The 111,680-nt window shown below is 70.1% G+C and carries 106 protein-coding genes (1 of these 106 running past the window's edge); 69 read left to right on the forward strand and 37 right to left on the reverse strand.

The window, feature by feature from the left end; translation table 11 throughout:
• Window positions 1-281 precede the first annotated feature (281 nt).
• From ACIBJB_RS33495 to ACIBJB_RS33505, 3 genes are all read right to left on the reverse strand, one after another.
• Complete coding sequence (locus ACIBJB_RS33495; RefSeq protein WP_398936236.1) at window positions 282-1,133, reverse strand: PaaX family transcriptional regulator C-terminal domain-containing protein; 852 nt, start codon at window positions 1,131-1,133, stop codon at window positions 282-284.
• A gap of 62 nt (window positions 1,134-1,195) precedes the next feature.
• Window positions 1,196-2,572 (reverse strand): alpha/beta hydrolase family protein, encoded by a 1,377-nt coding sequence (locus ACIBJB_RS33500; RefSeq protein WP_398936238.1) that lies wholly within the window; start codon window positions 2,570-2,572, stop codon window positions 1,196-1,198.
• Window positions 2,569-3,912 carry an MFS transporter gene (locus ACIBJB_RS33505; protein WP_398936240.1) on the reverse strand — a complete coding sequence of 448 codons (1,344 nt, stop codon included), beginning with the start codon at window positions 3,910-3,912 and terminating at the stop codon, window positions 2,569-2,571. The genes ACIBJB_RS33500 and ACIBJB_RS33505 overlap by 4 nt, the downstream gene beginning before the upstream one ends.
• 149 nt (window positions 3,913-4,061) lie before the next feature.
• Here ACIBJB_RS33505 and ACIBJB_RS33510 point away from each other — a divergent pair, with 149 nt between their 5' ends.
• Window positions 4,062-4,700, forward strand: a complete 639-nt coding sequence (locus ACIBJB_RS33510; RefSeq protein ID WP_398936242.1) for an RNA polymerase sigma factor — start codon at window positions 4,062-4,064, stop codon at window positions 4,698-4,700.
• The gene (locus ACIBJB_RS33515) at window positions 4,697-5,743 is read left to right on the forward strand and encodes a CU044_5270 family protein (protein WP_398936244.1); all 1,047 of its coding nucleotides are present in this window, start codon (window positions 4,697-4,699) and stop codon (window positions 5,741-5,743) included. The genes ACIBJB_RS33510 and ACIBJB_RS33515 overlap by 4 nt, the downstream gene beginning before the upstream one ends.
• Window positions 5,744-5,747: 4 nt before the next feature.
• Here the strand turns inward: ACIBJB_RS33515 and ACIBJB_RS33520 are convergent, their stop codons facing one another.
• From ACIBJB_RS33520 to ACIBJB_RS33535, 4 genes are all read right to left on the reverse strand, one after another.
• The gene (locus ACIBJB_RS33520) at window positions 5,748-6,779 is read right to left on the reverse strand and encodes a LacI family DNA-binding transcriptional regulator (protein WP_398936246.1); all 1,032 of its coding nucleotides are present in this window, start codon (window positions 6,777-6,779) and stop codon (window positions 5,748-5,750) included.
• Between the two features lie 77 nt (window positions 6,780-6,856).
• On the reverse strand, window positions 6,857-7,693 hold the full coding sequence (locus tag ACIBJB_RS33525; RefSeq protein WP_020120685.1) for an ATP-binding cassette domain-containing protein: 837 nt from the start codon (window positions 7,691-7,693) through the stop codon (window positions 6,857-6,859).
• Window positions 7,690-8,703, reverse strand: a complete 1,014-nt coding sequence (locus ACIBJB_RS33530; protein ID WP_398936248.1) for an ABC transporter permease — start codon at window positions 8,701-8,703, stop codon at window positions 7,690-7,692. Before ACIBJB_RS33530 ends, ACIBJB_RS33525 begins: the two co-directional genes overlap by 4 nt.
• A 147-nt stretch (window positions 8,704-8,850) precedes the next feature.
• Entirely contained in the window at window positions 8,851-9,867 is a 1,017-nt protein-coding gene (locus ACIBJB_RS33535) for a sugar ABC transporter substrate-binding protein (RefSeq protein ID WP_398936250.1), read from the reverse strand.
• A gap of 317 nt (window positions 9,868-10,184) precedes the next feature.
• Here ACIBJB_RS33535 and ACIBJB_RS33540 point away from each other — a divergent pair, with 317 nt between their 5' ends.
• A complete protein-coding gene (locus ACIBJB_RS33540) occupies window positions 10,185-12,746 on the forward strand; it encodes a GH32 C-terminal domain-containing protein (RefSeq protein ID WP_398936252.1) in 2,562 nt (853 codons plus the stop codon).
• A 15-nt stretch (window positions 12,747-12,761) separates the two neighbouring features.
• On the forward strand, window positions 12,762-13,055 hold the full coding sequence (locus ACIBJB_RS33545) for a putative quinol monooxygenase (protein WP_306977870.1): 294 nt from the start codon (window positions 12,762-12,764) through the stop codon (window positions 13,053-13,055).
• Window positions 13,056-13,092: 37 nt separating this feature from the next.
• Here the strand turns inward: ACIBJB_RS33545 and ACIBJB_RS33550 are convergent, their stop codons facing one another.
• Complete coding sequence (locus ACIBJB_RS33550; RefSeq protein WP_398936255.1) at window positions 13,093-14,352, reverse strand: ROK family protein; 1,260 nt, start codon at window positions 14,350-14,352, stop codon at window positions 13,093-13,095.
• Window positions 14,353-14,512: 160 nt separating this feature from the next.
• On the opposite strand from ACIBJB_RS33550, the gene ACIBJB_RS33555 reads away from it, so the two are divergent.
• The 4 genes from ACIBJB_RS33555 to ACIBJB_RS33570 are packed head-to-tail and all read left to right on the forward strand — an operon-like array spanning window position 14,513 to window position 19,074.
• Window positions 14,513-15,829 (forward strand): ABC transporter substrate-binding protein, encoded by a 1,317-nt coding sequence (locus ACIBJB_RS33555; RefSeq protein WP_398936257.1) that lies wholly within the window; start codon window positions 14,513-14,515, stop codon window positions 15,827-15,829.
• 5 nt (window positions 15,830-15,834) lie between these two features.
• Window positions 15,835-16,842 (forward strand): carbohydrate ABC transporter permease, encoded by a 1,008-nt coding sequence (locus ACIBJB_RS33560; RefSeq protein ID WP_398936259.1) that lies wholly within the window; start codon window positions 15,835-15,837, stop codon window positions 16,840-16,842.
• A 13-nt stretch (window positions 16,843-16,855) separates the two neighbouring features.
• Window positions 16,856-17,695 (forward strand): carbohydrate ABC transporter permease, encoded by an 840-nt coding sequence (locus tag ACIBJB_RS33565; RefSeq protein ID WP_398936726.1) that lies wholly within the window; start codon window positions 16,856-16,858, stop codon window positions 17,693-17,695.
• A 20-nt stretch (window positions 17,696-17,715) separates the two neighbouring features.
• Window positions 17,716-19,074 carry a GH1 family beta-glucosidase gene (locus ACIBJB_RS33570; RefSeq protein WP_398936261.1) on the forward strand — a complete coding sequence of 453 codons (1,359 nt, stop codon included), beginning with the start codon at window positions 17,716-17,718 and terminating at the stop codon, window positions 19,072-19,074.
• A 19-nt stretch (window positions 19,075-19,093) separates the two neighbouring features.
• Here ACIBJB_RS33570 and ACIBJB_RS33575 read toward each other — a convergent pair whose 3' ends face one another.
• On the reverse strand, window positions 19,094-20,119 hold the full coding sequence (locus ACIBJB_RS33575) for an Lrp/AsnC family transcriptional regulator (RefSeq protein WP_398936263.1): 1,026 nt from the start codon (window positions 20,117-20,119) through the stop codon (window positions 19,094-19,096).
• 159 nt (window positions 20,120-20,278) lie between these two features.
• Here ACIBJB_RS33575 and ACIBJB_RS33580 point away from each other — a divergent pair, with 159 nt between their 5' ends.
• Both ACIBJB_RS33580 and ACIBJB_RS33585 read left to right on the forward strand, forming a co-directional pair.
• Window positions 20,279-21,832: an AbgT family transporter gene (locus ACIBJB_RS33580; RefSeq protein WP_398936265.1), complete on the forward strand. Its 1,554-nt coding sequence runs from the start codon at window positions 20,279-20,281 to the stop codon at window positions 21,830-21,832.
• Window positions 21,833-21,887: 55 nt separating this feature from the next.
• Entirely contained in the window at window positions 21,888-23,072 is a 1,185-nt protein-coding gene (locus tag ACIBJB_RS33585) for a M20 family metallopeptidase (RefSeq protein ID WP_398936267.1), read from the forward strand.
• A 73-nt stretch (window positions 23,073-23,145) separates the two neighbouring features.
• Here ACIBJB_RS33585 and ACIBJB_RS33590 read toward each other — a convergent pair whose 3' ends face one another.
• Complete coding sequence (locus ACIBJB_RS33590) at window positions 23,146-23,715, reverse strand: TetR/AcrR family transcriptional regulator (protein ID WP_398936269.1); 570 nt, start codon at window positions 23,713-23,715, stop codon at window positions 23,146-23,148.
• Between the two features lie 104 nt (window positions 23,716-23,819).
• Between ACIBJB_RS33590 and ACIBJB_RS33595 the strand changes: the two genes are divergently transcribed.
• Window positions 23,820-25,214, forward strand: a complete 1,395-nt coding sequence (locus ACIBJB_RS33595; protein WP_398936271.1) for an MFS transporter — start codon at window positions 23,820-23,822, stop codon at window positions 25,212-25,214.
• On the opposite strand, the gene ACIBJB_RS33600 is transcribed toward ACIBJB_RS33595, so the two are convergent.
• Together ACIBJB_RS33600 and ACIBJB_RS33605 are read right to left on the reverse strand one after the other, a co-directional pair.
• Window positions 25,192-25,578, reverse strand: coding sequence for a transposase (locus ACIBJB_RS33600; protein WP_398936273.1), 387 nt, complete (start codon window positions 25,576-25,578; stop codon window positions 25,192-25,194). The two genes, ACIBJB_RS33595 and ACIBJB_RS33600, sit on opposite strands and share 23 nt — an antisense overlap.
• Window positions 25,508-26,155: a hypothetical protein gene (locus tag ACIBJB_RS33605; RefSeq protein ID WP_174269201.1), complete on the reverse strand. Its 648-nt coding sequence runs from the start codon at window positions 26,153-26,155 to the stop codon at window positions 25,508-25,510. Before ACIBJB_RS33605 ends, ACIBJB_RS33600 begins: the two co-directional genes overlap by 71 nt.
• Before the next feature lie 304 nt (window positions 26,156-26,459).
• Here ACIBJB_RS33605 and hemL point away from each other — a divergent pair, with 304 nt between their 5' ends.
• The 8 genes from hemL (at window position 26,460) to ACIBJB_RS33645 (ending at window position 34,761) form a co-directional block, all read left to right on the forward strand.
• Window positions 26,460-27,779: a glutamate-1-semialdehyde 2,1-aminomutase gene (hemL, locus tag ACIBJB_RS33610; protein WP_398936275.1), complete on the forward strand. Its 1,320-nt coding sequence runs from the start codon at window positions 26,460-26,462 to the stop codon at window positions 27,777-27,779.
• A complete protein-coding gene (locus tag ACIBJB_RS33615; RefSeq protein WP_398936277.1) occupies window positions 27,776-28,465 on the forward strand; it encodes a histidine phosphatase family protein in 690 nt (229 codons plus the stop codon). The genes hemL and ACIBJB_RS33615 overlap by 4 nt, the downstream gene beginning before the upstream one ends.
• Window positions 28,466-28,663: 198 nt before the next feature.
• Window positions 28,664-29,926: a hypothetical protein gene (locus tag ACIBJB_RS33620; protein ID WP_398936279.1), complete on the forward strand. Its 1,263-nt coding sequence runs from the start codon at window positions 28,664-28,666 to the stop codon at window positions 29,924-29,926.
• Window positions 29,927-29,992: 66 nt separating this feature from the next.
• A complete protein-coding gene (locus tag ACIBJB_RS33625; RefSeq protein ID WP_398936281.1) occupies window positions 29,993-30,601 on the forward strand; it encodes a TlpA family protein disulfide reductase in 609 nt (202 codons plus the stop codon).
• Between the two features lies 1 nt (window position 30,602).
• Complete coding sequence (locus ACIBJB_RS33630) at window positions 30,603-31,376, forward strand: cytochrome c biogenesis CcdA family protein (protein WP_062042019.1); 774 nt, start codon at window positions 30,603-30,605, stop codon at window positions 31,374-31,376.
• Between the two features lie 3 nt (window positions 31,377-31,379).
• Window positions 31,380-33,170 (forward strand): cytochrome c biogenesis protein ResB, encoded by a 1,791-nt coding sequence (locus ACIBJB_RS33635; RefSeq protein ID WP_398936283.1) that lies wholly within the window; start codon window positions 31,380-31,382, stop codon window positions 33,168-33,170.
• A complete protein-coding gene (gene ccsB / locus ACIBJB_RS33640) occupies window positions 33,167-34,267 on the forward strand; it encodes a c-type cytochrome biogenesis protein CcsB (protein WP_398936285.1) in 1,101 nt (366 codons plus the stop codon). Before ACIBJB_RS33635 ends, ccsB begins: the two co-directional genes overlap by 4 nt.
• A gap of 95 nt (window positions 34,268-34,362) precedes the next feature.
• Entirely contained in the window at window positions 34,363-34,761 is a 399-nt protein-coding gene (locus ACIBJB_RS33645; RefSeq protein ID WP_398936287.1) for a hypothetical protein, read from the forward strand.
• Between the two features lie 29 nt (window positions 34,762-34,790).
• Here the strand turns inward: ACIBJB_RS33645 and ACIBJB_RS33650 are convergent, their stop codons facing one another.
• Entirely contained in the window at window positions 34,791-35,117 is a 327-nt protein-coding gene (locus ACIBJB_RS33650) for an ArsR/SmtB family transcription factor (protein ID WP_398936289.1), read from the reverse strand.
• 87 nt (window positions 35,118-35,204) lie between these two features.
• Here ACIBJB_RS33650 and ACIBJB_RS33655 point away from each other — a divergent pair, with 87 nt between their 5' ends.
• The gene (locus tag ACIBJB_RS33655; RefSeq protein ID WP_398936292.1) at window positions 35,205-36,179 is read left to right on the forward strand and encodes a zinc-binding alcohol dehydrogenase family protein; all 975 of its coding nucleotides are present in this window, start codon (window positions 35,205-35,207) and stop codon (window positions 36,177-36,179) included.
• A gap of 113 nt (window positions 36,180-36,292) precedes the next feature.
• Window positions 36,293-37,207, forward strand: a complete 915-nt coding sequence (locus tag ACIBJB_RS33660; RefSeq protein ID WP_398936294.1) for a transglutaminase-like domain-containing protein — start codon at window positions 36,293-36,295, stop codon at window positions 37,205-37,207.
• On the opposite strand, the gene ACIBJB_RS33665 is transcribed toward ACIBJB_RS33660, so the two are convergent.
• The gene (locus tag ACIBJB_RS33665; protein WP_398936296.1) at window positions 37,189-38,502 is read right to left on the reverse strand and encodes a PucR family transcriptional regulator; all 1,314 of its coding nucleotides are present in this window, start codon (window positions 38,500-38,502) and stop codon (window positions 37,189-37,191) included. The two genes, ACIBJB_RS33660 and ACIBJB_RS33665, sit on opposite strands and share 19 nt — an antisense overlap.
• 93 nt (window positions 38,503-38,595) lie before the next feature.
• Between ACIBJB_RS33665 and ACIBJB_RS33670 the strand changes: the two genes are divergently transcribed.
• The 3 genes from ACIBJB_RS33670 to ACIBJB_RS33680 all read left to right on the forward strand — a co-directional run bounded on the left by ACIBJB_RS33670 (window position 38,596) and on the right by ACIBJB_RS33680 (window position 40,925).
• Complete coding sequence (locus ACIBJB_RS33670) at window positions 38,596-39,045, forward strand: nucleoside deaminase (protein ID WP_398936298.1); 450 nt, start codon at window positions 38,596-38,598, stop codon at window positions 39,043-39,045.
• Window positions 39,038-40,012 carry an isopenicillin N synthase family dioxygenase gene (locus ACIBJB_RS33675; protein WP_398936300.1) on the forward strand — a complete coding sequence of 325 codons (975 nt, stop codon included), beginning with the start codon at window positions 39,038-39,040 and terminating at the stop codon, window positions 40,010-40,012. The genes ACIBJB_RS33670 and ACIBJB_RS33675 overlap by 8 nt, the downstream gene beginning before the upstream one ends.
• Window positions 40,013-40,103: 91 nt before the next feature.
• Window positions 40,104-40,925, forward strand: coding sequence for a hypothetical protein (locus ACIBJB_RS33680; protein WP_398936302.1), 822 nt, complete (start codon window positions 40,104-40,106; stop codon window positions 40,923-40,925).
• 4 nt (window positions 40,926-40,929) lie between these two features.
• On the opposite strand, the gene ACIBJB_RS33685 is transcribed toward ACIBJB_RS33680, so the two are convergent.
• Entirely contained in the window at window positions 40,930-42,324 is a 1,395-nt protein-coding gene (locus ACIBJB_RS33685; protein WP_398936304.1) for a purine-cytosine permease family protein, read from the reverse strand.
• Between the two features lie 81 nt (window positions 42,325-42,405).
• Window positions 42,406-42,798, reverse strand: coding sequence for a PLD nuclease N-terminal domain-containing protein (locus tag ACIBJB_RS33690; protein ID WP_398936306.1), 393 nt, complete (start codon window positions 42,796-42,798; stop codon window positions 42,406-42,408).
• An 87-nt stretch (window positions 42,799-42,885) separates the two neighbouring features.
• Here ACIBJB_RS33690 and ACIBJB_RS33695 point away from each other — a divergent pair, with 87 nt between their 5' ends.
• The 3 genes from ACIBJB_RS33695 to mqnP are packed head-to-tail and all read left to right on the forward strand — an operon-like array spanning window position 42,886 to window position 45,724.
• On the forward strand, window positions 42,886-44,343 hold the full coding sequence (locus ACIBJB_RS33695; protein WP_398936308.1) for a menaquinone biosynthesis decarboxylase: 1,458 nt from the start codon (window positions 42,886-42,888) through the stop codon (window positions 44,341-44,343).
• The gene (locus ACIBJB_RS33700) at window positions 44,340-44,810 is read left to right on the forward strand and encodes a hypothetical protein (protein ID WP_398936310.1); all 471 of its coding nucleotides are present in this window, start codon (window positions 44,340-44,342) and stop codon (window positions 44,808-44,810) included. The genes ACIBJB_RS33695 and ACIBJB_RS33700 overlap by 4 nt, the downstream gene beginning before the upstream one ends.
• Window positions 44,807-45,724 carry a menaquinone biosynthesis prenyltransferase MqnP gene (mqnP, locus tag ACIBJB_RS33705; RefSeq protein ID WP_398936312.1) on the forward strand — a complete coding sequence of 306 codons (918 nt, stop codon included), beginning with the start codon at window positions 44,807-44,809 and terminating at the stop codon, window positions 45,722-45,724. The genes ACIBJB_RS33700 and mqnP overlap by 4 nt, the downstream gene beginning before the upstream one ends.
• Here mqnP and ACIBJB_RS33710 read toward each other — a convergent pair.
• Window positions 45,714-47,981: a BTAD domain-containing putative transcriptional regulator gene (locus ACIBJB_RS33710; protein ID WP_398936314.1), complete on the reverse strand. Its 2,268-nt coding sequence runs from the start codon at window positions 47,979-47,981 to the stop codon at window positions 45,714-45,716. The genes mqnP and ACIBJB_RS33710 overlap by 11 nt on opposite strands.
• Window positions 47,982-48,288: 307 nt before the next feature.
• On the opposite strand from ACIBJB_RS33710, the gene ACIBJB_RS33715 reads away from it, so the two are divergent.
• The gene (locus ACIBJB_RS33715) at window positions 48,289-48,663 is read left to right on the forward strand and encodes a peptidoglycan-binding protein (protein ID WP_398936316.1); all 375 of its coding nucleotides are present in this window, start codon (window positions 48,289-48,291) and stop codon (window positions 48,661-48,663) included.
• Between the two features lie 120 nt (window positions 48,664-48,783).
• Here ACIBJB_RS33715 and ACIBJB_RS33720 read toward each other — a convergent pair whose 3' ends face one another.
• The gene (locus ACIBJB_RS33720) at window positions 48,784-49,404 is read right to left on the reverse strand and encodes a rhomboid family intramembrane serine protease (RefSeq protein WP_398936318.1); all 621 of its coding nucleotides are present in this window, start codon (window positions 49,402-49,404) and stop codon (window positions 48,784-48,786) included.
• 92 nt (window positions 49,405-49,496) lie between these two features.
• Here ACIBJB_RS33720 and ACIBJB_RS33725 point away from each other — a divergent pair, with 92 nt between their 5' ends.
• From ACIBJB_RS33725 to ACIBJB_RS33750, 6 genes are all read left to right on the forward strand, one after another.
• Window positions 49,497-50,180, forward strand: a complete 684-nt coding sequence (locus tag ACIBJB_RS33725) for a UbiX family flavin prenyltransferase (RefSeq protein WP_398936320.1) — start codon at window positions 49,497-49,499, stop codon at window positions 50,178-50,180.
• Window positions 50,181-50,302: 122 nt separating this feature from the next.
• Entirely contained in the window at window positions 50,303-50,758 is a 456-nt protein-coding gene (locus ACIBJB_RS33730) for an Lrp/AsnC family transcriptional regulator (protein WP_057608043.1), read from the forward strand.
• A gap of 56 nt (window positions 50,759-50,814) precedes the next feature.
• Window positions 50,815-51,978: an aminofutalosine synthase MqnE gene (gene mqnE, locus ACIBJB_RS33735; protein WP_398936322.1), complete on the forward strand. Its 1,164-nt coding sequence runs from the start codon at window positions 50,815-50,817 to the stop codon at window positions 51,976-51,978.
• A gap of 187 nt (window positions 51,979-52,165) precedes the next feature.
• A complete protein-coding gene (locus tag ACIBJB_RS33740) occupies window positions 52,166-52,819 on the forward strand; it encodes a UdgX family uracil-DNA binding protein (protein WP_398936324.1) in 654 nt (217 codons plus the stop codon).
• A 58-nt stretch (window positions 52,820-52,877) separates the two neighbouring features.
• The gene (locus tag ACIBJB_RS33745; RefSeq protein ID WP_398936326.1) at window positions 52,878-53,402 is read left to right on the forward strand and encodes a GNAT family N-acetyltransferase; all 525 of its coding nucleotides are present in this window, start codon (window positions 52,878-52,880) and stop codon (window positions 53,400-53,402) included.
• A 96-nt stretch (window positions 53,403-53,498) separates the two neighbouring features.
• Window positions 53,499-53,810, forward strand: coding sequence for a DUF4229 domain-containing protein (locus tag ACIBJB_RS33750; protein WP_059205022.1), 312 nt, complete (start codon window positions 53,499-53,501; stop codon window positions 53,808-53,810).
• A 45-nt stretch (window positions 53,811-53,855) separates the two neighbouring features.
• Here ACIBJB_RS33750 and ACIBJB_RS33755 read toward each other — a convergent pair whose 3' ends face one another.
• The 3 genes from ACIBJB_RS33755 to ACIBJB_RS33765 all read right to left on the reverse strand — a co-directional run bounded on the left by ACIBJB_RS33755 (window position 53,856) and on the right by ACIBJB_RS33765 (window position 55,426).
• Window positions 53,856-54,296: a hypothetical protein gene (locus tag ACIBJB_RS33755; RefSeq protein WP_398936328.1), complete on the reverse strand. Its 441-nt coding sequence runs from the start codon at window positions 54,294-54,296 to the stop codon at window positions 53,856-53,858.
• An 81-nt stretch (window positions 54,297-54,377) separates the two neighbouring features.
• The gene (locus ACIBJB_RS33760; protein WP_398936330.1) at window positions 54,378-54,884 is read right to left on the reverse strand and encodes a hypothetical protein; all 507 of its coding nucleotides are present in this window, start codon (window positions 54,882-54,884) and stop codon (window positions 54,378-54,380) included.
• Window positions 54,884-55,426 (reverse strand): RNA polymerase sigma factor, encoded by a 543-nt coding sequence (locus ACIBJB_RS33765; RefSeq protein ID WP_398936332.1) that lies wholly within the window; start codon window positions 55,424-55,426, stop codon window positions 54,884-54,886. The genes ACIBJB_RS33760 and ACIBJB_RS33765 overlap by 1 nt, the downstream gene beginning before the upstream one ends.
• Window positions 55,427-55,696: 270 nt before the next feature.
• Between ACIBJB_RS33765 and ACIBJB_RS33770 the strand changes: the two genes are divergently transcribed.
• Entirely contained in the window at window positions 55,697-56,371 is a 675-nt protein-coding gene (locus ACIBJB_RS33770; RefSeq protein ID WP_398936334.1) for a TetR/AcrR family transcriptional regulator, read from the forward strand.
• Between the two features lie 206 nt (window positions 56,372-56,577).
• Here the strand turns inward: ACIBJB_RS33770 and ACIBJB_RS33775 are convergent, their stop codons facing one another.
• The gene (locus ACIBJB_RS33775) at window positions 56,578-57,453 is read right to left on the reverse strand and encodes a MaoC family dehydratase (protein WP_398936728.1); all 876 of its coding nucleotides are present in this window, start codon (window positions 57,451-57,453) and stop codon (window positions 56,578-56,580) included.
• A 5-nt stretch (window positions 57,454-57,458) separates the two neighbouring features.
• Entirely contained in the window at window positions 57,459-58,739 is a 1,281-nt protein-coding gene (locus ACIBJB_RS33780) for a 3-oxoacyl-ACP reductase (RefSeq protein WP_398936336.1), read from the reverse strand.
• Window positions 58,740-58,826: 87 nt separating this feature from the next.
• Here ACIBJB_RS33780 and ACIBJB_RS33785 point away from each other — a divergent pair, with 87 nt between their 5' ends.
• From ACIBJB_RS33785 to ACIBJB_RS33795, 3 genes are all read left to right on the forward strand, one after another.
• The gene (locus tag ACIBJB_RS33785; protein WP_398936338.1) at window positions 58,827-60,158 is read left to right on the forward strand and encodes an acetyl-CoA C-acetyltransferase; all 1,332 of its coding nucleotides are present in this window, start codon (window positions 58,827-58,829) and stop codon (window positions 60,156-60,158) included.
• 221 nt (window positions 60,159-60,379) lie between these two features.
• The gene (locus tag ACIBJB_RS33790; protein ID WP_398936340.1) at window positions 60,380-62,296 is read left to right on the forward strand and encodes an AMP-dependent synthetase/ligase; all 1,917 of its coding nucleotides are present in this window, start codon (window positions 60,380-60,382) and stop codon (window positions 62,294-62,296) included.
• A 134-nt stretch (window positions 62,297-62,430) separates the two neighbouring features.
• Window positions 62,431-64,716 (forward strand): MFS transporter, encoded by a 2,286-nt coding sequence (locus ACIBJB_RS33795; RefSeq protein ID WP_398936342.1) that lies wholly within the window; start codon window positions 62,431-62,433, stop codon window positions 64,714-64,716.
• Window positions 64,717-64,732: 16 nt separating this feature from the next.
• Here ACIBJB_RS33795 and ACIBJB_RS33800 read toward each other — a convergent pair whose 3' ends face one another.
• Entirely contained in the window at window positions 64,733-66,322 is a 1,590-nt protein-coding gene (locus ACIBJB_RS33800; protein WP_398936730.1) for a peptide-N4-asparagine amidase, read from the reverse strand.
• Window positions 66,323-66,488: 166 nt separating this feature from the next.
• Between ACIBJB_RS33800 and ACIBJB_RS33805 the strand changes: the two genes are divergently transcribed.
• Complete coding sequence (locus tag ACIBJB_RS33805) at window positions 66,489-67,862, forward strand: FG-GAP and VCBS repeat-containing protein (protein ID WP_398936344.1); 1,374 nt, start codon at window positions 66,489-66,491, stop codon at window positions 67,860-67,862.
• Here the strand turns inward: ACIBJB_RS33805 and ACIBJB_RS33810 are convergent.
• Together ACIBJB_RS33810 and ACIBJB_RS33815 are read right to left on the reverse strand one after the other, a co-directional pair.
• Window positions 67,834-68,037 carry a DUF397 domain-containing protein gene (locus ACIBJB_RS33810; RefSeq protein ID WP_398936346.1) on the reverse strand — a complete coding sequence of 68 codons (204 nt, stop codon included), beginning with the start codon at window positions 68,035-68,037 and terminating at the stop codon, window positions 67,834-67,836. The genes ACIBJB_RS33805 and ACIBJB_RS33810 overlap by 29 nt on opposite strands.
• Window positions 68,034-68,888 carry a helix-turn-helix domain-containing protein gene (locus ACIBJB_RS33815; RefSeq protein ID WP_398936348.1) on the reverse strand — a complete coding sequence of 285 codons (855 nt, stop codon included), beginning with the start codon at window positions 68,886-68,888 and terminating at the stop codon, window positions 68,034-68,036. The genes ACIBJB_RS33810 and ACIBJB_RS33815 overlap by 4 nt, the downstream gene beginning before the upstream one ends.
• A 116-nt stretch (window positions 68,889-69,004) precedes the next feature.
• Here ACIBJB_RS33815 and ACIBJB_RS33820 point away from each other — a divergent pair, with 116 nt between their 5' ends.
• Together ACIBJB_RS33820 and ACIBJB_RS33825 are read left to right on the forward strand one after the other, a co-directional pair.
• Window positions 69,005-69,421 (forward strand): ATP-binding protein, encoded by a 417-nt coding sequence (locus ACIBJB_RS33820; RefSeq protein ID WP_398936350.1) that lies wholly within the window; start codon window positions 69,005-69,007, stop codon window positions 69,419-69,421.
• 40 nt (window positions 69,422-69,461) lie between these two features.
• Window positions 69,462-70,046, forward strand: coding sequence for an SMI1/KNR4 family protein (locus ACIBJB_RS33825; protein ID WP_398936351.1), 585 nt, complete (start codon window positions 69,462-69,464; stop codon window positions 70,044-70,046).
• Here the strand turns inward: ACIBJB_RS33825 and ACIBJB_RS33830 are convergent.
• Window positions 70,015-70,941, reverse strand: coding sequence for a LysR family transcriptional regulator (locus ACIBJB_RS33830; RefSeq protein ID WP_398936353.1), 927 nt, complete (start codon window positions 70,939-70,941; stop codon window positions 70,015-70,017). The genes ACIBJB_RS33825 and ACIBJB_RS33830 overlap by 32 nt on opposite strands.
• A 163-nt stretch (window positions 70,942-71,104) precedes the next feature.
• Between ACIBJB_RS33830 and ACIBJB_RS33835 the strand changes: the two genes are divergently transcribed.
• Entirely contained in the window at window positions 71,105-71,638 is a 534-nt protein-coding gene (locus tag ACIBJB_RS33835; RefSeq protein WP_398936355.1) for a DUF6817 domain-containing protein, read from the forward strand.
• A gap of 66 nt (window positions 71,639-71,704) precedes the next feature.
• Window positions 71,705-73,435, forward strand: coding sequence for a 3-oxosteroid 1-dehydrogenase (kstD, locus tag ACIBJB_RS33840; protein WP_398936357.1), 1,731 nt, complete (start codon window positions 71,705-71,707; stop codon window positions 73,433-73,435).
• Here the strand turns inward: kstD and ACIBJB_RS33845 are convergent.
• Genes ACIBJB_RS33845 through ACIBJB_RS33855 form a run of 3 tightly spaced genes read right to left on the reverse strand, consistent with a single transcriptional unit; the run spans window position 73,432 to window position 75,080 of the window.
• The gene (locus ACIBJB_RS33845; RefSeq protein WP_398936359.1) at window positions 73,432-74,070 is read right to left on the reverse strand and encodes a class I SAM-dependent DNA methyltransferase; all 639 of its coding nucleotides are present in this window, start codon (window positions 74,068-74,070) and stop codon (window positions 73,432-73,434) included. The genes kstD and ACIBJB_RS33845 overlap by 4 nt on opposite strands.
• 30 nt (window positions 74,071-74,100) lie before the next feature.
• Window positions 74,101-74,415, reverse strand: a complete 315-nt coding sequence (locus ACIBJB_RS33850; RefSeq protein ID WP_398936361.1) for an AzlD domain-containing protein — start codon at window positions 74,413-74,415, stop codon at window positions 74,101-74,103.
• Window positions 74,412-75,080: an AzlC family ABC transporter permease gene (locus tag ACIBJB_RS33855; RefSeq protein WP_398936363.1), complete on the reverse strand. Its 669-nt coding sequence runs from the start codon at window positions 75,078-75,080 to the stop codon at window positions 74,412-74,414. Before ACIBJB_RS33855 ends, ACIBJB_RS33850 begins: the two co-directional genes overlap by 4 nt.
• A 68-nt stretch (window positions 75,081-75,148) precedes the next feature.
• Between ACIBJB_RS33855 and ACIBJB_RS33860 the strand changes: the two genes are divergently transcribed.
• Window positions 75,149-75,715 (forward strand): helix-turn-helix domain-containing protein, encoded by a 567-nt coding sequence (locus ACIBJB_RS33860; protein ID WP_398936365.1) that lies wholly within the window; start codon window positions 75,149-75,151, stop codon window positions 75,713-75,715.
• A gap of 95 nt (window positions 75,716-75,810) precedes the next feature.
• Here the strand turns inward: ACIBJB_RS33860 and ACIBJB_RS33865 are convergent, their stop codons facing one another.
• Window positions 75,811-76,014: a cold-shock protein gene (locus ACIBJB_RS33865; protein ID WP_003992177.1), complete on the reverse strand. Its 204-nt coding sequence runs from the start codon at window positions 76,012-76,014 to the stop codon at window positions 75,811-75,813.
• A 285-nt stretch (window positions 76,015-76,299) separates the two neighbouring features.
• Between ACIBJB_RS33865 and ACIBJB_RS33870 the strand changes: the two genes are divergently transcribed.
• The 5 genes from ACIBJB_RS33870 to ACIBJB_RS33890 all read left to right on the forward strand — a co-directional run bounded on the left by ACIBJB_RS33870 (window position 76,300) and on the right by ACIBJB_RS33890 (window position 81,577).
• Window positions 76,300-77,148, forward strand: coding sequence for a menaquinone biosynthetic enzyme MqnA/MqnD family protein (locus ACIBJB_RS33870; RefSeq protein WP_398936367.1), 849 nt, complete (start codon window positions 76,300-76,302; stop codon window positions 77,146-77,148).
• Window positions 77,149-77,179: 31 nt separating this feature from the next.
• A complete protein-coding gene (locus tag ACIBJB_RS33875) occupies window positions 77,180-78,994 on the forward strand; it encodes a serine/threonine-protein kinase (RefSeq protein WP_398936369.1) in 1,815 nt (604 codons plus the stop codon).
• Window positions 78,991-79,719, forward strand: coding sequence for a prepilin peptidase (locus ACIBJB_RS33880; RefSeq protein ID WP_398936371.1), 729 nt, complete (start codon window positions 78,991-78,993; stop codon window positions 79,717-79,719). Before ACIBJB_RS33875 ends, ACIBJB_RS33880 begins: the two co-directional genes overlap by 4 nt.
• A gap of 93 nt (window positions 79,720-79,812) precedes the next feature.
• On the forward strand, window positions 79,813-81,012 hold the full coding sequence (gene mqnC, locus ACIBJB_RS33885) for a cyclic dehypoxanthinyl futalosine synthase (protein WP_365658873.1): 1,200 nt from the start codon (window positions 79,813-79,815) through the stop codon (window positions 81,010-81,012).
• 7 nt (window positions 81,013-81,019) lie between these two features.
• A complete protein-coding gene (locus ACIBJB_RS33890) occupies window positions 81,020-81,577 on the forward strand; it encodes an imidazolonepropionase-like domain-containing protein (RefSeq protein ID WP_398936373.1) in 558 nt (185 codons plus the stop codon).
• An 83-nt stretch (window positions 81,578-81,660) separates the two neighbouring features.
• On the opposite strand, the gene ACIBJB_RS33895 is transcribed toward ACIBJB_RS33890, so the two are convergent.
• Entirely contained in the window at window positions 81,661-82,680 is a 1,020-nt protein-coding gene (locus tag ACIBJB_RS33895; protein ID WP_398936375.1) for a chitinase, read from the reverse strand.
• A gap of 276 nt (window positions 82,681-82,956) precedes the next feature.
• Between ACIBJB_RS33895 and ACIBJB_RS33900 the strand changes: the two genes are divergently transcribed.
• Genes ACIBJB_RS33900 through ACIBJB_RS33915 form a run of 4 tightly spaced genes read left to right on the forward strand, consistent with a single transcriptional unit; the run spans window position 82,957 to window position 87,593 of the window.
• Window positions 82,957-83,247 (forward strand): hypothetical protein, encoded by a 291-nt coding sequence (locus ACIBJB_RS33900; RefSeq protein ID WP_398936377.1) that lies wholly within the window; start codon window positions 82,957-82,959, stop codon window positions 83,245-83,247.
• Window positions 83,248-83,264: 17 nt separating this feature from the next.
• Entirely contained in the window at window positions 83,265-85,544 is a 2,280-nt protein-coding gene (locus ACIBJB_RS33905) for a bifunctional polysaccharide deacetylase/glycosyltransferase family 2 protein (RefSeq protein WP_398936379.1), read from the forward strand.
• Window positions 85,544-86,875 (forward strand): acyltransferase, encoded by a 1,332-nt coding sequence (locus tag ACIBJB_RS33910; RefSeq protein WP_398936381.1) that lies wholly within the window; start codon window positions 85,544-85,546, stop codon window positions 86,873-86,875. The genes ACIBJB_RS33905 and ACIBJB_RS33910 overlap by 1 nt, the downstream gene beginning before the upstream one ends.
• A 22-nt stretch (window positions 86,876-86,897) precedes the next feature.
• Entirely contained in the window at window positions 86,898-87,593 is a 696-nt protein-coding gene (locus tag ACIBJB_RS33915) for a demethylmenaquinone methyltransferase (RefSeq protein ID WP_398936383.1), read from the forward strand.
• Between the two features lie 18 nt (window positions 87,594-87,611).
• Here ACIBJB_RS33915 and ACIBJB_RS33920 read toward each other — a convergent pair whose 3' ends face one another.
• Together ACIBJB_RS33920 and ACIBJB_RS33925 are read right to left on the reverse strand one after the other, a co-directional pair.
• Complete coding sequence (locus ACIBJB_RS33920) at window positions 87,612-87,929, reverse strand: PASTA domain-containing protein (RefSeq protein WP_398936732.1); 318 nt, start codon at window positions 87,927-87,929, stop codon at window positions 87,612-87,614.
• A gap of 110 nt (window positions 87,930-88,039) precedes the next feature.
• Complete coding sequence (locus ACIBJB_RS33925) at window positions 88,040-88,564, reverse strand: GNAT family N-acetyltransferase (RefSeq protein ID WP_398936385.1); 525 nt, start codon at window positions 88,562-88,564, stop codon at window positions 88,040-88,042.
• A 122-nt stretch (window positions 88,565-88,686) separates the two neighbouring features.
• Between ACIBJB_RS33925 and ACIBJB_RS33930 the strand changes: the two genes are divergently transcribed.
• A complete protein-coding gene (locus tag ACIBJB_RS33930) occupies window positions 88,687-89,973 on the forward strand; it encodes a geranylgeranyl reductase family protein (RefSeq protein WP_057608008.1) in 1,287 nt (428 codons plus the stop codon).
• Between the two features lie 105 nt (window positions 89,974-90,078).
• On the opposite strand, the gene def is transcribed toward ACIBJB_RS33930, so the two are convergent.
• The gene (gene def, locus ACIBJB_RS33935; RefSeq protein WP_398936387.1) at window positions 90,079-90,726 is read right to left on the reverse strand and encodes a peptide deformylase; all 648 of its coding nucleotides are present in this window, start codon (window positions 90,724-90,726) and stop codon (window positions 90,079-90,081) included.
• Window positions 90,727-90,917: 191 nt separating this feature from the next.
• Complete coding sequence (locus ACIBJB_RS33940; RefSeq protein WP_398936389.1) at window positions 90,918-91,724, reverse strand: C40 family peptidase; 807 nt, start codon at window positions 91,722-91,724, stop codon at window positions 90,918-90,920.
• A gap of 735 nt (window positions 91,725-92,459) precedes the next feature.
• On the opposite strand from ACIBJB_RS33940, the gene ACIBJB_RS33945 reads away from it, so the two are divergent.
• From ACIBJB_RS33945 to recQ, 15 genes are all read left to right on the forward strand, one after another.
• Window positions 92,460-92,819 carry an NADH-quinone oxidoreductase subunit A gene (locus tag ACIBJB_RS33945; RefSeq protein ID WP_007383963.1) on the forward strand — a complete coding sequence of 120 codons (360 nt, stop codon included), beginning with the start codon at window positions 92,460-92,462 and terminating at the stop codon, window positions 92,817-92,819.
• A gap of 14 nt (window positions 92,820-92,833) precedes the next feature.
• The gene (locus ACIBJB_RS33950; protein WP_007383964.1) at window positions 92,834-93,388 is read left to right on the forward strand and encodes an NADH-quinone oxidoreductase subunit B family protein; all 555 of its coding nucleotides are present in this window, start codon (window positions 92,834-92,836) and stop codon (window positions 93,386-93,388) included.
• Window positions 93,385-94,149 carry an NADH-quinone oxidoreductase subunit C gene (locus ACIBJB_RS33955; protein WP_398936392.1) on the forward strand — a complete coding sequence of 255 codons (765 nt, stop codon included), beginning with the start codon at window positions 93,385-93,387 and terminating at the stop codon, window positions 94,147-94,149. The genes ACIBJB_RS33950 and ACIBJB_RS33955 overlap by 4 nt, the downstream gene beginning before the upstream one ends.
• Window positions 94,146-95,468 (forward strand): NADH-quinone oxidoreductase subunit D, encoded by a 1,323-nt coding sequence (locus ACIBJB_RS33960; protein WP_398936394.1) that lies wholly within the window; start codon window positions 94,146-94,148, stop codon window positions 95,466-95,468. The genes ACIBJB_RS33955 and ACIBJB_RS33960 overlap by 4 nt, the downstream gene beginning before the upstream one ends.
• Window positions 95,465-96,337, forward strand: a complete 873-nt coding sequence (gene nuoE / locus ACIBJB_RS33965; RefSeq protein WP_398936396.1) for an NADH-quinone oxidoreductase subunit NuoE — start codon at window positions 95,465-95,467, stop codon at window positions 96,335-96,337. The genes ACIBJB_RS33960 and nuoE overlap by 4 nt, the downstream gene beginning before the upstream one ends.
• A complete protein-coding gene (gene nuoF / locus ACIBJB_RS33970) occupies window positions 96,337-97,686 on the forward strand; it encodes an NADH-quinone oxidoreductase subunit NuoF (protein ID WP_398936398.1) in 1,350 nt (449 codons plus the stop codon). The genes nuoE and nuoF overlap by 1 nt, the downstream gene beginning before the upstream one ends.
• Complete coding sequence (locus tag ACIBJB_RS33975) at window positions 97,683-100,187, forward strand: NADH-quinone oxidoreductase subunit G (protein ID WP_398936400.1); 2,505 nt, start codon at window positions 97,683-97,685, stop codon at window positions 100,185-100,187. Before nuoF ends, ACIBJB_RS33975 begins: the two co-directional genes overlap by 4 nt.
• Window positions 100,184-101,548, forward strand: coding sequence for an NADH-quinone oxidoreductase subunit NuoH (gene nuoH, locus ACIBJB_RS33980; protein WP_398936402.1), 1,365 nt, complete (start codon window positions 100,184-100,186; stop codon window positions 101,546-101,548). Before ACIBJB_RS33975 ends, nuoH begins: the two co-directional genes overlap by 4 nt.
• Window positions 101,541-102,182: an NADH-quinone oxidoreductase subunit NuoI gene (nuoI, locus tag ACIBJB_RS33985; RefSeq protein WP_398936404.1), complete on the forward strand. Its 642-nt coding sequence runs from the start codon at window positions 101,541-101,543 to the stop codon at window positions 102,180-102,182. The genes nuoH and nuoI overlap by 8 nt, the downstream gene beginning before the upstream one ends.
• A complete protein-coding gene (locus ACIBJB_RS33990) occupies window positions 102,179-103,036 on the forward strand; it encodes an NADH-quinone oxidoreductase subunit J (RefSeq protein ID WP_398936405.1) in 858 nt (285 codons plus the stop codon). The genes nuoI and ACIBJB_RS33990 overlap by 4 nt, the downstream gene beginning before the upstream one ends.
• Window positions 103,033-103,332 carry an NADH-quinone oxidoreductase subunit NuoK gene (gene nuoK, locus ACIBJB_RS33995; protein WP_003974374.1) on the forward strand — a complete coding sequence of 100 codons (300 nt, stop codon included), beginning with the start codon at window positions 103,033-103,035 and terminating at the stop codon, window positions 103,330-103,332. The genes ACIBJB_RS33990 and nuoK overlap by 4 nt, the downstream gene beginning before the upstream one ends.
• Window positions 103,333-103,346: 14 nt before the next feature.
• Complete coding sequence (gene nuoL, locus ACIBJB_RS34000; RefSeq protein ID WP_398936407.1) at window positions 103,347-105,311, forward strand: NADH-quinone oxidoreductase subunit L; 1,965 nt, start codon at window positions 103,347-103,349, stop codon at window positions 105,309-105,311.
• Window positions 105,312-105,316: 5 nt separating this feature from the next.
• Window positions 105,317-106,888: an NADH-quinone oxidoreductase subunit M gene (locus tag ACIBJB_RS34005; RefSeq protein ID WP_398936409.1), complete on the forward strand. Its 1,572-nt coding sequence runs from the start codon at window positions 105,317-105,319 to the stop codon at window positions 106,886-106,888.
• Window positions 106,885-108,534: an NADH-quinone oxidoreductase subunit NuoN gene (gene nuoN / locus ACIBJB_RS34010; protein WP_311718327.1), complete on the forward strand. Its 1,650-nt coding sequence runs from the start codon at window positions 106,885-106,887 to the stop codon at window positions 108,532-108,534. The genes ACIBJB_RS34005 and nuoN overlap by 4 nt, the downstream gene beginning before the upstream one ends.
• A gap of 233 nt (window positions 108,535-108,767) precedes the next feature.
• On the forward strand, window positions 108,768-110,774 hold the full coding sequence (gene recQ, locus ACIBJB_RS34015; protein ID WP_398936734.1) for a DNA helicase RecQ: 2,007 nt from the start codon (window positions 108,768-108,770) through the stop codon (window positions 110,772-110,774).
• Between the two features lie 92 nt (window positions 110,775-110,866).
• Here recQ and ACIBJB_RS34020 read toward each other — a convergent pair whose 3' ends face one another.
• A protein-coding gene (locus tag ACIBJB_RS34020) for a fumarate reductase/succinate dehydrogenase flavoprotein subunit (protein WP_398936411.1) crosses the window boundary here: on the reverse strand, window positions 110,867-111,680 show its 3' portion. Its footprint extends 1,985 nt past the window's final position; the window shows 814 of its 2,799 coding nt (coding positions 1,986-2,799); the start codon falls outside the window, past its right edge — the gene reads right to left on this strand; the stop codon is at window positions 110,867-110,869.

Genomic DNA, 111,680 nt, shown 5'->3' on the forward strand with positions numbered 1-111,680 from the left:
GACCAGCCTCCACTCGGCTGTCGCCGCCCGACAACCCGAGCCGGCACCTCCCTAGGCGCCCCGCCCAAGCCCAGCGCGGGTGACTGCAACCCCCTGGGGGCGCGGGGAACTGCGCGACCAGCCCCCACTCGGCTGTCGCCGCCCGACAACCCGAGCCGGCACCTCCCTAGGCGCCCCGCCCAAGCCCAGCGCGGGTGACTGCAACCCCCTAGGGGCGCGGGGAACTGCGCGACCAGCCCCCACCTACCCGCACCCGCCCGACTACCGAACCCGGCACCCCCCTAGGCACCCGCCTGGCGCAGAGGTGTTGTCTCCAGAGTTGTTCGGGCCGCCTCCAGTGCCGGGTGGGTCTGGTTCGCGACTCGGTGGAAGGTTTCCTGGGCGGGGCGGGCCGGCCAGGCCGGGGGGAGGTGGCGGGACGGGAGTCTCGGGTCCGTGCGGATGGTGCGGAGCCAGTCGCTGACCAGGCGCAGGCGGGTGCCGATCGGGTCGTCGTCGGCGCCGTGGACCAGGTGGGCGCTCCAGCGCTTGTCGAAGGTGACATAGCGGGCGGCGATGGACTCCAGGTCCCAGGTGTCGCGGATCATCTGCTCGATGTCGGTCACCTCGGCGGCCTGGGCGTGGAAGATCTTGACGTGGGCCGTGAGACCGAGGTCGGTGACCACCGAGGAGACGTCGACGTGGCCGGGGGCGATCCACAGGCCGCTGTAGAGGGCGCCGAATCCGGACCAGGTGAGGCGTGAGCGCAGGTCGTGGCGCTGGCGTTTCCAGGAGTCGGGCAGGGAGAAGGCGAGCAGGGTCCAGGAGCCGTCCCAGTCGTCGTTGACGGCGCCCTGCTTCCAGATGCGGGTGCGGCCGTCGATCAGGACGCGGGTGGCCTGCGGGGTCAGGCCGAAGAACATCTTGCGGCCCTCGCGCTGACGCTGGAGCAGACCCCGGTTGACCATGCGGGTGAGGGTGGAACGTACGGCCTGCTCACCCACGCCCACGCGGCCCAGGACGTCGATGATGCTGCCCGAGTAGACGCCCAGGTTCCCTTCCTCCAGGACGTGGTTGCCGAAGAAGGTGAGCATGAGCGACTGCGGGCGCGGCTGCGGCCCGTCCGCGGTGTCCAGGATGTCGTCGTCCTCCACGGGGGCAAGGGTACGGCCGCCCGCCGACGGTACGGCGGGCGGTCGTGGAAGGTCGTGGGAGGTCAACGGCCGTCGGAGGGGTGCGCGAGGTCGTACGGGCGGAGGTAGGGGGTGGGGCGGTACGAGACGTAGCGGGTGGGGGTGGTGGGGTCGGCCGCGGTGGCGCGGGTGTTGAGGGACGCCGGGTCGGTGCCCTGCCAGGTGCCGGTGGCCACGCGGTCCTCCAGGGTGTGGAGCGCGGCCAGTTGTTCGGCGGGGCTGAAGGTGCAGTGGCCGGCGTTGTCGACGTACGCCTGGCGGAGGAGGGGGGCGGAGCCGGCGGCCGTCACCGCGCGGCGCAGGGCGCTCTCCGTCTGGACGGGGACCAGGGGGTCGCCGATGGTGTGGATGGAGAGCTGGGGCTTGGCCAGCTTGCCGGTGAAGCTGCTGGTGGAGCTCATCCAGGCGACGGCGGCCGGGTCCGCGGTGATGCGCGGGGCGCGGTTGAGGGCGGTGAGGTCCTTGGTCAGGGAGAGGCCCGCCTTCTTGTACAGCGCGGTGACCTCCTTGCGGACTGAGGACTGGGCGAGCAGCCTCGTGTAGTCGACGCCGGTGTTCCAGGACATGTTGCCGCCCGCGCGGGTCTCGGCCTCCTGGCGGCGGTTGAAGGCGGCGATCTTCAGCAGGCCCTTGACGGCGTCGTACTGGTTGGCCTGTTGGGTGTCCCAGTCGTTGGTGGTGGGGCGGGTCTGGGTGGGGGCGTTCCAGACCGGGATGTTGTGGAGGGCGGCGGCGAGGGCGATACGGGCCCGGCCCTCGGGCGTCGACTGGGCGGAGTCGACCTTGGCGGTGAGGGTGTTCGCGGCGTCGGTGGCGGCCTGCTGGGTCGGGAGGTTCACCAGGGGGACGTCGGAGCCCAGGAGTGTCTTGAGGGCGAACACCGGGTCGAGGGTGTTGTTCCAGTTGGCGACGCCGCCGTGGACCAGGCCGCACATGGAGAGCGAGCCGTCGATCGCGTCCGGGTGGCGCTCGGCTATCGCCGTGGTGACCAGGCCGCCGTACGACCGTCCCCAGGCGAGGGTGCGGGAGGCCTGGCCGAAACGGGTGGTGAAGGCCTTCAGGGTGGCCATCTGGTCGGGGACCGCGTCGGTGACCGCCCAGCCGGTGGACGCGTACGAGGAGCCGATGAGGGCGTAGCCCTGCTGGAGGAGAAGGGGCTTGGTGGCCGCGTCCGGAGCGTCCTGGGCGGGGTTGGCGGGGCCCGCGTTGTAGCCGTGGCTGAACAGGAGGACGGTGCCGTTCCAGTTGGTGGGGACGTCCATCATGTACGTGGCGCCGGAGGGGAGTTGGCCGTCCACGTGGGTGGGGTCCGTGTCGGCCGCCGTGGCCGTGGCCGCGGGTGCGGTGGTGAGGGTGAGCAGGAGGGCTGTTGTGCAGGCGATGCGGGTGCCGTGCCTCATGCGGTGATCTCCTCGGTGTGGGGGGTGGTGGGGAGTTGGGGGGTGGGGTCCTGGCCGAGTGAGGTACGGCTCGTCTCGCGGACGAACCACACGGTCAGCGCGGTGATGAGCGAGCCGCCGCACAGCAGGAGGGCGACCGGGGTGCCGTTGCCGCTGCCCGCGACCAGGCTTCCGGCGATCATCGGGGAGAAGCCGGCGCCGACCAGCGTGGCGCCCTGGTAGCCGAGCGAGGCGCCGGTGTAGCGGACCTTCGTGCCGAACATCTCGCTGAACAGGGCGCCGAGGGGGCCGTACATCAGCGACTGGGAGATGCCGTGGCCGATGACCACGGCCAGGATCAGGGCCCCCGAGGACCTGGAGTCGACCAGTGCGAGGACGGGGAAGGCCGTGGCGGCGGACAGGAGCGCGCCGGTGAGGACGACCGGGCGGCGGCCGATCCGGTCGGAGAGCGCGGAGGCGCAGGGCAGCACGACCAGGGCGACCGCGGCGGAGACGGTGAGCGCGGTGAGCACCTGGGGGCGCGGGTAGCCGATGCCGGTGGCGTACGAGATCAGGTAACTGGTCAGCAGGGACTGGGCGGTGAAGGCGCCGATGCCCACGCAGCAGGCCAGCAGCACGGGCTTCGGGTGGCGCAGGACGTCGAGGACGGGGAGCCTCGACTCGGCGCGGTCCTTCTTCACCTCGGCGAACAGCGGGCTCTCGACCACCTGGAGACGGACGAACAGGCCGACGCCGAGCAGCAGCACGCTCAGCAGGAACGGCACGCGCCAACCCCAGGCCGCGAACTGGTCCTTGGGGAGGGTGGAGACCAGGGCGACGACGGCGGCGGAGATCAGGGAGCCGAGCGGGGCTCCCATCTGCGTGAAGCTCGACCACAGGCCGCGGCGGCGCTCGCCCGCGTGCTCCACGACCATCAGGGTCGCGCCGCCCCACTCACCGCCGATGGCGATGCCCTGGACCACGCGCAGGGTGATCAGCAGGACCGGCGCCCAGACGCCGATGGTGTCGTACGTGGGCAGCAGCCCGATGAGGAAACTGGCGCCGCCCATCAGGCCCATGGTGAGCAGCAGCATGTTCTTGCGGCCGAGGCGGTCGCCGAAGTGCCCGAAGACGATGCCGCCGATCGGGCGGGCCACATATCCGGCGGCGAAGGTGCCGAACGCGGCGATCGTGCCCACGGCGGGGTCGGCGCCGGGGAAGAACAGGTCGCCGAAGACCAGGGCGGCGACGGTGCCGTAGACGAGGAAGTCGTAGAACTCGACGGCGGTGCCGAGCAGTCCGGAGAGGGCTACCCGGCGGAGTTGGCGGGTGCGTTCTGACGCGGTGGGGGACGGAGGCATCGCGCTCTCCCTTGAGCGGGGGAAGGACACCGCGAAATTAGGCGGTCTACTTACCGTCGTCAAGAAAGTGCACAACATTGACAGGGAAGTGATGGGGGACTGTGACGTGTGTCACGGGAACTCGGTGATCCCGTCGGGCAGTTGAGTGCGTGACCACAGATATGCGAACCCGGATACGGGCCGGGGATCCGGACGCCTTCGCGGAGCTCTACGACCAGTGCGCCCGCTCGGTGTACAACCACGCCTTCCGGCTGACCGCCGACTGGTCCGTGGCCGAGGACGTCATGGCGGCGACGTTCATGGAGGCCTGGCGGCGCCGGACGTCGATCGAGGCCGACGGGGGCTCGCTACGGCCCTGGCTGCTCGGCATCGCCACGAACGTCGCCCGGTCCCACTACCGCAGCAACCGCCGCTACCGGGCCGCGGCCGGCGCGGCGGCCGCGGCGGGAGCGGACGAGGTCGCCGACCACGCCGAGGAGACCGCCGGGCGGGTGGACGACCGGCGCCGGATCGCCGCCACGCTGACCGCGCTCGGCTCCCTGAGACGCCCCGAACGCGAGGTCCTGGTGCTGTGCCTGTGGGAGGGGCTGGAGTACGCCGACGCCGCCCGCGCCCTCGGTATCCCCGTCGGGACCGTCCGCTCCCGGCTGTCCCGGGCGCGCGCCAGGCTGCGCAAGCTCGCCGAGGTCGAACTGGCGCGAAAAAGACGGGAACTCACCCCACCGAACCGGCAGATAACAGGTGATCGCGACTATGTGATCCGGTCCGCACAGGAAGGAAACCGATGAACGCCAGCCCCTCCCAGCCGCACCCGGCCGAGTGGACGGAGACCCAGGGTCTTCTGCCCTCCGTGGAGCGGGATCTGCCGGCGGGCCGCCACCAGTTCCACAAGGAGCAGATGATGGTCCAGATCCGCGAAGACCTCCGTACCACCGCTGTCGCCCCCGTGCGCCGCAACCCGTTCCTGCGCCGGGCGGTCCTGCTGCCGGCGATGGCCTGCGCCCTGGCCGGCGCGGTCGTGGGCGGCCTCGCCCTGACCGGCGGCGGTGACGCGAACACCTCGCTGGCCACCGGGCCCGCCCTGACGACCCGGATCGGCGCCGCCGACGCCCAGGGCGCCGACCGCCTGCTCGACCACATCTCCCTGGCCGCCGCAGATACCTCCGAACCCGCCGTGCGCGACGACCAGTTCCTCTACATCGCGTCCAAGGTCGCCAGCACCTACCCGAAGACGGTCGACGACAAGACCACGGTGGTCAGCGAGAAGCTGCACTCCCGCCAGGTCTGGCAGTCCCCCGACGGCAGGAACGGCTGGCTGATCGAGCCGGGCAACACGAGCGAGGACGGCATCACCCTGGCCGGACCGAACCCGCTCCGCTCGGCCTACCACCGGCTCGCCCAGCTGCCCACCGAACCGGGGGCCCTGCTGCGCAAGATCTACCAGGAGTCGGACGCCAACCGGGATCCCGAAGTCCCCCGCGACCAGGCCGCCTTCGTCGCCATCGGCGACCTGCTGACCGAGAGCTACCCGCCCGCGAACCTCACCGCCGCGCTCTACAAGGCCGCCGCCGAGATCCCCGGCGTCGTCGCGGTGGACGACGCGGTCGACGCGGTGGGGCGCCACGGGGTCGCGATCGCGCGGCTCGACGAGCAGAGCGGGCAGCGCACGGAGTGGATCTTCGACAAGAAGACGTACGCGTTCCTCGGTGAGCGCAGTGTGCAGGTCGAGCCGAGCGACACCTTCAAGAAGGGGACCGTGACGTTCACCGTCGCGATAACCGAGCGGGCGGTCGTCAACGAGATGAAGGAGGTGCCGGGGCAGGCGGGCTGACGGGTCAGGCCCGCTGCAACCGGGGGGCGGGCCGCTCGCCCGAGCCGCGCACGATCAGCCGTGTCGGCACGGTGATGGTCCGGGCCCGGGTGCGGTCGCCGTCGAGGCGGGACAGCGCCGTGGTCGCCGCCGTGCTGCCGATCTCCTCGGGGGCCTGGGCGACGACGGTCAGGGCCGGTTCGAGCGCCTCGGCGAGCGGAACGTCGTCGAAGGAGACCACGGCGACGTCCTTGCGTCGGCTGCGGGCGAGTTCGGCCACTATCCCGAGAGCGACGATGTTGTTGCCGGCGAACAGGGCCGTGGGGGGATCGGCCAGGCCGAGGAGCCGGGAGGTCGCGGCCGAAGCCCCTTGCTGGTCATGGGCGTTGGTGACCAGGGAACGGTCGTAGGGCAGGCCCGCCCGCTCCAGGGCCTCGCGGTACCCGGTGTGGCGCTCACGGCGGGTGTAGAGCTTGACCGGCAGGTCACCGACGAAGCCGATGCGCCGGTGGCCGTGGGCGATGAGGTGGGCGACACCGTCGTGAGCGCCGGTGCGGTTGGAGCTGACGACGCTGTCGGCGGCCAGGCCCGCTCCGGGACGGTCGATGAACACGACGGGCAGCCCTGTGGCGCGGTGGGTCTTGAGGTGGGAGTGGTCGGCGCCGACGGACGGCACGACCAGCAGGATGCTGACGCGGCGGGCCAGGAACTTGTCCGTCAGGGCGCGTTCCCGGTCCGGGTCGTCGGCCGAGGAGCCCATGAGCAGGGTCAGTCCGCGGTCGCGGACCGTGTCCTCGATACTGCGGGCCACCGCTCCGAAGAACGGGTTGCCGAGATCGGGGACGACCAGACCGATGGTGGTGTCGGGCCCGCCGACGCGGATGTTGCGCGCCATGAGGTTCGGCTGGAAGCCGAGTTTGGCCACGGCGGCCAGCACCTGTTCCCTGGTCTCGGCCGACGCGGGTCCGTCCTCGTTGAGTACGCGGGAGACCGTCTTGGCGCTGACGCCCACTTCGCGGGCGACGTCGGCCAGGGTCGGGCGGCGGTTCGCTGCCATGGAGAAAACCGTCTCCTGTGCTCGTCGGGTTCCGGCCGCGGCCTCGGCCGGATGCCGTCGAGTGTCGAGTGCTGTGGTCAGGTGGCCTGGACGCCCGCGGCCTTCGCGGCCTCGGAATCCGCTACGACAGTACCGCCGGCCTCGTCGACGGTGAGCGCGCCGGTCATGATGGCGACGACCTCCGCCATGGAGTAGTCGGAGGGCTTGATCAGGGCGGCCCGCCGGCCCAGCCGGTGCACGTGGATCCGGTCGGCGATCTCGAAGACGTGCGGCATGTTGTGGCTGATCAGGACGACCGGCATGCCCTTGTCCCGGACCCGCCGGATGAGGTCGAGGACCTGTCCGGACTCCTTGACGCCGAGCGCGGCGGTGGGTTCGTCCATGACGACGACACTGCGGGCCCAGGCGACGGAACGGGCGACCGCCACGGCCTGCCGCTGGCCCCCGGAGAGGGTCTCGACCGACTGGGTCAGCGAGCGCAGTCCGATCTTCAGGTCGGCCATGTGCTCGGCGGCCTCCTGGCGCATGCGCTTCTTGTCGAGCATGCGGAACACGCTCCCGAGGACACCCGGGCGCCGGAGCTCGCGGCCGAGGAACACGTTCGAGGCGATGTCCATCGAGGCGGCCACCGCCAGGTCCTGATAGACCGTCTCGATGCCGTGGGCGCGGGCACTCTGCGGTCCGGAGAACTGGATGGGTTCGCCGTTGAGGCGGATCTCGCCCGCGTCGGGCGTCACCGCACCGGTGAGCGCTTTGATGAGGCTGGTCTTTCCGGCGCCGTTGTCGCCGATCACGGCGAGCACCTCGCCGGGCAGCAGGTCGAAGTCGGCGCCGTCGATGGCGGTGACCTGGCCGTAGCGCTTGACGAGACCGCGGGCCTGAAGGATCGGGGTGGGGGAGTCGAGGGCGGTCATCGGGCCTTCTTCCGGGACATCTGGTCGACGGTCACCGCGAGGATGACCAGGACTCCGGTGATCAGGGTCTGGTAGATCGAGGCGACGCCCATCAGCTGGAGCCCGTTGCGGAAGACACCGACGATGAGGACGCCGATGAAGGTGCCGAGGACCGAACCGCGGCCTCCGAAGAGGCTGGTGCCGCCGAGGACCACGGCGGTGATGCTGTCGAGGTTGTCGGTCTGTCCGGCCTGCGGGTCGCCGACTCCGGTGCGGGAGATGAGGAGCAGGGCGGCGACGCCGTAGAGGAGACCGGCGACGGTGTAGACGCCGATGGTCAGCCGGGAGGTGCGGATGCCGTTCAGCCGCGCGGCTTCCTGGCTGTTGCCCAGGGCGTAGACGTGCCGGCCCCAGCCGGTGCTGCTCAGCGCGTAGGCGAGCAGCAGGAACAGGGCGATGGTGACGAGGGAGCCGTAGGTGATGTCCGTGTGGCCCATCGGGAAGGTCTGCCCCAGAGCCGTCAGCGGGCCGGGCAGGTTGGTGACCGTCTGCTCCTCGGAGTAGATGTGGGTCAGCGCGAACGCCACGTTGAGCATGCCGAGCGTGACGATGAACGGCGGCAGCGGGATCTTCTGCACCAACAGCCCGTTCACCAGGCCGAAGCCGCCGCAGACGACCAGGCCGAGCGCGATGGCGACCAGTGGGGGCAGTGAGCCCTCGGCGGCCATCTTGGCGATCACGATGCTGCCGAACGCCATCACCGCGCCGCACGACAGGTCGATGCCCGCGGTGAGGATGATCAGGGTCTGGCCGATGGCGAGGGTGCCGACGACCATGACCTGCTGCACGATCAGCGAGAAGTTCCCGCCGGTGAGGAACTGGTCGGAGGAGACGGCGAAGAAGACACAGGCGAGAAGGAGGGCGACGAGCGGGCCGGTGGTCGGTGCCGTGAGCAGCCTGCGGGCCGTGGTCGGCGCTTTGAGCTCGGCGTACGGCGAGGAGGTGCTCGGAGGCGTGGACGTGGCGGTCATGCGAAGTCCTTGTCGGAAGACAGAAGTCCTGGTGGGACAAGGGGGCGGCCGTCCCCGGGTCGGGGAGGTGCGGGGCCGGCCGCCCCGCTCGGGGGAGGCGAAGTCGTACGTCGGAGAGGCGATGTCGTACGTCCGCCGGGGCCGGACTCAGCCCCAGCAGTTCTCCAGGCCGAAGGCGGTGTCCTTGGACGTGACGCCCGGCTGGGCCTTGTCGGTGATCAGGGTGACGCCGGTGTCGGTGTAACCGGACGCCTTCTTGCCGTCCTTGGCGTACGTCACGACGGCGTTGACGCCCTCGGCGGCCATCTTCAGCGGGTACTGCTGCGACGTGGCCGCGATCTTGCCGTCCTTGACGGCCTGGGTGCCGGTGCAGCCGCCGTCGACGGAGACGATCAGGACGTCCTTCTCCCGGCCCTTGGCCTTCAGCGCGGTGTACGCGCCCAGGGCGGCCGGCTCGTTGATGGTGTAGACGACGTTGATGCCGGGTTCCTTCTGGAGGCAGTTCTCCATCGCCGTCTGGCCCTTGGCCTGGTCGCCGCCCGTGTCCTGGGCGCACGCCACGTCCTTCTCGGTGGCGCCGAAGCCCTTGAGGAACCCGTTGTGCCGCTGGACTCCGACGGAGACGCCGGGCGCGAGGTCGAGGGCGGCGATCTTCGCCGTCTTGCCCTTCATCGCGGCCTTGGCGTACTCGCCGATCAGCTCGCCGGCCTTGAGGTTGTCGGTGGCGAAGAGGGCGTCGACCGCGCTCTCCGGCTCGGTCGGCGTGTCCAGGGCGATGACCAGCACGCCCTTGGCCTTGGCCTTGGCTATCGCGGGCACGATCGCCTTGGAGTCGCTCGGGGTGATCAGGATGCCCTTCACACCGGCGGCGACCATGTTCTCGATGGCGGTGACCTGACCGGCGTTGTCTCCGTCGAACTTGCCCGCCGCGGTCATGAGCTGGACGCCGTCCTTCTTGGCGGCCTTCTCCGCGCCCTCCTTCATCTTCACGAAGAACGGATTGGTGTCGGTCTTGGTGATCAGCCCGACCTTCACCGTGCCCGATCCCGAGCTCGTGGAGCCCGATCCGGAGCCGGAACCGCAGGCCGTCAGGGCAAGGGCCGCGACCGACGTGCACGCGGCGACTCTGAGCAGGGAGGAAGGCAGTCGGGGGATGCGAGACATGAACGACTCCAGCGGGATTGCGGGCGAGCGGCGGCATCGGGGCATGCCGTCCCGAGGTGTCATCGTTGACTTATGTCATCGTTGACACTGCCGAGGATGATGACCCCGTCTCCCGGCAACGTCAATGCCCCGCGCGCGTCACAAGTCCGCAACGATGAGTCAGCCGCCCGCTTCGTGCCCGAACCGTTGACGAGCCGTGCGGATTGCATTCATCATCAGGCCTCGGTGTCAACGATGACATAGGTCAACGCTGACATTCCTTGCCGGCGCCGCGGAGGACAGCGCCGGTCCCAGGGCGTCACCACCACAGGAGACCCATGACTTCTGGACGTGTATCCCGGCATGCCCGCACACGGATGATCGCGGCGGCGGCGACCGTCTGCGCCCTGTCCGCGACCCCGCTCGCCCCGCAGGCCGCCGCGGCCGGCACCCGGTCGTACACCGAGACCTACCGGCCCCAGTTCCACTACACACCGCAGCAGAACTGGATGAACGACCCCAACGGCCTCGTGTACTACCAGGGCGAATACCACCTCTTCTACCAGTACAACCCGAGCGGCAGCTCCTGGGGAGACATGTCCTGGGGGCACGCGGTCAGCAAGGACCTCGTGCACTGGAAGGAGCTGCCGCTCGCCCTGTCGCACGACGACAAGGAGATGGTGTTCTCCGGCAGCGCGGTCGTCGACCGGAACAACACGACCGGGTTCGGCACCAGGAAGAACCCGCCCATGGTGGCGATCTACACCAGCCACGACAAGAGCACGGGCACCCAGGCCCAGTCGCTCGCCTACAGCACCGACCGCGGCCGTACCTGGACCAAGTACCGGGGCAATCCGGTCATCGACATCGGCTCGAAGGACTTCCGCGACCCGAAGGTGCAGTGGTACGCGCCGACCAGGAGCTGGCTGATGACGGTGTCGCTGTCCGCCGAGCACAAGGTGCGGTTCTACTCGTCCAGGAACCTCAAGGACTGGGACCAGCTCAGCGAGTTCGGTCCTGCGGGTGCGACCGGCGGGGTGTGGGAGTGCCCCGACCTGTTCCCGCTCGCGGCCGACGGGGACCCGAAGAAGATCAAGTGGGTCCTCGTCGTCAACATCAACCCCGGTGGTGTCACCGGCGGTTCGGGCGCCCAGTACTTCGTGGGCGACTTCGACGGCAAGAAGTTCACCGCCGACGACAAGGGTGGCTACACCCCGCCCGCCGGCACGGTCGTCCAGGACTTCGAGGGCACCGGATTCGACCCGTGGACGACCACCGGGACGGCGTTCGGCGAGACACCGGCGACCGGCGCGCTGGACGGACAGGGAGCGGTCACCGGATACGACGGCAAGGGCTTCGCCGACAGCTTCCACGGCGGGGACTCCGCGACCGGCACCCTCACCTCGCAGCCCTTCACGGTCGCGAGCCGCTATCTGAACTTCAAGGTCGGCGGCGGCAACCACCCGCACCAGGACGGGACCGTGCCGGAACGGGAAGCCACACCGCAGGGAACGGTCCTCGCCGACTTCGAGAACGGCACATACGGCGACTGGACGACGACCGGCGACGCCTTCGGCACCGCACCGGCCACCGGCACCCTCCCCGGCCAGCAGGAGGTCACCGGCTGGCTGGGCGACGGCCTGGTCAACAGCTACCTGAACGGCGACGCCACGACCGGCACCCTCACCTCACCCGAGTTCACCCTCGACAGGGACTACGTCGACTTCCTCATCGGCGGCGGCAACCACCCGGCCGGCTCGGACCAGCCGACCGCGATGGAGCTCCTCGTCGACGGGCAGGTCGTGCGCAGCGCCACCGGAAGCGACAGCGAGACGCTGAACTGGGCCTCCTGGGACGTGCGCGACCTCGCCGGGAAGAAGGCGCGGATCCGGGTCGTCGACGACAACACCGGCGGCTGGGGACACCTCAACGTCGACCACGTCGTGCTGTCCGACACCCGGGCCCGGCCCGTCTCCCGGGAGACCTCCGTCAACCTGCTCATCGACGGTGAAGTCGTCCGCAGCGCCACCGGTTCCGACAGCGAGACCCTGGACTGGGCCTCCTTCGACCTGCGCCCCTACGCGGGCAGGCAGGCCCGGATCCAGATCGTCGACAACAACACCGGCGGCTGGGGCCACATCATGGCCGACCGGTTCACCACCGCGGCCGCTCCCGCGAAGTCCGTCGTGCAGCGCGCCGACTGGGCCGACTACGGCAAGGACTACTACGCGGCCGTGTCCTGGGAGGACGCCCCGGGGGACGAGCGGTACATGATCGGCTGGATGAACGACTGGGAGTACGGCGGCTCCCTTCCGACCTCGCCCTGGCGCGGCGCACAGAGTGTCCCGCGCCGGATGGCACTGCGCACCGTGGACGGCCGTGTGCGACTGACCAGCGAACCGGTGGCCGGCCTGGCCTCCCTGCGCGAGGGGCCCACGGCGACGGCGACCGGTGTCACCGTCACCAGCGCCTCACAGCCGCTGACCGGCCCGGACGCGCGGGGCAAGGCACTCGACATCGAGGCCACTTTCTCCCTCCGGAACGCCGAACGCTTCGGCCTCAAGGTGCGCACCGGCGCCAGGGGAGAGGAGACCGTCATCGGCTACGACACCACGACCGAGGAGTTGTACGTCGACCGGACCCGCTCCGGTGCCTCGGACTTCAGCAGCGCCTTCCCCGGCGTCCAGCGGGCACCGCTCAAGGCCGAGAACGGCAAGGTCACGCTGCGGATCCTCGTCGACTGGTCCTCCGTCGAGGTCTTCGGCGGCAGCGGCGAGGCCGTGATCACCGACCAGATCTTCCCCGACCCCGACAGCCAGGGAGTGCAGGTCTTCGCCGAGAACGGCTCGGTGCAGCTGGACCGCGCACGCGTCCGGCACCTCGGCTCCTACCGCGACTGACAAGGACACGAAAACGTGAAGAAGACCCTGCTCGCCGAGTTCACCGCCCGTGAGGGAGCGCAGGACGAGGTCGCCCGCATGATCGTGGAGTACGCCGGCAAGGTGCGTGCGGAGGAGGGCAACCTCGCCTTCGACGTCTACACCAAGGCGGCGCACCCACGCGCCTTCTGGATCTTCGAGGTGTACCGGGACGAGGACGCCTTCCAGGCGCACCTGAACGCCCCGTACGGCGGCCCGTTCAACGCCGCGCTCACTCCGTTGATCGAGGAGACGGCGTCCGTACTGACGTTCCTCGACCCGGTGGCCTGAGAGGGCCGGGCCGCGAGGGACCCGCGTTCCGGCCGGGTCAGCCGGTCGCGCTCTCGCGGTCACGCTCGCGTTCGGTGGCCCGCCCGCCCCGGGCGAAGAGGTCGGCGAGGGGCAGGCTCGCCGCGCCGACCGTGACCGCGTCGGGGCCGAGCTTGCCGAGGTCGATGGAGACGCGTTCGGCCGGGTGGCGCAGGGCGTACGCGTCGGCGTACCGGCGTACGGCGGGCAGGAAGCGGGTGCCGAGCTGGAGTCCTGCCCAGCCGCCGATGAGGATGCGTTCGGGCTGGAAGAGGTTGACCAGGTCGGACAGGCCCGCTCCGACGTACTCGGCCGTCTCCTCCAGGACGGCGAGGGCCATCGGGTCGGCCTCGGTGTCCCCCGCCGGGTGGGCGGCGGCGAGCAGCGCGGCCAGCGCGGTCTCCTCGTCGGCGTCCTCCGGTGGGTGGCCGCCCGCCTCACGCCAGCGGTCGACGAGTGCCCCCGCGCCCGCGTAGGCCTCCAGACAGCCCAGCGCGCCGCAGCGACAGCGGCGTCCTCTGACCTGCACGGTGACATGTCCCCACTCCAGGGGGCGGCCGTATTGCACCTCCTCGGTGACCAGACAGGCGCCGATGCCCGAGCCGAAGAGGACGACCACCGCGTTGTGGCAGCCCCGGCCGGCGCCGAACCACAGCTCGGCCTGGCCGAGCGTGCGGGCGCCGTTGTCGATGAAGTACGGGACGGAGTCGGGGAGTTCACAGGTCGAACGCAGCAGGGACTCGAGCGGTACGGCGTCCCAGCCCATCGTCTGGCCGTGCACCACCGCGCCCTGCCCGGGGGTGCGGGCCACGATGCCGGGGACTCCGATGCCGACGCCCAGGAGCTGTTCGTGGGCCATGTCGGTGTCGGCGAGCACCTCGGCGATGCCGTCACGGATGTGGCCGACGACGACCTCGACGTCGTAGCCGTGGTGCTCCAGCGGCCGTTCGGTGCGGGCGAGTTCGGTGAGGGTGAGGTCGAAGAGCTCGACGCGGACGCGGGTCTCGCCGACGTCGACGCCGATCATGTGGCCGCCGGTGGGGGCGACGCGCAGCAGGGTGCGGGGGCGGCCGCCGTCGGACTCGACGGTGCCGGCCTCCTCGACCAGGCCGTCCTCGATCAGTTCCGCGACGACGTTGCTGATGGAGCCGCCACTCAGACCGGTGGCCGGGGCCAGCTCGAAGCGGCTCATCGGCCCGTCGAAATACAGCCGTCGCAGTACGGCGGCCCGGTTGCCCCGTCGCAGGTCACGCACCGTCCGCCCGTTGTGCCCCGCCATGTGGATCCCTTCCGCCGCCGCCTCGACCTGCAAGATACCGCTGCGCCGACCCTTGACGCGACTTTCCTTCGCGTCTTAAATCACGCCATAAATTAACTCCGGGACGGTGTTCGAGAAGCGAACGCACTCGGAGGCCTCCCCTGGAAGGGACACCAGAGCCATGCGCAGAACCCGAGCCGCGGCCGCCGGTGCGGTCACCGTTTCCTTCATGACTCTCGTGACCGCCTGCGGCGGCGGCTCGTCGACGAGCGGCGGGTCCAACGACTCACCGAAGACCCTGACCTACTGGGCCTCCAACCAGGGTGCCAGCATCGAGGTCGACAAGAAGGTCCTCCAGCCCGAACTCGACAAGTTCGAGAAGCAGACCGGGATCAAGGTCAAGGTCGAGGTCGTCCCCTGGTCCGACCTGCTCAACCGGATCCTCACCGCGACCACCTCGGGCCAGGGCCCCGACGTCCTCAACATCGGCAACACCTGGAGCGCCTCCCTCCAGGCCACCGGCGCGCTGCTGCCCTGGAACGCGAAGAACTTCGCCGCGATCGGCGGCAAGGACCGCTTCGTCGACTCCGCGCTCGGCTCCACCGGCGCCCAGGGCCAGGACCCGGCCGCGGTCCCGCTCTACTCGATGGCCTACGCCCTCTACTACAACAAGCAGATCTTTGCCGACGCCGGCATCACCGCGCCCCCGGCCACCTGGGCCGAACTGGTCGCCGACGGCAAGAAGATCCAGGCCAAGGGCAAGTCCGCGCTCGGCGCGGAGGGCGCGAACCTGTCGGAGAACATCCACCACGTCTTCGTCTTCGCCCAGCAGCACGGCGGTGACTTCTTCACCTCCGACGGCAAGCCCGACTTCACGAACGACAACGTGGTGGCCGCGGTCAAGCAGTACGTCGACCTGATGGCCAAGGACAAGGTCATACCGACCGGCGACGCCGAGTACGCCCAGAACCAGTCGGTGAGCGACTTCGCCAAGGGCAAGCAGGCCATGCTGCTGTGGCAGTCTGCGTCCTCCAACCTCGAGTCCCAGGGCATGAGCGCGGACAAGTACGGCATCGCACCCGTGCCCGTGCAGTCCGGCACCCCGGGTCCCGGCACCCAGGTCAACTCGGCCGTCATGGGCATCAACCTGGCCGTCTTCAAGAACACCGACAACATCGACGGTGCCAAGAAGTTCGTGAAGTTCATGACCGGCGACGCCGAGCAGAAGATCCTCAACACCGCCTACAGCTCGATCCCGCCGGTGAAGACCGTCCAGGCGGACTCCGCCTTCAGCTCGGGCCCCAACGCGGTCCTCAAGAACACCCTCGCCACCAGCGCCGCCGCGCTCCCGCAGGTCGCCGACGAGTCGCAGTTCGAGACGGCCGTAGGGACCGCCGTCAAGGACCTGTTCGCCGACGCGGCCGCCGGACGCGCGGTCACCACCGAGTCGGTGAAGGCGGCGCTGGAGAAGGCCCAGCAGCAGATGCCGGCGAAGTGAGCACGATGACCACCACCGCGTCCGCGGAGGCAGCCGTGCGCGAGAACCCTTCCGGGGCTTCCGGGGCTTCCGGGGCGGCGAAGCCCGGTCCCCGCCGCCCCGGAAGGATCCGCCGCATCGGCCTGCCGTACCTGCTCCTGCTGCCGGCCCTGCTCCTCGAACTCCTGGTCCACCTGGTGCCGATGGTGATCGGCATCGTGATGAGCTTCAAGGAGCTCACGCAGTTCTACATCCGTGACTGGGGCGCCGCGCCCTGGTCCGGCCTCGACAACTACAAGGTGTCGGTGGACTTCGACGCCCCGGTCGGCGAGGCGCTGCTGCACTCCTTCCTCGTCACCGTGGCCTTCACGCTGCTGTCGGTCGGCCTGTGCTGGCTGCTCGGCACCGCGGCGGCGGTCTACCTCCAGGACCCCTTCCGCGGCCGGGGCCTGCTGCGCGCCCTGTTCCTGGTGCCGTACGCCCTGCCGGTCTACGCGGCCGTCATCACCTGGGTGTTCATGTTCCAGCACGACAACGGCCTGGTGAACCACGTCCTGCACGACCAGCTCCACCTCACCGACAAGCCGTCCTTCTGGCTCATCGGCGACAACAGCTTCTGGGCGCTGCTGACCGTCTCGGTGTGGAAGGGCTGGCCGTTCGCCTTCCTTATCGTCATGGCCGGACTCCAGAACATCCCCGGCGAGCTGTACGAGGCGGCGGCCCTGGACGGCGCCGGGATATGGCAGCAGATCCGCCGGATCACGCTCCCGTCCCTGCGGCCCGTCAACCAGGTGCTGGTCCTGGTGCTGTTCCTGTGGACGTTCAACGACTTCAACACGCCGTTCGTCCTGTTCGGCAAGTCGGCCCCGGAGGCCGCGGACCTGATCTCGGTCCACATCTACCAGGCGTCCTTCGTCACCTGGAACTTCGGCACCGGCTCCGCCATGTCCGTACTCCTGCTGCTGTTCCTGCTCGTGGTGACGGGCGTCTACCTCCTGCTGACCTCCCGGGGAAGGAAGCCGGCCGATGTCTAGCCCCCGCTCGCCCATGGCACCGCCGCGCTCGTTCTTCTGGTCCCGGCGGATCTTCCTCACCCTGCTCACCGGCTTCGTCCTGGTGCCGGTCTACGTCATGGTCTCCAGCTCGCTGAAGCCGCTCGCGGACGTGACGGGTGAGTTCCACTGGCTGCCGAGCCGGCTGACCATCCGGCCGTACATCGACATCTGGTCGACGATCCCGCTCGCGCGGTACTTCGTGAACTCCTTGATTGTGGCGGGCGCGGCGACCGTCTGCTCGGTGGTGATCGCGGTGTTCGCCGCGTACGCCGTCAGCCGCTACGAGTTCCGCGGCAAGCGCGTCTTCACGGTCACCGTGCTGTCCACGCAGATGTTTCCCGGGATCCTCTTCCTCCTCCCGCTCTTCCTGATCTACGTCAACATCGGCAACGCCACCGGAATCGCCCTGTTCGGCTCGCGGGGCGGGCTGATCCTGACGTATCTGACCTTCTCCCTGCCGTTCTCGATCTGGATGCTGATCGGGTACTTCGACTCGGTGCCGCGCGATCTGGACGAGGCCGCGCTGGTGGACGGCTGCGGGCCGTTCGGCGCGCTCTTCCGGGTCGTCGTGCCGGCCGCGATCCCGGGGATCGTCGCGGTCGCCGTCTACGCCTTCATGACCGCCTGGGGCGAGGTGCTCTTCGCGTCGGTGATGACCAACGACACCACCCGCACGCTCGCCGTCGGCCTCCAGGGCTACTCCACGCTCAACAACGTGTACTGGAACCAGATCATGGCCGCCTCGCTGGTGGTGAGCGTCCCCGTGGTCGCCGGGTTCCTGCTGCTCCAGCGCTATCTCGTCGCCGGGCTGACGGCGGGCGCCGTCAAGTGACCGACCGTGAAAGGACTTTCGTGAGCATCGACCTCGCCGCACTCCCGCACGACTTCCTGTGGGGCACGGCCACGGCGGCCTACCAGATCGAGGGAGCCGTGGCGGAGGACGGCCGCTCGCCGTCGATCTGGGACACCTTCTCGCACACCCCGGGCAAGGTCGCGGGCGGCGACACCGGCGACGTCGCCTGCGACCACTACCACCGCTGGCGCGAGGACATCGACCTGATGCGCCGACTCGGCACCAACGCCTACCGCCTGTCCGTCGCCTGGCCGCGCGTGATCCCGGGCGGGGACGGCCCGGTCAATCCCAAGGGCCTCGACTTCTACGACCAGTTGATCGACGCCCTGCTGGAAGCCGGCATCACCCCGTCCGTCACCCTCTACCACTGGGACCTGCCCCAGGTGCTCCAGGACCGCGGCGGCTGGCCCGCACGCGAGACCGCGGAGCACTTCGCGGCGTACGCCTCGGCCGTGGCCGGACGACTGGGGGACCGGGTGAACCACTGGGCCACGCTCAACGAACCGCTGTGCTCGGCATGGATCGGCCACCTGGAGGGGAAGATGGCCCCCGGCCTGACCGACCTCACGGCCGCCGTCCGAGCCTCCTACCACCTCCTCCTCGGCCACGGTCTCGCCACACAGGCGATCCGCGCCGCGTCCCCGTCCGCCCAGGTCGGCATCGTCACCAACCTCTCGACGATCCACGCGGCCACCGACGCCCCGGAAGACCTCGCCGCCGCCCGCCGCATGGACGGCCACACCAACCGCTGGTGGCTCGACCCGATCCACGACCGCGGCTTCCCGGCGGACATGCGCGAGGTCTACGGCGTCGAACTCCCGGAGCGGGACGGCGACTTGCAGGTGATCGCCGCGCCTTTGGACTGGCTCGGCCTCAACTACTACATGCCGGTCACCGTCGCCGACGACCCCACCGGACCGGCCCCACGGGCCCGCCAGGTCGCCCGCCCCGGCGTCCCCCGCACCGGCATGGACTGGGAGATCGACGCGAACGGCATCGAGACCCTTCTGCTCCGCCTCACGCACGAGTACGGCGCCCGCAAGCTCTACGTCACCGAGAACGGCTCCGCCTACCCCGACGTCGTACGCCCCGACGGGACGATCGACGACCCGGAACGCCAGCGGTACCTGATCGACCACCTCGCCGCCTGCGCGTCCGCCGCCCGCAAGGGCGCCCCCCTGGCCGGCTACTTCGCCTGGTCCCTGCTGGACAACTTCGAGTGGGCCTACGGCTACGACAAGCGCTTCGGCCTGGTCCACGTCGACTACGCGACGCAGCGGCGCACGATCAAGGGGACGGGGTATCGGTACGGGGACATCATCCGGGCGCACGGGGAGAGGGGGCGTAGGGCTGCCTGATCGGGCCCCTTTCTTCGACTCAGAGCAATGTCGGCGCGTGGAACTCCCCGAGACCCGACACCCGGTCCCGGTCCAGCCAGTAGCGGCGCGGCTCCGCGAGCATGACGTCGACGCTGACGGTGATGATGCCGGGGATCTTCGCCAACTCGTCGTCGATGAAGCGGGCCAGGGCGGAGCGGTCGGTGACCAGACCGGTGGCGAGGACGGACATGTCGCTGGCCACGTGGGCGGCGAGGCGGGTCTGGGGGAGCCGGTCGATGCGGCGCATGGCCTCGGGAGTCTCGCCGGGAGCCACGCGTAGACGGAGCATGAACGGGGTCTCGAAGCCGAGCCATTCCGACACGATCTCCAGGCGTGGCTTGACCCACTGCTCGTCCAGGACCCGGCGGACCACGCGATGCGCGGTGGAGGTGGCCAGCCCGGCCGCGCGGCCGATGCTCGCGGCGGAGGCCCGGCCGTCCTGCAGCAGCAGGGCCACCACGGTGCGTTCGGACTCGCTCAGGGGCTTCGCGGGGGGTGTCGCGGTCGCGGTGCCCTCCGGCTGCGCGCCGGTGAGTTTCAGCAGTTCGGCGCGTTCGGTGTCGGTCAGGAACTGCGGGTCCCAGGTGATGCCCCGGCGCAGGGTGCTGAGCGCCGGCAGGGCGTTGACGCGGCGGACCCCGGACACGGAGAACATCCGGTCGATCGCCTCGCTGGTGGCCGCCTCGGAGGGGGCGTGCACGACGGCGTACAGCGGGTAGTCGCCGGAGATCTGCGCCAGGAGCTGGAGATGGGGCAGGTCACGCAGCCGGTCGAGGACGGCGAGCGGAGTTTCGCCGGTGATGTCCAAGAACACGTGGATCGGCATCGTCGTGGAGTGCATGCCCCAGTCGGCCTGTCCGATGACGCGGACCATCCGGGCCTCGTGCAGACGGTCGTAGCGGCGCTTCAGGGTGCTGGCGTCGGCGGACAGGATCGCACCGATGTCGTCCCAGGTGGCCCGGGGTGCCAGATGCAGCGCCCCGATCAGGCGCCGGTCGAGCTCGTCGAGCAGGGGGCGAGTCATAGCGCACAGGTTAGACCGCGGAAGCTCGCCGGTTAATCCCACTGTTACACACTGACTCTAGAGAATCTCTCACTGTGCTGTCATGGTTTGCAGGAACATCCCCCAGCGGTTTCCCCACGCGTCATCTCGAACCCTCCCCGAACGCACGAAGAGGTACCCATGAGTGCCACCGCCACCGAGCCCCGGCCCACCGAGCCACCGTCGAGAGCCCTGCGCACCGCGTTCCGCGCCTTCGCCGCCATCGAGAGGGTCGGCAACAAGCTGCCCAACCCGTTCTGGCTGTTCTGGATCCTCGCGGGGGTCGTCATCGTCCTCAGCGCGATCCTGGCGGCGGCCGGGGTCAGCACCGTGCATCCCGGAACGCACGAGACCATCAAGGTGCAGAGCCTGCTCAGCAAGGCCGGCGTCACGACGATGGTCGAGGGGGCCGTCGAGAACTTCGCGACCTTCCCGCCGCTGGCCACGATCCTCATCGTGGGCTTCGGTATCGCGGTCGCCGAGGCGAGCGGCCTGTTCACGACCCTGCTGCGGCGCATGGTCGCCCGGGTGCCGGGCAGGTACCTCACCTTCGCGCTGTCGATGACGGCGATGGTCGCCCACGTCGCGGGCGACGCCGCGTACGTCACCCTCATACCGCTCGGGGCACTCGTCTTCCGCGCCGCCGGACGCAGCCCCGTCCTCGGCTGCATCGTCGCCTACGTCTCCATCTCCGCCGGCTACGACGCCTCCCCGTCCCTCACCACCACCGACGTACTGCTGTCGTCGATCTCCACGGCTGCCGCGCACACCATCGACCCGCACTACACCGTCACCCCGGTCGCGAACTACTTCTTCGGCCTCGCCTCGTCCGTCCTCGTCGCCCTGGTCATCACGCTCGTCGTCGACAAGGTCATCTCCAAGCGTTCGGACCTGGCCCCCGACGAGCCGGTGAAGGCGCTCAGTGCCGAGGAACTGAGGGCGGTCGAGGTCACCCCCGAGCAGCGCCGCGCCCTGCGGATGACCGGCCTGGCCGCCGTCGGCTTCGTCGCGGTCCTGACCGCGGCCATGATCCCGGCGGACTCCCCGCTGCGCGGCGAACACGGCTCCCTGGTCGAGTCCCCGGTGATCTCGGGCATGTCGATCGTCCTGTTCCTGTTCTTCTCCCTGCTCGGCTGGGTCTACGGCCGCAGCGCCGGGACCTTCCGTACGGCCGCTGACATCGTCGACGCGCTGGTCGAGGGCACGCGCACCTACGCCCCGATCCTGGTCCTGTTCTTCGCGATCTCGCAGTTCCTCGCCTACTTCAAGTGGACGAACATCGGCAACGTCATCGCCGTCGAGGGCGCGGAGACCCTGAAGGAGATGCACCTGAGCGGCTGGACCGTGCTGGTCGGCATCGCCGTACTGATCACCTTCATGAATCTCGTGATCACCAGCGGCTCCGCCCTGTGGGCGCTGGCCGCCCCGGTGCTCGTCCCCATGCTGATGCTCATCGGCATCGAGCCCCAGACCACCCAGGCCGTCTACCGCGTGGCCGACTCGGTCACCAACTGCGTCACCCCGATGAGCCCGTACTTCGCGATGGCGCTGGGCTTCATCCAGCAGCACAAGAAGTCCGCCGGCATCGGCACGCTGGCCTCCTTCACCATCCCGATCGCCGCCGTCGTCTGGGTCGTCTGGGTCGCGTTCTTCGTGGCCTGGTACCTGCTCGGCCTCCCCTTCGGCATCAGCTGACCCGGCCCTCCGGCCCCAACGCCACCCGCCGCACCGTCGTACGAGAAAGCAGCTCATGACCGCATCGCCCGCACCCGCCACCCTCACCGCCCGTGCCCAGGAGGCCGCGCCGGAGATCGTCACCGACATCCTCACGCTCGTCCGCCAGGAGACCAGCAGCTACGACCTGGCCGGCCTCGCGGAGGGCCTGGACCTCCTGCGTGAGCTGGCCGTGCACCGGCTCGGCCACCCCGACCACGAGCAGCGGCACCCGGGCGGCGAGTGCGGGGACACCCTCACGCTGACCTACACCGGCACGGGCTCCGGCCACGTCCTGCTGGTGGGGCACTACGACACCGTGTGGCCGACCGGCACGCTCGCCGACTGGGACCAGTCGAAGCCGGACGGCGACGGGCGGGAGCGGCTCAGCGCGCCCGGCATCTTCGACATGAAGACCGGTCTGGCGCAAGGGATCTGGTCCCTGAAGCTCGCCCGGGAGAGCGGCGTCCCCGTGCCCACCGTCACCTTCCTCTTCAACGGCGACGAGGAGATCGGTTCCCTGTCCTCGCGCCCGGTGATCGAGGACACCGCGAAGAAGGCCGACGTCACCTTGGTGCTGGAGCCGACCGCACACGGTGCCGTCAAGACGGGCCGCAAGGGCTCCGGGATCTTCGAGGTCACGGTCACCGGCGTCGAGGCGCACGCCGGGCTCGCGCCGCAGGACGGGGCGAGCGCGATCACCGCGCTGTCCGAGTTCGTCGTCGCGGCGGCGGGCGTCGCCGCGCCCGACAAGGGCACCACGATCAACACGGGCCTCATCAAGGGCGGCACCGCCACCAACGTCGTCGCCGGGCGCGCCACCGCAAGCGTCGACATCCGGGTCAGCAGCCAGGCCGAACAGGACCGGGTGGACGCCGAGTTCGCCGCCATCGACGTCAGCGACCCTCGCGTACGCATCCAGGTCGACCACGCCTGGAACCGGCCGCCGATGACCCTGAACGCCGCCTCCGCCCCGCTCCTCGATCTCGCCCGCGAGGTCGCCCGCGAGCAGGGCCGTGAGGAGCTGCCCACCGCCGCCGTCGGCGGCGCCAGCGACGCCAACTTCGTCGCCGCCCTCGGTCTGCCGGTGCTGTGCGGCATGGGCGCGGTCGGCGACGGCGCCCACGCCCAGGGCGAGTTCATCTACCCGGACACCGTGCCCGCCCAGACCGCCCTGGTCTCGGGGCTGCTGACACGACTGGCGGATCCGCTGCGCGGCTGAACACGGCAGCGGCACACGCCCGACGCCTCACCAGGGCCGTGCGGACAACACCGACTACGTGGCCGCCTGACCGTCACCGGAGCAGATGGTCGACCAGGCCCTCCACGTACTCCGGGGTGAGCGGGCCCGCGCCGAACAGGACGCGGATGTACATCGGGGCCATGACGTGGTCGACGACGGCCAGCGCGTCGGGGGGCCGTTCCCCGCGCTCGCGCGCCCGGTCGAGCATGGACTGCAACTGCCGGGCGCGTTCGGCGAGGAAGTCGTCGCGCAGGCGCAGGCCCTCGGGTCCGGAGCCGGACAGGAGGACGGCCAGGCGGAGCACGGCCAGACCGTCGGGTCCGGTGATCTCGCGGGCCACTTGGGCCGCGTAGGTGCGCAGGTCACCGACCAGGTCCCCGGTGTCGGGCATCGGTGACCGCGCGTTGAGGCGGGTCAGGGTCACGTCGGTGAGCAGCGCTTCGAGGCTGCCCCAGCGTCGGTAGACGGTGGTGTCGGCGACGCCCGCGCGGGCCGCGACCTCGCTGACGGTGAATCCGCCGTACCCGCGTTCGCCCACCAGGTCGGTGACGGCCTGATGCACCGCCGCGCCGACCCGGGCGCTGCGTCCGCCGGGCCGCCGGGTGCGCTGTTGCTCGTCCATGCCTCCCACCTTAAAGCAGCTAACACTTGCGTTTGCGCGCCCAGTCGCTCTACGGTCTGCTTAATGCAGCTTCTGGCTGCTTTAGGTGAGGGGGAGGGGACGTCATGCTCGTGGTGGCCTGCCTGGGGCAGTTCATGGTGCTGCTCGACAACACGATCGTCGGCGCGGCACTGCCCGACATGCAGCGCCGCCTGGACACCGGACTGACCGGACTGCAATGGATCGTCGACGCCTACGTCCTGCTGGTCGCCATGCTGCTGCTGTCCGGCGGAGTCTTCGCCGACCGCTTCGGCCGCAAGCGCGTGTACCTGAGCGGTGTCGCGGTGTTCACCGCCGCGTCCGTCCTGTGCAGCGTCGCCCCCTCGGTCGGCTGGCTGGTGGCCGGGCGGGTGCTGCAGGGAGTCGGGGCCGCGGCCCTGAGCCCCGCCTCACTCGCACTCCTGGTGGCCGCGCATCCCGCCCCGCAGGCACGGGTCAGGGCGATCGGGCTGTGGGCAGGGCTCAGCGGCATCGGTCTGGCCGCCGGGCCCGTGGCCGGAGGCGTCCTGTCACAGGCGTTCGGCTGGCCCGCGATCTTCCTGGTCAACGTGCCCATCGGCGTGGTCCTGCTGGTGGCCGGCCGGCGCGTCCTTACGGAGTCCCGCAACCCGGACGCCCGCGCCCTCGACATCCCGGGCACGATCCTGTCCGTCCTCGGGGTCGGCACCCTGGCCTACGCCCTGATCGAAGGCGGCTCGCGCGGCTGGACCTCACCGGTGATCCTCGGTGGCTTCGCCGCGGCGGCCGTCCTCCTCGCCGCGTTCGTCACCATAGAGCGGCGGCACCCCGCACCGATGCTGCCGCCGGGCCTGTTCCGTCAGCGGCTGTTCACCGTCTCCAACTCCGCCATGACCGTGGTGGGGTTCGCGCTCATGGGCTCGTCGTTCTTCTTCTCGCAGTTCTTCGTGTACGTCCAGGGCAGCTCGATCCTGCGGGCCGGACTGCAGACCCTGCCCGCCACCCTCGCCATGGTCGTCGTCAGCCCCTTCGCGGGCCGTCTCGCCGCCAGGTACGGCTACCGGTCCGTCGTCACCGGCGGCCTGGCGCTGGCCGGGCTCGGGCTCCTCACGCTGGGCGGGGTGCACGCCGACACCGGTTACGCGAACGTGTGGTGGCGGCTCGCCACGGTCGGCGTCGGCTTCGCCCTGACCATGTCCCCGCTGACCGGCGCCGCCATCCAGGCGGTCGACCCGCAGGAGGGCGGCCTGGCCTCGGGCATCAGCAGCACCACGCGGCAGATCGGCGCGGTGCTCGGTGTGGCGGTGCTCGGGGCCGTGGTCCGCGCCCGGCAGTCCGACGGAGCATCCTTCGAGGCCGGTCTCGACAGCGTCTTCCTCGTGGCCGGAGCCGTCACCCTGGCCACCGCGGTGTGCACCGGCCTGTGGCTGGCCGGGCCCCGGCCGACGCCCGCGCCCGCGCCGCAGCAGCGCCCAGACCTCAGCGCGCGGCGAACTCCGTGAACCGCCGCCGGGCGTCCGCCGACAGCGCCAACCGCGCGCTCGCCGGGCGCATCGAGTCGCGTGGCGAGCCGGTGCGGAACGTCCAGGCAACCGCCTCGATCACCTGGCGATGATCCCGCCACCGGCCGCCACGCTTCGTCCGGCCGCCACGCTTCGGCGTCCGGTCTGGCAGCAACGGCTCAATCCGCGCCCACTGCACATCAGTCAACGAGGCCCTGGCCGCCTGATGGCCCGCTCCGCCACCAAAAAGGGCGAGGCCCGAAGACCCCGCCCGATCCGCCAGAAACTCCAGGTCACGGCCACACAAGGCAATAAGGCTGATGCCCCGCCTCGTGCAACCGATGGCTGAAGTCCTGCCACTCATGCAGCAATTGGTACACGTTGAACGCGTCCCGCGGGCCGCCCCGGTCCGGGACCGTCGACCAGATGAACGCCGCCGCGCCGACCGCTTCCTCACCTATGCCGCGCAGCGGGTCCACGACCGTCATGGGGAGCTTGACCACCGCGTAGTCGGGGTGCAGGACGACCAGTTCGAGCGGGGGGACCTTGTGCAGGGGGACGCCTTCGATGCCGGTGAGGACCATCGCTGCCATGGTCTCCGGCTTGATCTTGGTGAACATGCCGTTCATGCCGAGCTCGTCGCCGCCGAGTTCCTCGGGGCGCATCGAGATCGGGACGCGGGCCGCGGTCGCGCCGTCGGGCGCGCCGAAGTACTTGTACGTCACCCCCACCCGACCACCATTCCTGCTTCCCGCCCTCAACGGATCGATCCGACGTTCGATACGTCGCTCGTCGCGTTCCGACTCATCCGGGGTGCCCGAGGCGCCCCGCCCCTGACGTGTCTCGGCCGCTTCCTCCGCCTCGCGTCGGTGCCTTCCCCGCCGGGCACGTCGAGGACCCAGGTCATCGGTCCCCTCGCCCAGTCCGCCACCGCGATGCATATCTCCACCCGACTGCTTTTCTAGGACGCGCGACCCCCGCCGCGCAACCCGATCATCGTGTCAGTGACCTCCCCCACGGCCGCCCGCCGAAACGTGCGCTGAAACACCTGTCCGCAGGATCTTCGCAGCCCCTGAACAAACGGCTCCGTGCCATCGTCTCCGTGAGCTGTGTGTATCTGCATCCAGTTTCGCAGATCGCCGGGGACCGGGGGCTTTCGAGGCCTGGCCTACCCTGAGGTAGTCACCGGCAATGGAGTCCGAGAAAAGCCGAACACACCGGAGAAGGTCGGAGTAGTCGCAGGATATGAGTGAATTGCCCTATTCGTACGATGCGCCTGTCTCGCAGGCCCTGTTCGACCGCGCGTCCGCCGTCACGCCCGGCGGCGTGAACTCCCCGGTCCGCGCCTTCCGTGCCGTGGGCGGCACCCCCCGCTTCATGGTGTCCGGCACCGGGCCCTACCTGACCGACGCCGACGGGCGCGAGTACGTCGACCTCGTCTGCTCCTGGGGCCCCATGATCCTCGGCCACTCCCACCCCGAGGTGATCGCCGCCGTCCAGGAGGCGGTGTCGAAAGGCACCTCCTTCGGCACCCCCGGTGAGGGCGAGGTCGCACTCGCCGAGGAGATGGTCGCCCGCGTCGAACCGCTCGAGCAGGTGCGGCTCGTCTCCAGCGGGACCGAGGCCACCATGTCCGCCATCCGGCTCGCCCGCGGCTTCACCCGGCGCACGAAGGTCATCAAGTTCGCCGGGTGTTACCACGGTCACGTCGACTCGCTGCTGGCCGCGGCGGGCAGCGGTGTGGCCACCTTCGCGCTCCCCGACACCCCGGGCGTCACCGGTGCCCAGGCCGGCGACACGATCGTGCTGCCGTACAACGATCTCGAAGCCGTCCACGAGGCCTTCCACCGGCACCCCGGTGAGATCGCCTGTGTGATCACCGAGGCCTCGCCCGGCAACATGGGCGTCGTGCCGCCGTTGCCCGGGTTCAACCAGGGGCTGAAGGACGCCTGCGCGCAGAACGGCGCCCTCTACATCTCCGACGAGGTCATGACCGGGTTCCGGACCAGCGGGAGTGGTTGGTACGGCATCGACGGGGTCAAGCCCGATCTGATGACCTTCGGGAAGGTCATGGGGGGCGGGTTCCCCGCCGCCGCCTTCGGTGGCAGGGAAGACGTCATGGGCCATCTCGCCCCCGCCGGGCCCGTCTACCAGGCCGGCACCCTCTCCGGGAACCCCGTCGCCACCGCCGCCGGCCTCGCCCAGCTGCGCCTGCTCGACGACGCCGCCTACGTCAGGATCGACGCCGTCTCCGAGCAGATCCGGTCGCTGGTCTCCGAGGCGCTCGGCAAGGAAGGCGTCGCGCACACCGTGCAGAACGCCTCCAACATGTTCTCGGTGTTCTTCACCGACCGGCCGGTGCGCACCTACGAGGACGCCAGGGCGCAGGAGTCCTTCCGGTTCACCGCCTTCTTCCACTCCCTTCTGGAGAACGGCGTCTACCTGCCGCCGTCCTCCTTCGAGTCGTGGTTCGTGTCCACGGCCCATGACGAGCAGGCGGTTCAGCGGATCGCCGACGCCCTTCCGGCGGCGGCCCGAGCGGCGGCGGAGGCCACGGCAGCATGAGCACCTCGAACAACAGCGACATCACCGTCGTCCACCTCATGCGGCACGGTGAGGTCGCCAACCCCGACGGGGTTCTCTACGGCCGTCTCGGCGGGTACCACCTGTCCGAGCTCGGGCGGCAGATGGCCGACCGGGTCGCCGAGCACCTCGCCTCCCGGGACGTCACCTACGTCTGCGCCTCCCCGCTGGAGCGCGCACAGGAGACCGCCACGCCGATCGCCAAGGCGCACGGCCTCGACATCGCGACCGACGAGCGGCTCATCGAGGCCGAGAACGTCTTCCAGGGCAAGACGTTCGGCGTGGGCGACGGGGCGCTGAAGAACCCGGAGAACTGGAAGCACCTCGTCAACCCGTTCAAGCCGTCCTGGGGCGAGCCCTACGTCGACCAGGTCGTCCGGATGAAGGGTGCGCTGGACGCTGCGCGGGACCGGGCGCGGGGGCATGAAGCCGTGCTCGTCAGTCATCAGCTGCCGATCTGGATCGTGCGGTCGTACGTCGAGAAGCGGCGGCTGTGGCACGACCCGCGCAAGCGGCAGTGCACGCTCGCTTCTTTGACGTCCTTCACGTACCAGGGCGACAGGATCGTGTCCGTGGGCTACAGCGAGCCCGCGATCGATCTTGTGCCGGTTCATCTGCGGGCGGGTGCCAAGCCGGTGAAGGGCAAGAGCAAGGCCTTCGGGGCGTAGCGCTCCGCGGGAAACCGGGCAAGAAGGCCGTGGGGAGCTGCGGGTTCGTTGTGGCTGGTCGCGCAGTTCCCCGCGCCCCTGAAGGGGCACCTCAGCGCGGCCCCGCTGTTACGGAATCCGGAAGTATCACCGGAACCTCCCCCTTCGTCGTCTCCTCTGACTGGGTGACCACCAGAGAACGTGACGAATCGGGGAAGCATGCACTCTCTCACCCGAAGGGGAGCAATAGGCCTCGGTGCGGGCGCCGCGGCCGCCGTGGGGCTCTCGGGATGCGGAACCCTCACCGGGTCGGGCGGGGTGACCCACACCTCGGGTGCCAAGCCGACGCACGCGCCCACGCCGACGGCCCGGCCCATCGGTGACGGCTCCACCTCCTTCACCGGGAAGCAGCCCCGTCAGCCCGGCAAGCCGGTGCCGCTGGAGCCCGGTCAGACCCCGCCGCAGTTCGTGATCTTCTCCTGGGACGGCGCCGGCGAGGTCGGCAACGGCCTCTTCCCGCGCTTCCTCGACCTCGCCAGGAAGCACGACGCGCACATGACCTTCTTTCTCTCCGGGCTGTATCTGCTGCCCGAGTCGAAGAAGCGGCTCTACGACCCCCCGAACAACCCGCGTGGTGCCTCGGACATCGGTTACCTCACCGACGAGCACGTCAGGGCGACCCTCACCAACGTCCGCCGGGCCTGGCTCGAAGGGCACGAGATAGGCACCCACTTCAACGGTCACTTCTGCTCCGGCTACGGCACCGTGGGCAACTGGACGCCGGCGCAGTGGCGCTGGGAGATCGCGCAGGCGAAAGGTTTCGTCAAGGAGTGGCGCACCAACACCGGCTGGACCGACCTGCCCGCGCTGCCCTTCGACTACGACAAGGAACTCGTCGGCGGCCGCACCCCCTGTCTGCTCGGCCAGGACAACCTGCTGCCCACCGCCCGCGAACTCGGCTGGCGCTACGACGCCTCCTCACCCGGCGGCCGTCAGGTCTGGCCCGAGAAGCGCAACGGGATATGGGATCTGCCCCTGCAGGCCATACCGTTCCCCGGCCGCAGCTTCGAGGTCCTGTCCATGGACTACAACATGCTCGCCAACCAGTCGATCAACTCGACCAACGCGCCCGCCTACAACTACCCGGCCTGGCGCGAGCAGTCCGCCGGCGCGTACATCTCCGGCTTCCAGCGGGCCTACGAGACCAACCGCGCCCCCTTCTTCGTCGGCAACCACTTCGAGCACTGGAACGGCGGCATCTACATGGACGCCGTCGAGCGGGCTCTGACCCACATCGCGCAGGAGAAGGAGAAGGGCGCGGACATCCGTCTGGTCTCCTTCCGGCAGTTCGTCGACTGGATGGACGTCCAGAAGCCGGAGGTCCTCGCCAAGCTCCGTACGCTCGACGTCGGCCAGGAGCCGGTGGGTGGCTGGAACGGGTTCCTCAAGGACACCTCCGCGACGTCGTCGAACGCCGCCTGAAATGCGGGTTTCCGCCCACAAGGGGGGTGCGCAAGATCCCCAGAACGGGCATGCGAAACTTTTCACATGAGTGCCGCCAGTCGTAGCCGCTCCCGAGTCCGTACCACCCTGCTCAGCGCGGGTGCCGCAGCCGCAGCGCTGACCCTGTCCGCCTGCAGTTCGGGCGGCACCTCGGGCGGAGGCGGCGACACCAACTTCATCATGGGAGCGGACGGCATCTCCACCGCCGAGCAGGGCGACCGGGGCACCGCCCCCGACCTGTCCGGCAAGACCGTCGACGGGGGACAGCTCGACGTCGCCGACTACAAGGGCAAGGTCGTCGTCCTGAACATGTGGGGCTCCTGGTGCGCCCCCTGCCGGGCCGAGGCGCCCAACCTCGAGGCGGTCTCCAAGGAGCTCAAGGGCCAGGACGTGCAGTTCGTCGGGGTCAACACCCGCGACACCAGCGTCCAGAACGCCCGCGCCTTCGAGAAGGACATGGGCATCACCTTCCCCAGCCTGTACGACCCGACGGGCAAGCTGATGCTCCGCTTCTCCAAGGGCACCCTCAACCCGCAGGCCGTGCCCTCCACGCTCGTCATCGACCGGGACGGGAAGATCGCCGCCCGCTCGCTGGCCGCGCTCAGCGAGAGCAAGCTGCGCAAGATGATCAACCCGGTCCTCGCGGAGAAGTGACGTGAGCGCAGTCGTCACGCTCGCCGCCGAGACCGGCTACAACGGCACCGTCCTCAACGGCGCCTTGCTCGTCGCCCTGCCCATCGCGGTCCTCGGCGGCCTGGTCTCCTTCTTCTCGCCCTGCGTCCTCCCGCTGGTCCCCGGCTATCTGTCGTACGTCACCGGCGTCACCGGCACCGATCTGGCCGAGGCCCGGCGCGGCCGGATGGTCGCGGGCGCCTCCCTGTTCGTGCTCGGCTTCACCGCGGTGTTCGTCTCCAGCGGGGCGCTGTTCGGCTACTTCGGCCAGACGCTCCAGGAGAACCAGAGCGTGCTGTCCAAGGTGCTGGGCGTGCTCATGATCCTCATGGGCGTCTTCTTCATGGGCCTGATGCCCTGGATGACCCAGCGCGAGTTCCGCTTCCACAACAAACCCACCATGGGCCTGGTCGGCGCCCCGCTGCTCGGCGCGCTGTTCGGCATCGGCTGGACCCCCTGCATCGGCCCCACCCTCGCCTCGGTGATCGCCCTGTCCTCCCAGCAGGGCAGCGCCGGCCGCGGTGCCATACTGACCGTCGCCTACTGCCTCGGCCTCGGCCTGCCCTTCGTGCTCGCCGCGGTCGCCTTCCGCAAGGCGCTCGGCGCCTTCGGCTGGGTCAAGCGCCACTACGTCTGGGTCATGCGCATCGGCGGCACCATGATGATCGTGACCGGACTGCTGCTGCTGACCGGCGCGTGGGACCGCCTCGTGCAGGACGTCCAGTCCTGGTCCGCCGGCTTCACTGTGGGGATCTGATCCATGAGCAAGACCACACCCGCCACCACACCCGCCACTTCGGACGCTCCCGCCGCTCCCGTCGGCGACCAGGACCTCGGCGCCGCGGGCTCCCAGCTGTCCACCGCGCCCGCGGAGAGCCTGAGCATGCCCGCCCTGGGGGTCGTCGGCTGGGCCCGCTGGTTCTGGCGCCAGCTGACCTCCATGCGGGTGGCGCTGCTGCTGCTCCTGCTGGTGGCGCTCGGTGCCATCCCCGGCTCGCTGATCCCGCAGAGCGGGACCGACGCCACGAAGGTCGCCGACTTCGTCAAGAACAACCCCACCCTCGGGGACGTCTACGACAAGCTCGGCCTCTTCCACGTCTACAGCTCGGTGTGGTTCTCCGCGATCTACATCCTGCTGTTCGTCTCCCTCATCGGCTGCATCGTGCCCCGCACCTGGCAGTTCGTCGGGCAGCTGCGCGGCCGTCCGCCGGGCGCCCCGAAGCGGCTGACCCGACTGCCCGCATACACCACCTGGCGCACCACGGCCGAGCCCGAGCAGGTCCGCGAGGCGGCGCTCGCCCTGCTGAAGAAGAAGCGCTTCCGTGCCCACCTCGCCGGTGACAACGTCGCCGGTGAGAAGGGCTATCTGCGCGAGGTCGGCAACCTCGCCTTCCACATCGCGCTCATCGTTCTGCTGACCGCCTTCGCCTGGGGCCAGCTCTTCAAGTCCGAGGGCAACAAACTGGTCGTCGAGGGCGACGGCTTCTCCAACACCCTCACCCAGTACGACGACTTCAAGTCCGGGAACCTCTTCGACACCGGCGATCTGGTGCCGCTCAGCTTCACCCTGAACAAGTTCACCGGCACCTACGAGACCTCCGGACCCAACAAGGGCACCCCGCGCCTCTACCAGGCCGCCATCACCTACAGCGAGGGCGCCTACGGCAAGGACCACAAGACCCTCGTCAAGGTCAACGAGCCGCTGGAGATCGGCGACGCGAAGGTCTACCTCACGGCCCACGGCTACGCGCCCCTCATCACCGTGCGGGACGGCAAGGGCAACGTCGTCTTCCACGACGCGGTCGCGATGCTGCCGCTCGACTCCAACGTCACCTCCACCGGTGTGGTCAAGGTCCTCGACGGCTACAAGAACCCCAAGGGCGTCAGCGAGCAGCTGGGCATCTCGGCCTTCTTCCTGCCCACCTACACCCAGGGCAGCGAGACGGCCTCCACCTTCCCCGCGCTGAACAACCCGGTGCTCAACCTCACGCCGTACCACGGTGACCTCGGCGTCGACTCGGGCATCCCGCAGAGCGTGTACCAGCTCGACAAGTCGCATATGAAGGGGTTCAAGGACTCCAAGGGCGCGCAGCTCAGGGAGAACCTGAAGCCCGGCCAGACCATGCAGCTCCCGGGCGGCGCCGGTTCGGTCACCTTTGAGGGCACCAAGCAGTGGGCGAACTTCCAGGTCGTCCAGCAGCCCGCCAGCGGCTGGGCCCTCGCCGGCGCCCTCACCGCGATCTTCGGCCTCGCCGCGTCCCTGTTCCTCCAGCGCCGCCGGGTGTGGGTACGGGCGGTGCGCGGCGCCGACGGGGTGACGGTCGTGGAGATGGCCGGCCTGGGCCGCAGCGAGTCGGCGAAGGTGCCGGAGGAGCTGGGCGAGCTCGCGGGGGTTCTGTACGACCAGGCTCCCGGAGCACCCGACCACGACGCCGCCTCCGACGCCCAGCACTCCGCCAAGTCCCCGATCGCCGACCCCGCCTCGGAGCCGAGCACCGAGCCAACCACCCCCGACCCCCAAGTCGTACCTGCCGAAAGGCCTGAGAAATGACTCTCGCCGCCGCAACCGAGTTGGCCACCGCCACCAACGAGCACCTCGCCAACATCAGCAACACGCTGATCTACTCGTCGATGGCCGTCTACACGCTGGCCTTCTTCGCCTACATCGCCGAATGGCTCCTCGGCAGCCGCAGCAAGGTCGGCCGGACCGCCGCCGCGCTCACCGCCGACGCGAAGGCGAAGGCCAAAGTGCCGGCCGTCACCGTGAACAAGGGCGGCAGCACCGCCGTACTGGAGCGGCCGCAGGTTGTGGTGCGGTCCGCGGCCGGATCGCGGGACGTGCCCGACGGGCCCGGTGCGCACGGCGGGGACGAGCAGGGCGACCTCTACGGGCGTATCGCCATCTCCCTCACGGTGCTCGCCTTTCTCGTCGAGCTCGCCGGGGTGGTCGCCCGCGCGGCCTCGGTGGAGCGGGCGCCCTGGGGCAACATGTACGAGTTCAACATCACCTTCTCCACGGTGGCCGTCGCCGTGTACCTGGGGCTGCTGGCCCTGAAGAAGAACGTGCGCTGGCTCGGGCTGTTCCTGGTCACCACGGTCCTCCTCGATCTCGGCCTGGCCGTCACTGTCTTGTACACCGCCAGCGACCAGTTGGTTCCCGCCCTTCACTCGTACTGGCTGTACATCCACGTCTCCACCGCGATCTTCTGCGGTGCGGTCTTCTACGTCGGCGCGGTCGCCACGATCCTGTACCTCTTCAAGGACAGCTACGAGAACAAGATCGCGTCCGGCGGCACCCCCGGCAGGTTCGCCAACTCCGTCCTCGACCGGCTGCCCGCCTCCGCGAGCCTCGACAAGTTCGCCTACCGCGTCAACGCGGCCGTCTTCCCGCTGTGGACGTTCACGATCATCGCGGGCGCGATCTGGGCGGGCGACGCGTGGGGCCGCTACTGGGGCTGGGACCCCAAGGAGACCTGGTCGTTCATCACCTGGGTCGCTTACGCCTGCTACCTGCACGCCCGCGCCACCGCCGGCTGGAAGGGCCGCAAGGCCGCCTACCTGGCGATGCTCGCCTTCGGCTGCTGGCTGTTCAACTACTACGGCGTCAACATCTTCGTCAGCGGCAAGCACTCCTACGCCGGCGTCTGAACCCACGTGCGGCGAAGGCCGGTTCCCTGTGATCTGAGTCACGGGGAACCGGCCTTCGCCGTGCGGACGACCGGGCTCCGCGCCACCCTGGTGTCATGAGCGGTTCCGTCGAGCAGGGCAGCAGCCGGACCCACGGCAGCACCCGCGTCCTGCACTTCCTGGTGCGGCTGCCGGTCCCCATGGAGACGGTCTGGCCGGCGGTGGCCACCGTGGAGGGGCTGGGGGCCTGGTGGACCGGGGTGGAGGTGCTCGAACCCCGGCTCGGCGGCGCGGTCGTGCTGCCGGACCTGGGGGAGGGGCAGGTCACCGCGTGGGACGTGGACCGGGTCGCGGAGTACACGCTGGAACGGGGCGACCGGGTCCGGTTCCATCTGGAGCGGGACGGCGAGGCCGGGTCCGTACTGCGCTTCACCCACGAGTACGAGGGGGAGGGCGAGACCGAGTCCGGGTGGCGGGCTCGGTTCGAACGGCTGCTGGAAACCCTGGGCGCCTAGAAGTGTCCGGTCGGCACGGGGAGGGGCGGTCAGGACTCCGGTCGGAGCACGAGCTCCAGCAGTCCCGGGAAGCGGGCGTCGAACTCCGCCCGCCGGAGCCGGTTGACGCGCCGGGGCCCCTCGTCCCGCTGTTCCACGAGCCCGGCCGCGCGCAGCACCGCGAAGTGGTGGCTGAGCCCCGCCTTGCCGACGGGTACGTCGAAGGTGCCGCAGGCCCGGCTCCACTCGGGCGAGCCCGCCAGCTCCCGCACCAGGGTCAGACGGACGGGATCGGCGAGCGCGGCGAGCGCGGTGAGCACCGGGACGTCGTCCGGGTGGGTGTGCTCGGGGGCGGTCCGGTGCCGGGGAGTGCTCATGGATTCCCTCCGCTCCGCTTGCCGAGTGTTCGATGGAAACCATACAGTGGCGAGTGTTCGATTTTCGTTGAACAGTAGAGGTGAGGCATGCGCGCGGTCGAGATCCAGGAGTACGGCGGTCCCGAGGTCCTCAAGGTCGTCGAGGCGGACGCCCCCGAGCCGGGCCCCGGTCAGGTGAGCGTCGACGTGGCGTACGCCGGGGTGAACTTCGCCGACCTCAAGGCGCGTTCGGAGGGCTACCGGGTGCCGGCGCTGCCGTTCGTCCCCGGTCTGGAGGTCTCCGGGCGGGTCCGGGCGCTCGGAGAAGGCGTGACCGGTCTGCGCGTCGGCCAGGAGGTGACCGCCGCCCTCACGGTGGGCGGCGGCTACGCGGACGTGGCCGTGGCCGACACGGTCAACGTCTTCCCGCTCCCGCCCGGCGTCGGACTGCGCACGGCGGCCACCCTGCCGGCGGTCCTCCCGACGGCGTACGCCCTCGTGCACACCGTCGGTCGGCTCCGGGCGGGCGAGACGGTCCTGGTCCAGGGCGCGGCGGGCGGAATCGGCACGGTGACAGGCCAGTTGGCCAAGGCGGCCGGCGCCACGGTGTACGGCGTGGTGTCCGGCGAGGCCAAGGCGGCGTACGCCCGCGAGCACGGGTACGACGAGGTGTTCGTCGGCGACTTCGAGCAGGCGGTGCGGGAGGCGACCGGCGGGCGCGGCGTGGACCTGGCCCTGGACCCGGTCGGCGGCGACACCTTCCGCGCCTCCCTGGCCTCCCTCGCGGTCTACGGGCGCCTGATCTCCTTCGGCAACGCGAGCGGGGCGCCGGCGTGGACCGTGGGCCAGCCCGAGCTGTACCCCCTCGGCCTCTCCGTCGGCGGCTTCTCCATCCTCACGCTCGCGCAGACGGCCCCGGCCGAACTGCGGGCGCTGTCCGAGCGGGCGTTCGCGACGGTGGCCGACGGCACGGTGTCCCTGCCGGTGACCGCCGAGTTCGGCCTCGAGGAGGCGGCGGAGGCGCACCGGCTGATGGGGGCGCGGACGAGCACGGGCAAGCTCCTGCTGAGGGTCGGTGACTGAGCCGCGACCCCGGGCTGCCCGCCGTCTGGACATTCGGCGGGGAATTTTGACACGGTGGGGTGCGCCGGCCCGTAATCGAACGCGTGGTCGATGGCGCCTTTCGGGAGGCCTTCGTGTCCCTTTCCTTCTACGCCGCCCAGAGCACGTTCTCCGACCCGGGCGATCTCGCTTCCCTCTACCGCGACCTACCGCGAGACGTCCGCCAACTGGCCCGTGTCGTACGGGATGTGATGATCCACCGCGTCGAGGGCGAGCTCTTCGGGCACACCCATCCGGCCGACCGCCTGCACAACGACGCGGAGTCCCGCTACATCGACGACGTCCTGCGGATCCTCGTCGAGCGGAACGACGCCCCGCTGACCGTGCGCCGCGAGCCCGACGACCGGTTCGTTGGGATCTGCCGCGACTTCACGTTGCTGCACGTCTCGTTGCTGCGCCATGTCGGCATTCCGGCCCGGCTGCGGTCCGGGTTCGCCGACTACTTCTGGCCGACCCGCTTCCACGGTGACCACGTGGTCACCGAGTACTGGGACGAGAAGCGCGGCTGGTTGCTCGCGGACGCACAGCTGACCGACCCCGGGATCACCGCCAACTGGCCGGTGGACTTCGACCCGATGGATGTCCCCCGCTCACGTTTCCTCGTCGCCGGGGAGGCCTGGCGGGCGATCCGGGAGGACGGGGCGGACGAGACGGAGTTCGGGCTGCACCGGCCGACCGAGGGGCCCTTCTACGGTGAGCGGTTCGTGGCCGGGAACATCCGGCTCGACCTCGCCGCGCTGAACAAGGTGGAGACGCTGTTGTGGGACGTCTGGGGTGAGGACGACGGGGAGCCGGGGACGCCGTTGCCCGAGGCGTCTCGGGAGTTCTACGACCGGGTGGCGCCCGTGGTGAGCGGGGACGTGTCGTTCGAGGCCGCGCGGAGGCTGTTCGCCGAGGAGGAGGTGCTGCGGACGCCGTCAACGGTCACGTGTTACGCACCCTTCAACGGGACGAGTCTGGTGACTTTGCGTCAGGCGGTTCGCGGGTAGTTCGTCTGCGGGAGCGTCGTGGCTGGTCGCGCCCGCGCGGCGGAGCCGCAAATGTTACGGCCCCGCGCCCCTGAGGGGCGCTCCACCATGCGGTGTGCGCATGTGGCCGTCAACAACTCGCCCAGCAGGTCTGGGTCGTTGATGTCCAATCCCAGCAACGACTCGATGCGGTCCAGGCGTTGGTACAGGGACTGGCGGCCGATGTGGAGCAGGGCTGCGGTGCGGGTCGGGGAGCAGCCGTTGCGGAGGTGGGTCTCCAGGGTGCGGACCAGGTCGCTCGGGTGAGCCGCCTCCCAGGCCAGCAACGGCCCCAGGGTGTGCTGCACCAGCGCCGCGAGGCGTTCCCGGTTGGCGTCCACCCCGCCCCGCGTCAGTTCGCGTTCCAGCGCCAGGGCCCGGGACGAGGTCACCAACGGGCCGTCGGGGGAGGCCGCTTCGGCCGCGGGGACGGTCAGCGCCAGTTCCAGCGTCGTACGCGCCGCCCGCAGCGTGTCGCTCCAGCGCAGCCAGCCGCTGCCCTCGGCGACAGCGTGACCTACGGCCACCGTGAGGCCAGGGGCGGACGCCGTGCGGAAGGCCTCCTGGACCGCCTTCACCGGGTCACCGGTGCGCGCACCCGGCAGGGACAGCAGCGCCAGCACGTCCCCCGGGAACGCGGCCCGCAGCACGCCCGCGCCGCCGAGCAGCCGTACCGCGCGGTCGACCGTCGCTACCTCCCGCGTGCCGTGCAGGGACACCCCGATCAGGCGGGCACCGGGGCCGGGGTGGAAGCCCGCGAGCGCCGCCCGCGCCTCCACCTCCGGCTGGTTCAGCGCCGCCCGGTCGGCCAGGTCGGCGAGCAGGGCCGCCGTATGGTCGTCGCCCCATGGCCGTACGACCGAACGGCCCGACAGCCCGCGGGCCACGATCGCCCGGTTGGCGGCCTCCGTGAGCCGTACGAAGGGCACGACCCGGTGCAGGGCCAGCAGGGGCAGGCCCAGGCGGCGGGCCTCGTCGGCCACCTCGGCGGGCATGACCGGCAAAGACCGGCCGACCTCCACCGCGAGCCCGGCGGCGCCCCGGGCGGCCAGCTCGCGGACGTACCGCCGCCGGACCTCCTCGTCGGCGTCCGTCAGCCCGAAACCGTTGGTGAGCAGCAGCTCGCCGCCGTCCAGGAAGTTCGCGCCCTCGTAGACCTCGCTGGAATGGACCCAGCGCACCGGGCGGTCCAGAGCGGTGTGTCCGGCCAGCAGCTCGGGCTCGGCGGCGCGCACGGGATCGAGGGCGAGGATCTCGCGAAGGGTGAGTGCGGGCATGCGTGCCTCCCGACAGTTCGTCCGGCTGTGGGCTGCCGGGAGAGTACTTTCCGCACGTTGCCCTCGTGTTTCCGCCACAGGAGAGTGAGGGACATGGATCAGGCACAGGCTCACGCGTGGCTCGCCACCGCCGTCGAGGAGGCCCGCGCCGGGCTCGCCGAGGGCGGCATCCCCATCGGGGCCGCGCTCTACGGCGCCGACGGCACGCTCCTCGGGCGCGGCCACAACCGGCGCGTCCAGGACGACGACCCCTCCATGCACGCGGAGACGGCCGCCTTCCGGGCGGCGGGACGGCAGCGGTCGTATCGCGGTACGACGATGGTGACGACCCTTTCGCCCTGCTGGTACTGCTCCGGTCTGGTCCGGCAGTTCGGGATCGGGCGGGTCGTCGTCGGGGAGGCCACCACCTTCCACGGCGGGCACGACTGGCTCGCCGAACACGGTGTGGAGATCGTGCTCGTCGACGATCCCGAGTGCGTCCGGCTGATGCGCGACTTCATCGAGAACAACCCGGCACTGTGGAACGAGGACATCGGTGAATGACACCCCCCAGCCCCGTATTCCGACCATCGACCTGCGGCCCTGGCTCTCCGCGGACCCCGGCGCCCGCGCCGCCATCGCCCGCACCCTGGACGAGGCCCTCCAGACCGCGGGGTTCTTCCTGGTCACCGGACACGGCGTCGACCCGGCGCTGCGCTCCCGGATCCGGGAGGCCGCGCGGACGTTCTTCCGGATGCCCGTCGACGTCAAGGAGCCGTACTCCGCGAAGGTCGGCGGCCGCGGCTGGCTCGGTCCCGGTGCCGAGGCCAACGGCTACTCGGAGGGCACCGAGACCCCGCCGGACCTGAAGGAGTCGCTGACCTTCGCCACCCACGAGCCCTTCGAGGACCCGGTCGTCAACGCGGAGTGGTACGCGCCGAACGTCTGGCCCGCCGAGGTGCCCGAGCTCCGGACGCTGTGCGAGGAGTACCTGGAGAAGATGGGCGAGCTGGAGAAGCAGTTGCTCTCCCTCCTCGGTGTGGCCCTCGGGCTCGAACCCGACTTCTTCTCCCGGCACATGGACCATCCGACGTACGGCTTCAACATCAACTGGTACCCGGGCACGGAGGTGATCGGGGAGCCGCAGCCGGGCCAGTTCCGCATCGGCCCGCACACCGACTTCGGCACGGTGACGATCCTCGACCGGCAGGCCGGCAAGGGCGGGCTGCAGGTCTTCACGGACGAGGGCGGCTGGGAGGACGCGCCCTTCGACCCGGACGCCTTCACCATCAACATCGGTGACTTGATGGCCCGTTGGACGGGAGACCGGTGGCGGTCCGGACGCCACCGGGTACTGCCGCCCCCGGCCGACGCGCCCGCCGAGGAGCTGATGTCCCTCGTCTACTTCGGTGAGTGCACCCCGGGCACGACCGTCGAGTCGGTACCGGCACCGGTCGGGCGGGTGGCGCATGAACCCGTCGACTCCCACGTGTACTTGAGGGCGAAGCTGGACTCGATCACGGTCGACTGAGGCGACACCAGGGTCGCCCGTAGGCCCTCCGGTTACGGGGGATACAGTGCGACGGCCGTTTTCCGGGGCGGCCGTCGCAGCTGGGGGAGACATGAGGAAAGCCGTAGGGGGGTTGCTGGTCACGGCGACCGCCCTCGTCGCCGCGGCCGCCGGAGTCGGTGGCACCCTGCTCTACCAGCGGATCACCGCCCCGGACACCTCGGCCGTCGACGCGCAGGCCGCCGCCCTCGCCCAGGACCTGCGCCAGGACCTGACCGCCGGCTTCTACTCGGCGGGCGGCGGCACCTACGGCGGGCAGTTCACCGAGGGCACGATCGTCGCGCAGGTCGAGGAACACGGCGGCGCGCTGCTGAGCGTCGACGCGGACGGCGCCCTCGGCCACACCGCCGAGGTGATGCTGGGCTTGGTGCCGCCCACCGGGACGACCGTCTCCGCGCGCGCCTACCCCGTCCGCTGCTACCGCTTCACCTTCGCCCGCGGCGCCTTCAGCGTGAAGCACACCGACATGACCTGCCCGAACGCCCAGGCCGACGGCCGACCCGGCAGCCTCGCCGCCCAGCTGGGCGGACTGCTCGCCCGGCAGCCCGCCACCGCGAACGCCTACCGCAAGATGTCGGCCGCCGGCTACGACCACACCGCCGACGGCGCCACCCGGTTCCTCACCGACAAGCGCCTGGTCTCCGCCAAGGACACGGTGACCGACCTCTCCGGCAGGGAGGCCGGCACCGGCGTCTACGCCGTGGCCCTGCGCGTCAACGGCGTCTGCCACTACCTGCGCATGGACTCCGGGTCCTCCGCCGCCGGGCTGATCCCCCTGTGGGCGGCACCGGCCGAGGAACAGCACACCTGCCGAACCCCACAGGCGGTCACCGCCTCCGCGTTGTACGGCAGCGACCCGGCGAAGGAGGGCTGAGCGGTCACCGCACCGGTGACCGCCTGCGCAGCGCCGCGTACAGCAGCGCGCTCAGTGCGAAGCCGACCACGGGGGTGATGTCCCCGAACGACGGCCAGTGCTCCGGTACGTAGCCGACGTAGTCCGTTTGGTTGGAGAAGAGCGGCACGGACACCGCCACGCCGATCAACAGGGCTGCGAGACCGGGCCAGTTGGTGAAGGCGCGGTCGGTCAGGCGGGCCGCCAGCTGCTCCTGGGGCACCCGCGTCCGCAGCCACCGCTCCACCAGGACCACGCCCAGCCACGGCGCCACCCAGTACGCGATCACCAGCAGGAACGCCTCGTACGCCGCCCCCGCGTCCGAGAGCGACGCCCACGCCGCCGCCGTACCGGCGACCCCGGACACCACGACCAGCACGCTCCGGCTCAGCCAGGCGGGCAGGTTCAGGCCGAAGGAGGCGATCGAGATCGCGCCGGAGTACACGTTGAGGGCGTTCGCCGAGATCCCGCCCAGGATGATCGCGAGCAGTACCAGGTCGCCGAGCCAGCCCGGGAGATGGCCGGTGAAGGCCGCCGTCGGGGTCGCGTCCTTGGGGGCCACGATGGTCGCCGAGGCCGCGCCGATCACCGCGACCACGGTGACCGACAGGAACAGGCCGAGCGCCGGGTACAGCACCGTCCTGGCCTTGTTCGCCGTACGGGGGAGATAGCGCGAGTAGTCCGAGGCGTACGGGTTCCAGCCCGCCGCGTAGCCCCAGGCCGCGCTGAACGCGAGCAGGAAGCCGCCGATTCCGCCGCCCGTGCCGCCCCCGCCCAGGTCGGCGTCCTTGAAGGTCCACACCCCGGCCAGCAGGAAGATCACCGCAAGGGCGGGGAAGGCGTACTTCTCGAAGACGTGGACGAAGTTGTGGCCGATGAAACCGATCAGGATCTCGGCGGCCACCACGAGCAGGAGGGACGGCAGCGGCCGTAGCCCGGTCAGGGTGTTGAGCGCGAAGGCCGCGCTCACGCTGTTCACCGCGAACCAGCCGACGCCCGCCACCAGGCCGTTGGCCGCGGCGGGCAGGATGTTGCCGCGGTGGCCGAAGGAGAGGCGGCCGATCACCATCTGCGGCACCCCGAACCGCGGCCCGTCCAGGGACAGCACGCCCTGGGTGAGCGCGCCGAGCGCGGTGCCGAGCACGATGGCGGCCGTGGCCTGCCAGAAACTCAGACCGAAGAAGAGGACCGCGATCACACCGATGAAGACGGTCGCGAACTCGATGTTCGGAGAGGCCCAGGTCCACAGCAGCTGCAGCGGACCGCCGTGGCGTTCGGACTCGGGGATGGGTTCCGAGCCCGCCGACTCGACGGCGATGACCTTGTCACCATAGGCGGGGGCGAGGGTGGTGCCGGCGGAGTCGGCGGGAGCTGTCGTCATGCGAGGTAAGTGTCCGGTCCGTACCGGCCTGCGCCCAGGGGCGCATTGTCCGTTTCGGGGGGCCCGCCGACGTACACCTTGTCAGGAGGCGTCCCTGGGGTCCTCGCCGGACTCGCGGCGCTTCAGCTCCTCCTCGCGGCGGCGCAGGTCGGCCTCCCAGTCCTTCAGGAGCGCCTCGTCCTTCTTGTTCTCGGCCTTGAGGGAGTTCAGGAACTCGGGGTTGTCGTCCGGAGCGACGTACTCCATGCGGTGGTTGCGGTGCCACTCCGAGGGCGTACGGCCGTTCGCCGGCGGGGTGCGCAGCTTGCCGGCCGCGAGCCACGCGACGGGCCCGACGATCCAGAACAGCAGGATGATGAAGACCCAGGCGATCTTGGGGAGGTGCTTGGCCTCGTCCTCGGGGGTGTTGAGGCAGTCGATGAACGCGTAGATCGTCAGCGCCAGCGGGATCAGGTACATCAGCAGCCGGAACATGTGCTTTTGGCCCCCAGGGAACGTTGTGTGGAGCCTGTGACAGGCCCCTGACGGGGTCAGGGTAGCGGCTCGGGGATACTGGACCCCATGGCTTACGACGATCTTCGCTCCCTGCTCAGGGCATTGGAACGCGAGGGAGACCTCAAGCGGATCAAGGCCGAGGTCGACCCGTATCTCGAGGTCGGGGAGATCGTCGACCGGGTGCAGAAGGCGGGCGGACCCGCGCTGCTCTTCGAGAACGTCCGTGGGTCCGCGATGCCGCTCGCCATGAACGTCTTCGGGACCGACCGGCGGCTCCTGAAGGCCCTCGGCCTGAAGTCGTACGGCGACATCTCCGAGAAGATCGGCGGACTGCTGCGGCCCGAGCTGCCGCACGGCTTCGTGGGTGTGCGCGAGGCCTTCGGCAAGCTCGGCGCGATGGCACACGTCCCGCCGAAGAAGGTGAAGTCCGACAACGCCCCGGTCCAGGAGGTCGTCCTCACCGGGGACGACGTCGACCTCGACCAGCTGCCCGCCCTCTTCACCTGGCCGCAGGACGGCGGGTCCTTCTTCAACCTGGGCCTGACCCACACCAAGGACCCGGAGTCCGGGATCCGCAACCTCGGTCTGTACCGCCTGCAGCGCCACGACAAGCGCACGATCGGCATGCACTGGCAGATCCACAAGGACAGCCGCAACCACTACCAGGTCGCGGCCCGGCGGGGCGAACGCCTCCCGGTGGCCATCGCCTTCGGCTGCCCGCCCGCGGTCACCTACGCCTCCACGGCCCCCCTCCCCGGCGACATCGACGAGTACCTCTTCGCCGGGTTCATCGCCGGCAAGCGGATCGAGATGGTGGACTGCAAGACGGTCCCGCTCCAGGTCCCGGCGCAGGCCGAGGTGGTCATCGAGGGCTGGCTGGAGCCGGGCGAGATGCTGCCGGAGGGACCCTTCGGCGACCACACCGGGTTCTACACACCGCAGGAGCCGTTCCCGGCGCTGAGGATCGACTGCGTGACGATGCGGAAGCGGCCACTGCTTCAGTCGATCGTCGTAGGCCGACCCCCGACGGAGGACGGACCGCTGGGCCGTGCGACGGAACGCTTCTTCCTCCCCCTGCTGAAGATCATCGTGCCGGACATCGTGGACTACCACCTGCCCGAGGCGGGCGGCTTCCACAACTGCGCGATCGTCTCGATCGACAAGAAGTACCCGAAGCACGCGCAGAAGGTGATGCACGCGGTGTGGGGGGCACACATGATGTCCCTGACCAAGCTGATCGTGGTCGTCGACGCGGACTGCGACGTGCACGATCTGCACGAGGTCGCCTGGCGGGCGCTGGGCAACACGGACTACGCCCGTGACCTCTCGGTCGTCGAGGGACCCGTCGATCACCTCGACCATGCCTCCTACCAGCAGTTCTGGGGCGGCAAGGCGGGCATCGACGCGACGCGGAAATGGCCCGAGGAGGGCTACACACGGGACGGCGGCTGGCCCGAGATGGTCCTGTCCGACCCCGAGACGGCGGCGAAGGTCGACCGCCGGTGGAAGGAGTACGGCCTTTGAGTCCCATCGCCGTGGGCGGTCCGGCCCTGTTCATCGGTACCGACACCGACTATGTGGCGCTCGTGCGGCCCGAGCTGGACCCGGCCGACCCGGGCGTCCGGCTGGCAGCCGAACAGGCGGGCGTCACGCCGGAGGAACTCGCCGGTCCCGGTGACACCTGGGCGGTCCTCTTCGAGCACGGCGGCGAGGGCGACGGCTTCGAGCTGCCCGGTGTGCGCGACGCCGAACCCGCCGACTTCGCGGAGCGGCTGCGCGCGGGGCTCGCCGCGGCGGACGGTCCGTTCACGGTCGACGGCGGAGCGGCGCTGCGACTGGACGCCCGTCCGGCCGGCGCGGACGACTACGACTTCACGGCGCACGTCACCCCGCCCGACGACGCCGGGACACCGCTGACCGTGGAGACGGGCCCGCTGCCCGCCGCCGCACTTCTGACCGACCTCGACGCCTTCCTCGGGAGCCTCGCATGATGACCACCGCCGACGGGGTCGTGGGCCCGGCGCCGCAGCCGACCGGGAAGGTGAAGGGCTTCCTGCGGTTGGTGATGATCGAGCACTCGGTCTTCGCGTTGCCGTTCGCGTACATCGCCGCGCTCACCGCGATGTTCGAGTGGGACAAGAACATCCACTGGGGGCGGCTGCTCCTGGTGACGATCTGCATGGTGGGCCTGCGGACCTTCGCGATGGCGGTCAACCGGATCATCGACCGGGAGATCGACGCGCGGAACCCCCGCACGGCACAGCGGGAGCTGGTCACCGGTGCGATGTCGGTGAAGCACGCCTGGACCGGTGCGCTGGTCGCGGTCGTGGTCTTCCTCGGCTCGGCGGCGCTGCTGAACCCGCTGTGCCTGGCACTGGCCCCGGTCGCCGTCATCCCGATGGTGGTCTACCCGTACGGCAAGCGGTTCACGAACTTCCCGCAGGCCATCCTGGGTCTCGCCCAGGCGATGGGGCCGGTGGGCGGCTGGCTCGCGATCACCGGGGAGTGGTCCTGGGACGCGGTCATCCTGGGCCTCGCGGTCGGCATCTGGATCGGCGGGTTCGATCTGATCTACGCCTGCCAGGACGTGGAGACGGACCGCGAGATCGGCGTCATGTCGGTGCCGGCGCGCTTCGGCATCCCGGCGGCGATCTGGGGTGCCCGGGTCTGTCACATCCTGACGATGTCCCTCCTCATCTGGTACGCCGTCGCGACGGAGGCAGGTGGGTTCTTCTGGGTGGGGCTGATGATCGTCGCGGGTGCGTTCGTGTACGAGCACTCGATCGTGCGGCCGCATGATCTGTCCCGGCTGAACCGGGCGTTCTTCAGCGTCAACGGCTTCATCGGGATTGCCCTGTTCGGATGTGCGTTGCTGGATCTGCTGGTGCGGGGCCTCACGCCGTAGTGGGTCGTGGCGGCGGTGCGAACCAGCCGTGGACCCGCAGGCGCACCTGAACGAGCGCCGCCGCCAGGTCGCCCACCTGCTCGTCGAGGCCGAGCCCGGCAGCCCGGTCGACGGCGGTCACCAGCGACGTGTGTTCGGACGCGAGCCAGGCCCCCGGCCGGTCGAGCAGCATCGCCGCGAGCGTGGGATCGGCCGCGTCGTGCGCGGCCCGGGGCTTGAGGTGCACGGTGCCGCCGGCCTCGATGGCCCCGGCCCGGCAGACCAGCGTCAGCCAGGAGCGCAGCAGGCGTGACACCGCCGCGAGGCGCTGCTCGGGGGGTATCTCCTGCTCGGCCCGCTCCCGCGCGTACAGCCGTACCAGGTCGTGGAACCGGTATCTGGTCTGCCCGGCCCCGTCCACGCCGAGCGGTTCCAGCAGTCGCGCCCCCGCCAGTCGTTCGACCAGGTGCTGCGCGGACGGCAGGTCCACGCCCAGCAGCGACCCGGCGACCCAGGCCGCGAAGTCGGGCAGACCCAGCAGGCCCAGGAGGTGCAGCGCACGGCGTTCCGGCTCCCGCAGGGCCCGGCAACCGGCCTTGATTCCGGCGCGGACGTCCAGGTCCCCGCAGGCCAGCTCGTCCAGCCGGCGGCTCTCGTCGCCGAGCCGGTCGGCGAGTGTCCGCAGCCGCCACCGGTCGTTGGTGCGCAGCCGGGACCCGACGGCCTGTACGGCGAGCGGCAGGCCACCGGACCACCGGGCGATCTCGCCGGCGGCGGTGGCCTCGGCGGTGAGCCGGTCATGACCTACCAGCCGGCCGAGCAGCCGCAGCGTCTGCTCCCGGTCGAGCACCTCCAGGCCGACCCGGGCTGTCGCATCGAGGCCGGGCAGCGTCCGGCGGCTGTTGACCAGCACCGCGCCGGCACCGGCACCCGGGAGGAGCGGCCGGACCTGGTGCTCCGCGGCGGCGTCGTCCAGGACGACGAGGACGCGCCGGCCGGCCAGGAGACTGCGATACGCGGCCGCGCGTTCGGCGGTGGACGCGGGAAGGCGGGTGGGCCGTATCCCCAGAGCGTGGAGGAATCCGCCGAGGATCCTGTCCGGCGGCGCCGCCTGTGCGGGGTCCGCGCCGCACAACTCGGCGTACAGCTGTCCGTCCGGGAAGGCCGCCGCCAGCCGGTTGGCCACGTCCAGGGTGAGCGCGGACTTGCCGACGCCGGCCATGCCGTGGATGACGCAGAGCCGTGGGCCGGTGTCGGTGCCGGTGCCGGTGTCGAGCAGGGCGGAGACGAGCCGGTCCGCCTCGGCGTCGCGGCCGGTCAGCCGGCGGGGCGGGGCGGGGAGCTGCGCGGGCGGTGGCAGGCCGGGTCTTTTGCCCTGTCGTCCGCGGCGTACCGGGGGAACGGCACGGACGGGAGTCGGTACCGGAGAGGGGTGAGCGGTGGGCCTCCTGGTCTCCTCCTGGTGCTCGGCGGCGGGGGTGACGGCCGGGGCCCGGTTCGCGGTGTCGGGAACACCGTCCGCAGGGCGGGCGGTGTCCCTGACGTCGCCGGTCAGCAGCCGCGCGTGCAGGTCCCGTAACGCGTGGCTCGGCTCGATGCCCAGTTCCGTACGGAGCACCCGGTGGCCGTCCCGGTACACCCGCAGGGCCTCCGCCCGGCGCCCGCAGCGGTGCAGGGCCGCCATGAGCAGGCCGCGCGGCCGCTCCCGCAGCGGCTGTCCGTCCACGAGCCGGGTCAGCTCGCCGACCAGCTCGGCCCCGCCGCCCGCCGCCAGCCGCGCGTCGAGCATCTCCTCGACGGCGGTCATCCGCATCTCCTCCAGCCGGGCCGCCTCCAGCTGGAGCGACGAGGTCGCCGGGCCGCCGAGAGCCGGCCCGCGCCACAGGCCGAGCGCCGCCTCCAGAGTGTTCGCGGCAGTCGCGTGCTCGCCCTTGCCCGCCTGCGTACGGCCGCGTTCCAGCAGTTCCTGGAAGCGGCGCACATCGAGTCCGTCCGGCCGGGCCAGGAAGAGATAGCCGCCGGGCCGGGTCACGATCACCTCGGGGCGGTCCGGCCGGTGCAGCACCTGTCTGAGCCGCGACACATAGCTCTGCACCAGCTTGGCGGCCGTGTCCGGGGGGCTCTCGCCCCACACGGCGTCGATCAGCCGGTCCACCGACACCACCCGTCCGGCGTCGAGCAGTCCGGCCGTCAGCAGCGCGGTCGGCTTGCGCGCGAACGGCGCCAGGAGTCGGCCAGAAGCCCGTACCTCCACAGGACCGAGCAGACAGAACTCCACATTTCCCCCCGAAATGTCCCCGAAATGCCCCCGAGAATCCCCTGACGACGGCCCCCGCGGTCCACCCGGCGGTCCACCGGGCGTCCAGAGGGGTACCAGACCGCCGCTGTCCAGGATCGGCGCTCATGAGCCGATCGAACAACCCCAGAACCAGCCGCTACAGGACCGCCACTGCACCAGGGCTGCACCGGGACTGCGCCCCGGTTACGGCGCCCGGTCCGACAGTGGTTGCGGCCGAGCACCTGCCCGCGGCACAAGCGGCGGTGCTCCGGTCCCACCGCAGGTACCTCTACAAGGGGATGAACAAGTGATCCGTAAGCGAATCGTCTCGCTGATGGTGGCCGGTCTCGCGACTGTGGGTGTCGCCGGCGCGCTGCCGCTCGTCACCGCGGCACCCGCCCAGGCCGCGATCATCTCGGGCCGCTGTACGTACACCGGCAGCGAGCCCCAGCTCTCCTACGCACCCAGCGCGTTCAAGGTCGCGGTCCAGCAGGCGCAGTGCGAGCTGAACTGGGCCATGACCGGCGACAACCTCACGGTGGACGGTTACTTCGGCTCGAACACCCGGGCCGCGGTAGTGAGGTTCCAGCGCTGTGTGGGCATCGACGACGACGGGATCATCGGTCCCATCACGTGGAGCCGGCTCAACTACTGGGCCGCGTCGAGCTCCTATGCGTGCTGACGCACTGTCATAGCACTCCCGGCCGCTGATTCCCCAGGGCCCCTGGGGACTGCCGGCCACCGAGGCGGCGCCGCATCCCCGGCGCCGCCTCCGTGTGTGACGGCGGCCCGGTCCGCGCCCCTACGGCGTGAGCACCGCCGGGGTCGCCCGGCGCCGGAAGGCGAACGCCGCCGCCACCCCCGCGAGCAGGCCCACCAGGTGCGCCTGCCAGCTGACCCCCGTCTGCGTCGGCGCCAGGCCCACCACGATCGAGCTGCCCCAGACCGCACCGACCAGCAGCCCCGCCAGCACCCCCAGCGGGCGGCGCTCCACGAAACCGCTCACCAGCAGGTAGCCGAACAGGCCGAAGATCAGGCCCGACGCGCCCGCCGTGTTGGTGTGGGCCGGGGCTATGAGCCAGACGCCGAGGCCGTCGGCCACGATGATCAGGGCGCAGACGGCGGCGAACCGGCGCAGCCCGCCGAGGGCCGCGAGGAAGCCCATGACCAGCAGCGGGACGCTGTTCGCGGCCACGTGGGCGAAGCCGAAGTGGATGAAGGCGGCCGGCACGACGTCGACCAGCTCGGACGGGGTGCGGGGCGTGATGCCGAGGCCGTCGAGCGCGTGGCCGCTCGCCACGTCCACCACTTCCAGCAGCCACAGCAGCGCGACCCAGCCCACCATCAGCTTGGCCGCCGCCTTCGCACGGTCACCGCGCGACCAACGCTCACCGCGCGACCGCTCGAGTTCCCTGCCCGTCATGGCAACCCCCCACCACTCACTCGTCCCCATCCAAGGAACGACCGGGCCCCTTGACCGGTTCCCACCCTGTGACGCCGGATAGGCTCGGGGGTGTGAACCCAGTCAAGCCAGGAGAGACACGGCGTACACCTTGGATCGTAGGGGTGTCCGGCGCCTCCGGCACCCCGTATGCCGCGTCGGTGCTGCGTGCGCTCCTCGCCGCCGGTGAGAGTGTCGACCTGGTGATCTCCCGTGCCTCGCGGCTCACCCTCCTCGACGAGACGGGGATCTCCTTCCGGGACGCGCACTGGCGCGAGGACCTGCGGGAATGGCTGGACCGGGGGGCCGACGGCAAGCCCGGCACCTTCGAGGCGGACACCACCGACGTGCGGTACTGGAACGCCGGGGACCTGGCCGCGGGGCCGTCCTCCGGGTCGTATCCGAGCAAGGGGATGCTGATCGTCCCCGCCTCCACCGCCTGCGTCGCGGGAGTCGCCCTCGGCCTCTCCAAGGACCTGCTGCAGCGGGCCGCGAGCGTCACCCTCAAGGAGCGCCGCAAGCTGGTCGTGGCCGTACGGGAGACCCCCTTGAACGGCCAGACCCTCCGGCACCTCGTCACGCTCGACGATGCCGGCGCGAGCGTGGTCCCGGCCTCACCGGGTTTCTACGCGGGTGCCACCCACATCCAGGACCTGGTGGACTTCGTCGCCGGGCGGGTGCTGGACGCGGCGGGCGTTCGGCACGACCTGTACCGACGCTGGCAGGGGGAACTGGGCGGCGGCACGTCGGGTCACTAAGGCAAGCGGCCAGTAAGGCAAGCGGCCAGTGAGGCAAGCGGCCAGTAAGGCAAGCAGTCAGCAAGGCACGTGGCAGTACCTCTCATCACTTCAGGCACTTTTCAGCGGAAGGCTTCGATCGCATGGACGCGGTGGACAGGCAGCTCATCCAGGCCCTGAGGGAGAACGGCCGGGCCTCCTACGCGGAGCTGGGACGCCTCGTCGGTCTGTCGGGACCCAGCGTCACCGACCGCATCAACCGGCTGGAGGCGGCCGGGGTCATCACCGGTTACCGCGCCACCGTCGACGCCGCCTCGCTCGGCCTCGGCGTCACCGCGCTGATCGGTATCTCGCTGGGGGACGCGGTCGACCACGAGGACGTGGCGCGCCGGCTGCGGGACCTCGGCGAGATCGAGGACTGCTGGTTCATCGCGGGCGACGACTCGTACATGCTCAAGGTCCGGGCATCGGACGTCGACGGCCTGGAGAAGATCATCCGGCGGCTGTCCGGGACCAAGGGCGTCTCCCGGACCCGTACCACCATCGTGCTCTCCACGAAGTGGGAGAACCGGGTCGGAGAGCTGCCCGAAGAGGCGTAGACGTACGGTGGTCGGAGTCGTTCGGGGTCGGTCGGGTTGTCGGAAGAGGTGTGGGCATGGATGTCGGGCTCAAGCGCGAGCTGGAGGAGAAGGTCGGGGCCGGTGAACGGCTGACCCGTGAGGACGGCATCGCACTGTACGAGTCGGACGACCTGGCCTGGCTCGGCGGCCTCGCGCACGAGGTGCGGACGCGGAAGAACGGCGACGTCGTCCACTTCAACGTCAACCGCCACCTCAACATGACCAACGTGTGCACGGCGTCCTGCGCCTACTGCTCCTTCCAGCGCAAGCCGGGCGAGAAGGACGCGTACACGATGCGCATCGAGGAGGCGGTGAAGCTCGCCAAGGCGATGGAGGGCGAGAACCTCACCGAACTGCACATCGTCAACGGCCTGCACCCGAACCTGCCGTGGCGCTACTACCCGCGGTCGCTGCGCGAGCTGAAGGCGGCGCTTCCGGATGTCTCCCTGAAGGCGTTCACGGCGACGGAGATCCACCACTTCGAGACGATCAGCGGTCTCTCGGCCTCCGAGATCCTCGACGAACTGATCGACGCGGGCCTGGAGTCCCTGACCGGCGGTGGTGCGGAGATCTTCGACTGGGAGGTCCGGCAGCACATCGTGGACCACAGGACCCACTGGGAGGACTGGTCCCGGATCCACCGCCTGGCGCACGAGAAGGGTCTCAAGACCCCGAGCACCATGCTGTACGGCCACATCGAGGAGCACCGGCACCGCGTCGACCACGTCCTGCGCCTGCGCGAGCTCCAGGACGAGACCGGCGGCTTCCAGGTCTTCATCCCGCTGCGCTACCAGCACGACTTCGTGGACGTGAAGGACGGCAAGGTCAGGAACCGGCTCCAGGCGCGCACGCGGATGGCGACGGGCGCGGAGGCCCTGAAGACCTTCGCGGTCTCCCGGCTGCTGTTCGACAACGTCCCGCACGTCAAGGTGTTCTGGGTCATGCACGGCGTCCAGACCGCCCAGCTGGCCCTCCAGCACGGCGCGGACGACATGGACGGCTCGGTGGTCGAGTACAAGATCACCCACGACGCCGACAACTACGGCACGCCGAACAAGCTGACCCGCGAGGACCTGCTGGACCTGATCCGCGACGCGGGCTTCCGCCCGGTGGAGCGGAACACGCGCTACGAGATCATCCGCGAGTACGACGCCGCGGACCCGGCCCGCCGGGAGGCACCGCAGTCGATGCGCTTCTGACGGTTCCGGTGGTTCTTCGTCTGCGCCGCCGCGGGGGCTGGTCGCGCAGTTCCCCGCGCCCCCAGGTGGGAACGGTCGAAGCACGCCTGGCCGTACGCACGGAAGGGGCGCGGGGAACTGCGCGACCAGCCACAGCGCAGCCGCAGGCGACATGGGTCCGAGCCCCCACGGCGGGTACTCGAATCCCATGGTGACCACCCGAGCGCCTGAGGACGCCTACACCGCAGAACCGTTCGTGCCGCACGGGGCCCGGGGCCTGCCCGCCCTGCGCAAGGCCGCCGCCGGCTGTCGTGGCTGTCCCCTGCACCGGGACGCCACGCAGACCGTGTTCGGCGAGGGCAGCGCACACGCGCGCGTGATGCTCGTCGGGGAGCAACCCGGCGATCAGGAGGACCGGCAGGGGAAGCCGTTCGTCGGGCCCGCCGGGAAGCTGCTCGACCGGGCCCTCGCGGAGGCCGGTATCGAACCCGAGCACACCTACGTCACCAACGCGGTGAAGCACTTCAAGTTCACGCAGGCCGAGCCCCGCAAACGCCGTATCCACAAGGCGCCCAGTCTCCGGGAGATGACGGCCTGCGGCCCCTGGCTCGCCAAGGAGCTGGAGATCGTCGAACCGGAGTTGATCGTCGTCCTCGGCGCCACCGCGGGCAAGGCGCTGCTCGGCTCGTCGTTCCGGGTGACGCAGGTGCGCGGGACCGTGCTGGAGGAGGAGATCCACGGCAGACGGGAGCGGCTCGTGCCGACCGTGCATCCGTCGGCCGTGCTGCGGGCCGAGGACAGGGAGGGCGCGTACCGGGGACTGGTGGCGGACCTGGAGGTGGCGGCCCGGGCGCTGGGGTGACGCAGGTGACGCCGGAATCAGCTTGAGGCGCCAGATGCGTAATGCCTAACCTTTCCCCATGCCCCTTACCTTCACCCTCGACCCGGCCATCACCCCCGCTCTCCGCGACGGGATCCTCGACCTGTGGACGGACGTCTCCAACGCGGGCGGCGCCGTCGGTTTCGTGGCGCCGGTGGAGCGCGAGACGATCCGCCCCGAGCTGGTGAAGCACTTCGTGGGGATGGCGGAGGGACGGACGCGGCTGCTCGTCGGGCACGACGAGGACGGACAGGTCGCCGCCACCGCCTTCTTCGGCTTCAACACGCACCGGCTCATGACCCACTGGGTGTGGCTGTACACGGTGATGGTCCATCCCCGCCACCAGGGCAGGGGCTACGGCCGCGACCTCCTCTCGGCGGCGGCCGACGCGGCCGGCACCTTCGACGACATCGGGGCGATACGGCTCACCTGCCGCGGCGGCCTCGGTCTGGAGCGTTTCTACGGCTCCTGCGGCTACAAGGAGGTCGGCCGCATACCCGGCGCGATCCGCGTCGCACCGGGTGACGAGCGGGACGACGTGATCATGCTGCTGCCGCTCTCCTGACCCGCCTCGAGGACCGGGTGCCCGGCGTGCTTCACTGGACGGTGCCCCTTTGGGGTGTTCGGGCCGTTCGATACGGATACGGAAGAGTGGATTGACATGCTCCGCTACACGCTGATGCGCCTCGGGATCCTGGTGGGCTGCCTCGTGGTCGTCTGGGGCCTCGTCTACTCCGGCCTCGCCCCGCGCGGCCTCGGCGACTCCAACGGCATGTGGATCGTCCTGCTCTCCCTGCTGCTCTCGGCTCCGATCAGCTTCGTGGTCCTGCGCAAGGAGCGTGACCGCGCCTCCATCAAGGTCGTGCAGCGGGTCGACCGGATGAAGGCCAACCTCGAGGCGAACCGCAGCCAGGAGGACGAGGCCGCGGACGAGGCGAGCCGTCCTCAGGGTCAGGCCCCGCAGACCTCCTGAGCGACGGAGCCGGCGTCGGCGTCGGCTTCGGCACACGCCTGGCGGTCACCGCCCGCGCAGCCGCCCGACCACGTCCTGTGCCGTACGTACGGCGGACAACACCTCCTGAGCCGAACGCCCCTGCTGCCGCGCTTGCGTGAGGGTGCCCGCGCCGGCCGGGTTCGCCGGCAGGGCCGTACTGAGAAAGACATCCAGGCGGCGGAGGACATCCGCGAGCACCGCGTCCACCTCCGGCAACGCCGACGGGTGCACGCTGCCCAGCTCGTACTTCAACGACCGAAGGGCCTGACAGTCGTCGGACGCGGCGGTGAGCACGTCGTCCTGGTCGTCGAGGAGCCGCATCCGCACTCCGAGCCGCCGTAACAGCCGGTCCACCTCGGTGAGGTCGGCGCGCTCCTGGTCGCGTCGGCGGACACGGCGGGCCAGTTCCCAGCCGACGACGGTGAGGACGACGGCGACGTTGGCGCTCAACAGGCCCACCAGCACGGGGTTCACTCCTTTCGAAGATGAGAGGGAGAACTGACGGGCGCGGTCCGATAACCCCTCCGGTCGGACCGCGCCCTCAGCTCACAGGTCGTGCGTGTACCTCTGTGGTTCTCCTCCTCTTGGTTGTGGTGCTCCGGCCGGCGGGGAGTCTGCCTGCTCTCCGCCCTGCCCCCCCGTCCACTCCGCGGTGGTCAGAACCGCCAGTTCGTCCCCCGAATTCGCGGCTTGGATCCACCAGTCCCGAGCTGCGCCACCCCCGTGGAGCAGCTCGGTGAGTTCGGCGATCCTGCGCAGCACTCGCGGTTCCGTGTGCGAAGTGGTGTTGCTCCGGAGTTCTTCCAGCTCCAGTTCGAAGAACTCCGTGTGACGCGCTACCGGCGCGTCACTCTTCCTGCGCCTTCCGCCCCTCTCCGGACCGGCCACTGGTGTGTGACCGGTCCGGAGCGCGGAATCCCCAGCGCAGCCCTCGTCGGAGGGTTTGATGCCGAGCCTTCGCAGCACGTCGTCCGTGAAAGCGTCGGCGTCGAACCCCAGGGCTTCCCTGTGTAGGGATTCGGCGGCCAGGCGCAGACGCTTCTCCGCGTCCATCAGACCTGGTCCTCCTCCTGGTTGTAGCCGATCATCTCGCGGAGGCGAGACAACGCGGCGTCGTGGTACCTGCGGGCGGTCGTCTCCGCGAGGCCGAGTGCCCGGCCCGCGGCGGCGGTCGACAACTGTCCGACGTAGATGAGATCGATCAGGCCCTGCTGGATGTCCTCCAGCGTCGCCACGGCGGCCCACAACTCGTGTCCCATGGCGCGGAAGACGGCTTCCTCCGCGACATCGCACGCAGCCGGTAACCGGCCGTCCCTCTCGTCCTCCCACGGTGACTCCGGGCGGCGTTCGGCCGCACGGTGGTGATCCACCACGAGGTTGCGGATCGCGGTGTGCACGTATCCGAGAGGAACCGCGTCCTGATCCATTCCGTGCATCAGGTTCGGCCACGCCTTCCACACCCTGACGAAGGCGGTCTGAAGTATGTCGTCCGCGAGTTGCCTGTTGCCGCAGCGGCGGTAGGCGATCGCGTACAGCTTGGTGCTGTGTGACCTGACGAACTCGGTGAAAGTCCGCTCGGTGTCGTCCGGGCTCACCGGACCTCTCCGATCTTCAGAGCGCGCGCGGGCCGTACCGGGGCCGGCGCGCAGGCCGAACTGCTCGTTGGCGTACATGACTTGCTGAGAAGAGAGCAGACCTGGAGCATGCCCACCCCTTCGATCGGGGTCCTGGCAGTAGGACCGGCTGACCCGGCCCTCCGGACGGAGTCCGGGCGAACAGTGTGCTCATGGGGATATACGACGCCGAGGCGGGAGTCCGCCGCCCGAGGAGGAAAATATTGTGGAGTCGGACCTTAGGCTTTGCGCATGGGTGTCGTGAAGAGCAAGCGGATGCCGCGTGCCGTGCGGGAGCAGCAGATGCTGGACGCCGCTGTGGAGATCTTCGGGCAGCGTGGGTACATGGCCGCCTCGATGGACGAGATCGCCGAACTCGCCGGTGTGTCGAAGCCGTTGGTGTATCTGTACCTGAACTCCAAGGAAGACCTCTTCACCGCGTGCATCCGCCGGGAGGCGGCCGCGCTCACGGAGGCGGTGCGGACGGGTGTGCGGACCGATCTGGCCGCCGACCGGCAGCTCTGGGACGGGCTGCTGGCGTTCTTCACCCACACCTCGCGCAACCCGCACGGCTGGTCCGTGCTGCATCTCCAGGCCCGCATCCACGGTGAGGCGTTCGCCGCCGAGGTCACCGCGATGCGCGAGGAGATCGTGGCGTTCGTGACCCACCTGATCGTGGTCGCGGCCCGCGCGGCGCACCGCGATCCCGACCTGCCCGAGCGCGAGGTCGCCGGCCTCGCCGAGGCGCTCGTCGGCGCCGCCGAGTCCCTCGCGGCCTGGGCCAACGCGACCGAGGGCGTGACCGCGAGGCAGTCGGCGGCCACGCTGATGAACTTCGCGTGGGCAGGCCTCGGAAACCTGATGGAGGGCCACCCGTGGACCCTCCGGGACACACCCACCGAAGACGCTCCGCTGCAGGTCGGCTGACAGCGTTCTCCGAGGCCTGCCCTCACTTCAGGCCGCCCCTGGCCGCGCCGCCCCTCCGAACCGGCACACCACGCCCCAAAGGCGCCCCGTGTCAGGTCGGCCGACACCGTCCTCCGAGAAGCGGCGCGTCGGGTCGCCCGGCAGTCGTCCACCGAGGCACCCGGGTGCCCGTCGGCCGGCACCGTCCCCCGATGCCCGCGCCCGCTTCACGTCAGCGGGTAGACGCCCCCGCTCACGTGCACGCGGTGCACGCGGTCCCCGCCGCACAACTCGAACCGCTCGCCGTTCGCCGCGTATGTCACCGTCCCCGGCAGCAGTACCGGTGCCCTGAACTCCGCCCGTACCAGCACCGCTTGAGGCGTGCCGTGGGCTGCCAGGCAGCGGGCCGCCGTCCACATGCCGTGCGCGATCGCCCTCGGGAAGCCGAAGAGGCGGGCCGTGAGCGGGTACAGGTGGATCGGGTTGCGGTCGCCGGACGCGGCGGCGTAACGCCGGCCGATGTCCCCGGCCAGCCGCCACTCGTCGACTCCGGGCAGCGGCTCATGCCTCTCGCGGTCCCGCTCGCGGTCGGTTCCGTTCGTGCGGTGCCGCGCCAGATACGTGCTCACCGACTCCCACACGACCTCCTCGCCCACCCGCAGCTCGGTGACGACCGCGGCCTCCGTACCGCGCCGGTGCGGTGCCAACCCGTCGACGTACACGCTGAGTTCGTACTCGCCCGTCGCCGCCAGCTCCCGGTACCGGGTGATCTCGATCGACGTGTGCACCAGCCCGAGCAGCGGGAGCGGGAAGTCCCGCCCGCTCATCAGGCTCATGGCCAGCGGAAAGCCCAGCACATGCGGATACGTCACCGGCAGCGCGTCCTCCCCGGTCGGGAACCCGCACACCCGCTCGTAGGCGGCGAGCCGCGCGAGGTCCACCCGCAGAGCGGGCAGCACCAGCCGGGTGCGGGGGAAGTCCGCGGTGGCGGCGGGCCGCTTGAAGGGGGAGCGCAGGGCGCCCCGCACGAGGAGGGGGGTGAGGGAGGGGGACCGCTCGAGGACGCAGTACGACCCCTCGGCCCGGGTGCCGTCCGAGTGCATCCCCACTACGCCCCCAGCAGACTCTGGCCGCACACCCGCACGACCTGCCCGTTCACCGCGCCGGACGCCGGATGCGCCAGCCACGCCGTCGTCTCGGCCACGTCGGCCGGCAGCCCGCCCTGTCCGAGGGAGTTCATCCGCCGCCCCGCCTCCCGGATGAACAGCGGGATCGCCGCCGTCATCTTCGTCTCGATGAAGCCCGGAGCGACCGCGTTCACCGTGACCCCGTGCTCGGCCCGCGCCCGGGGCGCCAGGGAGCGCACCAGACCGACGACACCGGCCTTGCTCGCGCCGTAGTTCGTCTGCCCGGCGTTCCCCGCGAGCCCCGCGATGGACGCGGTGGCGACGATCCGTCCGCCCCGCCGCAGCGTGCCCGTCTCCAGCAGCGCGTCCGTCGTGCGCAGCACGCTCGCCAGGTTCACCTCGAGCACCGAACTCCAGCGCTCCGCGGGCATGTTGACCAGCCGCCGGTCCCGGGTGATCCCCGCGTTGTGGACCAGCACGTCCAGCCCCTCGGGCAGCGCCTCCGCGATCCGCGCGCCCGCGTCCGCGGCCGTGATGTCCAGCGCGAGGGCACTGCCCCCGAGCCGCGCGGCAAGCTGCTCGGCATCCGCCGACGCCCCCGGCACATCGAGTACGACCACCCGGGCCCCGTCCCTCGCCAGCGTCCCGGCGACCGCCGCACCGATGCCCCGCGCCCCGCCGGTCACCAGGGCCGTCCGCCCGGCGAGCGGGAGGGACCAGTCGACGTCGGCCTCCTGCGCCTCCCCGACCTCGATCACCTGACCGCTGACGTACGCCGACTTGGGGGAGAGAAGGAAGCGCAGTGTCGACTCGGCCGCGGACGCGTCGGTGAGCCGTACGAGGTTGACCGTTCTGCCCCGCCCGATCTCCTTGCCCAGTGAGCGCGTGAACCCCTCCAACGCCTGCTGGGCGGCGGCCTGGTGATGGTCGGCGGGATCGAGCGGTGCCCCCAGGACGACGACCCGCCCGCTCTCGGCGACCGACCGCACGACCGGGTGCAGTGCCGCGTGCACCTCCGCGAGCCCCTCGACGTCCCGCACCCCGGTGGCGTCGAGGAGGACCGCGGCCGGTGTGTCCGACGGGGACGAGAACGCCGGCCCGGAAAGCTGTGACTTCCCCGCGGTGAGATGCAGCACCCCGCCCTCGAACCCCGGGGACCCCTCCGACCACCGCCGCAGAACAGCAGGCTGCGGAAGCCCCAGGCGGCGGGTGAGGAACCGACCCGGCGCGGTACCGGTGAAGCTCAGATAGCGGTCGGCCATGTCCATCTCCCGGTCGGTCGCAGATTCCTTACTCTGGAGTAAGGTTACCGCAGGTAAGCCTATGTCCGAGGTGAGGAGCTGGTGGAAATGAGCCCCCTGAAGCCGCCGGTCGCCCGGCGCGTGGCGATCGTCGCCGGTGCCCGCGTCCCCTTCGCGCGCTCGGACGGCCCGTACGCCACCGCCTCGAACCAGGACATGCTCACCGCTGTCCTCGACGCCCTCGTGGAGCGCCATGGGCTCCAGGAGCCGGGCGCCGTGGGGGAGTTCGTCGCGGGTGCCGTCCTCAAGCACAGCCGCGACTTCAACCTCGCCCGCGAGACGGTCCTCGGCTCGAAACTGGACCCGCGCACCCCGGCGTACGACATCCAGCAGGCCTGTGGGACCGGTCTCCAGGCCGTCATCGCCGCCGTCAACAAGATCGCCCTCGGGCAGACGGAATCCGCGATCGCGGGCGGCGCGGACACCGCGAGCGACGCGCCCCTCGGCGTCAACGACGACCTGCGCCGCATCCTGCTGGAGGCCCGGCGCGCGAAGTCGGCCGGCGCCCGCCTGAAGGCGCTCGCGCGCATCCGTCCGACCCACCTCGTCCCCGACATCCCCCGCAACGCCGAACCCCGCACCGGCCTGTCCATGGGCGAGCACGCGGCCGTCACCGCCCGCGCGTGGGGCGTGAGCCGCGAGGCCCAGGACGAGCTGGCGGCGACGAGTCACCAGCGGCTGGCGGCGGCGTACGAACGCGGCTTCTTCCAGGAGTTGGTGGTCTCCTTCCGCGGGCTGGCCCGCGACCAGAACCTCCGCCCCGACTCGACGGCCGGCAAACTCGCCTCGCTCAAGCCGGTGTTCGGGCTCAAGGACCCCGACCCGACCATGACGGCGGGGAACTCGACCCCGCTGACGGACGGCGCGGCGGTCGTGCTGCTGGCCTCGGAGGAGTGGGCGGAGGCGCGCGGACTGGAGGTGCTGGCCTACCTCACGGCGTACGAGACGGCGGCCGTGGACTTCGTGCACGGGGATGTCGTACAAGGGGACGTCGTACAGGGGGATGTCGCACAAGGGGATGTCGCCCAGGGGAAGGACGGCCTGCTCATGGCCCCCGCGTACGCCGTCCCGCGCATGCTGGAGCGAGCCGGTCTCGGCATGGACGACTTCGACCTGGTCGAGATCCACGAGGCCTTCGCCTCCCAGGTCCTGGCGACCCTCGCGGCCTGGGAGAAACAGGGCCTGGCCCCGGTGGACCGGGCCCGCCTCAACGTCACCGGATCCTCCCTCGCCACCGGGCATCCCTTCGCCGCGACCGGTGCGCGGATCGTCGCCACGCTCGCGACGCTGCTGGCCGAGCGGGACGGCCCCGGCCGCGGTCTGATCTCGGTGTGCGCGGCGGGCGGGCAGGGGGTGACGGCGATTCTGGAGCGGCCGTAAGCGCCGATAGCTGACAAAGTCTCACTTTGCGGTCGAGGTTGCACAGTCCCGGCTCCGGACCATCAACGAACCCGCACAGACCCCCCACTTGGGCCACTTAGGATCACCGTCCTAACCCCAGGTAACCCTTCCAGGCGCACTCGCGGGTGAACGCCCCGGTACGTCCCCTGCGTACCTCATGCAGCGGAACGCTACCGAGCTGCACGTCCCAGGAGCTGACCATGTCCCTCTCGTACGTGTCCGGTCACGACTACGACGGCGCACCCGTGCTCGTGGAACCCGAGATCGTGCGGCTGGACGGTGAGGTCCGCGAGGTCTCGGTGCCGCCGCTGGTCCCGCCGCTGACGCACGGCTCGCTCGCCGACCTGCCCTTCGACAACGCCGAGGCGGCGCCGGAGCAGCGGGTGATGAGCCGCCGTACGCAGGACGGCCGCTGGGTCGATCTGACCGCGGCGGAGTTCGCGGGGCAGGTGCTGGCCGTGGCGAAGGGCCTGATCTCGGAGGGCCTGATGCCGGGCGACCGGGTCGCGATCATGGCGCGCACGACGTACGAGTGGACGCTCCTCGACTTCGCCGCCTGGGCCGCGGGCCTGGTCACGGTCCCCATCTATCCCACGTCCTCCGTCTTCCAGACCCGTTTCATCCTCCAGGACTCCGGCGCGGTCGCCCTGCTGACGGAGACGGCCGGCCAGGCCGCCGCCCTCGGTCCCGAGCTCAGCCGCCTTCCCGATCTGCGGCACATGTGGATCATGGAGAAGGGCCATGTGGAGCGTCTGGGAGAGCTCGGCCAGGCCGTCCCCGACCAGGAGATCGGCGTACGGCGCGGCATGCTGGGACCGGGCACGGTCGCCACCGTCGTCTACACCTCCGGCACCACCGGCCGCCCCAAGGGCTGTGTGCTCAGCCACGGCAACTTCCTCGCCGAGGTCGACAACGCGATCGAACTCCTCTACCCCGTCTTCAAGTCGAAGTCGGACGAGGCGGACCTGGCGACCCTCCTCTTCCTGCCCATCTCGCACGTCTTCGGCCGCATGGTGGCCATCGCCTGCGTCCGCGCCCGCGTCCGCCTCGGCCACGCGCCCAGTCTCCAGGCCGAGGACCTGCTGGCCGACCTGAGCAGCTTCAAGCCGACCTTCCTCCTCGTGATCCCCTACATGCTGGAGAAGGTCTTCAACAACGCCCGCGCCAAGGCGGAGAGCGGCGGCCGGGTGACGGTCTTCGACCGCGCGACCAACGTCGCCGTCCGCTACGGCGAGGCGATGGAGACCCGCCACGCGGGCACCGGCTCAGGACCGGGCGCGGCCCTCAGAGCCGCCCGCACCTTCTACGACCCGCTCGTGTACCGCCGTATCCGCAACGCCATGGGCGGCAGGATCCGGCACATCATCTCCGGCGGCTCCCCGCTCGGCCGCCGGCTCGCCGCGTTCTACGCGGGCGCGGGCATGGAGATCTACGAGGGCTACGGCCTGACGGAGTCGACGGGGGCCGCGACCTGCACGCCTCCCCTCAAGCCCCGCCTGGGCACGGTCGGCTGGCCCATCCCGGGCACCCGGGTCCGTATCGCGGCCGACGGCGAGATCCTGCTGAACGGCGGTCAGGTGTTCCGGGGTTACTGGGACCCGTACGGCGACGGGGTGGCCCCGGCCTCGGCCGACGGCTGGTTCCCGACCGGCGACATCGGACAGCTGGACGACGAGGGCTATCTGACGATCACGGGCCGCAAGAAGGAGATCCTGATCACGGCCGGCGGCAAGAACGTCGCCCCGGCCCCGCTGGAGAACTGGCTCCGCTCGCACCCCCTGATCTCGCAGTGCATGGTCCTCGGTGACCGCCGCCCCTACATCGCGGCCCTGATCAGCCTGGACATGGACGGCGTCAACCACTGGCGCCAGATGAACGGCAAACACCCCGTGCCCGCGGAACTCCTCATCAACGACGAGGAGTTGAGGCAGGTCCTGCAGCGCGCGGTGGACGAGGCCAACAAGATGGTCTCCCGCCCCGAGTCCATCCGCCGCTTCACCGTCCTGCCGACCGACCTCACCGAGGCGGCGGGCCATCTGACCCCGTCGATGAAACTGCGCCGGGAGGCGGTCATGCGGGACTTCGCGGGGGCGATCGAGGGGCTGTACGAGCGCTGAGCGCCGGGGTCGGTGGAGACCCCATGAAGACGTTTGCGTTTCGCTGCAAGTGTGACCTAGGTTTGGTGTACGAAACGGTTTCGGACCGATGTGGGTGGTCCGAGCAACCCGAGCCCCATGAGGGGAGCACCATCGTGGAAGCCATTCCGGCAGCCACCGCCCAGGTCGTGCCGTCCGGCCAGTCCCAGGCCCCGTCGAAACACCGGTGGTGGGCCCTGGCCGTGATCGGCCTCGCCCAGCTCATGGTCGTGCTCGACGCCACGATCGTGAACATCGCGCTGCCGTCCGCACAGCAGGACCTGGGCTTCGACAACAACGGCCGGCAGTGGATCGTCACCGCCTACTCCCTCGCCTTCGGAAGCCTGCTGCTGCTCGGCGGCCGCCTCGCCGACCTCTTCGGCCGCAAGACGACCTTCATCATCGGCATCGTCGGCTTCGCCGCCGCCTCCGCGCTCGGCGGCGCGGCGAACGGCTTCACCATGCTGGTCGTCGCGCGCGCGGTACAGGGCCTGTTCGGCGCCCTGCTCGCCCCTGCGGCCCTCTCCCTGCTGACGACGACGTTCACCGAACCCAAGGAACGCGCCAGGGCGTTCGGCATCTTCGGTGCCATCGCCGGTTCCGGCGCCGCCGTCGGCCTGGTCCTCGGCGGTCTGCTCACCGAGTACCTGGACTGGCGCTGGACGCTCTACGTCAACGACGTCATCGCGGTGCTCGCGCTGATCGGCGCGGTCGTCTTCATCGGCCGCTCCGTCCCGGCCGAACGGCCCCGGCTGGACATCCCCGGCGTCGTCCTGGTCTCCGGCGGCCTGTTCGGCATCGTCTACGGCTTCGCCAACGCGGAGACGCACGACTGGGACAACTGGATGACCTGGGGCTTCCTCGCCGCGGGCGGCGTCCTGCTGGTGGCGTTCTTCCTCTGGCAGGCGCGCGCGAAGCACCCCGTGCTGCCGCTGCGGGTCCTCGCCGACCGCGACCGCGCCGCCGCCCTGTCGACCATCCTCATCTCGTCCGCCGGAATGTTCGGCGTCTTCCTCTTCCTCACCTACTACCTCCAGTCGACGCTGGGCTATTCACCGGTCAAGAACGGCGTGGCCTTCCTGCCGATGGTGGCCGCGCTGATGGTGATGGCACAGCTCTCCACCAACTGGCTCGTCCCGAGGATCGGCCCCAAGATCGTCGTACCCCTCGGCATGCTGGTGGCCGCGGGCGGCATGGTCTGGCTGACCCGCCTCGGCCTCGACAGCAGCTACGCCTCCCACGTGCTGCCGCCGCTCCTGCTGCTCGGCGCGGGGCTCGGCATGTCGATGCCCGCGGCGATGAGCTACGCCACCCTCGGGGTGCAGGCGAACGACCAGGGCGTGGCCTCGGCGGCCCTCAACACCACCCAGCAGGTGGGCGGTTCGATCAGCACCGCACTGCTGAACACGCTGGCCGCCACCGCCGCCACGAACTACGCCGCGGACCACCTGTCCGACCCGCTGGTCAAGGCGAACGCGGCGCTGCACAGCTACGAGGTCGCCTACTGGTGGTCGGCGGGCTTCTTCGCCGTCGGCGTGATCATCACGGCGCTGCTGTTCCGCGCGAAGAGGAGGGAGACCGCGCCGGCGGAGCAGGCCGAGACCGAGACCACCCCCGCGGTCACGGCTCCCGCCATGGACACGGCGGCTGCGCCCGTCATCCGCGGACAGGTGCGCAACGGCACGGGCGCCCCCGTACCCCGCACCGCGATCACCCTGCTCGACGGCTCCGGCCGCCAACTGGCCCGCGCCACCTCCGGCGAGGACGGCACGTACGCCCTCGACACCGCCGAGCGCGGCAGCCTCGTCCTCATCGGCTCGGCTCCCGGCCACCAGCCCCACGTCGTCACCCTGAGCGTGAACGGCGCGCCCGTCTCCCACGACCTGGTGATCCTGCCCAGCCCAGGCGGCCTGGCCGGTACCGTGCGCGGCGGAAACGGCGAGCCCCTGCCCGGCGCGCTGGTGGTGGCCACCGACCAGCGCGGTGACGTGACGGCCTCCGTCACCGCCGGGACGGACGGCGGGTACCGGCTCGGTGACCTGCTGCCCGGCGACTACACGCTGAGCGTCAGCGCCCCCGGCCACCGCCCGGTCGCCGTACCCGCCACCGTCTCCGCCGAGACCGCCCGCCTCGACCTCGAGCTGACCGCCGCGGCGACCCTGCGGGGCACGGTCCACACCCCGGACGGACGCGCCCTGGACGACGCCCGGGTCACCCTGATCGACGCCGCCGGCAACGTCGTCGGGACGCGCACCACGAGCGTCGACGGCGGCTACGCCTTCACCGACCTCGCGAGCGAGCAGTACACGGTGATCGCGAGCGGGTACCCGCCGGTGGCCACGCAGGTCACCGTGAACGGCAGCGAGGAGGTCGACGTCCTGCTGGGCCACAAGGAGGTGTAGGGACGGCCGGTCCGCGTCAGCGCAGGACGTCCTTCGTCAGCACCCCCTGCTCGGTCGCGAGCGTGTGGTCGTAGTGCTCGCCGGGCCCGCTCAGCCGGTACCGCTCGCTCGTCGTGGCCACCGCGTGCCGGTCCTCGCGGGCTACGCCGAGCGTGAAGGTGGCGTCGCCGTGGTAGCTGTCGTCGATGCGGGTGGCGCCGAGCTGGGCCCGGTCGGCGAGGGACATGACGACCCGGAGGCGGTTCGCGCTGTCGATGGTGGCGCGACCGTCAAGGGTGTAGGTGCGGTCGGTGCGGGACAAGTGGCCGTTGGACGTGACGAGTTGGTGGTCGGTCCAGGTGCCGGTCTGGTCGTCCGTGTTCTCGTCGGGCGTCCACTGGTGGTCGATCGCCGTGGTCAGGGTCCGCTCGACGGTCGTGGTGACCCGGCCGTGCGAGGTGTTCAGATACCCGGTGACCTTGAGCCGGTCCTTGCCGTCGGTGACCAGGTGTCGCATCGAGCCGTCGGTGAAGCTGTTGCCGACGGCCGGACCGGTCTTCTCGTACGACGTGACGGCCCCCGTCACCACCGACTTGTGCGCGTCCTGCCACACCAGGACGTTGGTCGGCGCGCTCCACCCGGTCTGCCCGGCCGGCACTCCGACCACCTCGACGTCCACGGTGTGCGCCTTGCCGTCGTTGAGCAGCCCCGCGAACGGGGTCAGGTCGAAGGTGAGCGGACGTACGTCGAAGGCGGTCGGGGACGGAATCACCGACCACAGATACGGCGACCAGCCGCCGGTCCACACGTTCGGGTACGGCGACGCGATCCCCGCGACCTTCCCGTCGACGCTCACCTGCACCTCGCGGTACGGCCCGTCGTCCCCGCCCTGGCAGGAGTACGACGCCTTCGGGGTCGTGGCCGAGTACCAGAACTCCTCGCAGCCGCCGCCCGATCCGGTGGCGTACACCTCGGCGAGGACGCGCTCGGAGTTGCGGGGGACGGTGAGGGAGGCGCCGGTGGTGACGCTGTCCTGGTCACTGAGCGGGATGACCTGGTCGGGAGCGTCCGTGCCGCGGTCGTGCCCGGGGGCGTAGAAGGTGAGCGTCACCTTGACGTCGAGGATGCCCGTGTAGGTGTCGTTGACCACGTTACCGATGAGCATGTCGACGGACTGCGCGCTGCTCAGCGTCTTCTCGTACTCGGTGACGTCCTTCTGGACGGACCAGTTGATCCCGTCCTGCGAGGGCTCGGGCGTCGACGTCCGGAAGACCTGCACCCCGCCGATGTCCAGATACCCGAGCCGGTCGTACTGCCGCCCCTTCACGTTCCCGTCCATCCGCAGCACGACCTTCGACCACTGGCCGGGCGTGCCGCAGCCGGTCGGGGGCGTGTACGTCCCCGTGTACGGCGTGAAGTCCTTGAACTGCGCCTCCGCGACGGTGACTTCGCAGGCCTTGGTGTGCGGGGTGCTGATCGGCGGGGCGGCGGTGACGGGGTCGTGGTAGTCGGTGCCGAACTCGACGGGGACCGTGGTGGCGGACGCCGTGCCCAGCGACAGGGCGAGAGCGGCGAGTGCGCCGGTCAGCGTGGCCGCCGCCCTGGCCGGACGTATCGGGGATCTCATGGGTCTCATAGGGCGCAGTGAACACACGGATTCCGACCGCGGCCAAGGGGGCTTGGAGAGGTCTTGACCAATCCCGGCCCTTTCGCTGACCGGCGTCCGTCCTACAACCATGCCCCGGTGCCGCGAGTCTTCTCCTCGCCAGACTCATGATCACCGCAGGAGACTCATGTTCACCCGAAGCACCTTCCGCCTGGCGCTGGCCACGGCCACGGCCGTGTCCCTGACGAGCGGACTGCTCACCCTCTCCGTGAGCACCGCGAGCGCGGTCACACCGGCGAAGTACGCCGACGACTTCAACGGCGACGGCTACCGCGACTATGCCGTCCCCGGCCTCGGCGGTGACCTCGCGGTGACGTACGGGACGGCCACCGGCACCGGGACCACCACGAAGACGTTCACGCAGTCCAGCGCGGGTATCCCGGGAACCCCCGGTGACGCGGGCGGCTACGGGGACGCCTTCGGCGAGGACATCGCCACCGCCGACCTCAACCGCGACGGCTACGCCGACCTCGCCGTCGCCGACTTCACCGAGAAGGTGAGCGGCAAGGCGGGCTCCGGCGCGGTCACCATCCTGTGGGGCAGGAAGACCGGCCTCACCGGTACCGACGCCACCCGCCTCAAGGTCACCGCCCGCTCCGACCAGGGCTTCGGGAAGGAGATAGAGACCGGTGACTTCAACGGCGACGGCAAGGCCGACCTGGCCATCGCCAACGCCATCGACTCCGTCTACGTCTACCGCGGCGGCTTCACCAAGTCCGGCACGACGGGCAAGGTCACCAAGCACACCCGCGACGACATCCTCGAGCCCACCGGCATGGTCGCCGGCAAGGTCACCAAGGACAAGGCGACCGACCTCTACCTCCTGGGCCAGGGCTACCACAGCGACAAGATGACCCAGGACGCGTGGTTCCTGCGGGGTGGCTCCACCATCAAGCCCGGCAAGGTCACCGTCGTCAACGGCTCGACCCCCGACTACAGCCCCACCGGTGTCGTCGCCGACTTCGACAAGGACGGCTACGGCGACCTCGCGGTCAGCGACACCCGGTACAACAACAAGGCGGGCTCGGTGGTCGTCTGGCGCGGCGGCAGCACCGGTCCGACGACGAAGTACCGGCTCACGCAGTCCACTTCGGGCGTGGCCACGGCCGCCACGGCGCGCGAGTACTTCGGCGCCGACCTCTCCGCCGGGGACACCAACGGCGACGGCTACCAGGACCTGGCGGTCGGCGTGCCCTACGAGAAGGTCGGCACCGTGAAGGACGCGGGCGGCGTCCACGTCCTGCGCGGCGGAAAGTCCGGCCTGACCGGCAAGAACTCCCAGTGGTTCACGCGCGCGAGCGCGGGCGTCCCCGGGAGCCCGGCCGAGTACGAGAACTTCGGCTCCCTCGTCCGCCTGCGCGACATCGACCGCGACGGCGACAAGGACCTGCTGGTGTCGAGCAACTACTACGGCCCGAGTGTGCTGCTTCCCGGCACGGGTTCCGGCATCACAGGGACGGGCGCCCGGGAACTCAACGTGGTGGCCGCGTTCCCGCAGTAGGGGAGAGGAAGGCCGACCAGGCCGCGGGGGAGAGGGTGAGGTGAGGACCGGTTCCCTGCGGGTGCTTGGAGTCGCGGAGGTGGATGGTGTGGGGGGTGACGGCGACTTCGAGGCACTGGCCGCCCTCGCCGTCGCTGTAGGTCGACTTGAACCAGTTCAGCTTCTCTATGGTCATCGCTCTTCCAGCATCTTCTCGATCAAGTCCAGGGACTCGTGCGGGTTGAGGGCCTGAGCTCGGATGATCCCATAGCGGGCGGCGAGGACGCGGACTTCTTCCCGGCCGGTGATCAAGCGTGGGTATCCATGGTTCTCCATGTACGCTACCTGCTCTTTCCCCTTGGGGATGAGCAGCGTGAACGAGCCACCGAGGCTGGGGTGTTCATGCCGTCCCGTCGGCATCACCTGAAGCTGCACATTCCGCATCCGCCCGATGTGCAGCAGCCGCCGTAGCTGACCCGCCTGCACCGCGTGGCCGCCGATCGGACGCTCCAGTACGGCCTGTTCGAGGACGAAACTGCATTCCGGAGGCGGCCACTTGTCGAAGAGCTGCTGACGGGAGAGCCGGTCGGCGACACGCTTCTCGATGGTCTCCTCGTCCAGCGGCGGGTGCCGTTGCGTGAACACGGCCCGGGCGTAGTCCTCCGTCTGGAGCAGGCCCAGCACCCCCATGGTGCTGTAGTCGTAGAGGGAGACCGCCTCGGCCTCCAGCCCCGCGTAGTTGCGGTACCACTCGGGATGCCGCGTTCGAGTCTTCGCCATCGCCTCCTCAACCTCGGGGAGGACTTCCTTCAACAGGCCCCCGGCGTCGAGCAGTTCGTCCGCCTTGATCAGGACCTCCGGCCGAAGGGTCCGTACCCCCCTCTCCATGGAGGACACTGCGTCGGGGCCGTAGCCCACCAGCTCCCCGAACTCCTTCTGCGTCAGCCCCTTCCGCTCCCGCAGAAGCCTGACCATCTTGCCCAGCGCGACGAACAACCCCGCCGTGCCGTCCGCCTCCGCAGGCGTCTCCGGCCTCCGCTCACCCACGCACCTCACCTCTCCCACGCGACAACCCGTACACGAACCGACCGCACCCGTACAACTACTCAGCGTCGCCGAGTCACACCTGGTCAGCGTAGAGACAACCCACCACGCTCAGTCACGTGAACGCCGAAATCTCCACCCGCACCGACGAACTGACCCAGCGTCTGAGCGCCACGCCCCGAGGGGCCCGCCTGGCCCGCAGGCTCACGGCCACCCAGCTCGCGGAATGGGGCCACCCCCACGACACCGACGTGAACGACACCGCGCAGCACCTCGTCGCCGAGCTCGCCGCCAACGCGGTGACCCACGGCCGCGTACCCGGAAGGGACTTCGAACTGCGCCTGCTCCGGCTCCCGGACAACACGCTCCGTATCGAGGTGAGCGACGCGCGAGGCGACCGTCGACTCCGGTACGTCAACGACGAGGACGGTGAACACGGCCGTGGCCTGATCCTCGTCACGCTCCTCGCCGACACCTGGGGCGTCACGGAGCGGGACGTCGGCAAGACGGTGTGGGCCGAGATGGGGCTCGGGTGATGATGTGGACGAGACACGGAAACGGAAAGGGTGTGCCGACATGTCGAAAGCCGACGAGGTTGCCGCTGCGTGGGAGCGCATCGTCGGTTGGCTCCACGGACACGCACCGGCCAGTGCGGAGGCGCTTCGTCCGGGGGCTTCGGATGAGGAGATCGCGCGCCTGAACGAGCGCCTGGGCTTTGAGATCCCGGACGTCCTCGAGGTCTGGCTCCGCCTGAACAACGGCAGTACGGCGAAGGATTCCGAGAAGCCGATACCGGGCGGGGGGATCGCCCGCCTCCCGCACCGTGACTCGATCATCTTGCCGGACGGTATGCGGTTCCTCGGCTGCCAGGAGATGGCCCGCCAGCACGCGGAGTACCTGCACATCGCCCGGGACATCGGGGACGGCGACTACTGGAAGACGCCATGGATTCCGATCATGGAGACGAGTGACGGGCCGTACGGCATCCTTCTGGACACGCAAAACCCTCCTGGCTTGTCGCCCCTCCTGAGTTTCAGCGAGGGCGACTACCCGAGTTCCTACCTGCCGTCTCTCGGGGCTTACCTCCAGCCCTTGGCCGACCTGCTGGAGTCCGACGGGGCGCCCTTCGTCACTGACGGAAGGATCTGCTGGCCGGACTGACCGGTAGTTCGTTGCGGCATGTGTCCGACACGGTGTCCGCGAACGCCCGTGCCGGCGGCGACAGCGCGTCCCAGCGGCGTACCGCCCAGCCGACCGACAGGGGCCGCAGGGCGGGGACGGGAACAAGCCGCAGGTCACCCCGGCCCGGTACGTCGAGGCCCGGCAGAGACGGCACCACCGCCCGGCCCAGCCCGAGTTCGGCCAGCAACAGCGCCGTGTCCCAGTCCGCCACGCTCGTGTCGAAGGCGAACCGGAGACCCAACTCCGCGCAGGCCGCGTCCAGATGGGCGGCGGAGGTGGAGTTCGGGGGGAGGCGGATCAGGCGTAGGTCGGACAGGTCGGCCGCGTCGACGTGCGCGCGCCCCGCGAGCGGATCCCCGGCCCGTACCGCCAGCACCCACGGCAGCTCCATCACCGGCCGCTGCTCGATGCCCCGCACCGGCGCGCCCAGGGTGATCCACGCCAGGTCGAGACTGCTGTCGGCCAGCGCGTCGAAGCAGGCCCGGCTGGAGCTCTCGGTCCTGAACTCAAGGCTGACGTCCGGGTGTTGCTGCCGAAAGGCCACCACCGCGTCCGACATGAAGTGCCGTACGGTCGTCGCGCCGGTCGCCACCCGGACCGACCCGCTCTCCCCGTCGACCAGTTCCCGCAGCCGGCGCAGTGCGGCATCCAGCCCGGCGATCCCTTCCGCCGCGGCCGCCTCCAACACCCGCCCCGCCTGCGTCGGTACGACTCCCCGAGGCTGCCGCTCCAGCAGGCTGACCCCCGTCTCCCGCTCCAGCCGCTTCACATGCTGACTCACCGCGGACTGCGTGCAGTCCAGCTCGCGGGCCACCGCACTGAGGCTTCCGGCGCGGCACACGGCAACGAAGACACGCAGGTCGTCGAGGGTCATGGCCCCAAGCTAACACTTGGGTCCAGTGACAAATACTTAGGATTGACTGGGGTGGCAGCCCGTACGACGATCTCCTCAGGGCCCCGGGCGGCAACCCGCTCCCAACCCGGGAGGAGCGGGTGCCGACCCAACCCCCGCCTACCGCCTACCGCCTAGGAGTCCGGTGTCCGTCACAGACGAAGCCAGAGCCCTCTTACGGCGGCTCGGCGCCGACCGGACACCCCACCCCGGTGGCACCCTCCTCACCCACCTCGAACGCGTCCGCATCCAACTCGCCCTCTGGGACGCCCGCCCCGCCCTCCGTCTCGCCGGCCTCTGCCACGCCTTCTACGGCACCGACGGCTTCCCCACCGCCCTACTCCCGCTGGACCGGCGCACGGAACTCGCGTCCGTGATCGGCGCGGAGGCCGAGGCGATCGTGCACTTCTACGCGAGCTGCGACCGTGAGGCGACCTACCCGCATCTCCTGGAGCCGCTTTTCCGGGACAGGTTCACCGGGCGGACGTACGCCCCCGACCTCGTCCTGCGCAGGGACTTCGCCGAGCTCACCGCCGCCAACGAACTCGACCTCGCCCGCCGGGACCCGCTCTTCCGCGAACGCTGGGGCCCCGAACTCCTCGCCCTGCTGACCCGGTTCAGGCCGCTCCTGAGCCAACTCGCCTGGCGGGACACCGTCGCCGTCCTCCACGCCCCTTGACATCTCAAGACCCCCGCGCGACGTTCCGGACCCTTCGTCCATACCAACCGCAGGGGGGACCCGACCATGAGTGTGACCCGAAGACACCTGCTGGCCGCCGGTGCCGGGGCGGCCGTCGCCGCCGGGGTGCAACAGGGCGCGAGCGCCGCCGACGTGCCGACGGTCGGGACGTACGACGTCGTCGTCATCGGTTCCGGTGCCGCCGGCATGACCGCCGCGCTCACCGCCGCCAAGCAGGGCCTGAGCGTCGTGGTTCTGGAGAAGGCGCCCACCTTCGGTGGATCCGCCGCCCGTTCGGGGGCCGGGATCTGGATCCCCAACAACCCGGTCATCCTGGCCGCCGGTGTCCCGGACACCCCGGCCAAGGCGGCCGCCTACCTCGCCGCCGTCGTAGGGCCGGATGTCCCGGCCGCCCGGCAGCAGGCCTTCCTCCGACACGGCCCCGCGATGATCTCCTTCGTCATGGCCAACAGCCCTCTCCGCTTCCGCTGGATGGAGGGCTACAGCGACTACTACCCGGAGCTCCCGGGCGGCCTGCCCAACGGCCGTTCCATCGAGCCCGACCAGCTCGACGGCAAGCTCCTCGGCGCCGAACTCGCCCATCTGAACCCGCCGTACCTCGAAGTCCCCGCCGGACTCGTCGTGTTCAGTGCCGACTACAAGTGGCTCGCCCTGTCCGCCGTGAGCGTCAAGGGCGCCGCCGTCGCCGCCGAGTGCCTGGCGCGCGGCACGAAGGCGGCCGTACTCGGGCAGACACCGCTCACCATGGGACAGTCGCTGGCGGCCGGGCTGAGGAAGGGACTCCAGGAGGCCGGAGTCGCCGTCCGTCTCAACACCCCCCTCACCGAGCTCTACGTCGAGAAGGGCGCCGTCGCCGGAGCGGTGACCCCCGCCGGACTGTTCCGTGCCCGCCGGGGCGTGATCGTCGGCTCGGGCGGCTTCGAGCACAACGCGGCGATGCGGGCCCAGTACCAGCGGCAGCCCATCGGCACGGAGTGGACCGTCGGCGCGAAGGAGAACACCGGGGACGGCATCCGGGCGGGCCAACGGGTCGGCGGCGACCTCGCGTTGATGGACGACGCCTGGTGGGGGCCGGCCATCCCGCTCCCCGGCGATCCGTACTTCTGCCTCGCAGAACGCACGCTCCCCGGCGGGCTCATCGTGAACGCGGCCGGTCGGCGGTTCGTCAACGAGGCCGCCCCCTACAGCGACGTCGTCCACACCATGTACGACCGGAACCCGACCGACCCCGACATCCCGTCCTGGCTGATCGTCGACCAGAACTACCGCAACCGGTACCTCTTCAAGGACATCGCCCCGACCTTCCTCCTCCCCGACGACTGGTACGGCTCGGGCGCCGCCCACAAGGCCTGGACGGTCGACGCCCTGGCCGGCTCCATCGGCGTCCCGGCCGGGGCTCTCCGCGCCACCGTCGACCGCTTCAACTCCCTTGCCATGAAGGGCGACGACCCGGACTTCGGGCGTGGCGACAGCGCCTACGACCACTACTACACGGACCCGTCCGTCCTCCCGAACTCCTGCCTCGCCCCGCTCTGGCTGCCCCCGTACTACGCCTTCCGGCTCGTCCCGGGAGACCTGGGCACCAAGGGCGGCCTGGTGACCGACGCCCGCGCCCGCGTCCTGCGGCCCGACGGCTCCGTCGTCCCCGGCCTGTACGCCGCCGGGAACGCCAGCGCGGCCGTCATGGGCCACAGTTACGCGGGCGCGGGCTCGACGATCGGTCCCGCGATGACCTTCGGGTACATCGCGGCCCGGGATCTCGCCGGGGTGCTCTAGGCGCGCCTGAAGATCAGGGCGGCCTGGCGGGACGACTCGTTGGCGTGGGGTTCGCGCACCGTCCGGGAGACGGGCGCGAACCCGGCGGCCGTCAGCAGCTCACCCATGTGCTCCGGCTGCCGCCGCAGGAAGTCCAGCGTCACCGCGTGCCCCCAGGGATTTTCGTGGCGGCGGGGCTCGTCGCCGATCTGGAACGCGAGGAGCAGATGGCCGCCGGGGGCCAGAACCCGCCTGAACTCGGCGAAGAGCGAGGGGAGTTTCTCCACAGGCGTGTGGATGGAGGAGTACCAGGACACCACGCCCGCGAGTGCGCCGTCGGGCAGGTCGAGCTCCAGCATCGAGCCCTGCTCGAACCGGAGCCCCGGGTTCTCCCGCCGCGCGATCGCCAGCATCGACTCCGACAGGTCGAGCCCGAAGACGGACAGCCCGAGGGAGGCGAGGTGCGCGGTGACCCGTCCGGGGCCGCAGCCCAGGTCGGCCACGGGCCCGCCCCTGCCGACGAGTTCGGCGAACGCTGCGAAGACGGCCCGGTCCAGTGGCTTGCCGGCGATCTCGTCGGAGAAACGCTCGGCGTAGTCCTCGGCGATGGCGTCGTAGAACGTGCGGGTGCTGGTGAGGAAGTCGGCTTCGGTCATGGCCGGGACCCTAACGCCCCCCACTGACACTCAGGCGACTCCAACCGCCCGCAGTACGGCAGTTGCCGCCGCCGCCCCCAGCACCACCACCACGAACGGCGCCCTCCGCCACGCCAGCACGGCCCCCACCAGGACCCCGGCCGGCCGCGCCCACCCCGCGAAACCGCCGCCCTCCGTCAGCGCCCCCGTCGCCAGCAGCGCCACCAGCAGGACGACGGCCCCCGCGCCCAACAACTCCTGGACCCGCTCCGGAAGTTCCACCCGCCCGTGCAGCACCGGCCCGACCAGCCGGAAGGCGTACGTTCCGACCGCCAGCGCCAGAATCAGTGCGACCGTCGCGCTCACGCAGGCCTCCCGCCGCCGTGGAGGACCAGGCCCGCCAGCGCCACCAGCACCGGCACCCCCGTCGGGACCGCCGGCGTCACCGCCAGGGCCAGCCCGGCGCCGAGCAGCGCGGACCGTCGTATGGCCGAAGAGTCGCGCAGGGCGGGCAGTACCAGGGCGACGAGGACGGCGGGGAAGGCCGCGTCCAGGCCGTAGGTGCCGGTGTCGCCCAGGGCGTCCCCGGCGAGGGCGCCGGCCAGGACGCCGGTGTTCCACACGGCGAACAGGCCGAGCCCGGAGACCCAGAAGGCCGCTCTGCGCCGCGCCGGATCCGGCTGGGCGAGGGCGAAGGCCACCGTCTCGTCGGTGACCAGGTGCGCGCCGAGGAGACGGGCCACTCGCCCCGGGCCGAGGAGGTCCGCGACCGCGAGACTGAAGGCGGCCGTACGGGTGTTGAGCAGCAGGCCGGTGACTGCCGCGGCGACCGGGCCGCCCCCGGCCAGCAGCACCCCGACCGCGCTGAACTGGGCCGAACCCGCGTACACCACCAGGGACATCACCACCGGTACCCACACCGGCAGGCCGCCGGTGACGGCGATCGCGCCGAAGGAGACGCCCACGACCCCGCTCGCCAGCCAGACGAGCGCACTGTCACGGACCAAGGCTGTTCGCTCTGCCGTACGCATGTTCACTACACTGGACGGTAGCCGCCATGTTCGTCAAGGCGAACGATCGTACCGATGGAGCGAACAGCATGTCCGACAGCCCCCCGCCCCGGCTCCCCCTGGACTGGATCGCCGCCTCCCTGCGCCGCGAACGCACCCGCGCCGGGCTCTCCCTCTCCGAGCTGGCCAAGCGCGCCGGGATCGCGAAGTCCACGCTGTCCCAGCTGGAGGCGGCGGGCGGGAACCCGAGCGTGGAGACGCTGTGGGCGCTGGGGGTGGCGCTCGGGGTGCCGTTCAGTGCCCTGGTGGAGCCGCCGGCGCCGTCCGTGCGGGTGATCAGGGCGGGACAGGGGCCGAGTGTGGCCTCGGAGAAAGCCGAGTTCGCGGCCACCCTGCTCTCCGCGAGCCCGCCCGGGGCGCGACGGGACATCTACCACCTGCGGGCCGAACCAGGCGCCGTACGGGAGTCGGAGCCGCACATTCCGGGGACCGTGGAGCATCTGATCGTGGGCGCGGGGCGGGTGAAGGCCGGACCGGTGGGGGAGGAGGCCGAGCTGGAGCCCGGCGACTACATGACGTACCGGGGAGACGTGGCCCATTCGTACGAGGCGCTCACCCACGGCACGACGTTCGTGCTGGTCATGCAGCACCTGTGAGGGCAAAGGCAGGAGCCCCGCTACCGTGCGGCGCGGGGCTCCTTGGGTACTGCTTTCAGGTCCGGATCAGAGGCTGGATCGCCAATGAGACGGGATCAGACGGGGGTGACGTTCTCCGCCTGCGGGCCCTTCGGGCCCTGGGTCACGTCGAAGGAGACCTGCTGGTTCTCCTCCAGCGAACGGAAACCGCTCGCGTTGATCGCGGAGTAGTGGACGAAGACGTCGGGGCCGCCGCCCTCCTGGGCGATGAAGCCAAAGCCCTTTTCGGCGTTGAACCACTTCACGGTTCCGGTAGCCATAAGCCCTCCTTGGGCCCAAAAGGGTTGCCCTGCTCCAGAACCTGCAAGTGTGAAAACAGTGCCGCACAACTGCATATGTCTGAAAACGACTAGAGCCTGCGGTTACATGCTCCGCAGGCTCTGTACTGCAAGGGAAACCAAACTGCAACTTGCGGCGAGCCTAGCATGCAGGCAGCCGAAAGCAATAGAGGCCAAGATCACGTCACCCGGAGGTTTGAAGATCGCACGCCGGTTGACTGTGGGGCCGAAGTCCGAAGCGTACCCCAAGGGGTCTACTGTCGCGATGTGGACAATTCTCGCACCCGGCCGCGCGTCGGCCACATCCAGTTCCTGAACTGCCTGCCCCTGTACTGGGGGCTCGCGAGGACGGGCACGCTCCTCGACTTCGAGCTCACGAAGGACACCCCGGAGAAGCTCAGCGAGAAGCTGGTGCAGGGAGACCTCGACATCGGGCCCATCACCCTCGTCGAGTTCCTCAAGAACGCGGACGACCTGGTCGCCTTCCCCGACATCGCCGTCGGCTGCGACGGACCGGTCATGTCCTGCGTCATCGTCTCGCAGGTCCCGCTGGACGAGCTGGACGGCGCCAGGGTGGCCCTCGGGTCGACCTCGCGCACCTCCGTACGCCTCGCCCAACTCCTCCTCGCCGAGCGCTACGGCGTCCGGCCCGACTACTACACCTGCCCGCCCGACCTCAGCCTGATGATGCAGGAGGCGGAGGCGGCCGTACTCATCGGAGACGCGGCCCTGCGGGCAAACCTCCTCGACGGCCCGCGCTTCGGCCTCGAGGTGCACGACCTCGGCTCGCTCTGGAAGGAGTGGACGGGGCTGCCGTTCGTCTTCGCGGTATGGGCCGCCCGCCGGGACTACCTCGAACGCGAGCCGGTCATCACCCGCAAGGTCCACGAGGCCTTCCTCGCCTCCCGCAACCTCTCCCTGGAGGAGGTCGGCAAGGTCGCGGAGCAGGCGGCCCGCTGGGAGGACTTCGACGAGAAGGTCCTGGAGAAGTACTTCACGACGCTGGACTTCCGGTTCGGAGGCCCGCAGTTGGCGGCGGTCACGGAGTTCGCGCGGAGGGTCGGGCCGACGACGGGTTTCCCCGGGGACGTGAAGGTGGAACTGCTTCAGCCCTAATCTGCATCTGCACCTTATGGGGGAGGCCGGTATGCAGCCGCTGGGAGTCGACGAACCCACCGCCGTGGGGCCCTACCGGCTGCTCGGCCGCCTGGGCTCCGGCGGCATGGGCCGGGTCTACCTCGGCCGCAGTGCCGGGGGCCGCACGGTCGCCGTCAAGATCGTGCACCCGCACTTCGCGCTCGACGAGGAGTTCCGCGCCCGCTTCCGCCGCGAGGTCGACGCGGCGCGGCGAGTGGGCGGGGCCTGGACCGCGCCGGTCCTCGACGCGGACCCGGATGCGGCGGTGCCGTGGGTCGCCACGGGGTACGCGGCGGGCCCTTCCCTGGCCTCGGCGGTCACGGACGGGGGCCCGCTGCCGGAACATTCCGTACGAGTCCTGGGGGCGGGCCTCGCCGAGGCGCTCGCGGCCGTGCACGGACTGGGGCTCGTCCACCGGGACGTGAAGCCCTCCAACGTCCTGCTCACCGTCGACGGCCCCCTCCTCATCGACTTCGGCATCGCCCGCGCCACCGACGGCACCGCGTCCCTGACCTCCACCGGCGTCTCCATCGGTTCGCCCGGCTACATGTCCCCCGAACAGATCCTGAGCAAGGGGGTGTCGGGCGCGGCGGACGTCTTCTCCCTGGGCGCGGTGCTGGCGTACGCGGCCACGGGGGTACCGCCCTTCCCTGGCGACTCCTCGGCCTCGCTCCTCTACAAGGTGGTCCACGAGGAGCCCGAACTCGGATCACTGACCGGCGAGTTGCGGGACCTCGTGGGAGCCTGCCTGTCCAAGTCGGCACAGGACCGGCCGACTCCGGGGGAACTGGCCCGACGGCTCGCCCCCGAGGGGGCGGCCCGGCTGGTGGCGGCGGGGTGGCTGCCGGGGGCGCTGGTCGAGCAGGTGGGGCGCAGTGCCGTACAGCTGCTGAACCTTGAGGCGGCGGGGGAGCGGACGGGGGAGCAGGCGTCCGGGCCGGTGGGGTTCAGCAGTCCTTCGGTGGGTGGGGGTTCGGCGGGGACGGCCGGTGCGTTCGGGCCGCCGCCGGTGATGCCCGTGGTGTCCGCGGGTGCGCCTCCGGCCGCCGCGGCCGGGCCCTCGGCGTTTCCGGTCACGCCGGCGGCTCCCACGGGCGGACCCTTTGTCGCCGAACCCCGGGACGCGGTGCCCCACGAGACGGTGGTGCCCTCCGACAACCGGCCCGGTCCCGGGCGGCTCTCCGTCTCCGTCGCCGCCACCGCCACGCCCGGAGAGAGCGGCCGCGGGCGTCGGCTGAGTTGCACCGTGGCGCTCGCGGTCGCCGGGGCGCTGGCCGCGGTGACCGTGGGGTCGGTGTTCCTGTTCGACCTGCTGCCGGGGCGGGGTGACGACGACTCGGCGAGCTCCAGTCCCGGCAACGACGCCTACTCCTCGGCCCCGTCCTCCGTACCGTCGGCCTCCGTGCCCTCGGCGTCCTCGGTGCCGTCCGCGTCCTCCCAGCCGTCCAGCGCGGCGCCGAGCGGGCCTTCCGAGGTCCCCGCCCGCTATCTCGGCACCTGGGAGGGGCAGGGCAGCGGTCTCGGCGGGAGTCTGCCGATGGGGACCTTCCGGATCACCGTCAAGAAGGTGAGCGTCGGCGAGGAGTTGGGCCGGCTGGTGCAGACCGACGCGATCGGGGCCGAGTGCACCGACGTCCTCACGCTGAAGCAGGTCACGGAGACGGAGCTCGTCACCACGGCCGTCGGCGCGAAGGACAACCACGCCGGCTGCAACCCCACCGCCCACACCGTCCGCCTCACCGCGGTCGGCGACGACCTCAAGTACACGTCGGAGAGCGAGGCCGAGGGATACCCCGAGGCGCGGATGTCGAAGGTCGAGCGGTGACGGAGCTGCTCGTCGCCGTCGCCGCACTGTGGGGAGCGGCAGCGGGTTCGCTGCTGCCGCGCGCGGCCTACCGCTACTCCGTACCGGCCGAGGAGCCGTGGCGGGAGACCTGCCCCGCCGGGCATCCGCTGGGCGGCCGGCTCGGGCGGGCGAGGTGCGGGACCTGCGGCACACGGCAGTCGTACGGTCCCAGCACCCCTGTCCTCGCCACCGTCACCGCCCTTCTCTGCGCCGGCCTCGCCGCCGCCACCGGCACCCACCCGGAGATCGCCGTCTGGCTGCTGCTCGCCCCCGTGGGCGTCCTGCTCGCCGTCATCGACCTGCGCGTACGACGACTGCCCGACCCGCTCACCCTCCCCCTCGCGGCCGCCGCACTCGCGCTGCTCGGGGCGGTCTCCCTGGTGCCCGAGCATGCCGGGAACTGGCCGAACTCCCTGTTCGGCGCCCTCGCGCTCGGCGCCGGCTACTGGGTGCTGTGGCGGATCAACCCCGGCGGCATGGGCTTCGGCGACGTGAAGCTGGCGCTCGGAGCGGGGGCGGTCCTGGGCTGGTACGGCTGGGACACCGTGCTCCTCGGCACCTTCGCGGGCTTCCTGCTCGGCGCGCTCTACGGCGGTGTCCTGGTCCTGGTGGGCAGGGCGGGGCGCAAGACGGCGATCCCGTTCGGGCCGTTCCTGATCACGGGGGCGTACGCGGGGCTGCTGATCGGCGCGTACACGGCGTGACATCGGCGTGAGATCGGCCTGACATCCGGCATGTCGGAGGGCTGGCGTAGGCTGGCCCGGACCGCCCGAATCCTTGACGAAAGGCACGCCCCGGTGACCGAGAAGGCCGACCTTCAGTCCGTCCTCGACCGTGCCGCCGAGGGTGGGCGCATCACTCCGGAGGAGGCGCTCGACCTCTACCGGGACGCCCCGCTGCACGCGCTGGGCTCCGCCGCGGACGCCGTGCGCCGCCGTCGGTACGCGGGCACGGAGCACATCGCGACGTACATCATCGAGCGGAACATCAACTACACCAACGTGTGCGTCACGGCGTGCAAGTTCTGCGCCTTCTACGCCCCGCCCACCGCCAAGGACAAGGGCTGGACCCGCGACCTGGACGACATCCTGCGCCGGTGCGCGGAGACCGTCGAACTCGGCGGCACACAGATCATGTTCCAGGGCGGCCACCACCCGGACTACGGCGTCGAGTACTACGAGAAGCACTTCGCCGCCATCAAGAAGGAGTTCCCCCAGCTGGTGATCCACTCGCTGGGCGCGTCCGAGGTCGAGCACATGGCCCGGATCTCCAAGGTGAGCGTCGAGGAGGCGATCCGGCGCATCCACGCGGCCGGTCTCGACTCGTTCGCGGGAGCCGGCGCGGAACTGCTCCCCGAGCGCCCCCGCAAGGCCATCGCGCCCCTCAAGGAGTCCGGCGAGCGCTGGCTGGAGATCATGGAGACGGCGCACAACCTGGGCGTGGAGTCCACCTCCACGATGCTCATGGGCACCGGCGAGACCAACGCCGAGCGCATCGAGCACCTGCGGATGATCCGTGACGTACAGGACCGGACGGGCGGCTTCCGCGCGTTCATCCCGTATCTCTACCAGCCGATGAACAACCACCTGAAGGGCCGCACCCAGGCCACGATCTTCGAGTACCTGCGGATGATCGCGATCTCCCGGCTCTTCATGGACAACATCGCCCACATCCAGGGCTCCTGGCTGACCACCGGCCAGGACGCGGGCCAGCTGACGCTGCACTACGGCGCGGACGACCTGGGCTCGATCATGCTGGAGGAGAACGTCGTCTCAGCGGCCGGCGCCAAGCACCGCTCCAACCTCCAGGAAATGATCGACATGATCCGCACGGCGGGCCGGGTCCCGGCCCAGCGCTCCACGACGTACGAACACCTCGTCGTCCACGACGACCCGGCGAACGACCCGGTCGACGCGCGCGTGGTGTCCCACATCTCCTCCACGGCGATCGCGGGCGGCACGGCGCATCCCGAGCTGAAGATCCTCGCGTCCAACTAGGCCCGCCTTGCTGACGATCCACACCGCCGACCTGCTCATCCCGGGCGGCGGACGGCCACCGCTGCCCGGTGGGGCGGTACTGGTCGAGGGGCGGCAGATCGCTGCCGTAGAGGTCTACGAGGAGCTGGCCGCCGCCCATCCGACGGCAAGGGTGCGCCGCTGGCCGGGAGTCCTCACCCCGGGCCTGGTGAACCCGTACGGCCCCGAGCTTCTGGAGCAGGCCTACCACCCGGACCCACGCGAGGACTTGGGCAGCGAGCCCCTGACGGGGGAGGCGCTGTCGGCCGTCGTCATGACCGACGCGAGGTGGGGCGCGAGCGCGAGGCGGGGCGTACAGCGAATGCTGGCCCAGGGGACGGTGGCGGTGGTGGGTCCGCTCCGACGCCCCGCAGTGATCGACGCCGTCCACAGGTCGGGCCTGAGGATTGAGGACAGCTTCACAGAGGGGCCCCTGACCCCGTTGCTCCCCGGCATGGAGGCGACCTTCGCCGCCTTCGAAACCCAGGAGCTGACAACCTGCGTGGCAACGGTGATCAAGGGCCGCTTGCTACACAGGCGCAGGTGAGGCCTTTAAGGGGCGCGGGGCTGTATCGATTTGCGGCTCCGCCGCGCGGGCGCGACCAGCCACAACGCACCTGCACCCAAAACTCAACCTGAGAACGCCTCCCCAAACGCCCCCGCCGACTGAGAAACCCCACTGCAATTGGTCAACGGGTCATCCTCATCCGAGTTCCCCGACTCACACTCCTGATCCCGAAACGTCGACCACATCGACACCCACGCCACCTCCTTCGCCGCGGCGAACTCCCGCACCTGCACCGCGTCGGACAACGTGAACGTCTCCCCGTCCACATCATTCGTCCCGATCATCGACGTGAGCGCCATGGCCCGCCACGCAGTGGAGTCAGCCGTACCGAAAACCTCCTTCAACTGCGCCTGCGCCGCCTTCGCCGAAGTGATCGCGTAATCCCCCATGTCCCCGTCGTAGGACTCCCCGTAGTTCATCGTCATGATGTTGACCGTCGACACCTGAACCGACTTGTCGTTCGCGGACTCCAGCAACGCCACACTGTCGTCGTCGAGCCCCGACGGCATCACGGGAAGCGTGAACGAGACGGCGAGATCGCTCCGTTCCTCCTGGAGCAACGCGATCGCCTCCGACCGCAGGTCCACCGAGTCCGAGTCGGTCAGCGCATCCCCCTCGATGTCGAAGTCGGCGAGCGAGGAACCGGCGGCGTCCAGCGCGGTGCCGTACGCCGCCGCCAGTTTCGCCGCACTGGAGCAGGTCTCGGCCAACTCCTTGCCGGACGCGCCGCCGAAGGAGACCCGCACCTTCGCCCCGTCCTCCTTCAGCGCGCTGATGCGGGACTTGACGGCGGAGTCGCCGACGGCGGACGTGCCGTTCCAGGACGGCGTGCAGTCGCTGCCGTCGGCGATCACGAACGCGAGGTTGTACACCGAGGGCGAGCCCGCGGAGTCGTTGCCGGAGGCCTCGTCCGCGCTGACGTACGGCGCGTACGAGGTGACCGACGACGAAGCCGACGGCGACGTACTGCTCAGTTTCGGAGGCTCGGCGTCCGAGGTGCCGTCCGATCCGGCGGAGCACCCCGCCGTGGCCAGGGCGAACAGGCAACTGACCCCGGCCATCGGTTTCAGGAAACTCCGCATTCACATGCACCCGCTCTCGTGACGTGGCTTTCTGGAGAGCGAATGTCTCACACCCGCCTGAGCGCTATAAGGACGAATCGGGCACGCACGGCGGACACTCTCAGGAAACAGACAGTATAAGAGGTTTCTCATATGCGCCTCACAAGAACATCAAATGTGGACACATAAAGACTGTCTAATGTCCGGGGAATGCATTCCGAGCCTGCCACCGAAAACCGTGCCGACACGCGCGGTCACCGCCGCAAAAGCGGTAGTAACGGGTCCGCCGAGGGGCCCGTGTTCGTTGACAACTCCGGACGCCGCTCCAAGTTGCTGCGCCGGTTCGGCCTTCTCCTCGGCGTCCTGTCCCTCGGGTACGCCGTCGTGCTGGGCATGGCCTTCATGGGCATCGGCGTCTCCAGCACGACGCTGCTGCCCTTCGCCGGCGGCGGTCCCGGCGGTTCCTCGAACTCCGGCCCCGGCGGCGTCCGGCCGCAGGGCGGGATCGGCACCCCGCCGGCACAGCCCACCGGTGCTCCGCCCGCCGGTACCGCCCCGACCGCGACCGCCTCCGCTGCCTCCCACTGACCGGAACGGCCCACCACATGACCACGACGACGCCCTCCCGCGGCCGCCGGCGTGCCCCCACCCGCATCGAGCGGGCGGCGGGCAGGGCCGCGGCGTTGCAGAAACCGCGGGTCATCCTCGCCCTGCTGCTCCTGCTCGGCCTGACCAGCGTGATGCTGCTCGACGGCTATCTGCGCGCCGAGGTCGGCGGCGACGAGCGGGTGCGCGACGGCGCCAGCTCCAGCAAGGTCCCCGACAAGATCCTCAACGGCGGGCCGATCATCAGCTTCCGGGGCGGCCAGGCCACCACGACCTCCGTGCCGGCCAAGACGATCGCGCTCACCTTCGACGACGGCCCGAACCCGACGTACACGCCCCAGGTCCTGAAGATCCTGGCGAAGTACGACGTCCCGGCCACCTTCTTCCTGGTCGGCTCGATGGTCTCGCGCTACCCGGGGATCGTGAAGGACATGGTCGACCAGGGCGATGAGGTGGGCATCCACACCTTCACCCACGTCGACCTCTCCTACCAGAGCGACGCCCGCATCCGGCGTGAGATGACCCAGACGCAGCTCGCCCTCGCGGGCGCGGCCGGCATCACCACCACGCTGTTCCGGGCGCCGTACTCCTCGGAGACGGACGCGATCGACAACTACAGCTGGCCCGTGTACAAGAAGCTCGGCGAGGAGGGCTACACCAGCGTCTTCGTCGACACCGACAGCGACGACTGGAAGAAGCCGGGCACCTCGAAGATCGTCAAGTGGGCCACGCCGTCCGGGACCTCGGGCGCCGCGGTGCTGATGCACGACGCTGGCGGCGACCGTGAGCAGACGGTCAAGGCGTTGCCGACGTACATCGAGAAGATGCGGGCGAAGGGTTACACCTTCACCACCATCAGCGGGGTCATCGAGGCGCAGAACACCGCCGCCCGCGCGGGACAGCAGGCGAACGCCCAGGCCGGAACCGTGGGCGGGCAGCTCCAGGGTGGGAACCAGAAGGGCACCGACCGTCTCCAGGCCGCGCACCGGGAGGCCACTGGCGCGACCCTCTACGAGGGCAAGGCGCTCGTCGTGGCCGTCGCCGTCGCCGAGTACACCGTTCCCACGCTGTCGGTCGGACTCGTCATCGTGGGCGTGGCCGTCATGGGCCGGTTCGGGATGATGCTGATCCTCGCTCGCCGCCACTACCGACTGCGCAACAAACGCCGCTTCAGCTGGGGGCCCACGGTCACCCGGCCGGTGACCGTGATCGTGCCGGCGTACAACGAGAAGGAGTGCATCGCCAACACCCTGGAGTCGCTGGCGAAGAGCACCCATCCGATCGAGGTCATCGTCGTCGACGACGGCTCCTCGGACGGCACCTCCGAGATCGCCCGCGAGGCGGCCCGCTCGCTCGGCATGACGAACGTCCGGGTCATCCGCCAGGAGAACGCGGGCAAGCCGGCCGCCCTCAACAACGGTGTCCGCAGCGCCAGTCACGACATCGTCGTGATGATGGACGGCGACACCGTCTTCGAACCGGACACCGTACGGCAGTTGGTGCAGCCCTTCGCGGACCCGGAGGTCGGCGCGGTCGCCGGCAACGCCAAGGTCGGCAACCGCGACACGGTCATCGGCGCCTGGCAGCACATCGAGTACGTGATGGGCTTCAATCTCGACCGCCGGATGTACGACCTTCTGCGCTGCATGCCCACCATCCCGGGTGCGATCGGCGCGTTCCGCCGCGAGGCGGTCCTCCAGGTCGGCGGGATGAGCGAGGACACCCTCGCCGAGGACACCGACATCACCATCGCGATGCACCGCGCGGGCTGGCGGGTCGTCTACCAGGAGCACGCGCGCGCGTGGACCGAGGCGCCGGGCTCCCTGAAGCAGCTGTGGTCGCAGCGCTACCGGTGGTCGTACGGCACCATGCAGGCGCTGTGGAAGCACCGCAAGTCCCTCACGGACAAGGGTCCCTCGGGCCGCTTCGGGCGGATCGGCATGCCGCTGGTGGTGATCTTCCAGATCGTCACGCCCGTGTTCGCCCCGCTGATCGACGTGTTCACCGCCTACTCGATGATCTTCATCGACTTCCGGGCGGCGCTGTACGCGTGGCTCGCGGTCCTCGGCGTCCAGCTCGTGTGCGCGGCGTACGCCTTCAAGCTGGACAAGGAGAAGTACCGGTATCTGCTGATGATGCCGCTCCAGCAGCTGGCCTACCGCCAGATGATGTACCTCGTCCTGATCCACTCCTGCATCACCGCGCTCACCGGCGGCCGGCTGCGCTGGCAGAAACTGAAGCGGACCGGAGAGGTCGGGACCCCGGCGGGGGTGGGCTGATGAGCTGGGAGCAGCAGGGATATCAGGAGCAGGGGTACCCGCCGCAGGGGTATCAGCAGCAGGGGTACGGCTATGAGTACGGGTACTCGGGGTACGTAGAGCAGCCGCAGCAGCCGTATCCGCAGGAGTTCGTCGACCCCGGGTACTACGGACAGGGCGTGCCGGACGCAACGTCCCCCTTGCCGGTGGTGGAGTCGGAGCCGGAGCCGCCGGAGTCCCCGGTTCCCGGAGCCCCCGCTGACGCCGAGGCGGAGGAGGAGAAGCCTCCGTCTCGGCTCCCGGGCCGCGACCGCTACTTCGACACCCTCCGGGCCGTCGCCCTGATCCGGGTCGTCACCTATCACACGTTCGGCTGGGCCTGTGCCGGCATGGTCTTCCCGTCCATGGGGATCATGTTCGGCCTGGCCGGCACGCTGATGGCGAAGTCCCTGGAGCGGCCCGCCCTCACGGTGGTCAGGAGCCGGATGCGCCGCCTGCTGCCGCCGTTCTGGTTCTGGGGCGTCTTCGTGGTCCTCGCGATGCTGGTCCACGACTGGATGCCGGGCTGGCAGATCGTCTACTGGATCGTGCCGCTCGGTGATCCACCGGGCAACGCGTGGGGCGAGCAGGCCTGGGAGATCCTCTGGTACCTGCGGACGTACCTGTGGTTCGTGCTGCTGTCCCCGGTACTGCTGAAGGTGTTCCGGCTCGCTCCGGTGCCGGTCCTGCTGCTGTCCCTGGCCCCGATCGTGGTCGTCCAGTTCCTGTGGGCGCCGCCGGACAACCGCCTCGGCAGCGCGCTGACGGACCTGGCCACCTTCCTGTTCTGCTGGATCCTGGGCTTCGCCCACCGGGACGGGGTGCTCGAGCGGCTGAAGGCGCCGGCCGTCGTCGTTCTCTCGCTCGCCGCGATCGCGTTCGGCGGCTGGTACGCCTTCACCCACCAGGCCGACACGGGCTCGTACGACCTCGACGACATCCCCCTCGCGCAGGCCTTCTGGTCCGCCGGGTACGTGACGCTCCTGATGTGGGCCAAGTCGTGCTTCGGGATCGACTTCGCCTGGCTCACCCGCTTCCGGCGGACCGACCGGGTCGTCACGGTCTTCAACTCCCGCGCGGTGACGATCTACCTGTGGCACGAGATCGCGCTGATCCTCGCCGTGCCGCTGATCGACCAGTTCTGGAACGTGCCCGCGTTCGAGAAGTGGCTGCCGCTGGAGAGCCAGTGGTTCATGTTCGGCATCGGCTGGATCCTGATCGCGGGATTCGTGCTGGTGTGCGGATGGGTGGAGGACGTGGCCGGGAAGAAGAAGCCGCAGCTGCTGCCGGGAGGGCGTCGGGCCTCTTCGTGACGGCGGCTGCAAGAATGGGACCGTGACCCGCGCCTCCCTGAACAAGCAGCCGCACGAAGTCGCCTCGATGTTCGACGACGTGGCGGAACGGTACGACCTGACCAACGACGTGCTGTCGCTCGGTCAGGACCGGGTGTGGCGCAAGGAGGTCGCCAGGGCCGTCGACGCCCGCCCCGCCCAGAAGATCCTCGACCTGGCGGCGGGCACGGCCACCTCGTCGCTGCCCTTCGCCCGCACCGGCGCCTATGTCGTGCCCTGCGACTTCTCCATCGGCATGCTCCAGGTCGGCAAGCGGAAGCACACCTGGCTGCCGTTCACCGCGGGCGACGCGACGAAGCTGCCCTTCAAGGACGACACCTTCGACGCCGTCACCATCTCCTTCGGGCTGCGCAACGTCCAGGACACCGACACCGCGCTGCGCGAGATGTACCGGGTGACCAGGCCCGGCGGCCGGGTCGTGATCTGCGAGTTCTCGCACCCCACCTGGGCGCCCTTCCGCACGGTCTACACCGAGTACCTGATGCGCGCCCTGCCGCCGGTCGCCCGCGCGGTCTCCTCCAACCCCGACGCCTACGTCTACCTCGCCGAGTCCATCCGTGCCTGGCCGAACCAGCCGGCCCTCGCGGAGCGACTCCGGAAGGCCGGCTGGTCGAAGGTGGCGTGGCGGAACCTGACGGGCGGCATCGTGGCCCTGCACCGGGGCGTCAAGGAGAGCTGAGCAGCCCGGCGCGCTTGGTCAGAGTCCGGTCACGCACCGGACCACGTACGGGTCTCCCGGCTCGTCCAGTTCGCGTTGGAGGCCGCCGCGGGGAGGCCTCGGGACGCGGGGTTCATGGACGCCCCCGCCGCCCTCACCCGGACCGAGGTCGAACCACACGTACACCACCGAGTCCCGCGGCACCTCCGCACCGGCCTGCGGGTACTGGCGTACGACATAGTCGACGACGGCCTGGTGGAAGTCCTTGCGCTCCGGCGCGTTGACGAACAGGCCCTGTGCCTGGGCCGTCTCGCGTGCGTCGACGGCCATGAGTCCGACCAGACGCGGTACGCGCACTTCGGGCGTCTTGGGTGTTATGCGCACAGATGTCACCCCCAGCGGTACAGGAAGGGTAACTCCGGCCCCGCGGCGGCAGGAAGTGCCGAGTGTCTTTCTGTAACAGACCGCTACTCAGAGTGACAGCTTTGCAGGGTGAGCCGGAAGCAGAGCGCCTCTTCGTTGAGCCGGGGGTGCGGGAAGGTCTCCGCGAGTTCCATTCCGAGGCGCTTGGCGACCGAGATCGACCGTTCGTTGCCGGGTCTGACCATCGCCACCACGTCCGTGACGCCCGCCGCCCTGAGCCGCTCCAAAGTCATCTGTGCGGCCGCCGTGGCGTACCCCTGGCCCCAATGGGCCCGCCCGAGCCGCCACCCGATCTCGATCTCGCCCGTCGGCCCCCAGTCCTGCGGCCACGGCTGGGCGCCCGTGAAGCCGATGACCTGCCCGCTCTCGTCAACCATGGTCCACAGACAGAAACCCCGCTCGGCGTCGTGCCGGCGCTGGCGCGCGGTGAGCTCCTCATAGACGTACAGCTCCGCGGACCTGCCGCCGTGGAACTCCATGACGTCCGGGTCGTCGAAGACCCGGTGCCAGGCGACGGCGTCCTCGTCGGTGGGGACACGCAGCCGTACAACAGGCAGAGCTCGGTTCACTGGGGCAGCCCTTCAGCCGGGTGATCAATTCTGCTGAATAGACTGCCCATGTCCAGTGCCGGTCGGCACGCGGATTCAGAACTTGATTCCGAACTTGATTCCGAGCCTGGGGAGATCCCGCCGTGACCGAGCCCCTGTCCGAGAACACCGCCGATGTCATCGTCGTCGGCGCGGGGCCGGCCGGCTCCACGACCGCGTACCACCTCGCCAAGTCCGGACTCGACGTGCTCCTGCTGGAGAAGACCGAGTTCCCGCGCGAGAAGGTCTGCGGCGACGGCCTCACCCCGCGTGCCACCAAACAGCTCGTGGCGATGGGCATCGACATCTCCGAAGAGGCCGGCTGGCTGCGGAACAAGGGTCTGCGGATCATCGGCGGCGGCGTACGCCTCCAGCTCGACTGGCCGGATCTCGCCTCCTTCCCCGACTACGGCCTCGTCCGCAAGCGAGACGACTTCGACGAGCAGCTCGCCCGCCAGGCCCAGAAGGCCGGGGCGCGGCTGTTCGAGCGCTGCAACGTCGGTGCCCCGATCATCGACGACCGCACGGGCCGCATCACCGGCGTCCACGCGAAACTGGGTGAGGACAAGCGCGAAGTCACCTTCCACGCGCCCCTCGTGGTCGCCGCCGACGGCAACTCCACCCGGCTCTCCCTCGCGATGGGCCTGCACCGCCGCGAGGACCGCCCGATGGGCGTGGCCGTACGGACGTACTTCGAGAGCCCCCGCCACGAGGACGACTACCTGGAGTCCTGGCTGGAGCTGTGGGACCGACGCGGCCCCGGCGAGGACCGGCTGCTGCCCGGCTACGGCTGGATCTTCGGCATGGGCGACGGCACCTCCAACGTCGGCCTCGGCGTCCTGAACACCTCCGACTCCTTCAAGGAACTCGACTGGCGCGAGGTGCTGAAGGCCTGGTGCGCCTCGATGCCGGAGGAGTGGGGATACACCCCGGACAACATGACCGGCCCGATCCGCGGCGCCGCCCTGCCGATGGCCTTCAACCGCCAGCCGCACTACACCAAGGGCCTGCTCCTGGTCGGCGACGCCGGCGGCATGGTGAACCCCTTCAACGGCGAAGGCATCGCCTACGCCATGGAGTCCGGCCAGATCGCCGCCGACGTCATCGTCCAGGCCCACGCCCGCTCCACCCCCGCGGGGCGCGAAATGGCCCTGCAGCGCTACCCGCGCGTCCTCAAGGACACCTACGGCGGCTACTACACGCTGGGCCGCGCCTTCGTGAAGCTCATCGGGAACCCGAAGGTCATGAAGATCGCGGCCCAGCGCGGCCTGACCCACCCGCTGCTCATGAAGTTCACCCTCAAGATGCTCGCCAACCTCACCGACCCCACGGGCGGCGACGCGATGGACCGGATCATCAACGGGCTGAGCAAGGTGGCGCCGAAGGCGTGACGGGAGCCCCTCGGACGGAGCACCGTGGAGGGATGGACGTAGGGGTCGCGCTACCCGTGTTCGTCATCCTCATCGCGGTGTCGGTGTGGGCGCTGGTCCGCTCCCTCAGGCGCTGACCGTGCCCTGACCGCCGTTCAGCGCCTCGACGTTGGCGGCCCGGCGGGCGAACACCTCGTCCCGCCGGTCCGCCACCTGCCGCAGCGCCTCCTTGCGCTCCCGCCTGGACAGCCGGTCCAGATACACGTGCCCGTTCACATGGTCCGTCTCGTGGGCCAGGCAGCGCGCGAAATACCCGGTCCCCTCGATCGCGAGCGGTTCGCCGTCCTTGTCGAACCCGTGGACCACGGCCCGGTCCGGACGCGGTACGTCCATGACGGCGCCCGGCACCGACAGGCACCCCTCGCTGTCCTCGAGCAGCCTGCGCTCGGCCGGGTCGGACTGCTCGAGCACCGGGTTGACGATGTGCCCGACATGCCGGACCCCGTCGTCGTCCGGGCAGTCGTAGACGAAGAGCCGCAGACCGACGCCTACTTGGTTCGCCGCGAGCCCCGCGCCCTCGGCGATGTACATCGTCAGGAACATGTCGTCGATCAGCGCGGCGAGATCGGGCCCGAACTCGGTCACGTCCCGGCACGGCTTGTGCAGCACCTCCTCGCCGACCTCGGTGATGCGCCGAACCTGCCCGCGCCGGGCCTCGGGGGCGAGCGGCGGATACGAGTCGGTGGGCCTGCCCTGGACGAACACACTGGGCATGGTGATCTCTCCTGTCCTGTGGGTGTTGAGAATGCGGTTCAACAGAACACATCCAACAGCCCCAGGAGCGGACGGGGGAGCCGACGGGGGGAGCGGACGGGCCACAGCCGTGAACCCGCGGACGTCGGGGAGGAAGCACCAGCAGGGCCGCAGCCCCCGAGCGGCTGCGGCCCTGCCAAGCTGTTACCGGGTCAGAGAACCCGCACCGCTCCGGTCGGCGGGTCGTAGGACAGCGGCTTCTCGGCGACACCCGTCGAGGGGTTCTGCGCGCCGACGAACATGCCGTCACCGACGTACACCGCGACGTGGTACGCGCTGCCCGCGCCACCCCAGTACAGGATGTCGCCCGGCTGCAGGTTGCTCAGCGAGACCTGGGTACCCGCGGTCGACTGGTCCTGCGAGACGCGCGGCAGGTCGACGCCGACCTGGCTGAACGCGGCCTGGACCAGGCCGGAGCAGTCCCAGGAGTTGGGGCCGGTACCGCCGGAGACGTAGGCGTCACCGACCTGAGCCTTCACGAAGGCGATGACGGCCGCGGCCGAACCGGTGGCCGTGGACGAGCTCGTGGAGACGCTGGCGCTCGCCGAGGCGGACAGGGTGGCCCGCTCGGTGCTGCGCGAGGCGGCTTCCTCGGCGGCGGCCCTGCGGGCCTCCTCGGCCTTCTTCTTGGCCTCAGCCTTCTTCTTGGCCTCCGCGAGGTCCGCCTTGGCCTGCTTCGCGGCCTTTGCGGCGGCCGCGTCACGCTCGGCCTGCAGCTGGTAGTTGGCGGCCGCCTGCTGCATCGCGTCGGCGGACTCGGCGACCTGGCTGCCCAGGTCGGCCGACAGGGTGGGCAGTTCGAGGGTCTGCGTCGTCGACTCGGCGGCGAACGCCGAAGCCGACGCGCCCGCCGCTGCCATGCTGAGCACGCCACCGGCGACTCCGGCACGCACGGCGATCGAAGTCGTCGCGCTGCGGCGGGGTTTCCGGTGACTGCGTATGTGAGCGGTGTGGGACATGAGACCAACTGGTATCAGGGGCTCCTCCATACCTTCAAGAAACGTGGGCTGCGCCACAGTTGTTCAATCGGTGGCCCGAATCCCTGGCGCCCCACTCTTTATTGACGCCGTAACGGACATTGCGGACTCTCGTGATCAAGCCTGTGATCACGCCCTTTCGCTGTTACGCCCCAATTGCCCCGCATCTACCATCGGTTGGGGCCGATGGCCAAGCCCCCTTCTTGTGGAGCTCTCGCGCATGTGGCGGAGGTCACGCAACGGTTACGGCGACGGCTGCGTCCGAAGGTGATCCGCGCTCGTGAATGTGTGCACGCGTCCACATCGGTCCTCGCGGGTCCCTCCGAGGTGTGAATGCGGTCCACTACCAAGCAGTCGCGTCCAGCACCAATTTGCATGCAGGGGAAGTCTCTTGATATGGAGACGCCTCTCCCGACCTGCGCCGACTAGCGGAAATGTCACCTCTGGTGATCACTTGGACGCTTCTCGTGTGAAGATCGCCGCCGATCCGACTTCATGATCCTTCGTCTGGTGGTGGAGATCACAAAGCTTGTGCAATACCCCGTGTCGCAGATCACAGACCGGCAGGCATAAGATGCGGGTCAGTTGGGCTTGTGACCTGCTTCACATGTTCGCGATCTTCGTCGGGGCAGACGGAGGTCGGAGGGACGTATGAGTCAGGTGTGAAGTCCGATGCCATCGCCAGCAGTCAGTGCCGACTGAGAGGAGCGAGGAGCGGTGAACGCTTATGCGCCCATCCTCGTACTGGGAGCCCTCGGGGCAGGCTTTGCGATCTTCTCCGTGGTCATGGCCACGCTGATCGGTCCGAAGCGGTACAACCGGGCCAAGCTCGAGGCCTACGAGTGCGGGATCGAGCCGACCCCCACGCCGGCCGGCGGCGGGCGCTTCCCCATCAAGTACTACCTGACGGCGATGCTCTTCATCGTCTTCGACATCGAGATCGTCTTCCTCTACCCCTGGGCCGTCACCTTCGACGCCCTGGGTGTTTTCGGGCTCGTGGAGATGCTGCTCTTCGTGCTCACCGTCTTCGTCGCGTACGCGTACGTATGGCGGCGCGGCGGCCTGGAATGGGACTGAGGGGCCTTTAACTCATGGGACTCGAAGAAAAGCTGCCGAGCGGCTTCCTGCTGACCACCGTCGAGCAGGCCGCGGGCTGGGTGCGCAAGGCGTCCGTCTTCCCGGCCACCTTCGGCCTGGCCTGCTGTGCCATCGAGATGATGACCACGGGCGCCGGACGCTACGACCTGGCCCGCTTCGGCATGGAGGTCTTCCGCGGCTCACCCCGCCAGGCGGACCTCATGATCGTCGCCGGCCGGGTCAGCCAGAAGATGGCGCCGGTGCTCAGGCAGGTCTACGACCAGATGCCGAACCCCAAGTGGGTCATCTCCATGGGGGTCTGCGCCTCCTCGGGCGGCATGTTCAACAACTACGCGATCGTGCAGGGCGTCGACCACATCGTGCCGGTCGACATCTATCTGCCCGGCTGCCCGCCACGGCCCGAGATGCTGATGGACGCGATCCTCAAGCTCCACCAGAAGATCCAGTCCTCCAAGCTCGGCGTGAACGCCGAGGAGGCGGCCCGCGAGGCGGAGGAGGCGGCGCTCAAGGCCCTGCCCACGATCGAGATGAAGGGGCTGCTGCGGTGAGCGACGCGAACGGCACCAACGGCGTCAACAGGTCCGGGGAAGGGGTGAACCCGGAGAAGGACCTCGCCGCCTCCAACCTCCCCGGCCGGCGCGGCGAGGGCGGTGAGGAGATCCGCGTCCAGCGCGGCATGTTCGGCGCCGACAACGGCGGCGACACCTCCGGCTACGGCGGCCTGGTCCGCTCGGTCCGCCTCCCGGGACCGGCGGCCCGCCCCTACGGCGGATGGTTCGACGAGGTCGCCGACGAACTCGAAGGCGCCCTGGAGGAGCAGGGACTGCTCCCCGACAACGCGATCGAGAAGACGGTCGTCGACCGCGGCGAGATCACCTTCCACATCGAGCGCGAGCACCTGCTCCGTGTCGCCCGCACCCTGCGCGACGACCCGGCCCTGCGCTTCGAGCTCTGCACCGGCGTCAGCGGGGTCCACTACCTCCACGACAAGGGCCGCGAGCTGCACGCCGTCTACCACCTGCGCTCGATCACCCACAACCGGCTGATCCGCCTGGAGGTCAGCGCGCCGGACGCCGACCCGCACATCCCGTCCCTGGTCTCCGTGTATCCGACCAACGACTGGCACGAGCGCGAGACCTACGACTTCTTCGGGATCGTCTTCGACGGTCACCCGGCCCTGACGCGGATCATGATGCCGGACGACTGGCAGGGCCACCCGCAGCGCAAGGACTACCCCCTCGGCGGCATCCCCGTCGAGTACAAGGGCGCCCAGATCCCGGCTCCGGACCAGCGGAGGTCGTACTCATGAGCACGCAGCACGCAACTCCGCGGGAGACCACCGAAGGCACCGTGTACACGGTCACCGGTGGCGACTGGGACGAGGTCGTCCAGTCCGCGGCCCGCGCCGACGACGAACGCATCGTCGTCAACATGGGTCCCCAGCACCCCTCCACCCACGGAGTGCTCCGCCTGATCCTGGAGATCGACGGCGAGACGGTCACCGAGGCCCGCTGCGGCATCGGCTACCTCCACACCGGCATCGAGAAGAACCTCGAGTTCCGCACGTGGACGCAGGGCACCACGTTCGTGACGCGCATGGACTACCTGACGTCCTTCTTCAACGAGACCGCCTACTGCCTTGCCGTCGAGAAGCTCCTCGGCATCGAGGACCAGATCACCGACCGGGCCACGATCATCCGGGTGCTCCTGATGGAGCTGAACCGGCTCTCCTCGCACCTGGTGTGCATCGCCACCGGCGGCATGGAACTGGGCGCCACCACGATCATGATCTACGGATTCCGTGATCGTGAAATGATTCTCGACATCTACGAGCTCATCACGGGCCTGCGGATGAACCACGCGTACATCCGCCCCGGCGGACTCGCGCAGGACCTGCCGCCCGGCGCGGTGGACCACATCCGCGAGTTCGTGAAGAAGATGAAGAAGAACCTCCCGGAGTACGACAAGCTCGCCACCGGGAACCCCATCTTCAAGGCCCGTATGCAGGACGTCGGCTACCTCGACCTGGCGGGCTGCATGGCCCTCGGCGCGACCGGCCCCATCCTGCGCTCCACCGGCCTGCCGCACGACCTGCGCAAGGCACAGCCCTACTGCGGCTACGAGACCTACGAGTTCGACATCCCGACCGCCGACACCTGCGACTCCTACGGCCGCTTCCTCATCCGGCTCGAGGAGATGCGCCAGTCGCTCAGGATCGTCGAGCAGTGCCTGGACCGGCTGCAGCCCGGCCCGGTCATGGTCGCCGACAAGAAGATCGCCTGGCCCGCCCAGCTCGCCCTGGGTCCTGACGGGCTCGGCAATTCCCTCGACCACATCAAGAAGATCATGGGCACCTCCATGGAGGCCCTGATCCACCACTTCAAGCTGGTCACCGAGGGCTTCCGCGTCCCGCCGGGACAGACGTACGCGGCCGTCGAGTCGCCCAAGGGCGAACTCGGGGTGCACGCCGTGTCCGACGGCGGCACCCGCCCCTTCCGGGTCCACTTCCGCGACCCGTCCTTCACCAACCTTCAGGCCATGGCGGCGATGTGCGAGGGCGGCCAGGTCGCCGACGTCATCGTCGCTGTCGCGTCCATCGACCCCGTGATGGGAGGCGTCGACCGGTGACCACCAGTTCTTCCGAGCGGGGCGTCAGCCTGGGCATGCCCGAACTGCCCGCGCCCGCTTACCCGGACGACGTTCGAGAGAGGCTCGAGAGGGACGCGCGCGAGATCATCGCCCGCTACCCGGACTCCCGCTCGGCGCTCCTGCCGTTGCTGCATCTCGTGCAGTCGGAGGAGGGACACGTCACGCGCACCGGGATGCGGTTCTGCGCGGACGTGCTCGAGCTGACCACGGCCGAGGTCACCGCGGTGGCCACCTTCTACACCATGTACCGGCGCAAGCCCTCGGGCGATTACCAGGTGGGGGTCTGCACCAACACCCTGTGCGCGGTGATGGGCGGCGACGCGATCTTCGCGGAGCTCCAGGAGCACCTGGGCGTCGGCAACGGCGAGACCACCGACGACGGCAAGGTCACCCTTGAGCACATCGAGTGCAACGCGGCCTGCGACTTCGCGCCGGTCGTGATGGTCAACTGGGAGTTCTTCGACAACCAGACCCCGGCGAGCGCGAAGCGCATGGTCGACGACCTGCGCGCGGGCCGTCCGGTGGAGCCCACGCGCGGGGCGCCGCTGTGCACCTTCAAGGAGACCGCGCGGATCCTCGCCGGCTTCCCCGACGAGCGGCCGGGGGCCGTCGAGGCGAGCGGCGGAGCGGGACCCGCGTCGCTGGTGGGCCTCCGCCTGGCCAGGGGAGAGACCGCACCCGCGCGCGTGGTCCATCCGCGCGACGGCGGACCGCACGACGAGCCGCAGGACAAGGCCGTCCACGAGCCGTCCCCGTCGGAGCACCTGAGCTCACACGACGCGCCACAGGACACGTCGGCCTCCGACCCGGCCCATCCGGCCGGGCCCGCCGCCGAGGAGGGGGAGTGATGACCTTGGCACCCGAACTGAAGGACACCAGCCCCGAGAAGCTGCTCGCACCCGTGCTGTCGGCCTTCTGGGACGAGGACAAGTCCTGGTCGCTGGACGTCTACAAGAGGCACGAGGGGTACGAGGGGCTCCGCAAGGCGCTCGCCATGTCGCCGGACGACCTGATCGCGTACGTCAAGGACTCCGGTCTGCGCGGCCGCGGTGGCGCGGGATTCCCGACCGGAATGAAATGGCAGTTCATTCCGCAGGGAGATGGAAAGCCGCACTATCTAGTTGTCAACGCCGACGAGTCGGAGCCCGGGACGTGCAAGGACATCCCGCTCCTCTTCGCGAACCCACACAGCCTCATCGAGGGCATTGTCATCGCGTGTTATGCCATCAGGTCGTCGCATGCCTTCATCTATCTGCGGGGTGAAGTCGTCCCAGTACTGCGGCGGCTGCACGCGGCCGTGAGCGAGGCCTACGCGGCCGGCTACCTCGGACAGAACATCCTGGGCAGCGGCCTCGATCTCGAACTCACCGTGCACGCGGGCGCAGGCGCGTACATCTGCGGTGAGGAGACCGCACTGCTCGACTCGCTCGAAGGCCGCCGTGGTCAACCGCGGCTCCGTCCCCCCTTTCCTGCGGTCGCAGGCCTCTACGCCTGCCCGACTGTTGTGAATAACGTGGAGTCGATCGCGTCGGTTCCCGCGATTCTGACCCGGGGCAAAGAATGGTTCCGGTCGATGGGCAGCGAGAAGTCCCCGGGCTTCACGCTCTACTCGCTCAGCGGCCACGTCGCCAGTCCCGGCCAGTTCGAGGCCCCGCTCGGCATCACGCTGCGCCAGCTCCTGGAGATGAGCGGCGGGATGCGACCCGGGCACCGGCTCAAGTTCTGGACGCCCGGCGGTTCCTCGACGCCGATGTTCACCGACGAACACCTCGACGTCCCCCTCGACTACGAGGGTGTCGGCGCCGCCGGCTCGATGCTCGGCACCAAGGCCCTGCAGTGCTTCGACGAGACGACCTGCGTCGTGCGCGCCGTCACCCGCTGGACCGAGTTCTACGCCCACGAGTCCTGCGGCAAGTGCACCCCGTGCCGTGAAGGCACGTACTGGCTCGTGCAGTTGCTGCGCGACATCGAGGCCGGCAAGGGCGTGATGTCCGACCTCGACAAGCTGAACGACATCGCCGACAACATCAACGGCAAGTCGTTCTGCGCCCTCGGTGACGGCGCCGCCTCGCCGATCTTCTCCTCGCTCAAGTACTTCCGCGAGGAGTACGAGCAGCACATCACGGGCCGCGGCTGCCCCTTCGACCCGGCCAAGTCCACGGTCTGGGCCGACTCCCGCACGGAGGTGAACGCATGACCGTGACCACCAACGCTCCCTCGGGCGGGGGAGAGGCGGCGGTCCCGCCGGAGGATCTCGTCACGCTGACGATCGACGGCGCCGAGATCAGCGTGCCCAAGGGCACCCTGGTCATCCGGGCCGCCGAAGAGCTCGGCATCGAGATCCCCCGGTTCTGCGACCACCCCCTCCTCGACCCGGCCGGCGCCTGCCGCCAGTGCATCGTCGAGGTCGAGGGCCAGCGCAAGCCGATGGCCTCCTGCACCATCACCTGCACCGACGGGATGGTGGTGAAGACCCACCTCACCTCGCCGGTCGCCGAGAAGGCCCAGCACGGTGTGATGGAGCTCCTCCTCATCAACCACCCGCTGGACTGCCCGGTCTGCGACAAGGGCGGCGAGTGCCCCCTGCAGAACCAGGCGATGTCCCACGGCCAGGCCGAGTCCCGGTTCGAGGGCAAGAAGCGGACGTACGAGAAGCCCGTCCCGATCTCCACACAGGTGCTGCTCGACCGCGAGCGGTGCGTGCTGTGCGCCCGCTGCACCCGCTTCTCCAACCAGATCGCGGGCGACCCCATGATCGAACTGGTCGAGCGGGGCGCGCTCCAGCAGGTCGGCACCGGCGAGGGCGACCCCTTCGAGTCGTACTTCTCCGGCAACACCATCCAGATCTGCCCGGTCGGCGCGCTGACGTCGGCGGCGTACCGATTCCGCTCCCGCCCCTTCGACCTGGTGTCCTCCCCGAGCGTGTGCGAGCACTGCTCCGGCGGCTGTGCCACCCGCACCGACCACCGGCGCGGCAAGGTCATGCGCAAGCTCGCGGCCAACGACCCCGAGGTCAACGAGGAGTGGATCTGCGACAAGGGGCGCTTCGCCTTCCGGTACGCGCAGCAGCGGGACCGGCTGGAGCACCCGCTGGTCCGCAACCCCGAGGGTGAGCTGGTGCGGGCCTCCTGGCCGGAAGCCCTCCAGATCGCCGCCCAGGGACTGCTCGCCTCGCGCGGCCGGGCCGGAGTCCTCACCGGCGGCCGCCTCACCATCGAGGACGCTTACGCGTACAGCAAGTTCGCGCGCGTGGCGCTCGACACCAACGACGTCGACTTCCGCGCGCGCGTGCACAGCAGCGAGGAGGCCGACTTCCTGGCCGCGCGGATCGCGGGCCGCGGCCGTGACCTCGACGGTACGGGCGTCACGTACTCCGCTCTGGAGAAGGCACCGGCGGTCCTGCTGGTCGGGTTCGAGGCCGAGGAGGAGGCGCCCGGCGTCTTCCTGAGGCTGCGCAAGGCCTGGCGCAAGCACGGCCAGAAGGTCTTCTCGCTCGCCACCCATGCCACCCGCGGCCTGGAGAAGGCCGGCGGCACGCTGCTGCCCGCCGCTCCCGGCACCGAGACCGAGTGGCTGGACGCGCTGGCCGGCGAAGTGGGGCTGGAGGGCGACGGCAGCAGGGCCGCCGAGGCGCTGCGCACCGCGGGCGCGGTGATCGTCGTCGGCGAACGGCTCGCCGCGGCGAAGGGCGGACTGACCGCCGCCGTACGGGCCGCCTCCGCGACCGGCGCGCAATTGGTGTGGATCCCGCGGCGGGCCGGAGAGCGCGGTGCCCTCGAGGCGGGCGCGCTGCCGTCGCTCCTGCCGGGCGGCCGTCCCGCCACCGACCCGCGCGCGCGTGAGGAGGTCGCCTCGGTCTGGGGCGTGGCCGAACTCCCGCACCGCTACGGCCGGGACACCGGTCAGATCATCGAGGCCGCCGCATCCGGCGAGCTCCAGGCCCTGGTGGTCGCGGGCGTCGAGATCGCCGACCTGCCCGATCCGGCACGCGCGCGTGAAGCGTTCCAGGAGGTCGGGTTCGTGGTGTCGCTGGAACTGCGGCCCGGTGAGGTCACCGAGCTCGCGGACGTCGTCCTGCCGGTGGCCGCGGTCGCCGAGAAGGCCGGCACCTTCCTCAACTGGGAGGGCAGGGTGCGCTTCTTCGAGGCCGCGCTCAAGCCCGACCAGATGACCCGCAGCCTCGCACCCACCGACGCACGGGTCCTCCAGATGCTGGCCGACGCCATGGACGTACACCTGGGCCTGCCCGATCTGCGCACCACGCGCGCGGAGATCGACCGGCTCGGTCCCTGGGACGGACCGCACGGCACCGAACCGCTGGAGACCGGGGCCCCGTTGCCGCGGCCCGCCGCCGGAGAGGCCGTACTGGCCGGGCACCGGCTGCTGCTCGACCAGGGTCTCCTCCAGCAGGGCGACGAGGCGCTCGCCGGGACCCGGCACGCGGCACACGCGCGTGTGTCGGCCGCGACAGCCGCCGAGGTGGGCGTCAAGGAAGGCGACCTCCTCGCCGTGACCGGCAAGACCGGCGTCGTCGAACTGCCGCTGCAGATCACCGAGATGCCCGACCGCGTGGTCTGGCTCCCGCTGAACTCCACCGGCGGCGGCGTCGCCTCCGACGCCGGGGTGCTGCCCGGCTCCCTCGTCCGCATCGGCCCGGCCACGCTCGCCACCGAAGCACCCAAGGAGGTGGAGGCATGAGCCCATACGTCGCCGCCGAAGACCTCTCGGTGTTCGGCACCGATCCCTGGTGGCTCGTCGTCATCAAGGCCGTCTTCTGCTTCGCCTTCCTGATGGTGACCGTGCTGTTCTCCATCGTGTGGGAGCGCAAGGTCGTCGCCTGGATGCAGCTGCGCATCGGCCCCAACCGGCACGGCCCCTGGGGCATGCTCCAGTCGCTCGCCGACGGCATCAAGCTGATGCTGAAGGAAGACGTCATCGTCAAGCGCGCGGACAAGGTCGTCTACGTCCTCGCGCCGATCGTGGCGGCCATCCCCGCCTTCATGGCGATCGCGGTGATCCCCTTCGGCCCGTCCGGCAACGAGATCTCGATCTTCGGACACCGCACCGCGATGCAGCTCACCGACCTGCCGATCGCGATGCTCTACATCCTCGCGGTCGCCTCGGTCGGCATCTACGGCATCGTTCTGGCGGGCTGGAGCTCCGGGTCGACGTACCCGCTGCTCGGCGGTCTGCGCTCCTGCGCGCAGATGATCTCGTACGAGATCGCCATGGGCGCCGCCTTCGCCTCGGTGTTCCTCTACTCCGGGTCGATGTCCACCTCGGCGATCGTCGAGGCGCAGCAGGACCGCTGGTACATCATCCTGCTGCCGGTGTCCTTCATCATCTACGTCATCACGATGGTCGGCGAGACCAACCGCGCCCCCTTCGACATGCCGGAGTCCGAGGGCGACCTGGTCGGCGGCTTCAACACCGAGTACTCGTCGATCAAGTTCGCGATGTTCATGCTCGCCGAGTACGTGAACATGGTGACGGTCTCGGCCGTGACGACCACGCTCTTCCTCGGCGGCTGGCGGGCTCCCTGGCCCATCAGCACCTTCTGGGAGGGCGCGAACCACGGCTGGTGGCCGCTCCTCTGGTTCGTGATCAAGGTGCAGCTGCTGCTGTTCTTCTTCATCTGGCTGCGCGGCACGCTCCCGCGGGTCCGCTACGACCAGCTGATGAAGCTCGGCTGGAAGGTCCTCATCCCGGTCTCCGTGGTGTGGCTGATGCTCGTCGCGACCGTGCGGACCCTGCGCAACGAGAACTACGACTTCGCCGACATCGCGCTCTACGTCGGCGGCGGAGTCCTGGTCCTGCTGTTGCTCTCCTTCGTCGCCGACATGTTCCGCGAGAAGTCGAAGGCGGCAGCGCTGCCCGCCGAACAGCCGGCCGGATTCGACCCGATGGCGGGTGGATTCCCCGTCCCGCCGCTGCCCGGACAGGAGTTGCCGCCGGTACCGCGGCGCCCCTCGCGCCAGGAGCGGGAGCTGATTGTCAGTGGCGGGCCCGATACTCAGAGTGACGGATCTCTGGATGGAAAGGAGGCGTCCGATGGCTGAGGAACCCAAGGAGACCAAGCCCGGTTTCATGAACCCCGTCGCCGGCTTCGGCGTGACCTTCAAGGCCATGTTCAAGAAGCGGCTGACCGAGCAGTACCCGGAGCAGCAGAAGACCACCGCTCCGCGGTTCCACGGACGGCACCAGCTCAACCGCCATCCGGACGGCCTGGAGAAGTGCGTCGGCTGCGAGCTGTGCGCCTGGGCCTGCCCCGCCGACGCCATCTATGTGGAGGGTGCCGACAACACCGACGAGGAGCGCTACTCGCCGGGCGAGCGGTACGGCCGCGTCTACCAGATCAACTACGCCCGCTGCATCCTGTGCGGCCTGTGCATCGAAGCGTGCCCCACGCGCGCGTTGACGATGACCAACGAGTTCGAGCTGGCCGACAGCAGCCGCGCCAACCTCATCTTCACCAAGGAGCAGCTGCTCGCCGGCCTCGAGGACGGCATGGTCGACTCGCCCCACGCCATCTACCCCGGCATGGACGAGCAGGACTACTACCGGGGCCTGGTGACCGAGGCCGCGCCCGGCACCGTCCCCCAGGTCGCCGCCTCCAAGGGCGAGGTAGTCCAAGAGGCCGACTCCACCTTCGGTGCGGACGAACCGGCGTCGGAGAAGGTGATCGGGCGATGACCGCACCTCTCCAGCTCGCCGCCGCGGCCACTCTGGCCGCCGACACCTCCACCGGCGAAGCCTTCCAGTTCTGGGTCCTCGGCACTGTCGCCGTGATCGGCGCCCTGTGCACCGTCTTCATGAAGAAGGCCGTGCACAGCGCGCTCTGTCTCGCCGGCACCATGATCATCCTGGCGGTGTTCTATCTCGCCAACGGCGCCTACTTCCTCGGCGTCGTGCAGATCGTCGTCTACACCGGCGCGATCATGATGCTGTTCCTGTTCGTGGTGATGCTCGTCGGCGTGACCGCGGCGGACTCCCTGAAGGAGACCATCAAGGGCCAGCGCTGGCTCGCCCTGCTGTGCGGGCTCGGCTTCGGCATCCTGCTGTTCGCCGGCATCGGCAACGCCTCCCTCAAGGAGTTCAACGGCCTCACCCAGGCCAACTCCGGCGGCAATGTGGAGGGCCTCGCCACCCTCATCTTCACCAAGTACGTCTTCGCCTTCGAAATCACCGGCGCTCTGCTGATCACGGCCGCCGTCGGCGCCATGGTGCTCACCCACCGTGAGCGCACCGAGCGTGCCCTGACCCAGCGTGAGATGGCCGAGAAGCGCGTTCGCGAGGGCACGCACGTCCCGCCGCTGCCCGCCCCCGGCGTCTACGCCCGGCACAACGCGGTGGACATCGCGGGCCTGCTGCCCGACGGCACCCCCTCCGAGCTCACGGTCAGCAAGACGCTGCGCCAGCGCGGTCAGATCCGTGACGTCTCCGCCGAAGCCCTCAACGACCTCAAGGCGTTGGAGCAGCGCGCGGAGGAACGCCTGGAGCGGACCGAGATCGAACCGGCCACCTTCAAGAGGGAGGCGTCGAAGTGAACCCGGTCAACTACCTCTACCTCGCCGCCCTGTTGTTCACGATCGGCGCCACCGGCGTACTGATCAGGCGCAACGCCATCGTCGTGTTCATGTGCATCGAGCTCATGCTCAACGCCTGCAACCTCGCGTTCGTCGCCTTCTCCCGGATGCACGGCAACCTCGACGGCCAGATCATCGCCTTCTTCACGATGGTCGTCGCCGCCGCGGAGGTCGTGGTCGGGCTCGCGATCATCGTGTCGCTGTTCCGTTCCCGCCACTCGGCCTCGGTCGACGACGCCAGCCTGATGAAGCTGTAAGGGGTCGCTGAATCGTGGAGAACCTGATCGCGCTGCTGATTGCGGCGCCTCTGCTCGGAGCGGCGGTCCTGCTCACCGGCGGCCGGCGGCTGGACGCCGTCGGCCACTGGATCGGCACGATCCTCGCCGCCGCCTCCTTCGTGTTCGGCGCCATCCTCTTCGCCGACCTGCTCGGCAAGAACACCGAGGACCGCACGCTCATCCAGCACCTGTGGACCTGGGTGCCGGTCGAGGGCTTCCAGGCGGACGTCACCTTCCGCCTCGACCAGCTGTCGATGACGTTCGTGCTGCTGATCACGGGTGTCGGCTCGCTGATCCACCTGTACTCGATCGGGTACATGGAGCACGACGAGCGCCGCCGCCGCTTCTTCGGCTATCTGAACCTGTTCCTCGCGGCGATGCTGCTGCTCGTCCTCGCCGACAACTACCTGCTGCTGTACGTCGGCTGGGAGGGCGTCGGTCTCGCCTCCTACCTGCTGATCGGCTTCTGGCAGCACAAGCCCAGCGCGGCCACCGCGGCGAAGAAGGCCTTCCTGGTCAACCGCGTCGGCGACATGGGCCTGTCGATCGCGATCATGCTGATGTTCACGACGTTCGGCACCTTCGCCTTCGGCCCGGTCCTCGGCAGCCACGAGAAGCCCGGACTCGTCGAGGGCGCCTCCGAGGCCACGCTCACCGGCATCGCCCTGATGCTGCTGCTGGCCGCCTGCGGCAAGTCCGCCCAGGTGCCGCTGCAGTCCTGGCTCGGGGACGCGATGGAGGGCCCGACCCCGGTCTCGGCCCTCATCCACGCGGCGACCATGGTGACCGCGGGTGTCTACCTGATCGTCCGCTCCGCCAACATCTTCAACCTCTCCCCGGACGCCCAGCTCGTCGTCACCGTCGTCGGTGCCGTCACGCTCCTGTTCGGTGCGATCGTCGGTTGCGCGAAGGACGACATCAAGAAGGCACTGGCCGGCTCGACCATGTCGCAGATCGGCTACATGGTCCTCGCCGCGGGCCTCGGCCCCATCGGCTACGTCTTCGCGATCATGCACCTGGTGACGCACGGCTTCTTCAAGGCCGGGCTCTTCCTCGGGGCCGGTTCGGTCATGCACGGCATGAACGACGAGGTCGACATGAGGAAATACGGCGGTCTGCGCAAGTACATGCCGGTCACCTTCGTCACCTTCGGCCTCGGCTACCTGGCCATCATCGGATTCCCGGGCCTGTCCGGCTTCTTCTCCAAGGACAAGATCATCGAGGCGGCCTTCGCCAAGGGCGGCACCGAGGGCTGGATCCTCGGCGGCGCGGCCCTGCTGGGCGCTGCCATCACCGCCTTCTACATGACGCGCGTGATGCTGATGACGTTCTTCGGAGAGGAGCGCTGGAAGAACCAGCCCACCCGCTCTCCGGAGGCCCCGAGCGCGGAGCCCGCCGCCGAGCACCACGGCGAGCACGCCGAGCCGCACCCGCACGAGTCGCCCAGGTCCATGACGATCCCGATGATCGTGCTGGCCTTCGGATCGGTCTTCGCGGGTGGCTTCTTCAGCATCGGCGACCGCTTCCTGCACTGGCTGGAGCCCATCACCGGACACGACCACGGAGACGCGCCGATCAGCGCGACCACGGTGACGGCGGCCACGGTGACCGTGATGGTCATCGGCGTCGCGATCGCCTGGCTCCAATACGGCCGCCGCCCGGTCCCGGTCCTCGCCCCGCGCGGGTCGCTGCTCACCCGGGCCGCCCGGCGCGACCTGCTCCAGGACGACTTCAACCACGTCGTCCTGGTCCGCGGCGGAGAGCACCTCACCCGCTCCCTGGTCTACGTCGACCACACCCTGGTCGACGGCGTGGTCAACGGCACGGCGGCCTCGGTCGGCGGCCTCTCCGGGCGGATGCGCAAGCTGCAGAACGGCTACGCGCGGTCGTACGCGGTCTCCATGTTCGGCGGCGCGGCGATCCTCGTCGCCGCGACCCTGCTGATGAGGGCGGTCTGATACCGATGTCCTTTCCTCTGCTGACAGCGACGGCGGCGCTCCCGGCGATCGGGGCGATCGCCACGGCCGCCGTGCCGGCCGCGCGACGCACCGCCGCCAAATGGCTGGCGCTGCTCGTCTCCCTCGCCACACTCGCCCTCGCGATCGCCGTCCTGGTCCGCTTCGACCCGGACGGCGCCCGCTACCAGCTCACCGAATCGCACGCCTGGATCGCGGACTTCGGGGTCCGGTACGAACTGGGCGTGGACGGCATCGGAGTGGCGCTTCTCGCGCTGACCGCGCTGCTGATCCCGTTCATCATCCTGGCGGGCTGGCACGACGCGGACCCGCTGGAGACCGGAAGCAAGCGGTGGCGGCCGACACAGGGCTTCTTCGCCCTGATCCTGGCCGTCGAGGCGATGGTGATCATCTCCTTCGAAGCCACCGACGTCTTCCTCTTCTACATCTTCTTCGAAGCCATGCTCATCCCGATGTACTTCCTCATCGGCGGCTTCGGGGACCGTGCCCACGCGGGCTCCGACGAGAAGGCGGCGGCCCAACGCTCGTACGCCGCCGTGAAGTTCCTCCTCTACAACCTGGTCGGCGGTCTGATCATGCTGGCCGCGGTGATCGGCCTCTACGTGGTCGCCGGGAACTTCAGCCTCCAGGAGATCGCCGAAGCACGCGCCAACGGCACGCTCGACATGGCGACGAACACCGAACGCTGGCTGTTCCTCGGATTCTTCTTCGCCTTCGCGGTGAAGGCGCCCCTGTGGCCGCTGCACACCTGGCTGCCCAACGCGATGGGGGAGGCCACCGCCCCGGTCGCCGTGCTCATCACGGCGGTCGTCGACAAGGTGGGCACCTTCGCGATGCTCCGCTTCTGCCTCCAGCTCTTCCCGGAGGCCAGCAAGTGGGCGACACCCGCGATCCTGGTCCTGGCGGTGATCAGCATCATCTACGGGGCGCTGCTCGCGGTCGGCCAGCGCGACATCAAGCGGCTGGTGGCCTACGCGTCGATCTCGCACTTCGGCTTCATCATCATGGGCATCTTCGCGATGACCAGCCAGGGCCAGTCCGGCGCGACGCTCTACATGGTCAACCACGGGATCTCGACGGCCGCGCTGATGCTGGTGGCCGGCTTCCTGATCTCGCGGCGCGGCTCGCGGCTCATCGCCGACTACGGCGGTGTCCAGAAGGTCGCCCCGGTGCTCGCCGGCACCTTCCTGATCGGCGGCCTCGCGACCCTGTCCCTGCCGGGGCTCGCGCCGTTCGTCAGCGAGTTCCTGGTCCTGGTCGGCACGTTCGCGCGCTACCCGGTGATCGGCATCATCGCGACCTTCGGCATCGTGCTCGCCGCGCTCTACACCCTCGTCCTCTACCAGCGGACGATGACGGGCCCGGTGAAGCCCGAGGTCTCCGCGATGCCCGACCTGCGCGCGCGTGAGCTCCTGGTCGTCGCCCCGCTGGTCGTCCTGTTGATCTTCCTGGGCGTCTACCCGAAGCCCGTCACGGACATCGTGAACCCGGCGGTGAAGTCGACCATGTCCGACGTACACAAGAAGGACCCCAAGCCCGAGGTGGAGGCGGCCAAGTGAGTGCGACAGCCGTCCACAGCCTGTGGACAACCGCGGCCGACCCGATCTCCAAGATCGACGCGCCGAAGATCGAATACGGGCAATTGTCGCCCACCCTGATCATCCTGGGTGCGGCGATCATCGGAGTGCTGGTCGAGGCGTTCGTCCCGCGCAAGTCCCGTTACTACGCCCAGCTGTTCGTGTCCGTCGTAGCGCTGTGCGCCGCCTTCGCGGCGGTCGTCGCCCTCGCCTCCGACGGATACGCCACCACCAAGGCGGGCATCGCGGCGATGGGCGCGATCGCCGTCGACGGACCGGCCCTGTTCCTCCAGGGCACGATCCTGCTGGCGGGCCTGGTCGGCCTGTTCACGTTCGCCGAGCGCCGGCTCGACCCCGAGACACACGGCAACCGCGTCGACTCGTTCGCCGCGCAGGCCGCGTCCGTGCCGGGCAGTGACAGCGAGAAGGCCGCCGTGAAGGCCGGGTTCACCACCACCGAGGTGTTCCCACTGCTGCTCTTCGCGGTCGCCGGCATGCTGATCTTCCCGGCGGCCAACGACCTGCTGACGCTGTTCGTGGCCCTGGAGGTCTTCTCGCTCCCGCTGTACCTGCTGTGCGCCCTGGCCCGCCGCAAGCGGCTCATGTCGCAGGAGGCCGCGGTCAAGTACTTCCTGCTGGGCTCGTTCGCCTCCGCGTTCACCCTGTTCGGCATCGCCCTGCTCTACGGCTATGCGGGCTCGGTGTCGTACGGCACCATCGCGAAGGTCGTCGACGGCACGATCACCACCGTGGATCCGGCGCTCGTGGACACCATGGGCAACGACGCGCTGCTGCTGATCGGCGCCGCGATGATCGTCATGGGCCTGCTGTTCAAGGTGGGCGCCGTCCCGTTCCACATGTGGACGCCGGACGTCTACCAGGGTGCGCCGACCCCGGTCACCGGCTTCATGGCGGCGGCGACCAAGGTGGCCGCGTTCGGCGCGCTGCTGCGCCTGCTGTACGTCGTCCTGCCGGGCCTGCGCTGGGACTGGCGGCCGGTCATGTGGGCCGTCGCGATCGTCACCATGCTCGGCGGTGCGATCGTCGCGATCACGCAGACCGACATCAAGCGGCTGCTGGCGTACTCGTCGATCGCGCACGCGGGATTCATCCTCGCGGGTGTCATCGCGACCACCCCGGACGGAGTGTCGTCCGTCCTCTTCTACCTGGCGGCGTACTCGTTCGTGACAATCGGCGCGTTCGCCGTGGTCACGCTGGTGCGCGACGCCGGTGGTGAGGCGACACACCTGTCCAAGTGGGCGGGTCTGGGCCGTCGTTCGCCGCTGGTGGCCGCCGTGTTCGCGGTGTTCCTGCTGGCCTTCGCCGGTATCCCGCTGACCTCCGGCTTCGCCGGGAAGTTCGCCGTGTTCAAGGCGGCGGCGGAAGGCGGCGCGGCGCCGCTCGTCGTGGTCGGTGTGATCTCGTCGGCCATCGCCGCGTTCTTCTACATCCGGGTGATCGTGCTGATGTTCTTCAGCGAGCCGCGCCCGGAGGGGCCGACGGTCGCCGTGCCGTCACCGCTGACGATGACGGCGATCGGGGTCGGCGTGGCGGTCACACTGGTGCTCGGTGTGGCGCCGCAGTACTTCCTGGACCTGGCGAACCAGGCGGGAGTGTTCGTGCGCTGAGCTGCGCTGCCTAAACCGTGTTCATGCGGCGGGCCCCGGTTCCCTTGGAGGGAGCCGGGGCCCGCCGCGTACGGGGGCGCCGGTCCGTGGCCAGGGGCGGGCCGCGTATGACAGTGGCCGATCGAATGACCACGGAACGTCACAGGCCCGGCCTGTGGATAACTCCGACGCTGTCGGTCCCGGCCCCTATCGTGGAGGCAGTGGTCGAGGGACGACGTACGGGGGACGGGACTATGGGCGGGATGGGCGGTATCAGCGAGATGCCAGGGATCACCGGGACACCGGACGCGAGCGACAGCGAGGCACTGGCCACGCTGCACCGGGTCTTCGGATACGACGCCTTCCGCGGCGAGCAGGAAGAGATCATCGAGCATGTGGTGGCCGGCGGTGACGCCGTCGTGCTCATGCCGACCGGCGGCGGCAAGTCGCTGTGTTACCAGATTCCGTCCCTGGTCAGACCCGGCACGGGCATCGTCGTCTCACCGCTCATCGCGCTGATGCACGACCAGGTGACCGCGCTCAGGGCGCTCGGCGTGCGCGCCGGGTTCATGAACTCCACGCAGGACTTCGACGAGCGCCGCGTGGTGGAGGCCGAGTTCCTGGCCGGGGAGCTGGACCTGCTCTATCTCGCGCCGGAGCGGCTGCGGCTGGACGCCACCCAGGACCTGCTCTCCCGCGGCAAGATCGCCGTCTTCGCCATCGACGAGGCGCACTGCGTCTCGCAGTGGGGCCACGACTTCCGTCCCGACTATCTGACGCTGTCGGTGCTCGGCGAGCGCTGGCCCGACGTCCCGCGGATCGCGCTCACCGCGACGGCCACGCGTGCCACGCACGACGAGATCACCCAGCGGCTGAACATGCCGACGGCCCGGCACTTCGAGGCGAGCTTCGACCGGCCCAACATCCAGTACCGGATCGTGCCGAAGGCCGACCCGAAGAAGCAGCTGCTGGCCTTCCTGCGCGAGGAGCACGCGGGAGACGCGGGCATCGTGTACTGCCTCTCCCGCAAGTCGGTGGAGGCCACCGCCGAGTTCCTCTCCCGCAACGGCATCGAGGCGGTCCCGTACCACGCGGGCCTGGACGCGGGCACCCGCGCCGCCCACCAGTCCCGCTTCCTGCGCGAGGACGGCCTGGTGGTGGTGGCGACCATCGCCTTCGGCATGGGCATCGACAAGCCGGACGTCCGCTTCGTCGCCCACCTCGACCTGCCCAAGTCGGTCGAGGGCTACTACCAGGAGACGGGCCGCGCGGGGCGTGACGGACTGGCGTCCACGGCCTGGATGGCCTACGGCCTCAACGACGTCATACAGCAGCGCAAGATGATCCAGTCGAGCGAGGGCGACGAGGCGTTCCGGCGCCGGGCCGCCGCCCACCTGGACTCGATGCTCGCGCTGTGCGAGACCGCCCAGTGCAGGCGCGGACAGCTCCTGAACTACTTCGGCCAGGAACCGGAGCCGACGGGCTGCGGCAACTGCGACACCTGCCTCACCCCGCCGGAGACCTGGGACGGCACGGTCGCCGCCCAGAAGGTGCTCTCGACGGTGGTGCGGTTGCAGCGGGAGCGCGGACAGAAGTTCGGGGCGGTGCAGATCGTCGACATCCTGCTCGGCAAGCGCACCGGCAAGGTCATCCAGTTCGACCACGACCAGCTGTCGGTGTTCGGCATCGGCGAGGAGCTCTCCGAGGGCGAATGGCGAGGTGTCGTACGGCAGTTGCTCGCCCAGGGACTGCTCGCGGTCGAGGGGGACTACGGCACGCTGGTGCTGACCGAGGCGAGCGGTGCGGTGCTGCGGCGGGAGCGGGAGGTGCCGCTGCGCAAGGAACCGAAGAAGCCGGTGAGCGCCAAGTCGGCCTCCTCGTCCTCTTCCGGTCGGGGCAAGGCCAAGGCCGTGGTGGCCGAGCTGCCCGAGGCGCTGGTGCCGGCGTTCGAGGCACTGCGCGCCTGGCGCGCCGAGCAGGCCCGCGAGCAGGGCGTCCCGGCGTACGTCATCTTCCACGACGCCACGCTCAGGGAGATCGTCACGGTGTGGCCCACGTCCGTGACGCAGCTCGGAAGCGTCGGCGGAGTCGGTGAGAAGAAGCTCGCCACGTACGGCGAGGGTGTGATCGAGGTGCTCGCCGGGCTGGCAGACGGCGGTGCGGAGTCAAAGACACCGGACCAGGCCGGCGACGCGGATCCTGGCGCCGACCACTGGCCCGAGATGGACGGGGAGCCGGCGCCCGAGGACGACTGGATATAGCCGCCGCCGGGCGCCGGCGCGGGGAGCGGCGGAGCCGCGTAGGCCTTACGGCACGTCACAAGGCGTGCGTCGCGCGGGCCCTTGCGCCAACGTCACAAGGCCCGCCCCGCATACGCCCTGACGTCCGCGTCCGAGTCCGTCGTCGCCGTGGCCAGGGCCGCGCGTGCGTCGGCGGTGCTCGTGTGCCGGGTCAGGGCGAGGACGGCGGCCTTGCGGACGTCGGCGTTCGGGTCGGCGAGGGCCTTGGCGAGGGCGGGCACGGCCACGTTGGGATGGGCGGCGGCCAGCGCCGTCGCGGCACCCGACCGGACCTGCCAGGCGGCGGCCGACAGGGCGGCGACGGCGCGGGTGGCGAGGGGGGCGGGGCAGCCGGTGGTGCCCAGCGCTCCGTAGGCGGCCCCGCGTACCAGTGCGTCGGAGTCCTCGGTGAGCCGGGCCAAGGCGTCGAGGACGACGTCGAGGGGGCGCTGCGCCGACACCGTGGCCAGTGCCTTGGCGATCGTCACGCGGACCTCGCGGGAGGGGTCGGTACTTGCCGCGTGGGCGAGTTCCACCGCGGCGTCCACGGAGACCAGGGCGCGGACGGCCTCGATGCGGACGGCGATGTCCGAGTCGGTGAGGGCCCCGGCGAACAGTTCCGTGTCGCCGAGGCGCAGGGCACGCAGGACGTCCAGCGCGGCGGCGCGGACGACCGGGTCGGACTCGGCCAGGGCGGCGGCGAGACCCTCGCGGAGGGCGGGCTCGGGCGGGAGCGTCTCGACGAGTTCGCGCAGGGAGGCGGCCGCTGCGGCGCGGACACCGGAGTCGTGGTCGGTGAGGGCCTCGGCGAGGACCGGCCCGGTCCCCGGTGGCGCGGTCTCCGTGAGGACGGTGACGGCCGTACGGCGGACAGCGGGCTCGGGATCG

This window comes from Streptomyces sp. NPDC050759, assembly GCF_044456945.1.
Taxonomy (GTDB): Bacteria; Actinomycetota; Actinomycetes; order Streptomycetales; family Streptomycetaceae; genus Streptomyces.

Excerpts from the sequence above, each read along its gene's own strand:
- ACIBJB_RS33560 (WP_398936259.1), top strand. The coding sequence starts at position 15,835 with ATGACCACCACCGCGTCCGCGGAGGCAGCCGTGCGCGAGAACCCTTCC.
- mqnP (WP_398936312.1), top strand. The coding sequence starts at position 44,807 with ATGATGACCACCGCCGACGGGGTCGTGGGCCCGGCGCCGCAGCCGACC.
- ACIBJB_RS33645 (WP_398936287.1), top strand. The coding sequence starts at position 34,363 with ATGAGCGGTTCCGTCGAGCAGGGCAGCAGCCGGACCCACGGCAGCACC.
- ACIBJB_RS33575 (WP_398936263.1), bottom strand. The coding sequence starts at position 20,119 with ATGACTCGCCCCCTGCTCGACGAGCTCGACCGGCGCCTGATCGGGGCG.
- ACIBJB_RS33760 (WP_398936330.1), bottom strand. The coding sequence starts at position 54,884 with ATGGACGCGGAGAAGCGTCTGCGCCTGGCCGCCGAATCCCTACACAGG.
- ACIBJB_RS33940 (WP_398936389.1), bottom strand. The coding sequence starts at position 91,724 with ATGTCCCACACCGCTCACATACGCAGTCACCGGAAACCCCGCCGCAGC.
- hemL (WP_398936275.1), top strand. The coding sequence starts at position 26,460 with ATGAGTGAATTGCCCTATTCGTACGATGCGCCTGTCTCGCAGGCCCTG.
- ACIBJB_RS33505 (WP_398936240.1), bottom strand. The coding sequence starts at position 3,912 with ATGCCTCCGTCCCCCACCGCGTCAGAACGCACCCGCCAACTCCGCCGG.
- ACIBJB_RS33615 (WP_398936277.1), top strand. The coding sequence starts at position 27,776 with ATGAGCACCTCGAACAACAGCGACATCACCGTCGTCCACCTCATGCGG.
- ACIBJB_RS33855 (WP_398936363.1), bottom strand. The coding sequence starts at position 75,080 with ATGCGTACGGCAGAGCGAACAGCCTTGGTCCGTGACAGTGCGCTCGTC.
- ACIBJB_RS33875 (WP_398936369.1), top strand. The coding sequence starts at position 77,180 with ATGCAGCCGCTGGGAGTCGACGAACCCACCGCCGTGGGGCCCTACCGG.
- ACIBJB_RS33805 (WP_398936344.1), top strand. The coding sequence starts at position 66,489 with ATGTTCACCCGAAGCACCTTCCGCCTGGCGCTGGCCACGGCCACGGCC.
- mqnE (WP_398936322.1), top strand. The coding sequence starts at position 50,815 with ATGGATGTCGGGCTCAAGCGCGAGCTGGAGGAGAAGGTCGGGGCCGGT.
- ACIBJB_RS33780 (WP_398936336.1), bottom strand. The coding sequence starts at position 58,739 with ATGGCCGACCGCTATCTGAGCTTCACCGGTACCGCGCCGGGTCGGTTC.
- ACIBJB_RS33800 (WP_398936730.1), bottom strand. The coding sequence starts at position 66,322 with ATGAGATCCCCGATACGTCCGGCCAGGGCGGCGGCCACGCTGACCGGC.
- ACIBJB_RS33550 (WP_398936255.1), bottom strand. The coding sequence starts at position 14,352 with ATGGCGGGGCACAACGGGCGGACGGTGCGTGACCTGCGACGGGGCAAC.
- ACIBJB_RS33695 (WP_398936308.1), top strand. The coding sequence starts at position 42,886 with ATGGCTTACGACGATCTTCGCTCCCTGCTCAGGGCATTGGAACGCGAG.
- recQ (WP_398936734.1), top strand. The coding sequence starts at position 108,768 with ATGGGCGGGATGGGCGGTATCAGCGAGATGCCAGGGATCACCGGGACA.
- ACIBJB_RS33750 (WP_059205022.1), top strand. The coding sequence starts at position 53,499 with ATGCTCCGCTACACGCTGATGCGCCTCGGGATCCTGGTGGGCTGCCTC.
- ACIBJB_RS33665 (WP_398936296.1), bottom strand. The coding sequence starts at position 38,502 with ATGCCCGCACTCACCCTTCGCGAGATCCTCGCCCTCGATCCCGTGCGC.
- ACIBJB_RS33690 (WP_398936306.1), bottom strand. The coding sequence starts at position 42,798 with ATGTTCCGGCTGCTGATGTACCTGATCCCGCTGGCGCTGACGATCTAC.
- ACIBJB_RS33830 (WP_398936353.1), bottom strand. The coding sequence starts at position 70,941 with ATGACCCTCGACGACCTGCGTGTCTTCGTTGCCGTGTGCCGCGCCGGA.
- ACIBJB_RS33785 (WP_398936338.1), top strand. The coding sequence starts at position 58,827 with ATGAGCCCCCTGAAGCCGCCGGTCGCCCGGCGCGTGGCGATCGTCGCC.
- kstD (WP_398936357.1), top strand. The coding sequence starts at position 71,705 with ATGAGTGTGACCCGAAGACACCTGCTGGCCGCCGGTGCCGGGGCGGCC.
- ACIBJB_RS33745 (WP_398936326.1), top strand. The coding sequence starts at position 52,878 with ATGCCCCTTACCTTCACCCTCGACCCGGCCATCACCCCCGCTCTCCGC.
- ACIBJB_RS33525 (WP_020120685.1), bottom strand. The coding sequence starts at position 7,693 with ATGACCGCCCTCGACTCCCCCACCCCGATCCTTCAGGCCCGCGGTCTC.
- ACIBJB_RS33860 (WP_398936365.1), top strand. The coding sequence starts at position 75,149 with ATGTCCGACAGCCCCCCGCCCCGGCTCCCCCTGGACTGGATCGCCGCC.
- ACIBJB_RS33810 (WP_398936346.1), bottom strand. The coding sequence starts at position 68,037 with ATGACCATAGAGAAGCTGAACTGGTTCAAGTCGACCTACAGCGACGGC.
- ACIBJB_RS33655 (WP_398936292.1), top strand. The coding sequence starts at position 35,205 with ATGCGCGCGGTCGAGATCCAGGAGTACGGCGGTCCCGAGGTCCTCAAG.
- ACIBJB_RS33910 (WP_398936381.1), top strand. The coding sequence starts at position 85,544 with ATGAGCTGGGAGCAGCAGGGATATCAGGAGCAGGGGTACCCGCCGCAG.
- def (WP_398936387.1), bottom strand. The coding sequence starts at position 90,726 with ATGCCCAGTGTGTTCGTCCAGGGCAGGCCCACCGACTCGTATCCGCCG.
- ccsB (WP_398936285.1), top strand. The coding sequence starts at position 33,167 with ATGACTCTCGCCGCCGCAACCGAGTTGGCCACCGCCACCAACGAGCAC.
- ACIBJB_RS33990 (WP_398936405.1), top strand. The coding sequence starts at position 102,179 with ATGACCGCACCTCTCCAGCTCGCCGCCGCGGCCACTCTGGCCGCCGAC.
- ACIBJB_RS33605 (WP_174269201.1), bottom strand. The coding sequence starts at position 26,155 with ATGCATCGCGGTGGCGGACTGGGCGAGGGGACCGATGACCTGGGTCCT.
- ACIBJB_RS33720 (WP_398936318.1), bottom strand. The coding sequence starts at position 49,404 with ATGACGGGCAGGGAACTCGAGCGGTCGCGCGGTGAGCGTTGGTCGCGC.
- ACIBJB_RS33590 (WP_398936269.1), bottom strand. The coding sequence starts at position 23,715 with ATGGACGAGCAACAGCGCACCCGGCGGCCCGGCGGACGCAGCGCCCGG.
- ACIBJB_RS33670 (WP_398936298.1), top strand. The coding sequence starts at position 38,596 with ATGGATCAGGCACAGGCTCACGCGTGGCTCGCCACCGCCGTCGAGGAG.
- ACIBJB_RS33770 (WP_398936334.1), top strand. The coding sequence starts at position 55,697 with ATGGGTGTCGTGAAGAGCAAGCGGATGCCGCGTGCCGTGCGGGAGCAG.
- ACIBJB_RS33620 (WP_398936279.1), top strand. The coding sequence starts at position 28,664 with ATGCACTCTCTCACCCGAAGGGGAGCAATAGGCCTCGGTGCGGGCGCC.
- ACIBJB_RS33825 (WP_398936351.1), top strand. The coding sequence starts at position 69,462 with ATGTCGAAAGCCGACGAGGTTGCCGCTGCGTGGGAGCGCATCGTCGGT.
- ACIBJB_RS33585 (WP_398936267.1), top strand. The coding sequence starts at position 21,888 with ATGACCGCATCGCCCGCACCCGCCACCCTCACCGCCCGTGCCCAGGAG.
- nuoH (WP_398936402.1), top strand. The coding sequence starts at position 100,184 with ATGAGCCCATACGTCGCCGCCGAAGACCTCTCGGTGTTCGGCACCGAT.
- ACIBJB_RS33775 (WP_398936728.1), bottom strand. The coding sequence starts at position 57,453 with ATGCACTCGGACGGCACCCGGGCCGAGGGGTCGTACTGCGTCCTCGAG.
- ACIBJB_RS33950 (WP_007383964.1), top strand. The coding sequence starts at position 92,834 with ATGGGACTCGAAGAAAAGCTGCCGAGCGGCTTCCTGCTGACCACCGTC.
- ACIBJB_RS33535 (WP_398936250.1), bottom strand. The coding sequence starts at position 9,867 with ATGTCTCGCATCCCCCGACTGCCTTCCTCCCTGCTCAGAGTCGCCGCG.
- ACIBJB_RS33975 (WP_398936400.1), top strand. The coding sequence starts at position 97,683 with ATGACCGTGACCACCAACGCTCCCTCGGGCGGGGGAGAGGCGGCGGTC.
- ACIBJB_RS33500 (WP_398936238.1), bottom strand. The coding sequence starts at position 2,572 with ATGAGGCACGGCACCCGCATCGCCTGCACAACAGCCCTCCTGCTCACC.
- ACIBJB_RS33625 (WP_398936281.1), top strand. The coding sequence starts at position 29,993 with ATGAGTGCCGCCAGTCGTAGCCGCTCCCGAGTCCGTACCACCCTGCTC.
- ACIBJB_RS33845 (WP_398936359.1), bottom strand. The coding sequence starts at position 74,070 with ATGACCGAAGCCGACTTCCTCACCAGCACCCGCACGTTCTACGACGCC.
- ACIBJB_RS33555 (WP_398936257.1), top strand. The coding sequence starts at position 14,513 with ATGCGCAGAACCCGAGCCGCGGCCGCCGGTGCGGTCACCGTTTCCTTC.
- ACIBJB_RS34005 (WP_398936409.1), top strand. The coding sequence starts at position 105,317 with ATGTCCTTTCCTCTGCTGACAGCGACGGCGGCGCTCCCGGCGATCGGG.
- ACIBJB_RS33740 (WP_398936324.1), top strand. The coding sequence starts at position 52,166 with ATGGTGACCACCCGAGCGCCTGAGGACGCCTACACCGCAGAACCGTTC.
- ACIBJB_RS33595 (WP_398936271.1), top strand. The coding sequence starts at position 23,820 with ATGCTCGTGGTGGCCTGCCTGGGGCAGTTCATGGTGCTGCTCGACAAC.
- ACIBJB_RS33865 (WP_003992177.1), bottom strand. The coding sequence starts at position 76,014 with ATGGCTACCGGAACCGTGAAGTGGTTCAACGCCGAAAAGGGCTTTGGC.
- nuoI (WP_398936404.1), top strand. The coding sequence starts at position 101,541 with ATGGCTGAGGAACCCAAGGAGACCAAGCCCGGTTTCATGAACCCCGTC.
- ACIBJB_RS33905 (WP_398936379.1), top strand. The coding sequence starts at position 83,265 with ATGACCACGACGACGCCCTCCCGCGGCCGCCGGCGTGCCCCCACCCGC.
- ACIBJB_RS33515 (WP_398936244.1), top strand. The coding sequence starts at position 4,697 with ATGAACGCCAGCCCCTCCCAGCCGCACCCGGCCGAGTGGACGGAGACC.
- ACIBJB_RS33635 (WP_398936283.1), top strand. The coding sequence starts at position 31,380 with ATGAGCAAGACCACACCCGCCACCACACCCGCCACTTCGGACGCTCCC.
- ACIBJB_RS33565 (WP_398936726.1), top strand. The coding sequence starts at position 16,856 with ATGGCACCGCCGCGCTCGTTCTTCTGGTCCCGGCGGATCTTCCTCACC.
- ACIBJB_RS33600 (WP_398936273.1), bottom strand. The coding sequence starts at position 25,578 with ATGAGTGGCAGGACTTCAGCCATCGGTTGCACGAGGCGGGGCATCAGC.
- ACIBJB_RS33895 (WP_398936375.1), bottom strand. The coding sequence starts at position 82,680 with ATGCGGAGTTTCCTGAAACCGATGGCCGGGGTCAGTTGCCTGTTCGCC.
- ACIBJB_RS33580 (WP_398936265.1), top strand. The coding sequence starts at position 20,279 with ATGAGTGCCACCGCCACCGAGCCCCGGCCCACCGAGCCACCGTCGAGA.
- ACIBJB_RS33650 (WP_398936289.1), bottom strand. The coding sequence starts at position 35,117 with ATGAGCACTCCCCGGCACCGGACCGCCCCCGAGCACACCCACCCGGAC.
- ACIBJB_RS33520 (WP_398936246.1), bottom strand. The coding sequence starts at position 6,779 with ATGGCAGCGAACCGCCGCCCGACCCTGGCCGACGTCGCCCGCGAAGTG.
- ACIBJB_RS33730 (WP_057608043.1), top strand. The coding sequence starts at position 50,303 with ATGGACGCGGTGGACAGGCAGCTCATCCAGGCCCTGAGGGAGAACGGC.
- ACIBJB_RS33960 (WP_398936394.1), top strand. The coding sequence starts at position 94,146 with ATGAGCACGCAGCACGCAACTCCGCGGGAGACCACCGAAGGCACCGTG.
- nuoF (WP_398936398.1), top strand. The coding sequence starts at position 96,337 with ATGACCTTGGCACCCGAACTGAAGGACACCAGCCCCGAGAAGCTGCTC.
- ACIBJB_RS33790 (WP_398936340.1), top strand. The coding sequence starts at position 60,380 with ATGTCCCTCTCGTACGTGTCCGGTCACGACTACGACGGCGCACCCGTG.
- ACIBJB_RS33685 (WP_398936304.1), bottom strand. The coding sequence starts at position 42,324 with ATGACGACAGCTCCCGCCGACTCCGCCGGCACCACCCTCGCCCCCGCC.
- ACIBJB_RS33530 (WP_398936248.1), bottom strand. The coding sequence starts at position 8,703 with ATGACCGCCACGTCCACGCCTCCGAGCACCTCCTCGCCGTACGCCGAG.
- ACIBJB_RS33540 (WP_398936252.1), top strand. The coding sequence starts at position 10,185 with ATGACTTCTGGACGTGTATCCCGGCATGCCCGCACACGGATGATCGCG.
- ACIBJB_RS33680 (WP_398936302.1), top strand. The coding sequence starts at position 40,104 with ATGAGGAAAGCCGTAGGGGGGTTGCTGGTCACGGCGACCGCCCTCGTC.